The following is a 115,343-nucleotide window of genomic DNA, read 5'->3' as shown; positions in this document are numbered from 1 at the left end:
CGATTTTCTTGTAAAGCTAAGTTAGCTGTTATCAATGAGCCAGACTTTTCCTTAGCTTCAGTTACAATCACACTTTGTGCAATGCCAGCTAAAATACGATTACGCTCTGGAAATCGAAAGGGTCTTGGTGGAGTATCAGGTAGGTACTCACTTAAAATTAGACCAGATTTAGCAATTTGCTCTTGAACCTGATAATTACTCATGGGATAAAAATGATTAAGTCCATTCCCCACTACAGCAATAGTCTTACCTTTATTTTTTAAGGTTGCTTTGTGCGCCATGACGTCTACCCCTTTGGCTAGACCACTGGCAATTACTATCTTATTTTTGATTAAATTAGGTACCAACTTATCCAACACTACTTGACTATAATTAGTAGCCTGCCTAGCGCCAACGATTGTTACTATTTTATTTTTTAATAAACTCAGATCTCCTTGAGTAAATAAAACTAAAGGTGGCCGATAAATTTGACGCAAGGCGTCTGGATATTCATTATCAAAAAAACTAATGGGGTAACACTGTTTCTTAATACGAATAATAATTTTTTCTATCCCTGTATCATTATACGCAGCTAAGCATGACTGATTTAAATTATCAGGCAAATTCATATTCTTAATAGTCTGAATACTGATATCATTGCTAGTGATTTGACTAGCAATTCGTAACATTTTAACATAACCAATATTTTTTTGTAGTTTTAGACGTAAAAGAAAATCTGTTATTTTCATAAAAAATCCTCCCATTTGTATAATACGCAGAAAAGGAGGCAGATTTTTTATTTTACTTATAAAAATCACTTACTGGAGCAAAAGTTTTACGGTGAATCGGCGTCGGACCATATTTTTGTAATGCTGCAATATGATCCTTAGTGCCATAACCAGCATTACAATTAAAATGATATTCGGGATAAATATCATGATAATCTTCCATTAACTGATCACGAAAAACTTTCGCAATAATCGAAGCTGCTGCAATCGAATTAGATTTAGCATCCCCTCTAATCAAGCGCTCTTGCGGCAAGTTAATTGGCACATTCATCGCATCAACTAATAATGCATCTGGTTTTAAGTCCAATCCTTTTACCGCATCAGCCATTGCTAAACGATCAGCCTCATAAATGTTAATTTGATCGATTACTTGGGCACTCTTTATTCCTATAGCTACACTAACTGCCTTTTGTAAAATTAATGGATAGAGCTCTAAACGTTTAGTTCCACTTAATTTTTTAGAATCATTGACTTCAATAAGATCAAAACTATCGTCTAAAATAACTGCCGCAGTAACTATCGGACCAACAAGCGGTCCACGCCCTACTTCATCTACTCCAGCTACAATCTTTTTTTTCGACCAATATTTTTTTTCATAAAAAAAACGATTATTAAAGGCAAGTTTTTTTTCGGCAAACTTTGCTTTACGTTTATAATAGCTTGCTAATAATTTTTGGACGCCAACTCTTGAATCTAACGAAAGCATTGTTAAATCTGACTCACTAACATTATCTTCAGTTAATAACTGTTTTATTTCAGTAATCTTCATGGACGATCAAGCGTAATCCTTCCTACCTTACCTTTACGAAGCCGTTGTAGTAAATACAAAGAGAAACGGTCATAATCATCGCGCATGCCATATTCTTCAGTAAGTGCTAATAACAAATCAGTATTATTAATCTTCTCTACTCGATCTTTTGTCGAACGAGTAAATCTCACCAAATCAGCTAAATAATTTTTGCGCAAACTTGCAAGCAAAAATAAAGCAACATCATCTGCGCTAAAAATTGTATCTTTAATTGCTCCAAATGCAGCTAACTTATAACCAACATCTTGATCTTCAAATTTAGGCCACAAAATCCCTGGTGTATCAAGGATCTGAATATTAGACTGCGTTTTTAGCCAAGTTTGTCCCTTAGTAACGCCTGGCTTATTACCAACTACTGCTACATTACGTCCAACTAAACGATTAATAATTGTCGATTTTCCGCAATTAGGTACACCAGCTACGGCAATTCTAATTATAGGATTAGTAGCCCCTTTGGCTTCACGCTGTTTAATTTTTTCATTGGCGGCATTTTTAATCATACGAACTAAAACTTGCATATTATTACTATGCAAGGAGTCCATTGCCATAACAAATTTACCTTTGCCAGTTAATTTTTTTTGCCAAAGCTTGGTCATTGTGGGATCTGCTAAATCTGCTTTATTTAAAATAATTAAATGCGGTTTATCTCCAACCAAGTCTTCAATCATTGGATTTCTTGATGATTGTGGAATTCGTGCATCTAATACTTCAACTAATACATCAATTAAGCTCATCTTATCTTCAAGTTGATTACGAGCTTTATTCATATGACCTGGATACCACTGAATTTTAGCCATTACTATCTTGCCTTCTTTACACTAAAAGGTCTATGTGACCATATATAATTAATATGACATCTTTTCGCGGTACATTTGATATGCTTCATCAAAAATACTCATATTTGGTAAATAACCTGCATTTAATTCCAAATAATTAGACAATTCTTCATAACTTTGCTCTTGTTTAGGAAAAGTTTGATCATTTTGAGCATTATTTGCAAATTGTGCTACATCATCTTTTGCATCTGCACTACACTGGGTCATTAAATAACGATAAAAGCTCTCTCGATATGACAATATGTTTACTCCGTATAATATAAAATGGCATACGCATCCATACCAGCATGGGTGGCAATAATAGGACTAGTTTCACGTACCAATACATTAATATTTGAATTAATATCTTTTATTTTTTGAGCCAAATCAAGTAATTTTTCTGGTACTCCACCAGTTGAAACATAAGAAATGCCCACTTCCTTAATACTATCTTTGTTAGCCGCTATATCAGCTAAAACACGTTGATCAAAGGCAAGCGAGAACTTTTTACCACGGCCCTTTTTAGCAATTTTTAATTCTCCACCTGGCATCTGTAATTCAATTCTAATATTAAGTAAATTAGCAATCTTCCCAGAGATGGGGCCTAAACGTCCACCTTTAATAACATTTTCTAGGTTCACAATCATCATCCGCAAACGCTGCGTTTTTTTAATGTTTTCAATATGCTCTAAAATTTGGTTAACTGTTTTGTTAGATGCAACATCACGTGCAGCAGCTAAAACTTGTAGTCCCTCAGCTCGATCTGTTAATTCTGAATCTACAATATGAACAGCATCAGGCTTATCAGCCATATTGGCTGCTTGCCTTGCTGCATCAATCGTACCACTTAATGCTTTGGCTAAAAATATACCGATGACTTCACTACCATCTGCTGTCAAATCATTAATTGCTTTTATGATAGTCCCGATTGGTGGTTGACTTGTTTTGGGTAATTCTTTTGCAATAACCATTTCATCAACAAATTGTTGTCTAGTGATTTCTACCCCATCTAAATAGGTTTTACCTCCAACGGTTACCGATAACGGTACAACCGTAATATTATATTTTTCTATTTCTTCTGGCGTCAATTGTGCCGAAGAATCTGTCAAAATTTTAATTTCTGACAACTTTACTCGCCCTCAATTCTGAATTGCTGTCACATTTTTATGATAGAATATTAATATCAATTATCTGTATTATATCAAAAAAATAAACAAAAAGAAGAAAGTGAATGGCTTGATTCATTATGAAATTAAAAGAATTTTGGCAAGAGCCGCAAAAAAGAACAAAAAGATACTATATTATTGACAATACGCTGAGTGCTATTACGCATGGCATCGGCTTTTGTCTCGCTATAGCGGGGTTGATTTTATTGATTATTAAAGCTGTTTCAACCCATAGTACAGTAAGAATTATTACCTTCAGTGTTTATGGAATTTGCTTGTTGCTACTATACCTTTTTTCAACCCTTTTTCATAGTTTAATATTTACAAAAGCACGAAATATATTTCAAATTTTTGATCATTCCTCAATTTTTCTTTTAATTGCTGGTACCTATACGCCTTATTCATTAGTAGTCATTGGCGGTAGATGGGGTTGGTTCTTGTTTAGTTTAGTTTGGCTATTAGCAATTTTGGGCATACTTTACTACATTTTCAATCGGGGCAAACATCGTATTTTAGATACCATAATATATGTTGGTATGGGCTGGTTAGTAATTTTAGTCGCCCAACAGCTATATGTTCGTCTGAGCCCAACTGGATTTTGGTTACTAGCTAGTGGAGGAGTAGCATATACTGTCGGAGCATTTTTTTATACCATGAGACGCATTCCTTATATACACGTTATTTGGCACCTTTTTGTTATTTTAGCATCTGCTTTAATGTATTTTTCAGTTTTATTCTACGTTTAAAAAGGCCGCAATTGCTTCTGGGCTATTTTCTAATTCACCTGCAACAACTGCTTTTTTGATTGTTAGCAATAAATTGCCTAACTCCGGCCCTGGTTTAATTCCCAAGTTAATCAAAAAACGACCATCAACCGCTAAATCAGCGGCTTTTTTTATTGGTAAAGCCCGATATCGGTTAACCAGGATTTCTGAACTAATTGGTTGTCCTAAAATACGTGCAACATCAATTGTATTCATTAAAGTTTCCTCACCAGCCTCAAATAATTCAAAATCTGTTGGCACATGAGCAGAAATCACATCAAATAAGGTAATAATTTTTTCTACCTTATTAGTCATTAAATTAGAATTTTTCCAACTGCGCATAAAGTTCGCTATTTGGCGGTTAGGAATCTTAAGTAAAATAGCAATCACACTCCAGAGACTCGTTTCTAAGTGGGGATTAAACTTTAAATTGGGATAAACCGCTAGCAAGTTTTTTTTACCAGCAAAATTTGGAACTTCTTCACTAAGATGGGTATTCAAAAATACTGCAAAAGCCCTTCTAGAATCATTCCCTAATCCCATTTTTACAAATTCATCTCGAATCCGTTCAACTGAAATTTTGGCTAGCAACGGATGCAACTCTTTTAGTGCTGTTGCTGTTTGTTTTTCCAATCTGAAACCTAGTTGACTCATAAATCGAACCGCACGCATCATTCTTAAAGCATCTTCATGAAATCGTTCTAGCGGATTGCCAACTGCTTTAATTAAATGCTTATGTAAATCACTTAATCCATCAAATAAATCAATGATATCTCCACTAGTATTCATTGCCAGAGCATTTATAGTAAAATCGCGTCGTTTAAGGTCCTCAGCTAAACTACGTACAAACGTCACTTTATCAGGGCGACGAAAATCTTGATAGCCTGATTCAGTCCTAAAGGTTGTTATCTCATAACTTTCCCCATTATGTAAAACTGTTACTGTACCATGTTTAATTCCGGTATCAATTGTTTTAGGAAAAAGCTTCTTAACCTCTTCAGGATAAGCGCTTGTTGCGATATCAATATCATGTATTGGCCGCTTTAGCAGCAAATCACGAATTGATCCTCCAACAAAATACGCTTCATATCCAGCTTGTTCTAATATTTTCAGCACTGGTAGTGCCGATAAAAAAATTGAAGGTAATTTATCTATTTTCATTCTTAATCAACTCATTTAACTTAGTATTTTTATTTTCAAAAGACTTTATTTCTGGTATGTTTAAGGGGCTATATTTAAGAACTTAAAAGAAAGATTTATATTATGTCAAAATTTAATAAACACAATCTTTTAGAATTGTTAATGATTATGCTAGGCTGCGCTATTTATGGTATTAGTCTAGATATGATCTCAGCTCCCAATAATTTAACTGACGGTGGTATAAGTGGTATCTCACTACTTTTACGTCATTTTTGGGGAATTAATATGGGACTATCATCCCTTTTATTAAATATTCCCTTAATTATTTTAGGTTATCGTTACATGGGAAAGCGTCTTTTAGCCTATACAATTTGGGGGACACTTTGGTTATCCTTCTTCTTATGGTTTTGGCGCTTGGTACCTATTATATCGCAATTAAATCTAGAACACGACCTCTTCTTATCTTCAATAATGGCCGGTGCTTTGTCAGGAATTGGACTAGGACTAGTTTTTCGCTACAACGGTACTTCTGGCGGCACAGATATTATTGCCCGTATTTTACAAATGAATTATGGTATTTCTTCTGGTAAGGTTTTGCTAATCTGTGATGCACTAGTACTCTTTGCCTCACTTTCATATTTGGATATTAAACATATTATGTATACTTTAGTTGCTTCTTTTATTTTATCCCGGGTAATGGATGCCGTTCAGCAAGGAACAACATCAGCTAGAGGTCTATTAATTATTTCCAATAAATATCAAGAAATTGCTAAAATGATTGACTTGAAATTGGACCGCGGCTTTACTTATTTAGAAGCACAAGGAGGCTATAGTAAGCATAAGCGCCCCGTCATTTATTTAGTTGTGTCGCCAAGAGAATTGCCTGCTATTAAAGATTTAATAGCTGCAGAAGATCCTAAGGCATTCGTTAGCGTAATCAAAGTCCATGAAGCTGTTGGTGAAGGCTTCACCTATAAGCAAAAACAACGGCACTTTTTTATCCGAAAATAGTCTTTAATTAAAAAAACTGTTGGAATTTCCAACAGTTTTTTGTTTAATTATAAATCAGCATACATTTCTTGCATTTCAAAATCTTCAGGTTCTAATTTTAAGTATCTTTGTAGTAACTGCTTCACAATATCAGTTGAGTGCGCCTGAGTTTTAAAAAAGCGAATCATCTGTTTTAAAAAGGCAGCGTTATTTTTGAATTCAGGATAAACCAATAGATACTCACTTTTAGCCTTATCGGCTTGTTCTAAATTTTGATATGACATAGCCATATTCCAATGTGCTCGCGGCTCAATTTCACCTTCAGCAACATTTTTGAATAATTGCAGATTTTCTGTATCCTTGCCTTCACGAAGGTATAAGTTAGATAACTGCAAGCGTAAATCTTCACTTTCAGGAATATTCTTCAAGCCCTTTTTAAGCAATTCCTCAGCCGTTTTATTATTGTTAAGTTTAACCGCCGCTAAGGCGCCTTCTACATACAAAACAGGATCAAATTCGTTGTATTCAATACCAGTTTGGGCCATATATAAAATTTGCTCATTATCATTCTTATGTTTATAAGCAGTAACTAACAAGCGATAAGCATTAGCATAGTCTGGACTCTGTCCAATAACTTCATTCAAATACTTAATTGCCAAATCATCTTCATTGACTGTTAATAACACTAATCCGGCTTGATATTTACTATCAATGTCTAATAACGAACTATTATTACTTTTAATTACTTGGCTAGCTTCTTCATACCGACCTAATTTTGCTAAAGTTTGAAAAAGTCGGTCATTTAAACTAATTTCACCAAAACTTTCTTGTCGCTTTAATAAATCCTTATATAACTCAAGTGCATTCTCATATCGACCACTAAGATAATCTATCTCAGCTAAGCCAAATTTTATAACATCTTCATTGAGAGCAAGCTGAGATGCCTCCTTCAATTTACTATAAGCTGTTTCTAAAAAGCCATTGGTCTGATAATAATCTGCTTGTACTAAAAGACTATCAAGATAAGCTGGTGATGCATTAGAAATATTGTAAAGTAAAGATAAGCCATCGTCATCTTTGCCATCATTTAATAAAATTTCAGCTAAATAAATTTTAAAAATATCTTCCTTGGGAAATTGAGCGATAAGACTACGATAGACTTGTTTAGCTAAATCAGTAAAACCAATATTAGTTAAACTTTCAGCTAATGATGCTAAAATTTCTGGTTGGTCGCTCTCTAATGCTTTCTTTAATAAAATATTTGCTTGAGAAAAATCTTGTTCTTCAATTGAATCAAGTAATTGTTCTGAATAGCTCATATTATTCCTCCACTTAATCAGATTACATCCAGGTGTCTATTATAGCTCTTTTATAAATTTTTTTAAGTAAAAAAAATGATGGCCAAAAATGCCATCATCTTTTTATTAAAAACTATTTAACTGCCTCTTTAAGAGCCTTACCTGGTCTAAAAGCAGGAACAACACTTGCTGGTATCTCGATTTCATCACCAGTTTGTGGATTACGACCTTTACGAGCTGCACGTTGACGCACTTCAAAAGTACCAAAACCAATTAATTGAACTTTTTCATTTTTAGCAAGATCATCTTGAATTGAGCTAAAAATTGCATCAATAGCTGCAGCAATTTGCTTTTTAGTTAAATCGGTTTTTGATGCTACCTCATTAACTATATCAGCTTTATTTGCCATCTGGAATTCACCTCCCAAAATAAAATCTCCATCTAGAGATTCTCAACTTATCCTTCAAAAAAGAATAAGGAATAAATGATTATTTAAATCATCATTTCTCTGTTCTTAAAATAGCACAAAACCCTTAGTACAACAAGCAATTTAATCAAAATTTGTGTTTTTTATTATTTGCTAAATACAAACTATTTTCTTTTACGTGCAATAATCTTAACTGGAGTTCCAGAAAGATTGAAATTATTACGCAACTGATTGATTAAAAAGCGTTGATATGAAAAGTGCATTAATTCTGGATCATTCACAAATACCACAAATGTAGGTGGTGCTGTAGCAACCTGAGTCATATAATATAATCTAAGTCGCTTACCCTTTATCATTGGTGCAGGGGCTAATTTACTTGCGTCAAGTAATAAATCATTTAAAATACTTGATTGGATACGTTGAGTTTGATTTTGATGCACCAATTTAACTAGTTTTGCTATTTGATCAAGATTTTGTCCAGTTTTGGCCGAAACAAATAAAATTGGCGCATAATCTAAGTACTGAAATTCCTCTCTGATTACTTGTTCAAATTCTTTACCACTATTACTAGTTTTTTTGGGCAAGTCCCATTTATTGACTACAATAATGATACCGCAACCAGCTTCATGAGCATAACCTGCAACATGCTTATCTTGCTCACGAATACCAGTACTTGCATCTAATACAAGACAAACTACGTCAGAATGTTCAATTGCACTCATTGCTCGCATGACAGAATATTTTTCAGTTTTTTCGTAAACTTTACCACGACGCCTAATTCCAGCTGTATCGACAATTCGAAACTTAGTGCCTTCTTCATCAATAAATGGAGTATCTACAGCATCTCGTGTTGTGCCTTCTTCATTATTAACAATTACCCGCTTTTCACCAACTAGTTTATTAACAATTGACGACTTACCAACATTGGGACGACCAATCACGCTAAAACGTATTTGATCATCATTTTGTTGGTCTAGGTCTTTAGGTAGTTCACTCACTATACAATCAAGTAAATCTCCAATTCCAGTCCCATGAACACTTGAAATTGGAATTGGTGTTCCTAATCCTAAACTATAAAAATCATAAATATCCATTCTTTGTTCAGGATTATCGGCCTTATTTACAGCAAGAACAATTGGCTTTTTAGTTTGATAAAGCATCTGTGCAATCCGTTCATCTAAGTCAGTTAAATGATTAGTAACACTTGTCAGAATGACAATAACATCCGCTTCTTCAATTGCAATCTCTGCTTGCGCTCTTATTTCATCTTCAATTCGACTATTTTCCCAGGTTATTCCACCTGTATCAATCAAATCAAATTTATGCCCCATCCACTCAGCTTGAGCATAATTACGATCACGAGTAACACCAGGCTTATCTTCAACGATTGCTAAACGCTCATTGATTATCCGGTTGAAAAGAGTAGATTTACCAACATTGGGTTGTCCTACAATTGCAACTACAGGTAAAACCATATTTCCAGCCTCCCTTAAAAATAAAAATGCCGACTTTAAGTTAAGTCGGCATTTTTTATTAAAACTAACGACGATCTTTTAATTGGTCACCTATAATGTCACCTAAAGCAAAGCCACTGTCATCGCTATTCATATACTTTTTATTAACTGCACTTCTATTGTAAGAATTGTGTGAACGTGTACTTTCACTATCTGAACTCTTAGCTTCAGTAGCTTTCATTGAAAGTGAAATTCGACGATCATTAGGGTCAATGTTAAGTACTTTAACTTTAACTGTTTCGCCGACTTTTAAAACATCACTTGGTTTATCTACATGCTTATATGATATTTCAGAAACATGAACCAAACCTTGAATTCCATCAGCTACTTCAACAAAAGCACCAAAATTAGTTAAAGACTTAACTTCACCTTCAAAAATATCACCTTCATGAAGTTCTGCTGTGGCTTGTTCAAATGGGGATGGTTCAGTTTGCTTAATTGAAAGGGAGATGCGATGTCTGTCATCATCAATACCAATTACTTTAACTTTAACCTCTTGACCAGATTTTAAAACATCACTTGGTTTATCTACATGCTTGTATGATATTTCGGAAATATGAACTAATCCGTCAACTCCACCAACATCAACAAAAGCACCAAAGTTAGTCAAACGAGATACCTTACCTTCAACGATGTCTCCCACAACTAATTGTGATGCAACACTGTCAAAAGCTTCTTCACGCTCTTCTTCAATTAAATCTTTGTGTGAAAGAATCAGACGATTCTTACTTGGGTCAATCTCTGTAATCTTAAGTTTCATTGTTTTACCAATATATGGCTTAAGATCCGAAACGTAACGATTTGAGATAAGTGAAGCTGGTAAAAATCCTCTAGTACCAACGTCAACTAGTAAACCTCCACGAACTGAAGAAGTTACAGTACCCTCAATTGGATTGCCTGCTTCAAAATCTTTTCTTAGTTCTTCGTATGCTTCTCTTTCCTTTAAGCGAGTAACTGAGAAGAAAAATTCACCGTTTTCTTTATCGCCACCAGCTTTTCTTAAAACTAAAGCCTTAAAGTTATCACCTGGCTTAACAGCATCACGTAGATCGACGTTGCGATCTGAAGTGTATTCACGACGAGGAATTACACCTTCAACACCGGCATTTACAACACCGACATCGATTTGGCCTTCTTCAACATCCAACACTTCAACATCTACAATATCTCCGACCTCAACCCCTTGCATTTGCTTTAATGCATCTAAAAATTGATTACTATTTTCTGACATTATTTACCTCCCGATATCATAACCTAATTTTAAATGAAAGTTAGATATTTTTCTACTGTTTTATCCCCTTTTTTCTAGTTTTTTTTGACTTTTTTTAATTTCTGTCAAAATTGCATCAACTACTTGGGCAATTGTCATATTTGTTGTATCAATTTCAATTGCACTGGCAGCTTTTCTTAAAGGAGAGATTTTGCGGTGAGAATCTTTATAATCACGAGCGGTAATATCTGCTTCAATTTCTTCAATTGTTTGGGAATTTTTGATACCACGTTCTTTAAAATCTAACATTCGCCTTTTGGCACGAGAATAAGCTGAAGCAATTAAAAATATCTTCACCTGAGCATTAGGCAAAACAGTAGTTCCAATATCACGTCCATCCATTACCACGTCCATTTTTCCAGCCATTTGTCTTTGAAGATCGACCATTTTTGCACGAATTCCAGCTAAAGCTGAAACTTGTGAAACATTAGCTGAAATTTCGGGAGTCCTAATTTCTTGTGAAACATCCTGCTTACCAACATAAACTCTTTGCTCATTATTAATAGTTTGAAATTCTATTCCTTCTGCTTCAACTGCTTTTAAAATTTCTGCTTCATTACTATAATCTATACCATGCTTCTGGGCAATTATCGTACATGCACGATACATTGCTCCAGTATCAATATAAATAAAATTTAATTTTTGTGCGATAAGTTTTGCCACTGTACTTTTTCCAGCTGAAGCTGGACCATCAATTGCTACTTGCATTCCAATAAAAAAGGGACATTCAGTCCCTATCCTTTCTATATTTATTTCACTTTAAGTATTTGATTAACTTTAACTTGGCTATCTACATTAAGCTGATTTAGACTTGCGAGCTCTTCAATACTTAAATTAAATTTTTCGGCAATACTTGATAATGAATCTCCACTTTTTGCTACATACTGTGTAGGCTTAGTTTGCACTTTTGGGGGTTGCCTTTTTTTCTTTTGTTCAGCTTTTGGCTGAAGCCGGTTTTGAGGTACAACCGATTTTTTTAGCTTGTCATGCTTTTTTACCGATTTTTTTAATTCAACTACTCGTTCATTAATTGACCCATTTGTAGCTAAGTGATGAACAACCGGTACAAGTGCAATAATACTAAGAATCAGAATAGCCATCCACACAATCCACCCTCTTGATGTTGCTTTATGGATCACTGTTCTAGATTCATTCGGACGCTCGTAATGTAAATACGGTCCCTTGGGTTTATGGCTCATCTAAAAACCTCCTTCACTTAGCTTGTTTTATTTTAGCATATTTAATTATTATTTTGGATAAAAAAATCGACCTCATATGTGGTCGATTAAAATCTAGTAAAAAATTAATTTTTCAAATTAAAATAGCGCTGTACAAACGGCTTTAAACTACCCAAAACTGTTTCAAAAAGTAAATAAACTACTGTGCCGTTAATGGCACCCTTAATTAAATTAAAGGGAACAATAATTCCTGCAATATAGCTACTCATTGACGGAATATGAAGCAATTGCCCTAAGTAAACTTTTTCTGTAAAACTTAATAAACCTGAATAACCATCAATTTTTGGTAAATTGGGCACAGTTGTTACAGCATAAACAGGGGTCAAAACTAATGCATTGAGTACAGACAAAACCAAAGTCATTGCAACAATTCCTAAAATAACTCCTAAAATTGGCTGCAGATGTCTTTTTACCATACTTTTTTCATGAACATCAATTTTTTTAGTGAAAAAATAAAAAGGTAATGCAAATGAAATTGTTGCCACAAAAGCTGCTAATTGACCTACTATACTTGGCAAGGAAAAACCTTTATAAATTAAAGAAATAAACATTCTAATAAAAGCAATAAATATTCCTGGACCAGAACCAAATAAGAACATCCCAATAGTAACAATTACATCTGAAAAGTCAAACTTTAAAAAACTTGCTACTGGTAGTGGAAATGCAATAAACATCAAAATAAATGCAATTGTACCAATCAATGCATAAGCAATAATATTGGCCAAATTACTTCCATTCTTTGTTTTCAATGAACTTACCTCCAAAAAAATAATTGGTCTGTTGCTTCTAGCAACAGACCAATTAAAAGTAAGCATCATCTTGGCTCTTAGCTTAGTCTGTCTTCTTTCATCTAGACTTTAACTATCGGTATCTTAAACGATTCCACCACTTACGTGGGTCGTGGACTTTCACCACCGGTCGGGATTTTCACCCTGCCATGAAGACAACAAACTCGATATTTAACTACAATTATAATACTAATCTACCTGCTTTAATCTGTCAACCTCAGCATGACTTAATTCACGGTACTTACCAGAGATTAATGAATCTAAGGTTAAAAAGGAATATTTTTCACGTGAAAGTTTTCTTACTTGATGATTAACAGCTTTAAACATCCGCTTCACTTGGTGATAATGACCTTCGTGAATCGTTAATTGAACTATTTGCATATTTTTCTTTTTATCCGTCCGAATAATTTTAACTTTTGCTGGAGCACATTTTTGATGGTCAATCATTATTCCCCGTTTAAGCAGACTTATTTCTTCAGGCAGTAGCTGGCCACTAATTTTTGCTACATAGACCTTTGCTACTTCACTGCGTGGGTGCATTAGTAAATTGGCTAACTGACCATCATTTGTCATTAACAATAACCCAGATGTATCATAGTCAAGCCTACCTATGGGGTATAAACGATACGGTAAATCTTCGAAATAATCAGCTACCGTTTTTCTGCCTTTATCATCACTTACGGTTGAAACTACACCTCGCGGCTTATAAAAAAGATACGTATGCAAACTCTCACGTTCAATTGGTTCACCGTCAACCGTTATATTACTGAAGGTATCTACTTTGGTACCGAGTTGAGTAATAATCGCGCCATCAACTGTTACCCTACCTTCTTCAATCATTTTTTCGGCTTTGCGGCGCGAGGCAATTCCAGCTTCGGCAATTACTTTTTGTAAACGTTCTAAAACCATTGTTATTCTCCTTTTGGCAATTTCGCCAAATTTTTATCTGCTTGTCCTTTAGTGGTAAATAAGTCAATTTCTCCGTCAGCATTAATTTCGTTAACTTCAAAATCTTCAATTAACGGTAAATCAGTTAAACTTTGATATCCAAAATATTGCAAAAAATAATCACTAGTAACATATAAATTGGGGTGGCCAGCAACATCCTTTTTACCTTGAACTTTAATTAATCCGCGCCAAATTAACGTTTGTAATGCGCCTGATGAATTAACTCCCCGAATTTGATCAACTTCAATACGCGTGATAGGCTGTCTATATGCAATAATAGCTAATATTTCAAGCGCTGATTGACTCAAAGTTTTAGTTAAATCTCTTTGAAAAAAGCTAGTAACAGTTTTACTAACTTCAGGTCTAGTAGTTAGCTTATAATTATGATTAACATGTAGTACTTGTAATCCAGAATCAACGTTTGATTTAAGCTGGCTAGTCAATTTGGTAGCCATTTCACGTAAGGCAGATTGCTCCACATGTAATAACTCACAAAGATTTTCACTCTCAATCCCGTTATCACCAGCAAGATACAATAATGCTTCTAGTTGAGCTATTTTACTTACCATTATTATCAATTCTTTCTAATTTTAAATCACCAAAAGTACAAGCTTGTTTAACCTTAATCTCCTTCTTCTTGCAAAGTTCAAGTAATGCCAAAAATAAACCAATAAAATCAGATAGATTTTGTAACTGATCTGTACAAGAAAAAAAACTAATAACTTTATTCTCAGCGAGTTTTTCTCGCAAAAAATCAATCATTTGCGTTATAGATTTTTCATTTACTTTGACTGAAGCAAGATTAGGCTGGCGTAATTTTAAACGTTGTAAAACTACAATAAAAGTATTAGCTAAGTCAGATGAAGTTATTTGTCCTAAAGGCAGAGGTTGAATTTCTTTAGTTTGGGGCACACTCTCTTCTTTAGATGCTGTAATTGGTACTTTTTCATTACGTTCTTTAAAGTATGCCGAAATTTTTTTAAAAACAGAGTATTGAACTAATTGCTGAACTAATTCTTCTCTAGGGTCTTCTTCTGGTTCATCTTCATTGACAAAATCATTTTGTGGCAAAAGTGATTGTGATTTTATCCGCAATAATATAGAAGACATCACAAAATATTCACCAGCAATTTTCAAATTTAGTCGTTGCATTTCATGGAGATATGCCAAATATTGGCTAGTAATTTGAGCAATCGGAATATCATAAATATCGATTTTTTGTGATTTAATCAAATGTAACAGTAGGTCAAGTGGACCTTCAAAATTTGGTAATTCTAAAGTTAGATTATTACTCATAATTCCTTATTTTTAAAATATTCAACTAATTTAGTAAATTCAGGCAGTGCCGTAATCCGTTTATCAGGATTATTGCATGCCAGTTCATGTATAATTTTACCTTTATACCTAAGTTGGCGGTAGTTGGGAGACAATGAAAGATACCGAATGACAATAAAATCTTTATAATTTTGAATGCCGATTACACCAATAAAATTTGAATTTAACTCACGATACAAATAAAGCTGAAACTCGCTACTATTTTTATTTAGTTCAATTTCTTCTTTTAAAACATTAATATTTTTAAAATCATCTAAATAAGACAAAAGTCCCATAGCAATTTTTTCATTGTCATTCTTACATTCAATTAGCATATAATTACCTAAATTCGCGGATGCGTCTTTGAATATACTTCTAAAATGTGCTTTTGTGACAAATTAGTATAAATTTGTGTAGTACTAATGTCAGTGTGTCCTAATATTTCTTGAACCACACGCAAATCGGCCCCATTTTCTAACAAATGAGTAGCAAAAGTATGGCGCAAAGTATGCGGTGTTACATTTTTTGGAATTTGGGCTGTTTGACAATAATGCTTTATTATTTGCCAGACAGCCTGTCTAGTTAACGATCCACCACGGTTATTAAGAAAAATGTAATCATTATATTTGCCAACACGCAAAAGCAGTCCATCACGCACCTCTTTTTGGTATTTTTCAATCCAGGAGATAGCCACCTCACTGATTGGAATTAAACGTTCCTTTGATCCCTTTCCAAATACCTTTAACAATCCTAAATCAGCATGTAAGTCGGTAAATTTTAAATTAATCAATTCACTAACCCTAATACCAGTTGCATATAGCGTTTCTAATAAAGCACGGTCACGTATGCCCAATTTTTTATTTATATCTGGTTGTTCTAAAAGGGTAGTTACCTCTTTGACACTTAAAGCGACTGGTAATAAGTGTTGCTTTTTAGGTGAATCAATTTCTTGCATCGGATTTAACTTTTGAATATGCTGGCGTACAAGCCATTGATAAAATTTGCGCAAACTAGATATCATACGACTAATCGAACTGGTTGCTTTATTTTCATCCCGTAATTCAGCCAAAAATGCATCAATATCAATTGCACTAGTTGGCCAAGAAGTCATCTTCTCTTTTTTTAGAAATATTAAAAAATCAGTTAAATCCTGCCGATAAGCAATACAAGTATTATTACTTAAGCCCCGTTCAATTTGACAATGTCGCAAATAATCATCAACATTTTCCTGTAAATTATTCATTTTCAATTGCTTTAGGATCTTTAATTAACGTGATTGTTCCAGCTACCTTATCTTCTGTAATATATTTTGCTTTAAGCAAATGACCTACTGCCCGTTTAAAAGAAGACTTAGATATACCAAAATAATTCTTAATTTCTTGAGCATCTGATTTATCGTAAAAAGGCAAAGTTAAATCACCTTTTCGGCGCAAACTCATTAAAATCATCTCAGCATCTTCATCAATTTCTTCAAAGGCTCGTGGTAAACTGCTTAAATTTAAACGGCCGTATTGACTCACTCCAATTACGCGACCCTTGAACTGTTCCCCTAAACGTAATGGTCTTCCCATTTGGGAAGAATGAACAAAGCCAAGATAATAATCGCTAGTAATAACAAAGGCCCCTACCTCGCGGCTTGAATAAACGGTGCCAAAAATATCTTTATTTTCCATATTATTGGGAAAATGCGTCGATAGCTGATTAAAAATATCTTCGTCAGCTAATTTGGCCCAAATACGATCTTTATGATCTGTTTCTAAATGAACCAAAAGTTGGTCATCTTTATGGGGCCAATGGCTTTTATCAAAGGGCAAGTCATCCACTGATACCACTACATCTTTATCAGGTAATCCTATATCAACAAAAACCCCCAAATCATATTTCACCTCAGTTACTTTACTCCAACCATATTGATCAGCTTGAACAAAGGGCAAAAACTGAGTCATTTGGCGATTATGTTGTTTATCATCATATAAAAAACCTTGAATTTGATCACCCAAATTAGGTCTTTCGTCTTGTGTAAGTTCTTTTTGCTTTAATTCATAAGTTATTCCTTCAACTTGAACATAAAATGAGTTCTCATTTTGGTCAATTATCTTACCTGTTGCAACCGTGCCCAGCATTATCTGCACTCCCCTAAAATATAATATTTCTTTTCATTAAGTATAACATTTTAGAATAGTAAAGTGATATAAGTCAATATTAATTAAGGGCGAATACTTGATTAAAATTAAAATAGCCAGCCAATCGGCTGACTATTTTAATTATTTATTACTGCTAATTAAAGGTTAGCAATTTCACCTTGATAAATGGCACCACGACGTGCATCAACAGTAATAGTTATATTACTTGCAATTCTTTCAGTTGCTTCAGTTACCCCAACTACAACAGGAATTCCAAGCGATAATCCTACAATTGCTGCATGAGAAGTCAATCCCGAAGCTTCAACTACTAAACCAGAAGCTTTTTTAATTGCAGGCAAGTAATCAGGATCAGTGGTCTTAGCAACAAGAATATCGCCTTCTTTAATTTGGCTATTCGCTTCTTCGGCACTGTTAACTACTAATGTTTTTCCTACAACGGAACCGTTACCAACACCCAATCCTTGAGCTAGTTTGCTACCGATAATTTGCAACTTCATTAAGTTAGTTGTACCTGAATCACCAACCGGTACACCAGCAACGATAATTACTAAATCACCATCTTTAACATAACCTTGTTCCTTAGCAACCTTAGCAGCTACTTCAAACATATCATCAGTTGATGAAGGCTTGTCAGTAAGTAGTGCTTGTACACCCCAAGTAATTCCCAATGAACGTTGAATCTTTTCATCAAAAGTCAAAGCCAAAATATTTGCATTTGGACGATACTTAGAAATCATTCTTGCAGTATAACCAGAATTAGTAGCAGTAATAATTGTTTTAACTCCTAATTCTTGAGCTGTCCGAACTACTGATTCACCAATTGCTTCAGTAACATTAGAACCCTTGTACTCTTCAAATCTTTGCAAAGCCAAAGTATTACGCTTAAGCAATTCATCTTCAGTTCTTTCATCGATCTCGGCCATCGCTTTAACAGCATTAATTGGGTAAAGACCATTAGCTGATTCACCAGATAACATTGTAGCATCTGTTCCGTCTAAAACTGCATTAGCAACATCAGAGACTTCAGCACGAGTTGGACGTGGATTTTCTTGCATTGAATCAAGCATTTGTGTGGCTGTGATAACTGGCTTACCCAGAGCATTAGCACGCTTGATTAAATCCTTTTGCACAAATGGGACATCGATAAATGGAATTTCTACTCCCATGTCACCACGAGCAACCATTAAACCATCTGAAACTTGTAAAATTTCATCAGCATTATTGATACCTTCTTGTGATTCAATCTTAGGATAAATCTTAACGTAATCACAACCAGCATCCTCGCAAAGCTTGCGAATATCTAAAATATCCTGTGCCTTACGGGCAAATGAGGCAAAAATAAAGTTAATTCCATGTTCAAGACCAAATTTAATATCATCAGCATCTTTTTCAGTAATTCCTGGAAGACGAATTTCAACTCCAGGTGCATTAACACCCTTCTTTGATCCAATGACACCAGTATTTTGAGCTTCACAAACTAATTCTTTGTTAGAATCATCTTTTTCCTTGATTAACAAGTCGACCAAACCATCATCGATTAAAACGTGTCCCCCAACATGAGTGTCATCGTATAATCCTTCATAAGTGACATGAATTTTATCTTTGTTACCTGCTTGTGAATCATCCATTGAAACACGAATTTCATCACCAGTATTAATAGTAAACTTGCCACCTTCTTGGTCAGTAGTTCTAATTTCAGCCCCTTTAGTATCTAATGCAATACCTAGAACTAAACCAGTTTCCTTTTCAACTTGGCGAACCATATTCATCCGTGAAAGGTGTTCAGCATGGTCCCCGTGTGAGAAGTTAAAACGAAATACATTTGCACCAGCCTTAGCTAAAGCTGTAATAGTTGCAACATCATTGGAAGCTGGTCCTAACGTACTAACAATTTTAGTTTTCTTCATTATCTAAAAATCTCCTCAAATTGACTATTTAGTCATTTCTTTATTAATATCTATTAATGTTTCATCACTGTCATGTTTTCCATCAAATAAATCAAGGATATCATGAGTTTCAAGCTTTCCATTCTCCATACCGACAGCTAAACCGCCTTTACCATCAAGAAGTAACTTAACCGCATAATTTCCCATCTTTGTAGCATTGATTCTATCCAAAACAGATGGTGAACCACCACGTTGCATATGACCTAAGATATTAGCTCGGGCATCAAAATCACCATACTTTAAAAGCTCGTTTCTAAAGTCATCGGCAGTCATCACACCTTCAGCCAATACGATAATACCATTATCCTTGCCATCTGCAAAGCCGCGTTTCAATGTTTCAGCAATTTCTTTAATATCATATGATTGCTCAGGAACAACAATTGCATCAGCACCACTTGCTAAACCTACCCGCATGGCAATATCACCACAATTGCGGCCCATCACATTAACAATGAACACGCGATGATGGCTACTTGCCGTATCACGAATTTTATCAATAGCTTGCATGGCTGTTTGGCATGCAGTATCTAATCCAATTGTATATTCAGTATATGGAATATCATTGTCAATAGTACCTGGCAAGCCAATTGAATTAATGCCCAAGCGAGTTAAAGCAAGTGCACCATGATAAGATCCATCACCGCCAATTACGATAACAGTATCAATATCGTGCTTCTTTAATTGCTCCACACCTTTTTCTTGCACATCTTTTTGTGCAAATTCTGGATAACGAGCACTATAAAGAAATGTACCACCTAAATTAATCAAGTGGTCAACATTTTCAGCAGTTAGTGTAACAAAATCTCCTGCAACTAACCCGGCAAAACCATAACGAATACCAACAACACCAAGTCCATGATGAATAGCAGTTTTAGTAACAGCTCTAATAGCTGCATTCATACCGGGAGCATCCCCGCCACTTGTTAAAATACCAATTCGTTTCATGAATTCACCTCATCAAGATTTTATTGTGTAATTTCTCACATCAGTTAAATTCTAACATTAATTTATAAAAAAATCTCAAAAAAATTATATATTATCCCGTTTTAGCTAACTTTTAATGTGTTAGCGTTAACAGTTATAAGTTGCCATTTGATACCCTAACTTTTAAAATTAACAATTTTTAATTTATTTAATAAATATTGTTTTTGGCTTGTATCATAGCGATCATTTTGAACTTTTATTTCTAATAAATAAATAGTGCCAACCTTTAAGTTTGCTTTAAACTGGTCATAAACACCAGGAAAGATAACAATATCTTGGCGACTAGTTGAATCAGCAAACACACTAAAAGCCATTGTTGCTCCCTTTTTAGTCTTAATTAATTTTAAAGTCATTAATTTTCCAACAGCGATACCAGTTTCATTTATGTTAAATTGACTCAAAGGCTTGGCATTAAATTTTACTGCATATTTTTGTACAGCAATTAATGGCGACGTAAGCGTTGAAAAGCCTAAGGTTTCTTCTTCCATTTGCGCTTTTTCTTGTTTCGAAGGCATGGAAGCTTGTTTAAGTGGTACACCCCCTAGACTTTCTGAAAGAGCAATATTTTTACCTGTTAGTTCAACATTTTCAATGATTTCTTGACTATTTTCTAATAATTCATTGCGATTGGAATCCAGCCGATCAAAACAACCTGCTTTAATTAGCGTTTGAATCACTTTGGGTTGAATGAATTTAGGATCAATCTGCCGTAAAAAATCACTAAAAGATGTAAATTTACTTTTTGCTCGAACTTCAATTATTTGCTTTAAAAAATCAAGACGGATATTTTTAATGGCACGTAAGCCAACAATTATTTTCCCATTTTTAATTTCATAATCTAAGCCGCTTTGATTAATATCTGGCGGTAAAATTTTCACCCCCAATTCTTGAGCTTGCATTACTAAATCATTTGTCTTCAACTGATTGGCACTTGTGGAATTCAACATTGCTGTATAAAATTCAGTCGAATAATGAACCTGTAAGAAAGCCAGCCAAAAGGCCAATTTGGTATAAGCAACCGCATGTGAGCGGTTAAAGCCATAATTAGCAAATTCTGCAATATAATTATAAACTTTTTCAGCTACGTCTTTAGAACGGCCTTTCTTTATTGCACCAGCTATAAATTTACTACGTTCTTGTTCAATGACAACTTGATTTTTCTTCGACATTGCACGCCGTAAGATATCGGCTTCTCCTAGAGAAAAGCCAGCTAAAACTTGTGCGGTTTGCATAACTTGTTCTTGATAAACCAAGATACCATATGTTGGCGCTAGTATTTTCTTTAAACTAGCATCTGGATAAGTTACTTTCTCTTTTCCCTGTTTTCGAGCAATAAAAGATGAAATATTTTGCATTGGTCCGGGACGATAAAGCGCATTCACCGCCACTAAGTCTTCAAAATTATCTGGATGAAGCCGGCGTAACACCTCTTTGATACCACTTGATTCAAACTGAAAAATCAACCCTGTATTACCTGTTTGAAATAACCTGATGGTTTCAAAATCATCAAGTGGAATTTGATTGGCATTAAATTTCTTCCCTTGAGCATGAATTAATTCCTCAGTTTCGCCTAAAATAGTTAAATTACGCAACCCTAAAAAATCAATTTTTAGTAGTCCTAAAGCTTCAACATATGCCTTAGTTTGCTGAGTAACAGGTATCCCGAGTTGACCTGCTTGCAAGCCACTAATTGCTGCAATTGAATTATCACTAATAACTAATCCTGCAGCATGAATGGAATAGTGCCGCGGTAAGCCTTCTAATTCTTGCGCTGTTTTAAATAACAGCTTATTTTTTTCATTTACATTTACCAAGAGTTTCATTTCAGGAGAAGATTCATATGCTTGTTTTAGGGTAATCTTCCCTTTAGAAAAAGGAACACTATTTGACCATTTACTCAATTCGGCCTCACTTAGACCAAAAACTCTTCCAGTATCACGTAAAACTTGCTTTGCTGCTAAAGTACCAAAAGTAAGAATTTGAGCAGCGTGGTCCATGCCATACTTTTCATACATATACTTAATTACAGCATCACGCCGATTATCTGGAATATCCAAATCAATATCTGGCATTTCATGCCGCGCAGGATTCAAAAAGCGTTCAAACAATAAATTATATTGAATTGGATCTACTTCAGTAATTTTCAAAACATACGAGACAAGTGAACCACAAGCTGAACCACGTCCAGGGCCCATAGCAATATTCACACGGTGACAATAGCTAACAACATCCCATACAATTAAAAAGTAATCATTAAAATCCATTTCATCAATCACTTTTAACTCGTAGTCTAATTGATGCTGATATTGCATTGGAACAGTTTGTCCACTGAAACGCTGTTTCAATCCCTGTTGCGCTAACTCATTAAGATATTCTTTAGAAGTTTGAAACTTATTCTGTTTATACTTAGGTAAAACTGGCAATTGAAAGGTAATTTGTGCTGTACATTTATTAGCTATTTCCCATGTATTGCTGACCGCTTGATCAAGGTCTAAACTATGGTAGCGCTCACTTATTTCCTCAGTTGAAGGTAAATAGTGCGAGCCACTTTGCTTTGCTAAAGATTGAACATCGGGTAATACACTACCATTTTTAACAGATTTTAAAGTATGCCGTAGGAATTGATTTTCGGGCTTTAAATAACGTGTATCTTCAACGCAAACTAAGGGTAGTTTAAATTGTTTAGCTAGCATTTTGACATATGAAATATAAACTTTTTGTTTTGGTGACCCGTAAACTCCTAAATACAATTCACTTGATTTGGGTATAATCCCAATTAGTTTTCGTACAAAATCATTGCCCAATCGTTCGTCTTGTCCTTGCAAATTCAAAAGTTCACTATAAGGATTTGCTGGAACAATTAAAATTAAATTGGTCAAATCTTTAGTTAGCTCTGTCAAAGTCAAAACTTTTTTATTAGTTCCGTTATCAGTTTTTAGGTTGATTCTGCTTGATAAGCGTAAAAGATTACGATAACCAGCATCATTTTTTGCTAGGACAATCAAATCATATTGATTAAACGTATCAATTAAGCCATTCACTCGAATTTGCATTCCTAAAAGTGGTTTAATACCTACTTCTTGAGCTAATTCGAAAAAATTTACTAACCCATAAGTAACATTAATATCTGTTAGGCTGATTGCCTCATAACCTTGTTTTTTGGCAGCTAGCAACAAGTCTTTAATTTTTGTTGGACTTTCTAACAATGTAAATGCACTAATATTCTGCAGCGCAGCCATTTTCATTTTTCATGCCACCTTTCTTCCTAATATAAGTATACCAAAAACCACCTTTAAGATTTGAAATCAAACGCTAACTTTGTTAAAATTCATCTATGAAAGAGGGAACTTTTATGGGGCGATATATTGTAACTATTGGTTGGAGTATTGTTTATATGTTAATCGTTGGTTTTATTGCTGCACCTTTAACACAGAACGTATTTAATTTTGGTGAAGCTATAGTTGTGGGTATCATTTTTGGACTACTATTTGCAGCAACTATCCCAACAATTACAGCTCATTCAACTAAAGATAAAAGTAAGTATTCAAATTTAAAATAAAAAAAGCAGACGGCAATACCGCCTGCTTTTTTATTTGAAAGAATAATTTTTAACTAAATCAACCTTCGGCTTAATCTGAGTTAAAAATTCTTGAAACATTTGTATATAATCCTTGTCATATATCTCTTCAATTTTGTCTAAATTATAGACGGGATAAAAACCGCCACCCATTGCGCGATAATTATTGACTGCCAAACGGTAGATTTGCCCATCTGCAATTTCTTGTCCATCAAGTTCTAATCTGGTTAGCCTTTGCCCAATGGGACGATCAATTTCAGCTTGATAATTTATAGGATAGAACGTATCAAAATTAAAAAGTAGATTTTGATACTTAGGAGCAAATTCAATTTTACCTTGATCATTTTTAATTAAAAATGAAAGACTATGTTCAATAATTTGTCTTAATTCTTTTCCAGTTAATTTTACACGGCATAACTGATTAGCATACGGATAGTTAAGCAAAATATCACGCATTGTTACTTTTTGCTCGAATCCTTTTGCGGTTTCACTCATTACTGCAGTTGCCGAGATATCCGCCTGAGTATAATATAGCTGCATTTGTTGTAAAAGATTGACAAAAGGGGCTCCTTGAAGTCTAGCTTTTTGAGCGTTATCTATTTTGGCTGGAGCATTTAAATGAGCAATTGGTTGATCAAGCCAGTTTTCAGTTTGCTTATTTAAATCTGAACATAAAGAAATTATTTCTTTATCAGGGCAATAATCTTTTGTATCAATTAAACTTGCAGTTGTTGATTGGATTTTTTTAGTGTCTTCATCTATTTCAACGACAACCTTACCAACAGCTTCTCCGCGATATCCAGGTTGAACAATTGCCGTATCAAAAGCTTCTAAACTCATTTTTTGGTGTTGATGACCTGTCAAAAAAACATCAATTTCTGGAATTTCTTTTAAAATTCGATATCCCTCGTTTTCACCAGTTTTTGGTTCTGTTGCTTGACCAGTATGTATATCGGCTTCAAAGCCGCCATGGTAAATAACTGCCAAGATATCAACTTCAGCTCGTATAATTTGTGTATAATATCTAACTTGATCAAAAGCAGACAAAAATTTCAAGCCTGTAACATTCTCTGCTGGTTCCCATGCAGGAACTCGTTTAGTTGTTACTCCAATTATGCCTATCTTGATGCCATTTTTAGTAATTATACAGTAGCCTTGACCAAAAGCCGGTTGAGCAGTCTTCTTTGCTAAAATATTGGCATTTAACAAAGTTGAGTGATTGTAATTAATGTATTGTCTTAAATAAGTTAGGCCAAAATTAAAATCATGATTTCCTAAACAGCGTACATCATAGCCAATAGCATTATATAAGTCAGTATATTGTTTTAGGGCAGTCTCATCTGCTGTATGAACATATGCGGCTAAAGGAGAGCCTTGTAAGCAATCTCCTGTATCTGCTACAACAACGTTATTAGCGCCATATTTTGCTCGCTCTGACTTAATTACACTACTTACTCGACTTAAACCAAAAGAAACATCTTCAGTTCCGAAATTTTGATAATCAGTCGGTAATATATAGCCATGAATGTCACTTGAACTCAAAAATACTATTTCCATCATTTTCCTCTTACTCAACAGATTCTTTTAGGTAAAAAAAAACACCAATAATCGGTGTTTTTTTCATATTATTGGTTGTCACTGCTATTAGCTTCTGTAGCAACTTGACGACCTTTGTAATAACCTTTAGGTGAAACGCGGTGGCTCAAACGGTATTCACCAGTAGTTGCATCGTAATGCATTGCTGGAACAGTTAATTTGATATGACCACGACGTGAACGTTTCTTTTGCTTAGAAGTATGTCTCTTAGGAACTGCCATTTAATTGATCTCCTTTATTGTAAATTAGGTTTTCCGGTCACTATTAATAAGGGCCTTAAACACTTCACGTTTGTTAATGATACTATTGTATCCCAAATAAATCAAGATATATTAGTTATTCTTATCATGATTATGTCCATTTGAACCCCAAAACCAGCCGATTAAAACGCCAATAATTAGCATTAAAACTAAAATAATAATTAAGGGCAAATTGAGTTTAAATAAACCAAAATTGATTGCCACATTGCCAGTATTAATAACTACAAAAATTACCGATAACAAGCTAAGAATTAAAGTTAAAATTAATTTTAACTGATCAATTTTATTTTTCATTGGTTGAACTACTTTCTGGAAGCATACTTAATAGATAATTTGTCACCTATACTTGGAAACAAATTATACAGTTTCGCATACACAGCAAGACTAATCGGAATATTTAGTTCGCGCTTATTGCTACCAAAATAATGTACCACTTGCCAAGAAACATCATCAGGGTCAAGCATATATCCTTGAATATTTTCAACATAATGTCCAGTTTTATCAGCAATATTAAAAAAGTTAGTATAAACTGGACCAGGATTAACAGTCATCACCTTAACGCCAAAGGGTTTTAATTCTAAGCGCAAGACATTAGAAAATTGAATAACAGCTGCTTTTGATGCGCTGTATGCCGCAGATTTAACTGTTGGAATTTTGCCAGCAATTGAACCAAAGTTTATAATTTGCCCTGCCTTTTGGTCCATCATCACTCGACCAATTAGTCTCGTAAAATACATTAAACCCAATACATTGACTTGAAACATGGCAGTTATTTCGCGCCGATTCATCTCGACAAAGTTACCAAATTTTCCAAATCCGGCGCAATTGACTAAATAATCAATATGATTAGTTACCTTAATTATATTTTTAAAAGTAGCATCAATTGCGTCGCTCTCCCCCATATCAGTGACAAATGCGTAAGCTGGAGCACCAGAAAGTTCATGTGCCTCAGCTGCAAGATGATCAAGTTCATCTTCTCTTCTTGCAATTAAAACAACTGTAGCACCACGACCAGCACTCTCTAAGGCAATTGAATGACCTATACCACTTGAAGCTCCTGTAATAACAACCACTTTATCTCTTAATGAATCGCTCATTTTTCTTCACCTTTCATTGGAATTATAACTCGATCAAAATCATTAGCCAATTTAGTATTGGGGAATATCTTCTCCGCTTGTTGCACTAATTTTTTTGCTTTTGCACCTAAGTATCTAGCTGAAATATGGTTTAAATACAAACGCTTTACCCCATTAGCTTGCGCAACCTTAGCCGCTTCTACCGCAGTCGAATGATAATAAGAATACGCTAAATCTGCTTCGTTACCAGCAAAAGTAGACTCATGAATCAAGACATCAGCATTTTTAGCTAGCTGTGCAATTGTTGCCGTTGAACGGGTATCATAAATAATTGAAATTATCCGACCAGCCTTAGATGGACCTAAAAAATCGTGTCCATCCAAAATCGTATTATCATCCAAAACGATTTTCTCCCCATTTTTTAGTTTACCAAGTAATGGTCCATTAGGTATATTATATTGCGCTAATTTATCCATTAAAAGTTCACCTTGATGAGGATCTTCAACTACGCGATAGCCAAAACTAGGCACTCGATGTTCTAATTTTTCTGCGAAAACTCTAAATCCATTGCCTTGAAAAATCAGTCCACCCTTTTCTAGCGGTACAAACCTAATTGGATAGGAAATTTTTGTTCTTGATACTTTTAAAGAAGTTCTAACAAATTGTTCTAAGCCTGGGGGACCATAAATTGTTATTGGACCAACATCGCCTTGAAATGATCTAGTTGCCAAAAAGCCAGGCAGGCCAAAAATATGATCGCCATGATTATGTGAAATGAATATTTTTGTTATCTTGCGCATTCGAATATTAGTCCGCAAAATTTGATGTTGCGTAGCTTCACCTACATCAAATAACCAAATCTCATTTAATTCATCAAGCATTTTAAGGGCAATGCTTGATACGTTGCGTTGCTTTGATGGTTGCCCTGCTCCTGTACCTAAAAATTGTAACTCCATAAATTTCCCATTCTAAAATTTTGCATGCTTAACGATTGCTTTGACAACAAAAGCGCTATAATATTTTGAGCCGATTGGTGTAGGATGAGTATGATCATCATAAAACCAATTGGGATGACTTTTTGCATAGTTGCACCAATCAATAATATTTAAATTATGATAACGTCTAGCCGCTTTAGTTAAAGATTGATTGACCTGATTTTGCCACGGTCTATTGGGCACATAAGTATTAATCCAAAAAACTTGCCGCTTAGATCCTATTAGTTGCATTAGTTGATTTAAGTCAGACATTGGAAAAGCTCCATTTGTTCCTAAAGCAATTAATACATTGTCAGCTAAGACATGCTGAGACTTGTAATGGTCAAGTAACCCAAAAGATGCGTTTACTTGTCTAGAAACAGCCGCGTCAATAATAGATTTAGGCATTAACCGCGTTAAATCGTTACTAGAACTTGCCATAACAGAATCACCAATTGCCGTTAATTGAACTTTATGTGCTAATTGTAAATCAAGTTGTGAAATTCCATATTTTTTATATAACCGATTGACTGGGTGGCTCTTTGCAGTCTTATTAGCTACTTTAATTAGTTTAGCTCTTTTTTGATCTTTTTTCTTACTTTTTTTTATTTTGGCAATTGCCAGTTGATTATCTTTTTTTTGCTGCCGACAATTCTTTCGAATTCTTACAGCTAACTGCGACTGATTATAATCTTGAGCTTTAACCATTGGTGAAACAATGATAGCAATACTACCGCAAATAAAAATTAAACTTATTACTAAAGCCTGGATTTTAGAACCGTAATTTTTTGTCTTAAAATTTAAAACTTTTTTTAGGTATTTTTTGATGGAAGATAGACTAATTTTACTCAATGGCTTTTCAATAAAGCGATATGACAATTCGCTTAAGACAAGAATTATCGCAATTTCAAATAAATGGTATAAAAAAGCATATTCAGCTAGATTAGCTACTTTATCTTCGAAAAAGATCATAACTGGAAATTGATATAAATATATACCATAGCTTCTAGAACCGAGCCAATTAAAAACCGGATTGGTCATCCATCTATTCCAGTGACTACATGGATGAGCAATAACAGCCACAAAGATAGTTGTTGCTATCGTAAATAACACCATCCCACCATAATAAGGAAATGGCCCTTCAGCATTCATTGCTGGACTAAAAAACATCAATAAAATAATAAATAAGGCAACAAAACCCATGCCATCCAAAAAATAAGCTTCACTTTGCTTAATTTCGGTCTTCAATTTATTTATTGGCCATAATACGGCTAATACTGCTCCTATACCTAAAGCAAAAAAACGTGTGTCAGTACCGTAATAAATCCTATTAATATTAACACCAATTCGATACATAATTGCCATTTCAAGAGCAGAAAGTAGAGAAAGACCTGAAAGCATTTTGACCATTACTTTTCTATTCTTTGCATACTTGACAAGTAGATAAACGACCAATGGCCATAAAAGATAGAATTGCCCATTAATTGACATTGTCCAAAGATGGACAAAAGGTGACTCATTAGCAGCAAATCGTTCAAAGTAACTTTGCCCATTAAATATTTGCCAAAAGTTATAAACACTTAGTACATTAGAAACTACGATTTGCCATAAATTAGCAAGTAAATTGCGCTGAAATAATAATATATACGCCGAAGAAAGCCATAAGACCGAAAGTAATGATGGATATAATTTTTTAATTCTACTCCAATAAAAATTTACGTTATCAAAAAAACCATCTTTTTCATATGACTTTAACATTTGACAAGTAACTAAATACCCTGATAAGACAAAAAATATCGGTACACCAAGATAGCCACCAATAAAAGTATCGGGATTAAGATGATATAAAATCACCCCAATAACTGCCAATGCTCTGAGTCCAGAATATCCTGTAATAAACCGATTTTTTTCCATATTTTCAAACTTTTCTATTAAATTTATTGAACAAATTCAAAATTAAATGTGCCAATAACAACGTCATCACCGTCAACAGCCCCACTTTTACGTAGTGCTTCATCTACACCTAAGTTCTTTAATTGCCGAGCTAAACGAATAATACTATCTTGATAATCCAGGTTGGTTCTTGCAACTAATTTTTCTAAACCTTCACCCTTAATTTCAAATAAATGATCTTCAAGCTTTTCGATCGTGAATTCATCTTTCTTAGATTTTTCGTATCGATATTCCTTAATAACTTGGCTAACCTTTATGTTTTCTTTAGCCTGTTCCTGTTCGACTTGCTCTATTAAAATGGCTGTATTATTAAGCAACTGCTCAATACCCTGATGAGTAACACTTGAAATTGGATAAACCGGTTCATTAATAGCAGCTTGTTTTAAATCCTGCTTAAATTTAGCTAGCTTGTCAGCAGCTTGAGGTAAGTCCATTTGCGTGGCTACAATTATTTCACGTCTTTTTCCTAGATTTTGGTCATAAGACAACAATTCCTTACGAATTTTTTGATAATCCTCAATTGCGCTACGACCATTATCTGGATCCATTGATACAAAATGCAAAATCACTTTAGTTCTTTCAATATGACGTAAAAACTGAATACCAAGACCAACGCCTTGACTGGCGCCTTCGATTAATCCAGGTAAATCAGCTATTGAAAAATCACGACCATCAGGAAGAATGACTATTCCTAAATTAGGAGTAAGTGTAGTAAAATCATAGGCCCCAATCTTAGGTTTTGCTTTTGTTACTACTGATAATAAAGTCGATTTACCTACTGATGGAAAGCCTACTAAACCAACATCGGCTAGTACTTTAAGTTCTAAGCGTAGAACTCGATCTTCACCAGGTTCACCATTTTCAGCAATTTCTGGAGCAGTATTAACACTATTAGCAAAATGAATATTTCCACGACCACCACGACCACCATGAGCAACAATTAACTCTTGCTTATTTTCGGTTAGATCTCCGATTTCTTCATTAGTGTTAAAGTCGTATACAGTTGTACCAAGCGGTACTCGTAAATAGAGATCTTTAGCGCCACGACCATATTGTGATTTTATACGACCGTTTTCACCATTCTCGGCCTTAAATTTGCGCCGATAACGGAAATCCATCAAGGTCCTTAACCCACTATCAGCAACAAAAATAATACTTCCACCGCGACCACCATCACCTCCGGCTGGTCCGCCATTTGGTACATATTTTTCATGGCGAAAGGCAACGATACCATCTCCACCTTTACCAGCTTGAACTTCAATCTTAGTTTGATCGACAAATGTTGGCATGTATTTTTCCTCCCAATTGCACTAACCTTAATACTATACCACAAAAATTCTGGCACATTCGATAAAATTAGCGTCACAACGTTAATTTAACAGTTTGCGCCTGTGGTAAAGTTAATCCCGCTGAACATAATTCTGCAATACTTGCTTCCTTTATTTTCTTTAAAGATCCAAATTGTCTTAAAAGCTTATTTCTACTTTTTGGACCAATTCCCTTAATTGAATCAAGCTTACTTGATAAGGCATTTTTTGCATGTGTACGCCGATGAAAAGTAATGGCAAATCGGTGTACTTCATCCTGAATCCTAGTCATTAGATAAAATCCTTGTGATTTAGGATCAAGTGGAATCAATTTCATGGGTATGCCATTAATTGGGTCGCCATAAAGCAGATGATTTGTTCGGTGCTTATTATCCTTAACCATACCAGCAACCGGTATTTTTAAATCCAATTCATTACGCAAAATATCCTGGCAAGCATCAATTTGAATTTGTCCACCGTCCATTAAGATGAGATCAGGCATTTTTTTATGTTCACGTAAAAGGCGACTATATCGGCGACGAACAACTTCACGCGTATTACGAACTTCATCACCCCCGTTTTGATGTTCAACTTCACCTTTTAATTTATACTTTCGATATGAATTTTTATCAGGTTCTCCGTCTTTAAAAACCACTAGTGCTGAAACTGGATCTGTTCCTTGAATGTGGGAGTGATCAAAGCTTTCAATTACATGTCCATAGGGCAGAGTCAAAGCATCAAAGATTTCTTTTTGTGCCCCCTTAGTCTTACGGTTATCAAGTTCTAACAATCTAAACTTATCATCCAATTTAAGTTTAGCATTTTCCTTTGCCATTTTTAATAATGCTTTCTTTTGTCCTCTGATGGGAGTTCTAACTTGAACTTGTAAAACTTCACCTAAGGCTTCATTATCAATTCCAGTTGGTACTAAGACTTCTCTTGGTAATACTCTATTTTTTTGACCATAAAATTGCACAATAAATGAAGTAAATGCATCTTCGGGGTCACTTTCATCAGTTAAGGGATACATTCTTGTTTCGCTTCTAAGTAACTTAGCCTGTCTTAAAAAGAAAATTTGAATCGCAATCCATGATTTATCTACATAAAAATTAAAAATATCACGCTGAGTATTGTCATTAGAAATTATTTTTTGCTTTTCGACTGTTTCTTCAATATATGCGAGTTGATCACGAATTTCTGCTGCTCGTTCAAATTCTAAATTTTCAGCAGCTTTACCCATTCTCTTATTTAAATCTTGTTTAACTGCTGTTATGTCTCCATTTAAAAAACTTTTGATTTTTTTAATTTGTGCTCTGTATTCTTCTTTGGGAACTTCCTTAAAGCAAGCCCCTAAGCACTGCCCCATATGATAATATAAACATGGTCTTTTCTGTTTACCATTGCACCTTCTTAAAGGAAAAAGCTTTTGAATAAATTTTAATGTTGCTTGTGCCGCATAAACATTAGGATATGGACCAAAGTAATATCCACCATCCTTACGCACAATACTAGTTAACTTAGTTTGAGGATCGCGTTCATTAGTGATTTCAATATAAGGATAACCTGTTCCTTGTTTCAACTGTACATTATAGTAGGGTTGATATTTTTTAATTAAGGTAACTTCTAATAGAAATGCTTCTTTATCCGTTGATACAGTGATAATGTCATAATCTCGAATTTCACGCACTAATTCAGCCCTACGTCCAACCTGTTTACTCTTAAAATACGACCGAACGCGGCTCTTCAGATTTTTTGACTTACCAACATAAATAACCTTACCGTTTATATCTTTCATCAAATAACAGCCTGGCTTAGCAGGCAAAAGCTTTAATTTATTTTCAATTAATTTTGTTGCCAAAAACTCACTTCCTTATTTGCTGAATCAATTTTATCACAAACTTTCTTTCTGGGAGCCTGGATAGGGTTTTAAATTAGCAATTACTTTACATAATAATAATTATTTCTAATAATAAGTTAGCACTAGCCGAATCTTTCTTTTTTTATTATAATAAGACAAACGAAAGGAAGATAATTATGGGATTAACTTTTAAAAAGCAAGACAATTTAGAAAGATTATTTGATAAGTTTGCTACAGTTCCTGAAGATAAAAAAAAGAAAAGCAATAAAGATAAAAAAAAGGCAAAATAAAAATGGCTCATTAATGGGCCATTTTTATTTACTTTAGTCTTACAAATATTGTTCAATCCAAGTCCATACTTCTTTAACATGCGTTTTTTGCACAGAGCTATAAGTTAATACACTAACATTAGCATGAGCTAAATCAAAATTTTTCTTTAGATTGGATATAACTTTATTTTGCTGACTTTTCTTTACTTTATCAATTTTTGTACAAACTACCAAAATTGGCAATTCAAGAACTAAGGCATAGTTATACATCGCAACATCGTTTTTAGTAGGTTCATGCCTTGAATCAACTAAAATAATCAATCCCTTTAAGTTTTCTCTAGTTTCAAGGTAATCTTGAATCATTTCGCCAAATTTTTCTCGTTGTGCCTGAGAAACTTTCGCATAGCCATATCCTGGAACATCTACTAAATAAAAATCTTGATTAACAATATAAAAATTTAAAGTTTGTGTTTTCCCAGGTTGTGAAGATGTTCTAGCTAAATTTTTGCGTCCTAATAATGAATTAATCAAACTGGACTTTCCAACATTAGAACGACCCGCTAAAGCAATCTCACTTAAATTATCTTGAGGATACTGTTCTTCTTTAACTGCACTAATTGCATAGTCACTACTCTTAATGATCATTTACAACCTTAATTTCTTCTTTAAGTGGCTTACCACTTTCTTTTTTTCTAACAACTCGAGGTTCAGCTTGCTTAGTAATCACATCTTCAGTTATTTCAACTCTTTCAATATCTGTCTCACTAGGTATTTCATACATAATGCTCATCATTGCATTTTCAATAATTGTTCTTAAACCACGCGCACCCATATTACGTTCAATTGCCAAATCAGCAATTGCTGTTAAAGCACTATCTGTAAATTCTAGTTCAACATCATCAAGAGAAAATAATTTTTTATATTGTTTTACCAAAGCATTTTTGGGTTCTGTTAAAATACGAACTAAATCTTTATTATCTAATTTATTTAGGGTAGCTACAATCGGTATACGTCCAATAAATTCTGGAATTAAACCAAATTTAACTAAATCACCAGTCGTCAAGTGCTCTGTCCATTCTTCATCTTGTATTGAATTTAACTTACTTTCTGCACTAAAACCGATAACTTTTTTACCTAACCGACCTTTAACTATCTGTTCTATCCCATCAAATGCTCCACCAACAATAAATAAAATATTAGTGGTATCAATCTGAATCAATTCTTGTTGGGGATGTTTACGTCCACCTTGTGGTGGAACTGAGGCAATAGTGCCTTCTAAGATTTTTAAGAGCGATTGCTGCACTCCTTCACCAGATACGTCACGTGTAATCGATACATTTTCAGATTTTTTAGAAATTTTGTCAATTTCATCTATATACACAATTCCACGTTGCGCTCTTTCAATGTCGTAATCAGCATTTTGCAATAACTTTAGTAAAATATTTTCAACATCTTCACCAACATAACCAGCTTCTGTTAAAGTTGTTGCATCTGCTATGGCAAATGGAACATCCAGAATACGAGCCAAAGTTTGAGCTAAATAGGTCTTACCTGAACCAGTAGGCCCAATAAGAGCAATATTTGATTTTTGCAATTCTGTTGAAGAATCAATATCCATCTGGGTAATCCGTTTATAATGGTTATAAACAGATACTGACAAAATTTTCTTGGCTCTCTCTTGCCCAATAACATATTGATCAAGCTGCTTCTTGATTTCCATCGGCTTTGGTAAGTCTTTTGCCTCTTTTAATGAATCTGATTTCAATTCATCGTCGATAATTTTTTTAGATAAATTAACACATTCATTGCAAATATAAACACCATTACCAGCAATCATTTTTTTAACTTGATCTTGTGTTTTATCACAAAAGGAGCACTTAATTTCTTCTTGATCAGTAAATTGTGATGCCATTCTATTCCTCCTTATGTCTACAAGTTTAAGAGTATCATAAATATGTTAGGTACTTGAATTATTTGCTTGTAGAAAAATAAAAAGGTAGTTAAATAAACTACCTTTCTACTTTCGATTTAAGTTCTATTTGTTGTCTGAACTCTTATCGTCGTCATTAATCTTGGATTTAGCAACTTGTTTTGCATTGTCAGTGACAAGATCAATTGCCTTACGAATATTGATATCGTGTGAAAGCATGTCATCAGTTAAAGTATTACGGACAGTCTTTTCATCCATATTGTACTCTTTTGCAAGCTCTTTAATTTCGTTATCAATCTCTTCTTTTGAGGCTTTAATATCTTCTTTTTCAACGATTGCTTCAAGAACTAGGTTAGTCTTAACTCTTTCTTCTGCATCCTTGCTAAACTGTGAACGCAATTGTTCTTCAGTAGTTCCAGTTAATTTATAATAAGTTTCTGGATTAATGCCTTGACGTTGCATATTACCTAAATATTGATTCATTTGAGTATTAACATCTTCTTGAATCATCGTATCAGGTATTTCTTTAATCTTTGCATTGTTAACTGCTGCTTCAATTGCGGCTTGCTCAATCGCTGATTTAGCTTCTTCTTCTTTTTTAGCTTTTAAATCTTTCTTGATTTTTTCTTTTAATTCATCAAGCGTTTCAACAGAATCATCAATATCTTTAGCAAATTCATCGTCTAATTTAGGAAGTTGCTTTGATTTAACTTCATGAATCTTTGTAGCAAAATGTGCTTCCTTACCAGCTAAATCTTTTGCACCATAGTCTTCTGGGAATGTTACTACAACGTCTACATCATCACCAGCCTTATGACCAATTAGTTGATCTTCAAAGCCAGGAATAAAGGTATTTGAGCCAAGTTCAAGAGCGTAATCATTAGCTGTTCCTCCATCAAAGGCTGCGCCATCTACTGTACCCTTATAATCAATAGTTACAGTGTCACCTTTAGCAGAAGCATCTTTCTTAAGCACAAGTTCAGCATTCTTCTGGCGATCTTGCTCAAGTTCATTCTCAATATCCTTAGCATATACCCGCGTATTTTGTTTAGGAACTTCAATACCCTTGTAGTCACCTAATTCAACTTCAGGCTTAACATTGACAAGTGCTTTTACACTCCAGTCCTTACCCTTTTCCATTGAAACAGGGATAATTTGTGGTTGCCCTACTGCTTCAATGCCAACCTCTTTAACTGCAGTAGCATATGCAGTTGGAAGAACCATATTTAACGCATCTTCATATAATGCTTCTTCACCATAATATTGATTAAAAATTACTCGAGAAACATGTCCTTTTCTAAAACCAGGAACACGTAAATTATTTTTTACTCGCTTAAAAGCTGAGTCTAACCCACGCTTAACTTCAGCTTGGGGAATATCAAAAGTAAGTTCACCGTTATTTTCACCAGTTTTATTCCAATTTACAGACATTAATTAAATACCTCCAATGTCAAGTATCACTTCATCGTACATACTAAATTATCTTACATTAAACGATTGAAAAAAACAAATTTAGGCAAAAAAAGATGTACTTCTATGAAGAAGTACATCTTTTTAAACTGTCCTTTTATGAACTAGTCAAGGATTTCAGTAACCTGACCAGCACCAACAGTACGACCACCTTCACGGATAGTAAACTTAGTACCCTTTTCAATGGCTGCTGGTTTAATTAAGGTAACAGTAAATTCTGTGTTATCGCCAGGCATAACCATTTCAGTACCTTCTGGCAATTCGATTTCACCAGTAATATCAGTAGTGTGGAAATAGAATTGAGGACGGTAGTCTGAGAAGAATGGAGTATGACGTCCACCTTCTTCCTTCTTCAGGACATAAACTTGACCCTTGAACTTGTTGTGGGTTTGAATTGAGCCAGGTGCAGCTAAAACTTGTCCACGAACAACTTGGTCACGGTCAATACCACGAAGCAATACACCAACGTTATCACCGGCTTCACCAGAATCTAAAGTCTTGTGGAACATTTCCAAACCAGTAACAACTGACTTGATAACCTTTTCTACTAAACCAACGATTTCAACTTCATCGCCGACCTTAACAGTACCACGGTCAATACGACCTGAAGCAACAGTACCACGACCAGTAATTGTAAATACATCTTCAACTGGCATTAAGAAAGGCTTATCAGTTTGACGTTCTGGGGTTGGAATGTATTCATCAACAGTATCCATTAACTTCATAATAACGTCTTGTTGTTCCTTGTCACCTTGTAAAGCTTTCAAAGCTGAACCACGGATAACTGGAATGTCGTCACCTGGGTAATCATATTCTGATAACAAGTCACGAACTTCCATTTCAACCAAGTCAATCAATTCTGGATCATCAACTAAATCAGTCTTATTTAAGAAGACAACGATGTAGTTAACACCAACTTGACGAGCAAGTAAAATGTGTTCACGAGTTTGTGGCATTGGTCCATCAGTTGCAGCAACAACTAAAATGGCACCATCCATTTGAGCAGCACCAGTAATCATGTTCTTGATATAGTCGGCGTGTCCTGGAGCGTCCATGTGAGCATAGTGACGCTTTTCAGTTTCATACTCAACGTGAGCGGTATTGATAGTAATACCACGTTCTTTTTCTTCTGGTGCAGCATCGATTTCTGAATAATCTTCAGCTTTAGCCAAACCTTTTTCTGATAAAACTTTAGTAATAGCCGCTGTTAAAGTGGTCTTACCATGGTCAACGTGACCAATAGTACCAATGTTTACGTGTGGCTTCGTTCTAACGTAATGTTCTTTTTCTGCCATTAAAATGACCCTCCTGTAAATTTGCAAGAAGTCCGTTGAGATAATAACGGATAGTTCTCTGTTGAATATTGTACTACTTTCATGGGCAAATGCCTAGTATTTTAATGCATAGAGCCATGCCTAATGAAAACATCCTTTGCTATTATACTAAATGTTTTCAAAAAGTAAACCCCTTTGTTTAAATTATTTAGGCAAATTAAGTTCGATTGTTTCGAACAGCTTTTGATTACCCCTACCATCGTGGTTATCAATGTAAGAAGCAATATCGCTAGCGAAACTATCAGGCTCATCAACGTACTTATTTATCATAGGATAAAGACTACCTAAAATCAAGTTAACTTCAGCTAAAACTACTGGTAATTGACTTGGCCGATGATAATATTTTGCTCCTATGCCCGATATTACTTCACGATATATTGGCTCATCTTTTAATAAATTAGTATCAGCTGGAATAAATTTCACTAAATTACCTAGAATGACTACGCTAATCTTATCTTTCAAACCAAGCCGTACAAAATCTTCACAGAGTGCTATTCTTACTGCAAAGTTCAAAGTTGGATCAACTAACAAACTTTGTGCAAAAAATTTAAAATTAGCTAAGCTTAATTTAAATAGTTGCTGATAATCATATTGCGTAGGCTGTTGTAGTTGCTTAAACTTAAGCATCAATTCTTGTTGTTCAGTTATGCTTACTGGTTCAACAGAAATAGCTAGTTCTCCTTTGGTCAAATTAGTTACTTCAAAAGCTTCAATAGCAAAATGATTAGCCTTTAAAATTTTACTATATTCAGTAAAAATAGTTTTATCTGAAAAAAGATCTCTTTCTTCTTTAATCAAACTATATGCAGCATATTCCTGCTTATCTTTTAAATATAATTCACAAAGCATTAAAACTATTTCTTGACTTGAGCCATCACGTAGTGCTTCTTCCAAGTTTTGAATGGCTAGTGTCACATTGCCATCTAACTCATTTTTTCTTGCAAGCTGCAATAAATTTTTTTGACTTAATGTAGTCATAATTAATCTTTCTTAATAATTCGCTTGCCAGATTTATTTACATCAACTGAGTGGTAATCGTTATTTTTGCCGTTGCGTTTTTGTAAAGCTCGGTGTCGGTTTTGGTTAACTTCCATTACCACCGGTAAAACAACCGGTCGCCGATTAGTTTTTTTGTACAAAAACTTCTCTAAATCATTGCGTACATCCTGTTTGATTTCAGTCCAATCAAACTTTTTATGTTCAAAATTATTTTTAATTGTGCTTTTAATTAACTCAACACTATCCTGCATCAATTGTCGATTTGCTTTAATATAAACGAAACCTCTACTAGTAACTTGAGGTTGAGCTATAATTTTTTTCTTTCGGCGATCAATAGTTACTACTGCAATAAAAATCCCATCATCAGAAAGAACCTCCCGGTCACGTAGCACAATATTACCTACATCTCCAATACCAGAACCATCTATCATGATATCATCACCTGGAACCGGGTCAGTCAAATAAAATTTAGCTTGTTTAAAATCATAGTTTAAACAATCACCATTACGCGTAACTATTACATTTTCTTGACTTATTCCTGCTTTAACTGCTAAGTCTTTATGGGCTTCAAGTAAGCGATATTCACCAATAACTGGTATTACAAATTTAGGCTTGAGGATACTAATTAACATTTGTAAATCGGTCCCTGTAGCATGCCCACTCGTACTTTTAGCACGCCCTAATTCAATAACCCTTCCACCTGCTTGATAAACCATATCGCTGGTTTGTGCTACTGTTGTTTCAACTGCATGAGAAGGAGTAGTTGCAATAAAAACGAGATCTCCGGGATGAATGGTAATCATCGTATGGCGCTTCTTGGCCATATTCTGTAATGAATTAAGGGGCTCGCCCATTTGACCTGTTTCAAGGATAACCACTTTATTTTCTGGTATTTCCTTTAAGTCTTTAACACGTATCAAAAGCCCCTTCGGCACTTTTAAATAACCTAAGCCCATCGCTGTACGGACAATTTTGGCAACATCTCGGCCTGTTAACAACACTTTTTTACCAGTTCTATAAGCAGCATTTAATACTTCCTGTATACGAATCAAATTAGAAGCTTTGGCTGCAACAATCACTCTTCCCTTTGCATTACGGAAGACATTAGTCACATATTCGCCAATTTCTTGTTCCGAAACATTTGGTAAGGTGGCTTCAGCATTAGAAGAGTCACTTAACAAAGCCAAGACATTTTTTTGTGAAATTTCTGCCAATCTATCTAAATCAGTCCGATAATTTGGTGCTGCAGATAAATCAAATTTAAAATCACCGGTATAAACTATCTCACCCGCATTTGTATGAACATCAATTCCTAAGGAATCTGGAATTGAATGCGTGGTGTGAAAGAAAGAAATATTAGAATTTTTAAATTCAATTTCTGTATCTGCATCAATCACATGAAAAAGACTTGTCTTTAGACGCTTATTTTCACGTTTAACTTTTATTTTTGCTAATTCAATTGTGAGCTGCGAACCAAAAACCGGAATATCATACTTACGTAATATATATGGCAATGCCCCGATAGAATCAGCATGTCCATGTGTTAAAAAGATGCCAACTACCTGATCACTATACTGCTCAAAAAAATCAAGATCTGGGATAACCAAATCAATTCCAAACAAAGTACTATCAGGATATTTTAAACCAGCATCAAGAATATAAATTTCGTCATTTACTTGGACAGCAAACATGTCTTTTCCTTGCTCACGTACGCCGCCCAAAATCATTAGTTTAACTTGATCAGTCATCATATTTCCTTTTCTATTGCTATTCAATTGTTATTTTATGGATCATTACGATCACAACGTAAAAAAGTGTCTTTTTTCATTCTAGCATAAAAATTAATGATGAGAAAAATAAAAAGTCAGTTCCTAGTTCGAACTGACTTTTTATTTTATTAAATTAACGACGTAAACCAAGCTTCTTAATCAATTCACGGTAGCGATTAATATCATTATCTTGCAAATAACGAAGCAAGTTACGGCGATGACCGATCTTTTTCAATAAACCAACATATGAGTGGTGGTCATGCGAATGATTACGCATATGTTCAGTTAAATTGTTAATATCTGTTGTTAATATTGCAACTTGAACTTCTGTTGATCCAGTATCACCTTCATGAGTCGCAAACTTTTTAATAATTTCATCTTTTTCTGCTTTTGAAATTGCCATAATATTTCACCTTTCATTAAATAATTGCCGTTAACAACGTTAACCGTCAGGTGTGAGCGTGCAAACAGCGTTAACGGTTCACAACAATAGTATAATACAGATTATTTTTTTAAAAAGCAAGTATAAATTAGCTTGCATCTGCAATTATTCTTCAGTATAATTTACTAAGTGAATTTACGATTATTGGAGGTGAATTTTATGCCACAAATCAAGTCAGCTATTAAACGTGTTAAAACTCAAGACGCTACTAGAAAGCGCAATGCCGCTCAATTGAATCAATTAAGAACTGCTGTTAAGAAGTTCAAGGTTGCTCAAGCTGCTGGTGCTGAAAACGCCTCCGAATTACATGTTGCTGCTGCCCGTGCATTAGATAAGGCTGCTTCAAAGGGTCTTATTCATAAGAACAAGGCTAGTCGTGACAAGAGCCGCTTAGCTAAGTTAGCCAAATAAACTTGTATAACTAAATTAAAAAGCAAGAATGAGTTCATTCTTGCTTTTTATATGCTTAAAATAAATAATTTCAAAAAAACACTTTCCCGATATTGACCATTTTTATAATTGAAATCTAGCTCAATCGCCTGCTCAAGCAACTTTTCTATCTGAGTAACTGCAAATTTGTTGCTAAGGGCCACCTTTACCCGATAGGGATGTACCCCTAGTGTTTTAGCAATTTCCATTTCCGTTCTGCTTCGCTGCTGTAAAATTTTGACTACCAAAATTAATTCTAACTGATTTTCAAAAACAGCAAGTAGTTGGATGGGATTAGTTCCTTCACGCAACTGATTTTCTAATCGATCAATTGCTTCTTGATAATCATGTTTTAGTGCAGCTTCCAAAATTGCAAAAATATTTTGTGCCAAAGAAAGGTCAATATTTTTTTCAACTAATTCAGATGTAATTTTGCCATTATCTGCAACTAGCTTTAACTTATTAAAATTACTTAGTGCAGTATCTAAAACTTGATCACTTCGTTCAAGTAACAATTGTAATGCTGATCTTGAAATTTCATAACCCTGGGTATTCATAATTGCCTGAATTATTTTCCCAACTTCGTAACTTTTTACTGTGGTATCAACAACATTAAACTTATTTAAGACAGTTTTCGTTAACTTTTTGCGTCGATCAAGTTTGTCATACGAAGCAACTAGCACAACAATATCATCTAGCTGCTCAATATTAGTAAAAATTTTTTGTAGTTGGTCCGTTTGCTTTTTTAATTTTTGTGGAACCTTAGCCTTTAAAAAAAATGGATTTTTCACCAAAATTACCTTTTTCTGACTAAATAGACTTGATTCAGTTAAATCAGCTATCAACAAATCTAGCCCATCATTTTCACAATCAATAGTTAGATAGTCAAAGCCAGAAAAAGCTTCTTCATGTGTAAATGAGGCAGCCAAATAATCATTTAAAAAGGCATCATTTCCCGTAATCAGCGTTTGCGGATTATTCTTACTTGAATTTTTAAATAAAGAAAGTAAAGTCATCGCTACTCACCATTATCAAAACCTAAAATTTGGTATAAATCTAATTAATCATATCATAGTCTACTGTTGAAACCCACGCCTAATTTATGATGAAATAAAGTATATATTCAAAATCAGAATTTAGCCAAGTTAATAAAACGGCAATATTGCTAACTTATTTTTACTTTAGAAAACGATTAAATTTAGGTTTAGTAAACTTACCATATGTCCAAGAAATCATACCGCAATCCTGTGTTGAAACCCAGGGAATGCCTAATTTTTTAAGTGTAGCAATAGTTTCTACATGAGGATGTCCAAAGCGATTATTGCGACCAGCTGAAATAAAGACAATTTCTGGCGCTAATTTATGTAAAAAATCAGGATTAGACGAGGTTTTACTACCATGATGACCTAATTTGAAATAATTAGCCTGTAAATTATATTTAGCCATCAACTTTTGTTCACCTTCTTGGTCTAAATCGCCGGTAAATAACCAGCTTTTATTTGCAACTTTGAAAAAAATTGATAAGCAATCTTTATTTTCGCCTTGTCCCGGTTTAAAGGGATAAACGATATTAAATTTAATTTGTGGTTCCTTAATTTCTTGTCCCGCTAATAATTGCACTAACTGATTCAATTTTATGCGCTTTTCTATACGCTTTTTAAAAGAAGGATTAGCCATCAACCCTTGTGCAAAATATAATCTTTCGACTGGAATTTGACTCATAAGTGGTCCTAAATCTCCAATATGGTCAGTATCCTTATGCGTTACAAAAATGCCATTAAGTTTGCTAATTCCCTGAGCTTTTAAAAAGGGAAGCGTAATTTTATTGATTTGTGGTTGCACTTTTTGCTTACTAAAATTAAGCTTACCACCAGTATCTATCAGATAAGCTCTCCTAGGAAAAGGCGTTGTAATTAAAATGCTATCTCCTTGCCCAACATCAATAAAAGTTACTTGACCAGTTAACGGAAAATGAATTATTAAAAACAAAATCAGGTATAGCCACCCTATACTTTGAAAGAGCCACTTTCGTTGCAACCGATTAAAATATGGCTCATTCTGATCAGACAGTAAAATTATTGTTAAGCTAATTAGCAGTAGGCATTGCCACCAATTGATTTTACCAAAAGTTAATAGGCCAATTTTAGAAGCCGATAGGCTACCGATTTGTTGCTCTCCCAGCATTAAAATTTTTTCAAAAACCGTACTCATGCTAGGTACAAGGCTAAAAGTTAGTAAATTTATAAAAGTAAGTGGCAGTATAATGTAGTTAAAATAAGGCACAATCAACAAATTGAAAATTACAGTTAATAGATTTAACTGGAAAAAGAAGAGTAATAGCAAAGGGGCTAAAAAGATATTTAATAATAATGACTGTTTAAAATTAGGTAGCTTATCTGTAATAGCCAAGCCCAAACTAAGTACATAACTTAAAAGAGCCCCAGCTTGCATCATTAAACGTGGATCAATTAATAAATGGACTAAGCATGTCAGCCCTAGTAAGTCTAATTTAGTAATTGGAAAGCGATGAAATTTGAACATCTGGCTTAAAAAATAAGATAAGCTGGCCCGAATAAAGCCTGCTTGGTAATTACTAAAAAAAATTCCTCCTAATAAAAGTGGCACACAGCAAGCAAAAGTTTCAAATTCTGTTAATTTAAAATAGCAGCAGATAGTGCTAATAAGTATAGTATATATGCCTACATGTAACCCTGAAATACTCAAGATATGAATAACGCCAAGATCGCGATAATTATCTAGAATCGGCTGATTAGCTTGACTAGGATTTTCCCCTAATATCAACTCACTACTAAAAAAGCATAGTAATTGTGGCATTTTTTTAAAATAAGACTGTAAACAAAAGCGTAAATAATGTAAATAATTTATCATTCCAGCTACTCGAGTTTTAATATGACAACTCTTTAAATTAATCTGCTGCGTTATATTTTTTCCTAAGTAATATTTACGTAAATCGAATTGACCATAATTAGTTGCTTGATCAATTTTTTTAACTTCCCCATTAAGCTTAGTTAAAACTACTTGATAGCCACGCTCCAGTTGCTTTTTTTGCATATCCGTAATAGTTGCTGTTACTAAAACTGGGGTCCCTTTTACCTTACCTACCCCAGTAAGCCAATTATCCTTTAAGTTTACTTGATCAGGATAAAGTTCAATTGAAGAACTACTAGTAAGGGAAAAAGTTGGATGGTGCCTGTTTAAAGTTACACTTACAGCTGCTAAAATCAAAAATAATGCTAATACATTTTTTAAAGCTGAATATTTTTTTAATAATAAATAAATAAAATATAATCCGAATAAACTACAAACAATTGTTTGTTCTATTTTGAAACACTGATATATTAAAAAACTCAAGTCAATAAATAAGAGCGCAGTAAGTAAAAAAAATCCTGGCTGTAACTGCTGCCTAAATTTCCAGTTGATTTTTAAGTGCTGCAAAAGTTTTATCTCCAATACCTGAAACTTGCTTTAAATCTTCAATTCTTTTAAAAAGACCATTTTTTTGACGATAAGCAATTATTTGAGCTGCCTTTTTTTCACCAATTCCAGTTAGCTTTTGTAAATCCTGTTCGTTTGCAGTATTGATATTTACTTTCCCCGTAGCCGATTGATTAGAATTAGTAGCTGCTACTGCGGTCGCAGAGGTACTTGCTGCTTCACCTTGACTTGAATTTGCAGAAATAATTATTTCACTTATTTTGATTTTCTCACCTTTATATGGAATGTGAATCTTGTCTTGATCTTTTAAAATTAATGCTCGATTTACATTCTTTAGCTGGGCATTGCTTACAATTCCACCTGCTGCCGTTATTAGTTCCTGTAGCCTTGCACCATTTTTTAAAGTATAGACTCCTTGGTGCTTAATAGCACCTGAAATATCGCAAGTTATATCACTGTTTCTTGCTACAAATTGCGGCTTATCAACTTCATTCTTCTGCTGTTTTTGCTTATTTGAAGCACTCTTTTGAACATGTGTTTGTTTAATACCCAACTGGTCATCAACGGTTGGTGCACGATTTTCATATTTATTCCAAAATACAATAAAAATAAAAATTACCCCTATAATGACGTATTGCTTATGCTCAATGAGCCAATCCCTGATCTTTTCCCAATTCATTCCTCTTTCCTCCTTAAAGTTATATACGAAAAAAAAGCTCAGAATTTTTTCTGAGCTTTTTTTAATAATTATTTGTCAAATAGTTTATTGCATCATCGACTGTGTGCACTGGAACTATTTTCATTTTAGTCCCAATTTTTTGGGCAGTTTTTTTAGCAACTACATAATTACTTTCAGATTGTTTAACGACCGAAGTATCCGTTGGGGCAAAAAACACTTCCGCTCCAGCTTTATCAGCAGCCACAACTTTTTTGTCTACTCCACCAATGACACCAACTTTACCATCAGGTGCAACTGTACCAGTACCCGCTATCTTATGTCCCTTAGCTAATTTACCTTGAGTAAAAATTTCATAACTTGTTAACGTAAACATTAAGCCCGCTGATGGTCCGCCAATTTCACCAGCATCAATTTTAAGTTTAGGCTTAGTAGTTACTTTAATGTGTTCAACTAACTGAATGCCAATTCCGGCCTTGCCAGTGCCGGCAACTTTAACAATTTTCCCAGAAAAAGTATAGTACTTTTGGTTTCGTAAAACTTTAATTTTAACTTTTGTACCAATCTTTTTCTTTTGAAAGTATGACATCATTTCTGCAGTTGAGTGAAAATTATGCTGATCAGCGCCCAGGACTGTATCGCCAACTTTAAGTTTATTTTTAAAGCTAGAATTCTTTTGCACTTGCATCACATAGACGCCTTCATAATTTAACTTTGGCCTTAACTTAGCTCTTTTAGCGGCATAATAAATGGCATTCTGCTGACTAGTTTGCATATACCATTTTTGTAATTCTTGATATTGACTATTTGTAGCATTGCCTAATAGCTCATCTTTGGGTACTCTAGTAGCAAATTTTTGGGTGTAACTTAGCAGATATTCAAAAACTGATGCCGGTTGACTAGTTTCACTAACCGTAACTAGATAAAAATTTTGGGGTACTTTTTTTTGACTTTTAATAAAGTGATTAGTGGCCACAGCCTCACCAGGCATTTCAATATAATAATTGGTTGGCCAACTTAAGCCAATAATTATTGCCAATATTGCTAGAATTGAAAATAGCCATTTAATTGTAGATTGCTTACCTTTTTTATTTTGTTGCTTCGTATTACTCATTATTAGTTGACCTCATTTTTTTCTTCAATTCCCGAGCAGCAGTTGCTGGTAAAAATGATTCAACTTCTCCCTCAAACCGCGCAACTTCCTTAACGATACTTGAAGCAATAAAACTTTCTTGAGGTTGAGTAAATAATAAAATTGTCTCAATTTCTGGTGCCAACACTTTATTCATGGCTGCAATTTGCTGTTCATATAAGAAATCCTCTGTGTTTCGTACCCCGCGAACAATTACCGTCGCATCTAATTGACGTGCAACATTGACTGTTAGTTGGTCAGGTCTTTTGATAACTTGAACGTTGGATAAATTACTTATTGCATCTTCAACCAGATTTACTCGTTCATCAGGTGAAAAAAGATAATGTTTAGCAGTATTAGTCATTATTAATACATCTACTTGATCGAATAACTTAGCTGCCTGCTTAATTATTCCAACGTGTCCGTTAGTAACTGGATCAAAACTGCCAGGAAAGAGTGCTTTAGTCATTATTTTTCCTTTCGATAAAAGCTAACTATCGTTCGTCCTAGGTGATGTTGTTTTTCCAAACTAAAGCCACTAACTTCACCTAAATTACTTCCTTCATCTGTTTCTGCTACAACAACCGCTTGTTCAGCTAGCAAATCTAATCTAACCATTTTTTGCATATCAGCACTGATTTGCTGCTTAGCATAGGGGGGATCCAAGAAGACCAAATCAAATTTTTGTCCCTTAATAGAAAATTGCTTAAGTGCTAAATTACTTGACATTTTATACACATCAAATCGGTTTTCCTCACCAGTCAAGGCGACATTTTTCCGAATTATCGCGACTGCTTGATAGTTAATATCGACAATTGCTGCGTGACTATAGCCACGTGAGACTGCTTCTATTGCTAATGCGCCGCTACCGCCATATAAATCCAATACTTGCCCACCAGCAAAAAATTGGCCTAAACTGTTAAATAACGATTCTTTGACTTTATCACTTGTAGGCCTAGTTTTTTGACTCTTCAAAGTAAATAAATTTCGTTTTGCAAATTTACCAGAAATAATTCTCATCGCTAATTTTCCATATCTTTATTTTTTTCTAATTCTTCTCCAGCAGTCTTAGCCATTTCACTTATTTGTTGTTCAATATGCTTACTGTCTAGATTAATATTATCTGCCATAGTTTTTTCAATACAATTGACAAAATCCTGAGCCTCTAATATTGTAATTATCTTTTCCACATCATTTTGATTTACATATAGAATACAATAGCGCAATTTATTCGAAGAATAAACAATATCACCGAAACTACGTAACTTATATTGATTACTTATGGAATTAAGATAAACAATTAGTCCTTGTCTCGAAGTTAACTGGGTATTAGCCAGGTCTTGATTAACACTCATCTATTATCCATTTCCCTTCTTATCTTTTCGTTAGCAGCTATATTAAGAGCAAGTCCTATTGCCGTAGACAAAACAATTAAGGACGATCCCCCATATGAAATAAATGGCAATGTAACTCCTGTAATCGGTAATAGTCCAATAACTGCACCAACATTAAATAATGTTTCAGTAAATATAATTGTAGTAATTCCAAAACACACTAGCGCATTAAATTGTGACTTAGCCTTTATTCCAACTTCCATAATCCGCCACATTAAATAAAATAATATGCCTAATACCACCAAAGCACCAATAACACCTAGTTCTTCAGCTACGATAGATAAAATAAAGTCAGTATATGGTTCCGGTAAATAGCCTCTTTTTTGCATACTATTACCTAGACCAACACCAAACAAGCCACCATTGTGAATAGCATAATAGGAATTAACCAATTGAGCGCCACCCTTTTGCTCAAGTTCAAATGGATGCATAAAAGACATTAGTCGTTGATATTGATAATTATCTTGTAAGAATTTAGGATTCCAATGAATAATTAAAAAAACTAGTAAAGTAACAGTTGCAGCAATACTAAATAAAAAAATCAACGCATTTTTAACCGGGATTCCTGATAAAGAGAACATAACAATGACTATCATTGCTAAAATTGCCGTACCGCCTAAATCCGGTTCAATAACTACTAAAAACATCATAAATGCGGCTAAAATTGCAGGTCGATATAAGTTTTCAACAATATTACCCTTACTAAAACTGCCATCGTGTCGATCTAAAAAATAAGCCAAATAAATGACCAAGGCTAGTTTTGCAATTTCTAGTGGCTGTATTTTGATTACTTTTAGATCAATCCAGCCAACTGCCCCATTAACGGCAGCGTCAGAACCTTTAATAATCTTTAAAGCAATTAAATATAGTAATAAAATCAAGCTGATTTCTAAAAAGCAAATAACAAATTTGCGCTCTTTGAAAATTTCCAATTTTAAAAAGAAACTTAAGCTAGCAAAAACAAAAATAGCAATTATGGCATACCAAGCTTGCCGTATACCATAAAAACTTGGCTTAAAACCATTCACTAACATAATGTTTGAACTAGCAGAATATACCATAATTATCCCAAAAATAACTAGCAATAAATATGGTACCAAAATCGAAAAATCAAGATGATGTAATTTTTGGCGCACAAGTAGACCTCCTATTAAGTAAGTTGTCTCTGTAATTATAAAACAAAAAAGACACCACTTCATTAGTGAGTGCCTTTAATATTGTTACTTAATTACGATTACGCTTTTTATCAGCCTTTTGTCGTTCAGAAGTATTTAAAATCTTTTTACGAAGACGAATAGATTCTGGAGTTACTTCACAATATTCATCATCATTTAAAAATTCAATTGCTTCTTCTAAAGTCATATTCTTCGGTGTTCTAATTGCAGCCGCATGGTCCTTACCAGCTGCCCGCGTGTTAGTTAAATTCTTACCCTTAATAACGTTAACTGCAATGTCGCGATCACGTGAAGACTGACCAACAATCATTCCTTCATAGACTTCAACACCCGCGCCAATAAATAACTCACCACGTTGTTCAACGGTTTGTAAAGAATATGTAGTTGACTTACCTTGACTGATTGAAACTAGAGCGCCGTTTTTACGTCCAGGTTCCCAATTCTTTACCACAGGCTTATATGAATCAAAACTGTGGTTCATAATGCCATAACCACCTGTTTGCGACATGAATTCGTTGTTATAGCCGATTAATCCGCGCGATGGAACCAAGAAATCTAAACGAGTTTGGTTATTGCCGGTTGAAGCCATATTCTTCATTTCACCTTTTCTTTGGGAAAGAGAATCGATTACCGAACCAACATATTCATCAGGAGTATCAACTTGAACTGCTTCAAATGGCTCACACATCGTACCATCAATTTCACGGTAAATAACCTTTGGCCGGGATAATTGTAATTCGAAGCCTTCACGACGTAGCTCTTCAACTAAAATGGAAAGGTGTAATTCCCCACGTCCAGAAACAGTCCAGGCATTAATTTGATCTGTGGGCTCAACTTTCAATGAAACATCAGTCCGAGTCTGTTTAATTAGTCGATCTTCTAATTTCTTTGGGGTAACTTTATCACCTTCACGTCCAGCAAAAGGTGAATCACTAGCAACAAAATCCATTTGTAAGGTTGGTGGATCAATTTTAAGAAATGGCAATGCTTCAGGTTCTTCAGCTGAAGCAATTGTTTCTCCAACAAAAATATCATTAATACCACTAATCGCAATAATGTCACCAGCTTTGGCTTCAGTTATTTCATTACGCTTAAGCCCAAAGAAACCGAATAATTTAGTAACACGGAAATTCTGACTTGAACCATCGCGCTTCATAACTGTGATATTATCGCCTACTTTAACTTGACCGCGGTAGATACGACCTACACCAATACGGCCTACATAATCATCCCAATCAAGCATTGTAATCTGGAATTGTAATGGCTCATCAACATTATCAATAGGAGCTGGGATTGTCTTAATGATAGTTTCAAAAATTGGATCCATCGTTTCTTTTTGGGTTGAAAGATCTTCATCATAAGAAGAAGTACCATTTAAAGCTGAGGCATAAACAACTGGAAAGTCTAATTGCTCATCGTTAGCACCGAGTTCGATAAATAATTCAAGTACTTCATCTAATACCTCTTTCGGACGAGCTCCTGGACGATCAATTTTATTGATAACGACAACAGGTTTAACACCAGCTTCCAGTGCCTTCTTCAGAACGAAACGAGTTTGCGGCATTGTACCTTCATATGCATCAACTAAAAGTAAGGCACCATCAACCATATGCATAATTCGCTCAACTTCACCACCAAAATCAGCATGTCCTGGTGTATCCAAAATATTAATGGTAGTGTCACCAAATTTTACCGCAGTATTCTTAGATAAAATAGTAATACCACGCTCACGTTCAATATCATTTGAATCCATTGCTCGGTCTTCTATAGTCATGTGTTCAGACAGAGTATCAGATTGCTTCAACAATTGATTAACTAAAGTGGTTTTACCATGGTCAACGTGAGCTATAATGGCTATATTTCTAATATCGTTTCTTCTTTTTTCTGACAAAAGTATTCCTCCTCCACTCCTCAATAAAAAAACTGTGACGTGGTCACAGTTTCGGCGGCACGTCAAAAACATGCTAATCGAAGTGTTTCATATCTGTATATTTACGCTCATTGATTTTAACACCTAACTATAACAACGGTCAACGTTTATCCCTCTTTTTCAAATCAAAATTTTAGTATAGAATAAAAACAGGACAAATTAGCCTAACCTATGTTAAAAATATAGATATATAAATTTTTGTGAAAGAGTGAATGTAATTGATTTTAATGAAAGACATAACCCGTGATGGCAATCCAGTGTTACGAAAAGTAGCTGAACCTTTATCCTTCCCTTTAAGTGACCACTATAAAAAATTAGCCGACAGAATGATGGAATATTTAATTAATTCTCAAGATCCCAAAATTGCTCAAAAACACCAATTACGTGCTGGTGTTGGCTTAGCTGCACCACAAGTAGGAGAAAGTGTGCAAATGGCCGCTTTACTTGTACCAAATAATGAGGGCGAAATAGTTTTTAAAGACACATTTGTTAATCCGGAAATTTTATCTGAATCTGTTCAACAGGCTTGTTTAAGTGAAGGGGAAGGCTGCTTAAGCGTTGACGAAGTAATTGATGGCTATGTGCCTCGTCCTGACAAACTAAAAATAAAATATTACACAGTTGATGGAACTGAAAAAATAATTAATTTAAAAGATTACCCTGCAATTGTTGCTTCTCATGAAATTGAACATTTACGCGGACATTTATTTTATGATCGAATTAATAAACAAGACCCATTTAAACTAGCTGACGATACTGTCATTGTTTACTAATTAAAGCCGCCAATACTAAGATCTTAGCCTCACAGACTCTAAGTTTTATACTTGTATCAGGCGGCTTTTTTAATTAATCCTGATAACTTGTTTCTATACTTGAAATAACAATTATGGTAGAATCTTACTAGCTGTTAGATACCTTGAGTATCTACATTAAGAACGTTTTTTAAAAAATATTAAGGAGAATACAAATATGATCTACAAAGTTTTGTATCAAAAAGACAAGGTTGTCAATCCTCGACGTGAAACAACCCAAACTCTTTATTTAGAGGCAGAAAATATGGTTACGGCTAGAACAATGGTTGAAGACAATACCCCCTATAATATCGAACTCATCCAAGAATTAGCCGGCAATTCACTGCAATACGAAAAAGAACACGCTGATTTTAAATTAACATCTTTTGAAAGTAAGAAGTAATTTAAGTGCGTATTAAAAATAATGAAGTTGCTATCGTAGCAATCGGGGGGTTGCACGAAATTGGCAAGAATATGTATTGTGTTCAATACCAAGATGAAATCGTCATTATGGATTGTGGTATTAAATTCCCTGAAGATGATTTACTTGGTATTAATTATGTTATTTCCGACTATTCCTATCTAATCAAAAATCGAAAAAAAATCAAAGCACTGGTTGTAAGTCACGGACATGAAGATCATATCGGAGGAATACCTTTTTTACTTGAAAAAATACCCGAAATTCCTGTTTATGCTACCCCATTTGCTCTTGCTTTAATCAAAGGTAAATTAGAAGAGCACGGAATCTTACGAACAACAGAATTGCATGAAGAACATGAAGATACTGTATTAAAATTCAAAAAATTATCCGTTAGCTTTTTTAGAACTACTCACTCAATTCCAGATACCTTGGGAATTGCTGTGCACACTCCATTAGGTGCGGTTATTTTTACAGGTGATTTTAAATTTGATTTAACTCCTGTTATGAACCAGCCAGCACCTAATTTTCAACAAATGGCTCAATTAGGTAATGAAGGAGTGCTAGCTTTATTATCAGATTCAACCAATGCCGAAGTAGCCCAATTTACTAAATCTGAACGGTTTGTAGCCAAATCATTGCATGACATTATTACAGGTATCCATGGCAGGATTATCTTCGCTACCTTTGCCTCGAATCTTTATCGCGTATCAACTGCAATTCAAGCAGCAATTGATACGGGACGTAAAGTAGCAATCTTTGGTCGAAGTATGGAGAATGGCGTACAAAATGGCATTGATTTAGGCTATCTTAGTGTTCCTGAAGGGCTAATTGTTGATGCTAATGAAATTAATCATACTCCACCTGATGAAGTAATGATTTTATGTACTGGTTCCCAAGGTGAGCCATTAGCTGCCCTTTCTCGAATTGCAAATGGAACTCATAGACAAATAAGTCTGCAACCGGAAGACACTGTTATTTTTTCTTCAAACCCAATTCCTGGAAATACGCTTAGTGTTAACCACCTGATTAACAAATTAATGGAAGGTGGAGCTACTGTTATCCATGGACGAGTAAATAATGTACATACTTCTGGCCATGGTGGGCAAGAAGAATTAAAAATCATGGTTAGATTGACTAAGCCTAAATATATGATTCCAGTTCATGGTGAATACCGCATGCAAGTAATTCATACCGAACTGGCACAAGCTGCCGGGATACCAGCAGACCACACTTTTGTTTTAGAGAACGGCGAAGTAATTTGTTTTGGACCAGAAGGTTCACGAATTGCTGGACACATTCCTGCTGGAGATGTTTATGTCGATACATCCGGGACAGCTGATGTGGGGAATGTAGTGGTTCATGATCGCCAAGTTTTATCAGAAGATGGTCTAGTTGTTGTAGTTGCCACTGTTGACTATAAGCATAAACGAGTTTTAGCAGGACCTGATGTTTTAAGTCGCGGCTTTGTTTATATGCGTGAATCTACTGATTTAATCAGTCAGACACAAAAACATATTTATCATATTCTTAAAACTGAAATGGATAAAACTGAAAATCCCAAAGATAGTATTATTCGTAAGGCAATTGTTGATAATCTTTCTGATTTTTTATATTCAAAAACTAAAAGACGACCGATGATTTTACCAATGCTAGTTGAAAAGAAGTAAAATTTCTGATTTTGCTTTAAAAATAAGGATTAATGAACAAAAAACTAAGATTACACCTGCTTGTTAATGAAACTGCCGGTAACGGACGAGCCAAAAAAATACTTTATCAATTGGTTTTGCTCTTAATAAATGAAAATATTGATTTTGATATTAAGAAAAGTACCTATGCGGGACAAACGATTAAACTTGCTCAAGAATACGGTAGCAATATACATAATGAAGGTGAAGTACTAATAGTAATTGGTGGTGATGGTTCACTTAATGAGGCACTTAATGGGATTAAACGCTCAAGCAATCCCGAGACCCCCTTTGCTTATTTACCTGCTGGAACTGGTAATGACTTTGCCCGAGCAGCTAAGTTATCTTCTGATCCGAAACTTTTGTTGCTACGCTTAAAGAAAAGCCTAATACCCGATAAAGTTGATTGTGGCTCATTTCAAATAGATGGTCATCTTAATCAACTTTATTATTTTGCCAATAGTTTTGGCATTGGTTTTGATGCATGTGTTAATCATTTAAGCAATATTTCCGAATTAAAAAAAATCTTGAATAAGCTAGATAAAGGTAAACTTGTCTATGGCCTAAATATTTTATTCGGCTTGCGTAAACAAGACACTTTTAATGTTGAAATTAAGAGCAATCATCAACAATGGTATTATCAAAAAGCTTTTTTAGTTACTACAACTAACCATCCTTATTTAGGGGGTGGTATTCCCCTATTACCTAGTGCTCGAATTGACAATCATAAAATTGATACCGTAGTCGTTGAAAAATTTGGTCTAAATAAATTAGTCAAACTTTTTATTAACTTATTAAAGGATGGTTCGCATATTCACGATCCCCAATTTCATTATATTGAAGCAGAAAAAATTACCGTCACTGTCAATAAAAAAGAGTTTGCACAGGTCGATGGTGAAGAAGTTAAGCTTAACTCTTTTAAGCTAGAATTTGCCGTCAAGCAATTTAACTTGTTCAGGTATTAAAAAATATAAAAAGCAAGAAATTTTAAAGTTTCTTGCTTTTTTATTTAAATTATTTATTACTATTTCTTTTCAGGAACTGGTAAATCCGAACCAGCTAGATACTTTACATCCGAAGCTTTCATCAAAATACCGCCACCAATTATAACTTGATAAAATAATGCTACTTTATTGTTATCATATCTTCTTTTTTACCAAAATGAATCATATTCGCAGCACTTTCGCCATAATCGTCCTTATCATAATATAGTGCATCATATAACTGATTAAAGATGTTGGCCCAGGTCATTTGTTGTCTCACTGTATTTTTAAAATCATAATTGCAAATAAATGTATCTAGATACGCAGGAGTACAAAGTTTACCCCAAAATTATCACTAGTAGCAATTATATCAACAATTAATTTTTGCCCACTCTTTAAAGTCTTAGGTAATAATTGGCCATGTCTATTTAATTATAATAGTTGCCCTAAGCCATACTTAATAATTTTTGTTTAACTTTAATCAATAAACAAAGACAACAACTTTTTTAGCTTAAAATTCGTTGTTTATTGTATCAGCTCGTATGTCCTTTTAGCATCATTACCAGATTTCAGAAATACTTCTGGGCTAATTTTTTAGCTTGAAGCTAATCGAATTCTGTGCAAAAAAGCAATATTAGTTTTTTATACTTCCGATTTATTACATGTATAAGAAATTAGGGTATTTTTATTAACAATTTAGTAATAAAACAAAAATTTCTGTTGAATTAAATTATGCAAGCCATAAGGCCTAAAAATATATAGGTATACTTTTTGTTATTTTTTTGTTACATAATCAGAAATATTTAATTGCTTTTCCGATTTCAAACCAGTTATATTATCATACAAATGAAGAAGAAGTTTAGTTCTGTCTTGATTAAATTCGATTGCAATATTCATATTTTTCCCTTTATACTCTTCTCCTATTGACTTTTTAGCTAGCATATATACTTGATTGGTCTCTTCTTTCGTTAGATTATTAATATTTTTAACTACTATTTTCTTTCCATTTAATTTTTCAGTTGCATCTTGCAAACTCCAAATAGCCTGATTTATTTCTGCTTGAGTTGGCTGTGACTCTTGGACAACCTTTTTTCCATTATCAACCGCATGTAAATATGTATTCTTTTCTAAGTAACTACCAAATTTATATGGATCGCTGTTTTTAATGTTTGTTTCTTTATCTAGCAACCTTTGGAGACTCTCTTTATCATCATTAGAAGCTAATGCCACAAAATTTTTAGCTTCATCTGCTGTATTTATTGCTTTTAATTTTGGCCCATAAATATACTTATTATCATTAGCCTTAATAAAATCAGTTGAATTACTAAACGATCCTTCATTAGGTTTATCACTTAATCTGTAAAATAATTCAGCTCGATTATCACTTGGTACCCATATATATAATAATTCATCAACTGGCCGTTCCTTATATTTTTGAACTATATTTGTGCTTTTTGGTTTACCATTAATATCGTAAACCAGAGTATTTTTGCCTATCATTACAGTAGTATAATTGCTATATGGCAATAACATTTGACGTGCAGAAATTCTCACTTTATCTGTATAAAGATATTCATTTTGGTTTTTTATACCATAGAATGCTGACGGAGTATTTCCATCTATTTCATAATAATTCATATCTAAAGCAAATGGTACAGCTTCACGATCAATAGTCACTTTTTTACCTATTTTTATTTTTTGGCCAGTATTATTTCGATGACTATCAAAAACATCTAATCCACCCTTAGAATTAGGAGTTACATGCTCAACAGTGGCAGTTGTTTGATTTGTATATAAACTATCACCATCAATTTTATCAACATTTGCCGCTTTGATATAGCCACCGTGACCAATGCTGTAATATTCCTGCCCTCTAATTGTCTTATATGGCAAGTAGAACCAATTCCATTTATCATCATGGAACGAGTAACGCTTTGTATCCGGATTAGTTATTGCTTTAACCTGATCAGCATACTTAACTGTCGCCCCTTTTTTAAGTAAGCCATTACTTCCCTGGTAAGAGTACAATTTTTGCCCTCTTTGATTATAAATGCGCGTGTTGTGGTTTAATGTTAAGGTACCGTCTGTTGCAATTTTATTTTGCGTTTGGTCAATTGTTTGTGCTGCATGAGCTTGATTAAGACTAGTGGTAATTACTGGCACAGTTGCCAAAGCAACTGCCGCTAAACTAACTATTAATTTTTTACTTTTTTTCATTTTTTATACCTCATAATAAAAAAGAAATAATATATTTTCTAATTATAGTTTATACTTGAAAATAATAAGTTTCTACTACACAAGCAAAAAAGGGTAAGCAATTTTAAAAATTGCTTACCCTTTAAATTAAGTTATGTTACTTGCTAAATCCAATTAGCGATATCATTCAACCTTAAATTTATGTAGACCGAAACTCATATAATGTAATAACTGATTAAGGATTTCCGCTTTAAATACTGTGCCAGTAGTCATAACCGCATATTGACCCCCAGCATCAATTAATTTTTTACCAGTTTGCTTAAAGCCATTGCGTTCATAAAAATGAAGCCGTTTTACCCGCTGGTTATAGTTTAGTGCCAGACTATTAATTGGTTCGATATCTAAAATAATATCTTTATTGTAATAATTCTCTCTTAAAGCCTGTAATACTTTCGTACCATAACCCTGACCATGCTTAGCTGAAATAATTGCTAAGTAAGCTAAATAAACCGCTGTTTCTCCTTCAACTAAAAAGATTAAACCAACAAATTCTGTTTCGTTGTAAATAGCTTGAAAATGAGCTTTTTTTCGCAAAGCCATAACTAGTAGTTGCCAAGTAAGGAATCTTTCAGCTTCAGGAAAAGCTTTTACGTACAATTCTTTTACTTTTCGATATTCCTCAGTTTGCCACTTAATGTTTTTAAAATGTAAAATAATATCCTAACTTTCTATATTTTTAAATTTAGTCTCTAGGATACAGCATAACAAATATGACATTATTAGCCAAGTAAGTAAGAAATATTTAAGAAAAAAATTTTCTCAGTACATCTAAATTAAACTATGACTTATTGCGAGATAGAGTCTTTAAGCCAGGTAAATTAATCATAACAATCAGACTAATAATATACAAAGCAGACAAAAAGCCCATTACAATGGTTAAATTATATCGATCCATCAAAATACCAATTACGACTGATGAAAAGCCACCAATTGCCCGACCAATATTAACAATAATATTATTAGCACTTGACCTAATTTCAGTTGGATACAGTCGACTAATTACAGCACCGTAGCCACCAAACATTCCGTTAGAAAAGAAACCAACTACTGCCCCAATTAGCAGTAAAGTTAGCATATTAGTAGCTAAGCTGAGAGTATAAACCATAATAGCAGATCCAACTAAGAAAATGCCAAAAGCTCTTCTAGGACCAAAATAATCAAAAATAGAACCAAAAGTAAGCATACCAATGCTCATCCCAATAATTGTTGCAATCATCCATAAACTGGAATTAGCAACATTCAAATGTAATTGCTTTTGGACAATTGTTGGCAACCAATTCATTAAGCCAAAATAGCCAGCAATTTGTACTGTCATCATCAACATTAAGCCTAAACTTTGCAATGCTAACTGCGGTGTAGCAAACATTTTTTTAAAGACATTTGATAGCAATGAACCTTTTTCTTTAGCCTTCGCTGTTAAAAATTGTTCACTCTCATGAAGATGCTTTCTAATAAAAATTGTTAGTACAACCGGCACAATTCCAACTAGAAATAGCATATGCCAGCCAGCGTTAGGAATAATCCAAGCGGCAATTAAAGCTGCTAAGACGGCACCAACTTGGCCACCAATGGCCGCAATCGAAGTCATTTTACCAATCTGAGCTTGCGGAAAAGTTTCTGCAATCAAAGCAATCCCCACCCCATATTCGCCACCAGCACCAATACCGGCTAGAAAACGCAATGCATAGATTAAATAAATATTCTTGGCAAAAGCCATGCAAGCCGTAGCTACTGCAAAGATAATTACAGTATGACTAAAAGTCTTCACTCGCCCAATTTTATCACCAAGAATACCAAAAATAATACCACCAGCCAGCATACCTAAATTGGTCACTGATGAAATTAATCCAGCAGCACCACCAGATAAATGTAAATCAGCAATCATTGAACTCATTGCAAAGGATAAAAAAAGCACATCCATATTTTCTAAAGCAAATCCGGATGAAGTAGATGCAATCGTCCACTTTTGATTTTTACTTAGTACTTGAGTGTGCTGTTTAATAGTATTCATCATTTATTTCCTCCAAAACGAACGCTCTCTGTCATTCAATTATTTCATCAGAATTACATTCTACTCGTTTTTTCACTTTTTACAATAGGATAATATGACTATATTTCCTTCCAGAAGTATATTTACACTAAATAAGAAATTGCAACCTGTAAACGCGCAAGTTCGATAATTTTAGGTACTAAATCTTCTGAATCTACTTCAGCAAAAATAACACCAGTACTAGGATTAACTTCAAATCCTGCCTCCCAAATCAAGTTGGCACAAGATTCAAACAATTCTTCATCACTAGCACTAGGGTCGAGTTTAAATAGACAACGACCATCATCAGTAACTTTTAATGCAGTTTCTTTCTTTTCAACAAAACAATATACCTCTTCCCCCAGTGCATCTCTTTGTGAAGTGGCAATTTCAATAGTGTTCTCATCAAATATCAATACATTAATATTACTAGCTAGCCAATTAATTATTTTTTGCTTTAATTCAGTACACACTCTTTTTGATTGCTTAGTCATTAAATTACTCCTTATTAATTATTTTTTGCGCTTAATATTGACATCTTGCATACCAATCATTGGGTCAATTTCTCCAGAATAGATTAATTCGGGCGTCAAAATATACGAAGTCTTGGAATCAGAACTGACTACTGTTGCTCTTATCTTTGCTTTTTCCTTAAGACTTAACGTCGCTTCTTCATCTTTAGCTAGCTGTTTCTTAAGTTTCTTACATAATCCAGTTTGCCGATCATTTCCCGAATTAGTTAAAGCCATTGTGTAAGCATGTGGATCACCAATTAAGACTAAATTTTGGGCTGCCCGGGTCACTGCCGTATATAAAAGATTTCGTTTAAGCATTACATAATTTTGCATAGTTAAGCTCAAGATAACTAATGGGAATTCAGAACCCTGTGCCTTATGAATAGTAATTGCATAAGCTCTAGTTAAGTCAAACATATCTTTTTTGCTAAAACTGATTTCACGTCCATCAAAATCAGCAGTCATACAATTTTTGGTACTAGTATTATCAATTGAGACTATTTTACCAATTTGCCCATTATAAATATCTTTTTCTGGATTATTCTGTAACTGTAAAATTCGATCACCAATTCGGAAAATTTCGTCATGAATTTCTAAAAATTTACTTTCTGCTTTGGCAGGGTTTACGATTGCCTGAATCACGTTATTCAAATTAATAACGCCACCTTCACCTTGATACATTGCGCCCAAAACTTGTATATCATCTTGATCAAAATGATTTAAAGCTTTTTCGACAATTTGTTGCACAACGTGATCAACTTCATGTGTTGGACAAGAAATAAAAGAATAATTTTTAGTTTTTTTAAAAATAATTTGTGAATTTTGCCCTTCATTTATGGCATGAGCCAAAGTAATAATGCTTGAATCATCGCCTTGCCTATGAATTTGCTCTAAAACAGTAGTAGGAAAAACATCAGCTTTAATTAAATCACTAAATACATTTCCCGGTCCCACTGATGGCAATTGGTCTTTATCACCCACAAAAACAATATGTTTAGTTTGATCAATACTATTAACTAATTGCTTAAATAAAAACATATCAACCATCGACATTTCGTCAATAATTAAAATTTCACCGTTAAGTTCATTCAAATCAGTTGCATCATTTTCACCGATTCCTAATCCCAGCAAACGATGAATTGTTTTAGCAGTTATCCCTGTTATTTCTTCCATTCTTTTAGCTGCTCGCCCTGTTGGAGCAGCTAACAAAAATGGTGGATCACTACTATATAAAGTTGAAGCTGGAATTTCGGCTAATTTTTGTAAAGCTATCAAAATTCCATTAATAATAGTGGTTTTACCGGTTCCCGGACCACCAGTTAAAATTGATATCGGATTAGTTAAAGCATTCTTAATTGCCATTTTTTGAGTATCATCATATTCAATTTTTAACTGTTTTTCCGCTTTTTCAATTGCTGCTTGAACATCTTTTTCTTTAAACTGATCACTATTTTGCCGGTTAACTAAATTTTTCATTGCCAGAGCAATTTCGTTTTCCGTCTGAAAAATATTTTGTAAAGCTGCCTCATCACCTGAAACCACAACTTTTCCTTCATGCTGTAATTTATTAATGCAGTTGGCAATCTGATCAAATTGATCAAGCGCTAATAATTTACTTGAACGCGTCAAAAGATCTGCTAATTTAATATAGGTATTGCCCTCTTTATTAACTTCATCAAGCATAATTTGAAAAACTGCGCCGCTAATTCTTTTTGGATCATCCCTAGCAATATTTAAATTAGTGCCCATGCGGTCAGCACTTTTAAAAGCATAGCCTGAAACATCTGCAATTGCTGCATAAGGGTCTTCTTTTAACTTGTTTATAGTTTCACCATGGTAAATTTGATATAAGCGATTAGCAACTTTTTTATTCAGTCCATACTGTGCTAATTTTAAAACAATTTCTGAATAGGAATCCATGGCGCTTACACCATTAAGCAAACTATCCTTCTGTTTTTTCGTCAAAGACAAGGTGGCAACTTTTTCTGGCTTATCCTTTAAAACCGATAATGCATTATCACCTAAAACGGAAACAATTTTTTCTGCGGCTTTTTTACCGATTCCAGGAAATTTACTAGAACTTAAAAAATTAATTAGGCTATCTTTTTCATGTGGTAACGACTGCTGGTAACTTTCACAGTTAAATTGTAGACCAAACTTATTATGAACAACTAGCTGACCATGAAAAAGATATGTACCGCCCACTTGAATATCGCCAAAATTACCTGTAATTTTAATTTCTTTCCGGTCATAATCAGGTAATTCACTAATTAGTGTTGCATCTAATATTTTAAATAAATTTTGATCATTTTCAAAAACGATACGCTTTACTTTTCCAGTGAATTCAGTCATTATCTTTCTCCACATCACTAAGCATTTTTAAAATGGCGTTATACTGTTTTTGAGCAGATTGATAAAATTGGGGATCTTCTTCTTTTGCCTGACTAAAATATTTTTCTGCCAAATCACGATTGCGTTCTAAAACAGTAATTCCAAGTAAAAAATTTATTTTTGCCCCCCTTTTAGTCGGACAAATTTTTTCATAGTTTGCTTGTGCCTCCGCTAATTGGCCTAAACTAAGCCAAATATCACCTAATAATTCATAAACACGATCATCTAGCTGCTTAATTGTCAACGCGTATGCCAGAGCCTTCTGATGCTGGCCTACTTTCTGCATTACTAACGCTTTTTGATACAATACCAAATCATCATTAGGAATGTGGTTAAGTAATTCTAAGGCATGATTAAAATCACCTTGCATATAGTAGCCAACCGCTAAGTCGTAATCTAAAGCTTGAGGATTTTGAACAAGTTTTTTAGCTTGTTCAAGCAATTTAACCGCTTGCTCAAAACTACCTTTTTCGATTAGAATGGTCGCTAACTTTAGATAATTATCTGTCTCAGTAGGAGCCGCATCAATTTTTGTAATTAGAGTATGAATCTGGTCTTTAGTTTGATTACTTTCACTAGCTAGACTACTTTTTTTATTTATCATAATGAATCTGTTTCCACCATTTTTCTTTCTAAAAAACTCGTTTCATTCCAGACAATTAGTTTAAAATTAAAATGATTAGTTGTTTCTAAAATTGTTAAACTGGTATTATTTAGTCCGCCGTTTTGGCGCAGATTATTTAAGGGATAGCCTAATAAGCCGCCCATAATTGCTCCTAATGCAGCTCCATGACTAACTGCAATGATTTTATCATCATGATCATATTTTTGTACGATTTCTTGGGCAAAATTTTTACCACGAGCAATTACGTCCAGATAATTCTCACCACCAATACTTTTACCATCATATTGATCTGGTCTTTGCCAAAGGTCATTTACCTGGGCAGGAAACTTTAAAGTAGCTTCTTCAAACTTTAGTCCTTCCAGTTCACCTAAATCAAATTCGCGTAAACGCTCATCTTTGTTAACTGGATGTGTGAATCCCATTGTTTGCTTTAGCCTAGTTGCAGTATCATAAGCTCTTTTTAACGGACTCGCATATATGGCAGCGAATTTTTCTTTTTGTAAATATTTTCCTAATTTTGTAATGTCAATTAAGCTTTGGGGTAAAAGTGGTGAATCCCCATGCGCTCCTTGAAATCGTTTAATATTATTCCACTCTGTTTTTCCATGTCGAATAAAATAAATTTGCATTAATAATTTTCTCTCCTTATTCTACTTTTAGTTTAGCATTTAATAAGTCAAAGAAAAAATTTAATTCATCTACCCAACTAACTTTATGTTTAAATTTAACAAGCAAAATTAAAAGCATCAATCTATACTGTAGTTTGATGCTTTTAAAATCAATATTTTTCTTTCTTAACTATCGTTAAACTAATTGTAACTTATCATTATTTTGGTATGCACAATCAATATTGCCGCCGCCCATACATTCTTCACCATCATACAAAACTAACGCTTGACCAGGAGTAACAGCTCGGGCTGGTTCATCAAAATAAACACTCGCTGTGTTTTCTTTTGCATGATACTCAACTGTCACACCTACATCAGCTTGGCGATAACGAAACTTTGCACTACAATGCTTTTTAAAATCTCGTTTAGGCTGTCCAGTAAAAAATGACATATCACTAGCTTCAAGTTTGGTGGCATAAAGCAACTTACTATCATAGCCTTGTTCAACAATTAACTCATTATTTTTTAAGTCCTTACCTACCACAAACCAGGGGGCAGTTGATTCTTTAGTGGAACCAAGACCAAGACCAGATCGTTGACCAATTGTGTAATACATTAGTCCAGCATGTTCACCGACAACTTTACCTTTAGGCGTAACCATTTTACCTGCTTGTGCTGGTAAAAATTCACTTAGAAATTTGCGAAAGTTTCTTTCCCCTATGAAACAAATTCCCGTTGAATCTTTCTTTTTAGCAGTAGCTAATCCACTTTTAATAGCAATCTCACGAACTTGGGGCTTAGTCAAATTAGCTAAAGGAAAAATCACCTTACTAATTTGCGCTTGACTTAATTGACTTAAAAAATAGGTTTGATCCTTATTACCATCTTTGGGACGTACCATATGCGTAATTCCATTGACATCGGTCAATGTTTTTGCATAGTGGCCCATTGCAATATAATCAGCATCAAGCTTTAAAGCAAATTCCAAAAATGATTTGAATTTAATTTGACTATTGCACATAATATCAGGATTAGGAGTACGCCCCTTCTTGTATTCATCTAAGAAATACTCAAAAACTCGATGCCAGTATTCTTTTTCAAAATTGATTGAATAATAAGGAATCCCAATCTGATCAGCAACCTTTTTAACATCTTCATAGTCCTCAGTTACTGTGCACACTCCTGCATCATCAGTGTCATCCCAATTTTTCATAAAAACACCGATAACATCGTAACCCTGCTCTTTAAGTAGTAGGGCTGAAACTGAGGAGTCTACCCCTCCACTCATTCCTACTACAACTCGAGTCTTTTTTGTCAATTTTTATCAATCCTTTACTTCAACTAGAATTTTGCGCTCTATTAAATCTTTTAAAATATAATTTAAAAGTTCAACTGTTGCTATTAATTGCTTGTTTTTAAAAATATTTACTTTTTTTAAACCATTTCGATCAGTAATAACCATCGTAAAATGCGAAAAATCTTTATCAACTGTAATTTTTAGTTTAGTTGGCGCATTATAAGGTGAATCATTATACAGTGGGTGTTCATAACTATAATTACCCTTGGCAGTTTTAATAAAACCGACGTCGATTAAAGCATAAAGTTTCAAATCTGAACTAAGTGTATACTCACGATTATCACCATTAATTATAACTGTATTTGACATAATTTAACCTCACTTACTAATAATAAGTCAAAATAATTGTAAAAGCAATTAATTTTCATTCACTTGCAGTTTACTAGCAATTTTAACTAATTGCTTAGCAAAAGATTCAATTTCTTCATCCGTATTATATCGACCAAATGATATACGAATTGATTCCTCTACGCGGATAGAATCTGCCCCATAACAAGCAATTAAAACATGTGAAGGTTCAAGCGAACCTGCTGTACAAGCAGAACCGCCAGATACCGCAAAACCAGCCAAATCCAAACTTGCTTGTAAAAGAGTTGTTGAAACTCCATTTATTCGCAAATTCAAAACATGATGCGAACAATGTGCACCTGCTCCGCCATTTATTTGATATTTGATTTTTGCTTGATCAAGTTCAGCTAAAATCAAATGTTGAAAATGAGCATATTTTGCTTGTAATTTTATTTTATCAATTTGCTCAATTTCTTTAATTGCCTCGCCAAAACCGGCAATTGCGGGCACATTTTCTGTACCAGCCCGTCTTTTTAATTCCTGTTCGCCACCTAAAATAAGAGATGGTAACTTAATTTGGCTATTTTTAAATAAAAAGCCTAAAAACTTAGGACCATTAATTTTGTGAGCTGACGTAGATAATAAATCAATTTTCATTTTTTTAACATCAAGTTCAATGTTACCTAACCCCTGAACTGCATCAACATGAAAATATGCATTACTTTGAGCAACTAATGCTCCTATTTCCGTTAGAGGATTAATCGTGCCAACTTCATTATTAACTGCCATTACTGAAACAAGAATTGTATCTGGTGTTAGCGCATTTTTTAAATCTACTAGTGAAATTTGTCCATTATGATTTACATCCAGATAAGTTACCTCATATCCTTCACGCTCAAGCTTTTTTATCGGCTCAAGGACTGATGGATGCTCAATTTTAGTAGTAATAATTTTTTTACCAATTTTTTGCCTACTATAGGCTGTGCCAAAGATGGCCGTATTATTACTTTCAGAGCCACCAGATGTAAAAATTATTTCATTATAAGCTGCATTAATGACCTTAGCAATTTTAGTCCGAGCTTGGTCAACCGTATGTCTTGCCGCACGCCCTAGACCATATGTACTAGACGGATTGCCAAAATCTTTTTTCATTTCTTGCGTAATTTTAGCAATTACCGTTGGGGACATTGGTGTTGTTGCGGCATTATCAAGATATATATCCATTAATTAATTCATCTTTTCTATATATGCACAAATTATCTTAGCAGCCTTGGCACCGACTTTTTGAGCAAATTTATCAAAATCTTCATTTGCACTATCATCACCATTATCTGAAATAGCCCTGATTGCAATTAGTTTTTTCTGAAAATGGTATGCAACCTGTGCAAACGCGGCGCCTTCCATTTCAACGCCTAATGCACTAGTAAAATCTTGGTTAATTTTCTTTTTTTGCTCATTGGACCCAATAAATGAATCTCCAGTAACAATTAATCCTTTTTTGTATTGAATTCCTTGCTCTTGCAAAAAATCTGCAAATGCTGTCTGTTCCTTTGATTTTAAGTCAAACAATGCAGGTTCGCCAGGAATTTGTCCTTCGACATAATTACCAGCAAGTGTATTATGTGCATCATGGTAACTAAAAGAATCAGCTAAAAGTAAATCTCCTTTGCGAATACTTGATTGCAGCGAACCTGCAGTTCCTGTCATAAAAATCAAGTCAATATCAACCTTAGTTAATAAACTCGCTAAATTCATCGCAGCTTGTACTTTGCCAATACCACTTAATCCAATATAAATATCATTGTGCTTAACGCAAAAATGCTCGAATACGCTTGATCCGAACATTTCTTTGTTACCAGCATGAAAATATTTACGATAATATTTTGCCTCAATTTCCATTGGGACAATAATTGCTATTTTCATCTTTTCCTCACTTATTATAAATGAAACAATGCCAATAATACCAAAATAATTAATACCAATACAATAAAAATTGCTAAGTTTAATTTGTTTTTTAGTTTAAGGGCCTTGTCTTCTTTTTTTAAATATTCTTGAGCATTATTACTCCGGCGTTGCTCTCTTTTTTGGTGCGAATTATTTACTCTTTTAGAATTGGTTTGTGTTGACCGCATAAAGTCAGGATTAACATCAACAACCTCTTCATCATTATTAAAAGCAGACTTAACCGAATCAAAAATAACATTACTTTTTTGATTTTTGATTTTTTTTTGGTAATCAGATCGTTTTTCAGTCATATTATTCCTTAGCTTTGGCACCTGTTAAAAGCATATTTTCCCATACACTCATTGCATAAAGGGTTTTGATATCAACAATTTTGCCCTCAGCACTTAAATGCTTTAATTCTTCTAAGTTATACCAATGACTAGTTAAGAATTCATCAGCATCAAGTGGCTTTTTTTCAGGTAATTTTGTCAAAGTATCACAATAAAACAAGTACAATTTTTCATTGGTGAACCCAGGAGAAGAATAAAATTCAGTAATTTGTTCCCAATAATCAGCGCGATACCCACCTTCTTCGTTAAGCTCGCGTTTCATAGCATCAAGTGGACTAGCATCAGTTGCATCAATTAGCCCAGCAGGTATTTCTAAAGTCAATTCTTTAATTGGTTCCCGCCATTGCTCTACTAAAAGCATCTCTTGCTTATCATTAACAGCAATTGCTGCAGCTGCAGGCTGATGTTTTACAACCTCTCTAGTAGTAACCTCACTGTTTGGTAATTTTACTGTTCTTACTGATAGGTCAACAATTCTACCAGAAAATATCTGTTTTGAAGAAATTTCAGTTTCTGTTAAATCCATCTATTCACTTTCCCTACACACTAGTTAAATAAACATTAACACATTGAAGACCATTTTTCCCCTGTGCCAGTTGATACTTAACTTTTTGCCCGACTTGAAGACGGCGATAGCCCTCTTCTTTGATAGCCGTATAAAAAACAAAATATGATTTGTGATTTTGGTCATCTTCAATAAAACCAAAGCTACTATTTTGATCAAATTGTTTTACTGTACCTAGGCGCATTATTCTTCTAAACCTTCTTGTATTAGTTCTGGATAATCATTTTTAACAATTTTGGCACAACGACCACAAATTATGCTCAATTCATTATCTGCCCCGATATCTGTTCTAATCATGCGACATCTTGGACACACTTCACCTTCTGCATGTTCAACTACAAAGGAACCATTTGGCAACTTAAGAGCTTCTGCTGGAGCTGCGCTATCAGTGATTACTAATTTAGAAACAATTAGAATTTGTCTAAAATCTGCATCTAATTTATCAAGAACCGCTTTAGTTTCTTTAGTTGGATAAATAGTCACTGCCGCTTCAAATGATTTTCCAATCAGTTTGCTATTTCTAGCTTCTTCTAAAGCCTTCAAAACATCATCACGTAAATTCATGAAGACGCCCCAATTGTTAAGTAATTCTTCCCGATTATCATATTGCTCTACCTTAGGCATATCGGTTAATTGAATATGGTCTTCTTTTTCCTTTGTGAACGACCAAATTTCTTCCATAGTATGCGGTAGAATTGGGGTTAATAATTTAGCTAATTTAACAGTTGCATCATAAATAACTGTTTGCATCGATCGTCTAGCATGACTATCTTTGCTTTCAATATATAAAACATCTTTTGCAAAATCTAAGTAAAAGGCCGATAAGTCGTTAGAAATAAAGGCAAAAATATGTTTATAAACTGTATTAAAATCATACTTGTTGTAACTAGCAAGACAATCTTGAACTAAGTCGTTTAAACGAACTTCAATATATTGGTCAATTGAATTCAAATCTTCATATGCAACTTTATTAGTATGTGGATCAAAATCGCTAGTATTGGCCAATAAATACCGGAAAGTATTACGTATTTTCCGGTAACTTTCGGCTGTTTGACTCAAAATTGACTGAGAAACGGCAACATCAGACGTAGCATCAACGGAAGCTACCCATAAGCGTATAATTTCGGCCCCCATTTTCTTAATGATATCACTTGGAGCAATAACATTACCCAGTGATTTAGACATCTTATGTCCTTGATCATCTAACACAAAACCTTGTGACAAGATACTACGATAAGGTGCTTTTTCCGTAGTTGCTACTGCAGTAATCAAACTTGAGTTAAACCAACCACGGTATTGATCACTTCCCTCAAGATATAAATCAGCTGGAAAATGTAAGTTCGTTCTTTGGGCTAAAACAGCTCTATGCGAAGACCCTGAATCAAACCAAACATCTAATATATCTGTTTCTTTTCTAAATTCACCATTAGGTGAGTGTTCAGAAGTGAAACCTGCAGGTAACAATTCCTTAACACTACGCTTATACCAGGCGTTGGACCCTTCTTTACTAAATATCTCAGCAATATGATTAATGGTTTCTGGTGTAACAATTGGCGTATCATCTTCAGCATAAAAAATTGGTAGTGGTACTCCCCAAGCGCGTTGCCGTGAAATTACCCAATCTCCACGATCTTTAATCATATTATGCAAACGTAACTTACCCCATGATGGCATGAAATTAATTTGATTAATTTGAGCAAGAATTTGCTCGCGGCACTTATCAATTGAAGCAAACCATTGAGTTGTTGCCCGGTAAATTACTGGTTTTTTAGTCCGCCAGTCGTGAGGATAAGAGTGCGTAAAGTAGCTCAATTTTAACAAATTGCCGGACTTTTTTAATTTATCACTAACTAATTTATTAGCATCAGCATAGAATACGCCAACTAAATCTGCATCGGGCACTTCTTCAGTAAAACATCCTTTATTATCCATTGGACTAAAGACTGGTAAGCCATACTTCTGTGCAACATTATAATCATCTTCACCAAAGCCTGATGCAGTATGAACCAGTCCTGTACCATCTTCTGCGGTTACATGCATTGCATTCATCAGCAAAACATCTTGACCATATAATGGATGAGTAGCTAGCATTCGATCCATTTCTGAACCCTTTAAATGTTGCACAACTTGATAATCATGCCAACCTAGTGCTTCAGCCACAGACTCCAGTCGATCTGTCCCAATGACATAACGCTTATCGTTAACCGCTACAACTGAATAATCAAAAGCTGGGTTAACCGTAATTCCTTGATTAGCTGGAATCGTCCATGGTGTTGTTGTCCAGATTAAAAAGTAAGTATCAGTTGTATTTAAGATACCCTTGCCATCTTTAACTGGGAAAGAAATATAAATTGACGGTGATTCTACATCATGATATTCAACTTCTGCTTCAGCTAACGTAGATTCACTGGAAGGTGACCAATAAACTGGTTTTTTACCTTTATAGATATAACCCTTCTGATACATTTCCCCAAACAAGCGAATCTCTTCAGCTTCATACTCAGGTTGTAAAGTAATGTAGGGATGGTCCCAATCAGCTAGAATACCTAATCGTTTAAAATCAGTCATCTGTTTTTTTACTTCTTTTTTGGCAAATTCTTCACAAAGTTGACGGTATTCAGCCCGACCCAGCTTTTCCCTTTTAATTCCCTTTTTTGCAAGTTGTTGTTCAATTGGTAACCCATGCGTATCCCAACCCGGAACAAAGGGGGCATAATATCCATTCATGTTCTTAAAGCGAACAATAATGTCTTTAGAAATTTTATTCAAAGCATGACCCATATGAATATTCCCGTTAGCAAAAGGAGGGCCATCATGTAAATCAAAACTTGGCTTACCTTCGTTCAATTTAAGCCGTTGTTCATATAGCTTATCATCATCCCACTCTTGTTCCCATTGTGCTTCGCGAACAGGTAAATTGCCTCTCATTTTAAACTTAGTCTTACCCAAGTTAAGTGTATCTTTTACCTTCATTTCATATTCCTTTCTGTTAAAAAAAACCTCGTCCAAAATTAGGGCGAGGTTTCATTCGTGGTACCACCTAAATTGAGCTTATTCAGCTCCACTTAAATTTTGCGTATCGTGCAAATCACGTAATAAACAAATCAGACAGCTGATCAACCTCTAAGCTTTTGTATTAGCCTTACACCATCGCTAATTCGCTGAATTTGCTTTTCGATTTTACTGTCAGTTTATTAGTTATTATCCTTATAATTATCGGGGAAAATAATATCCTTATCTGCAACATGCTTCATGCCGGTTGAATCTACACCGTTAAATGAAATATTCGGACTATCGCCCTCAATTAGCTGCGAACTATGATGCGAATCATCAATATTCTCCTCAAAGTTTACTTCAATCCCTGCTTCATTGTCAACCTCATCGTCTTCATCAATCTCTTCATCTGCATCAGTTAAAGTTAAAGGCTCTGAACCATCTGGTGGATAAAAACGCTCAGTTGAAAAATAATGATCAAGTGCTTTTTGCCATTTTTCATCCTCTAAGTTTGCAATCGCCTTTTGTAAAAGCTCTTGAATGTAATTACGATAACCAGCTACTTCTTTTTTAACTCGTTCATAATCGAATTTAATAGTTTCAAGTTGTTGGCGTTGATAATCTGTATCAATTAGAGCTTGAGCAGTTTTATTGTCAGCTACAATTGTTGCATCTGCAATAATCTTTTGCGCTTTTTCTTTAGCCTCAGTAATTATAGCTTGCTTTTTACTTTCAATTGCATGATATTCTGCAACTTGCTTTTTAAATTTATCAGCTTGTCCTTGTAATTGCACTATCTCATTTTTCAAGTCAGCAATCTGATCAAGTGCATCTCCATAATCATTAACAATGCGATCTAAAAAGCTATCAACTTCATGGCGATCGTAGCCACTAAGTCCTCGCTTTTTAAATTCTTGTTTATGAATATCCATTGGAGTTAATGGTTCTATCTGTATTTTTTTGCTTGCCAAAGTTTTAGCACCACCTTATATTTACCTTTTTTAGTTTGACCAATATCAGTAATCTGCAGACGCCCAAATTTCCTTAAACTAAGAACATCATCTCTTTGTAGCATAAGATTAGTTTCGGTAACTGTAAACCAGTTTAACTTAACCAATTTGGTCGAAACAGCAGCTTTTATTTGTGACCGACTAAGCTTACTAATTGCTGATAAAAGCGCATCTAATCTTAAAGAGGCGACAATTACAGTTGCCATCTTACTGTCATCGGCTGGAACTAATACACTGGTCTGTGGTAGCTGCTTTATACTGACTTTTGTTTTACCAATATACTGCAACTCACTTTGGAAAAAAGGGAGTAACTTGTTATCTGCCATAAACTGCCAATTTCCATAGTTATCGGTAATAATGTCACCAAAAGTTTCAGTTTTTATGCCTGAATTGGCTAAACTACCAAGAATCATACTATGATTTAATCGAACAAATTTTTTAGGATAAACAATCTGACAAATACTTATTTGAAAAGCATCTAATGAATAACTTGCACCTTCAGACAAAAGAACACGCTTCTTTTCAGCAGCAGGATAGCCACCAAATTCTTGAAAAGAAATATCGCTACCAACAAGAATTTTTAAAACTGCCCTTTGCCCTGGATTTAGAAATTCTGACAAGACTGGTTGATTACTATAAAGAGCTTTTTTATAGTAATGAAGTAGTTTATCCACAAGTTTACTACTTTCAGTTTCCCCTAAAATTCCTTCTACATAGTGTTTTCGCTGATTAATATTTTCTAAAGCCAAATTATTTCACCGAGAATCCATATTTTTAAAATTTGCTAGCAAACATAGTAGGTATAATTATAACATAACTAACAAACAAAATTGTTATCAAATAAAAAACATTAAACTAAAAAAGTTCAATGCTTTATTGTTTGTTTTAAACTATATATTTTTAGTTGCAGAATACTTGAAAAGACTAACCGAATAACTTTAATAATATATTTAATAGCCAATTAATCACATAACTTTGAATAAAGTATAGTACTAAGACGCCAACTAAAAATGAAATATCAATTCCCGTTGTATTAGATAAACTTTCAATCGGACCTTTTCTAAAAAGATTGACATAGGGATCGATTAAACGATTAAGAATTCTAGCAACTGCTGATTCATGTAGTCCTGGTATCCAACTTATGATTGCATCAATTACCATTAAAATACTATAAAGATAAATAAGATAGTCAAGAATACTGATAAGATTATAAATCATTACTGTCATCATTCTAAGTTATCTTTTTTATCGACTAATTCACTAATCTTGCCATCAGTAACAAATCTTGGTGGGGTTGCTAAAAAAATTTTATCTCCTACTCGTTGTATCTTACCATTTAAGGCATAGACCGTCCCCGTAATAAAATCTACAATTCTTTTAGCCGAAGCATCTTCCATTCGACTAAAATTAATAATTACGGCCTTATTATCTAACAAATTTTGTGCTACTTCTTTAGCATCAGAATATACTCGTGGCTCGTATAATACTATCTTACTTTTTTTGTGACCGCTTGCACTAGAATTAATTGAGACAACATTATCATGGTAAACACCATTTGATGCACTGTTATCATCAGGTCTTAATGTGTCTTCATATTCTTCATCATCTTGAATTTCATCATCGATATCAGTTACACCGAAAAATTTACCTAATTTGCTGAATGACATTTTTTACCTCCTATTAGTTTTCACCACGATGTCTAAAAAATGGGATATCATCAGTGTCATCGTCAAATGCACTTGTTTCAATTTGAGAAATACTATTTGGTTCATCATCAAATGAGTCTTCTCGATCATTTTCTTCAATCGATGGTGTTACTCGAGTTGATGTCTGCTCATCGCTATTCAACCCCCATACACTAGTAGGGTCAACCATTACCTTATGCTTGGGTGCTGGTTGAACAGTAGGTTGATCCAATGAAGGGTCTGAATTCGTATTTTGCAAATTTTCATCAATAACTGTTTTTTCTTGACTATGATTATTGACTTTTGCTTTAGCTTGAACTTGATGACTACGACCAGGAAGTTGCTTTGAAGCTTCTTCTTCAGCTTGAGAGCTAATTCCTGTGGCAATTACTGTCACTACTACTTCATCACCTAAGTTTGGATTGATTGAAGTACCAAAAATAATATTGACATCATCTCCGGCAGCTTTTGACACTATTTCTGAGGCATCCTGTGCTTCAAACAAGGTTAAATCTGGACCACCTGTAATATTAAGTAAAACTTGCTTTGCTCCATCAATGGAAACCTCAAGTAATGGTGAAGAAATGGCAAGCTTAGTAGCTTCGACTGTCCGATTTTCACCATTTGCACGACCTATTCCCATTAAGGCAGCTCCTTGATTGGCCATAACTGTTTTTACGTCGGCAAAATCTAAATTGACGTAGTCAGTTGAGGTAATTAAATCAGAGATACCTTGTACGCCTTGTTTTAATACATTATCTGCTTCTTTAAAGGCATCCATCATTGGTGTCTTCTTGTCAACCATTTCAAGCAGCCGATTATTAGCAATAATTACTAATGTGTCAACGTACTGCTTTAATTGCGCAATCCCTTCTGTTGCATTTTTGGATCTCTTGGGACCTTCAAAAGTAAAAGGACGGGTAACAACACCAACAGTCAAAGCTCCTGTTTCACGCGCAATTTTAGCTACTACAGGTGCGGCACCAGTTCCGGTTCCGCCACCCATACCAGCAGTAATGAAAATCATGTCTGCACCTTTAAGTGAATCTTCAATCGTCTGTTCACTTTCTTCAGCAGCCTTTTGTCCAACTTCTGGATGTGATCCAGCACCTAAGCCTCTAGTTAACTTGGGCCCTAATTGAATTTTATTATCTGCTTTATTGCTATTAAGAGCTTGAACATCAGTATTGGCCGCAACAAAAGACACTCCTTGTACGCCATCATCGATCATTCGATTAACCGCATTACCACCAGCACCTCCAACACCAATTACTTTGATGACAGCATTTTTATTGTCGTCTGAATCGAATGTAAAATCCATCTAAATTAACCACCTTTAATCAAAGAACTTTTTAAAGAAATTCCTTATGCCTTTTTCATTTTTATGCATATTATTCAGTTTGCTTTGCGAGTCTGTCTCTCGCTTAGACAACTCATGTCTATTATATTCTTCTTTTACTTTTGTTTCATTAGCAGAAGTCGGTCTTTTTGATTTTTTTGTTACCGTTTTTTCATTTTGATCAAGTATATCATTTCCATATATTGAACTAGTAATCAAAAAATCAATATCTGACATTTTATATGCATAATTGACAATCCCGAAAGCTGCGGAATACACTGGGTTGCGCATCCCAATTTGATCCGGATAGTAAACACGTGCCTTAACATTCATTGCATTTGCAATGATTTCAGCATATCCCTGAAGTAAACTACTTCCACCGGTAATGATTACACCACCAGGTAATTTTAATGCATCATGTTGGGCCAAACCCTTTTTTATTCGGCCAATTATTTGCATTACGCGGGCATTAATTATTTTACTTAAGTAAACTTCGTCTACCATTTGTTGCCCATTTGAGCCAACACTATTAACAGCAAACTCATTTTTAACAGAAGCTAAAGCTGGATTAGCATAGCCATAATCAAGCTTAATTTGATTTGCATCTTTTTTTGAAGTACTGAGAACTACAGAAATATCATCGCTAATGTCACTGCCACCTTCATAGTCAACATTGGCATAGACAATTTGATTATTGCGAATAACCGTTGCTGTAGTAACTCCACCACCTAAGTCAAGAATAATTGAGCCAAATTTTCGTTCGCTTTCTTGTAAAGCGACACTAGCGATTGCTAACGGGGTGGGAACAAAGAAATTATTTTGATAGCCGGCTCTTTCAATTGCCTTCTTAATATTATGAAGTGGGCTGGTTGGCGCGGTCAAGACAATTCCTTGTACTGCTAATGAATGAGCAATCATTTTTCGGGGATCATCAACAACGTCTGTTCCATCTATCACAAAATGATTAGGAAAAAAAGCAATTGGTTCACGATCACTTTTTACACCAGACCTAATTGCAATGCTGATAACGCGCTTAACATCACTGTTGCCAACTTCTTGACCACTGTCACTCACATTAATTAAATCACTTGCTTTTTCTAACTGCAACATTCCAACTGGTATTCCAGTTACCACGCGATAAATATGAGCGTTGGTCTTAGTAGCAATTTCTTTTAAAGCTTGTTTAATTGCGCTGGCTGTTTCATCAATATCTACTATATTACCATGCCGCATGCCCTTATTATTGACCGCAACTGCACCTATGACCTTACCTGCATCAGCAACAACAGCTTTTACTGTAGTAGTACCTATATCCAATCCCACTAAAAGATTTGTATCGTCCAAAAATTAAACCCCCCGTCTATGTTCTTTTAAAATTTTAACATAAAAGAAACATAAAATCAGCTTATGTTAAGCCATATATTCGCTTTTCATTTGCTGTGAGTGGGCGACTGAAAGCACCCACTTCTAAATCTATTAAACTATTTTTTCCAACTTTATTTCTTATTTCATTATAATACTTTAATTTGCTTTTGAGTGTTGAAATATCGCCAATAACTACATTCCCATCTTTCATGACAAAAATCACCTGTGATTTACGACGTGTATTCCCACTCAATAATTTTATTTGGCTTTGAAAACTACTTGGTAGACTATTAAATAATTTTAAATTATTTTCGAGTGAAACTTCGTGGTTATAATCAATAAAGACTGGTTTATTGTGGCTTACTCTATTCCAAGGAAGTAACTGTGATCCTAGTTTACCATTTGACAATATTTTACAATACCCTTTTTCTCTCTTTATATACCCAATAGTTTTAAATTCATTTATCTCCAACTGTAAGTGATTAAAATGTTCAACATATATATTGATAAATTTTATTTCATTATACTTATTAACTAACTTATTATTAATTTTTTTTTGCTTTAATAAACAATCAATTACCTTATCACTGCCTTTAATTTCGGAAGTGTTCACAATTTCCTTAATGGGAAGGCTACTTTCACCTGTTACTGTGATACTGTTAACATTGGCTAATGGAGATATATAGTAACCTAAGCCTAATAAGACTATTACCGAAACAATAATAATCAAACCCATTCGCTTGAACAAGGCTGACCTACGCTCGCTATGCAACTTAGAAAGAGAAGCAGAGATTTTTACTTGATTTTTTCTCTTATTTTGATTAGATTGATAGTTTAAATATCGAGATAATTTTTCTTCAGGATCAATCTTTGTCACCTTTTTTTTAGTCAACAGTTTTCACCTATTTATTACTTAGTAATCTCTTCCATTACTTTAATTATCTGATCTGAAGCATTTGGAACCCCTAATCGCTTAGAAGCAATACTCATTGCGTCAGCATATTTACTATCCAGTAAAATATGGTCAATTGACGAAATAAAATTGTTAGGATTCAGATCATTTTCGGCAATTACAGTAGCTGCACCTGCTTTTTCAAGATCAAGTGCATTTTTCATTTGATGATTATGTGTAACATTAGGACTAGGAATCAAAATTGCTGGGACACCTAAAGCAGTAAATTCAGCAATACTGGTTGCTCCAGAACGAGAAACAACGCAAGTCATCTTAGGTAACAAGGCCGGCATATCTTTTACATAAGATAAAATAGTAATATTATCATATTGAATACCAGCTAATTTCTTTTTGATTTCTTCATAATAATACATTCCGGTAACCCAAATGATTTTATATGGCTTTTGGTTAAGCTTTTTTAGTGATTGCAGCATAATTCTATTAATGGTCAATGCTCCACGTGAACCACCAAAAACTAACACTGTGGGCATTTTAGAATCATATTTACTTGTAATATTATTTGCGCTTGCAGACAATAATCTTAATACTTGTTGTGACCGGGGATTCCCTGTTTTTACAAGTTTTTTTTTCTCACTAAACTGCTTAGCTGCATCATCAAATGTGTAACAAATTTTATCAACAAAATGACCCAAAAATTTATTAGCAACACCAACTACTGAATTTGATTCATGAATCATAGTTGGAATTCCCATCTTAGCAGCAGAGTATACAATTGCTCCACTTACATACCCACCTGTGCCGACTACTACATCAGGTTTAAATTCACTGATAATTTTTTTAGCATTTTTAGTTGCTTTGATAAACTTTTTAATAGTTGTAAAATTATTCAATAAGTGCTTACGACTAAAGCCCTGAATTTCCAGTGTTTTAAAGTTAACCCCAGCTGCTGGAACTATATTTGCCTCTAATCCTTTTTTAGTACCTACAAATAAAATTTCATCATCTGTTGCCAAATTTCTTTCTTTTAAGCGTTCAATAATCGCCATAATTGGGTAAATATGGCCGCCAGTTCCACCACCAGTAAATATAACTCTCATTTATTTTTCTTCAATTCCTTAATAAATTTAATAAAATAGTTGCCACGATCTTCAAAATTCTTAAATTGATCCCAAGAAGCACAAGCAGGCGAAAATAATAAAACGTCTCCTGGAAGAGTTAAGTCATATGCTTTGGGTACAGCTTCTTGAAGCGTACTAGTAATTACAATTTCCTTAATATCTGCTTTTCTTGCTGCATCTGCTAATAAATACCTTGTTTCACCATAAAGGACAACAGCTCTAACGTGCTTTTTTAATAAAGGAATCAAGGAATCAAAATTAAATCCGCGATCAAGTCCGCCAGCAATCAAAACTTCAGGGGAATCAAAGGCGGGAATTGCAACAGAAGCAGCTTCAATATTAGTCGATTTTGAATCGTTGTAAATTCTACGCTCATTTAGTGTCATTACATATTGTAAACGGTGTTTAGCGCCTGTAAAGGTGGACAAGACTGCGCGAATGTCATCAATTTCAGCTCCCATCAAATGTGAAATGGCACTGGCAACCAGAGCATTTTGCTGGTTATGTATGCCTGGCAGTTTTATATCACTAGCTTTTATAAGCTTTTCCTTTTTAGTTTGCAAGTAACCATCAGCAATAAAATAATCAGCTTCTTGATTGTTTTCAGAAAAAGTTTGGATTTGAGCTTGAGTTATTTTTCTTTCTTCATTGAGAATATTAGGCTGGTCAAGATTAGCCAAAAAATAATGATTAGCTGTTTGCGTTCTAGTTACATTTAATTTTGCATCAACGTAGTTATTAAATGTTTTATGATAATCAAGGTGCACATTGTGATAAATATCAATAATTGTCGCTACTTCTGGATTGATATCAGTTACACCTAGTAACTGAAAGCTGGACATTTCTACTATTAATAAATCTTGACTAGTAGCTTTCATTACTACTTCGGAGATAGGAGTACCAATATTGCCAACTGCGTAAGCGTGATGACCTAATTTAGTCATATGATGTTCCATAATTTCTTGCGTAAGCATCACAGTTGTAGTTTTACCATTTGAACCGGTCACACATACGTAGGGTGCTTCACTGGCACTTAAAGCAATTTCTGGTTCAGTAATAATGGGCAGACCAATTTCCTGTGCCTTTTTTACCATTGGGTTTTCATAAGGGATACCCGGATTCTTAACAAAATAATCAAAATGTTCTTGATTTAATAATTCAACTGGATGTTTACCCCCAATTACACGTACACCCAGCTGCACTAATTTTTGAGCATATTCATTTTTAGCTAAATCTGCCTGATCATTCAAAGTTAGCTTTGCACCAAGTTTAAGTAGCAATCTACTCACTGCAAAACCACTTTTTCCTAAACCTAAAACTAATATATTTTTATTTGCATACTTTGCAACTTTTTTCATGACACTATCCCCAAATTAATAAATATAGAATACTTCCGATTAAGCCAACAGTCCAAAACAAAAAGTCAACTTTCCACTCAGAAAATCCAATCATTTCAAAATGATGATGAATAGGTGTCATTTTAAAAATTCGTTTGCCTGTAGTTTGATAAGAAATTACTTGCATAATCACACTAGCGGTTTCACAAACAAAGACAATGCCAATTAGCAAGAGTGACCAAGGATGATTTAAAAATACACTTACAGCTGCAAGACCGCCTCCTAGTGCCAACGAACCTGCATCCCCCATAAAAATCTTTGCTGGTTTATGATTAAAAACAAAAAATGAGATTAACCCACCGATTATGCTCATACAAAAAATTAAAATAGAAAAATTCTTTTGCTTTAAAGCAATATAAGCATAGGTCGCATAGGCAATAATTGACAACCCAGTTGCTAAACCATCAAGTCCATCAGATAAATTGACAGCGTTTGAAAAGCCAACTAGCCAGAAAATAACAAAAGCCGTAAATACAACAACACTACTGATAGTTCCGATTAGTGGCAAGAAAAGTGCAAACTTAAAATTATCTTTCATTGCAATGCAGATAATCGCAATAGCAATAAAAATTTGAAAAACAAACTTTTGCCAAGCTTTCAATCCCAAATTACGCTTATAAAATAATTTAATACCATCATCTAAAAAGCCGATAATTCCATACCCTAGTAGGCTAATTAGCAAAATATATACCAAATTATTCATTTTATTTTGCCATATTGAAACCCAAATAGTTGTAATAGTGGCTGCAATTACAAAAATAACACCGCCCATTGTGGGGGTACCAGATTTCTTTTGGTGCCACTTTGGGCCTTCATCACGAATTTTTTGTCCTTCATGATGTGACGACATAAAAATAATCATCCACGGAAGAAAAATTCCGGTTAATACTAGTGAACTAACTAATGCGATAATGCTAATAATCAGCATAAATGCTACTCCTTTAATTTTACTTTAATTTTGCTTGATGGATCTATTACAGTATCTGGGGTAATGTTTTGCTTATAAACTATTCCAGACCCACTAATATTTATTTTGTTCGTAATCAATCTTGATAATTGATATAAATCATCCCTTTTCCAGCCCTTCAAATTAGGCATCTTAACATTGCCTGCTGTCAGTACTATTAAATTGCTACCAGATACTCGTTGAGTTCCTTGTGAAAGAGCTTGTTTTGCTATTTTATTTCCTGTTCCTAAGATAATCAGATTAACACCAGTTTGACGAGCTTTTTTCTTCGCCTCAGCAACAGTTAAATTTTGTAGATTAGGAATTTTTACCTCTATTGATTTGTCCACACTATTTTTTGACATTAAAATAACACGGTTCATCATTGGTTTAAATATCGAGGCCAGTATAACTTCTGCTGGCTTAGACATTCGCTGTGGCTGTTTCATTGTGATATAGATGCAATATCGCGGATGCTTTGCTGGCGTAACACCAACAACTGAGAAGGTATAATTATTACTTCCCTTTAGATAGCCGCCACCTTTTAATCTTGCTATTTGTGCTGTACCTGTTTTTGCTGCAATACTTTCTTTATTGATGCGGTAAATAGATCCAGTACCAATTTTTTTATTTAACACGCGTTGCATATTGGACAAAACTACTTGAGCGGTTTTCCTTGAATAAATCGGTTCACCCACATTTTTAACTTGATAACCATCTATTACTTTACCAGCAGAATTGGTTGTTTTTTCAATAAACTGTGGTTTAACCATTTGCCCATCATTAGCTAAACTACTAAATGCTTGCATCATCTGCATTACATTGACATTAACTCCTTGGCCAAAACTAGTAACAGCTTGATCAATTGGAGATTGAAAAGTTATAAATCCAGGCTGTTCACCAGGTAAAGTGACATTAGTTTTTTTACCAATCCGAAATTTTTCCAAATAATTACGCCACGTCTTAGCTCCCATTTGTTGTTCAATATGAACAAACCCCGTATTACTAGAACGTGGAAATACCTGTGAGTAGGGAATACTACCCCATCCTTGTGCTTGCCAATCATGGATAACTGATCCTGAAACGGTTACTGCTCCTGAATTGTAATACTGATTGGGATGATAATTGTTGCTATTGACTGCAGCAGCTAGCGTCAACACTTTGAACACTGAACCTGGCTCGAATGTATCTTGTACTAAGATATTACGATAAGAATGTGAAATTCCCTTTTTCGTTTGCGGGTTAAATGTCGGACGTTGCGAAGCTGCTAAAACTTTACCAGTTTTCATGTCTTCCACCACTGCGGTCATCGATACTGGTTGGTAATTTCTTTGGACATAGGATAAACGATTTTCCAAATAATTTTGTAATTGAGAATCAATTGTCAAATAAAGATTTTTACCATCAACAGGTGCCTTATATGTTTGAACACTATTAGGTATCTGATAATTAGCCGCATCAACTGAAGAAATCTGATATCCATCCTTTCCAGATAAAACATCATCAAACCACGCTTCAAGTCCCATTGTTCCAACTAAGGACTCTGACTTGGTCTTTTTGTCATATTTTGGAGTGGCAATTCCGATAATATGAGAGGCAAAATTTCCATTTAAATATAAACGCGATTGCGTTTCAAAAAATTTAATACCTGGCAATTTCATCTGCTCAATTTTATCTTTTTGTTTCTTAGTTAGACCCATTCCAGCAGTTCCAAACTGAACTTGAAAAGCAACATGTTTAGGAGAAAGATAATGTAAAATTTGATTAGCCGATAAAGGTAAAACCTTTGCCAACTTTTGAGCGGTTTTTGTCTTATTAGTCACGTATTCAGGCTTATTTTTATAATTGATTGAAGATTTATCTAAAATAGCATAAATCGTATATAAGTGTGAATCTTGAGCAACTGCTAAACCGTTACAATCATAGATAGTTCCTCTAGTTGCTTTTAAAATTTGATTGCGCTTATATAATTGTTCTGTTTTTTGCGTTAAATCCTGACTATTAACAGTTTTAGAGATACCTATATACAAAAATCTGCCTGTAAATACAAGAAAAACCAAAGCTACAGCCAGCTGAAAAAATCTGCCAACTATGATACGGTACCCGTGAGCTTTGGAATTGGGATTATTTTTTTTATTGTCTTGTTCATTCATTAGTGTATAGTCCTAATGTTTTTATCAATTAAAATTAGTCCTTGACTATGCGCAATTCGATTCATTCGCGAGCTTGAGGTCAATTCTCCAAGTTCTTGATGTAAGTCACTAACTTCACTTTTTCCCCTATCAACTGAGCGTTGAATACTGGTTAATTCATGTTGCGCTGAAGTTGCAGTAATACTGGCCGACACAAGAACGGTCATCATACTAATCGTAATTATAGTTCCTAAAAACAATATTATTTTTTCAAATCCACTCCAAGGGACTTCCTGTTGCGTAATAGGTTGGTGTTGTTGCTGTTTGGATTCAAGTTCTTCTTTGGGATCATATTCTATTTCCCTTGCTAAATTATCAGCCATTGTTATTTCCCTTTATTATAATTTTTCCGCAATCCGCAACTTGGCACTGTGTGAGCGGTTATTATTTTTTAGCTCTTCAGAAGAAGCAGTTATTGGTTTGCGATTTACCAATCTAAGGATTGGTTTAATACTATCTGGAATCATTGGCATTCCACGCGGTACTTCAACTTCCGAATACTTCTTAAAGATATTTTTTACAATTTTGTCTTCATCAGACTGAAAAGTAATTACACTTATTCGCCCACCTGGCTTAAGTAATTCTATTGCTTCTTCAAGTGATTTTTCTAATACTTCGAGTTCATGATTCACGGCAACCCGCAAAGCTTGAAAGGTCTTTTTAGCTGGATGCCCCCCAGTTCTTCTAGCAAATGCAGGAATTGCGGCCTTAATAATCTCAACCAATTCAAAAGTTGTTTCGATTGGCTTTTTTTGTCTATTCTCTATAATCTTTTTAGCAATTTGCCGTGAATATTTTTCATCACCAAATTTATACAGAATAGCCGCCAATTCTTTTTGACTTGAATTATTTATTAACTGATAAGCATCCAGATTTTGGCTTTGATCCATCCTCATATCAAGTCGAGCATTAAATCTATACGAAAAGCCACGTCCTGCCTGATCAAATTGGGGTGAAGAAACTCCTAAGTCATAATAAATACCATCTATCCCAGTTTCATAGCCTAACTGATTCATTTCTGATTTTAAATGACTAAAATTGTTATGTACTAACTTTAGTTGTGGCTTACTACTAGATTTTAGTACATCGGCAAAATTAGCTTTTGCCATTTGAATCGCATACTCATCCTGATCAAAGCCAACTAATGTACCATTGCTTAACTTGCTTAATAAATATTTGGCATGCCCGCCGCCACCAAATGTTGCGTCTACATACAGGCCATCATTCTTCAGTTTTAAATTATCAATTGTTTCGTGTAAAAGTACACTGGTGTGTTTAAATTCCATAATTATTTATAGTTCAATATCATCGAAATCTTCAGCAATGTCATCATAATTTTCATTAGCCTGTACACTAAATTCATCCCAACGTTCTTTTGACCAAATTTCTATTCGATCAGAAACGCCAACGATTACACATTCTTTAATCAAGGATGCATGTTTCTTTAAAGTCGTGGTCAGATTCACACGTCCTTGCTTATCGAATTCGCACTCCATTGCACCAGAATAAAATAGTCGCGTAAAACTACGAGCATTCCTTTTAGTCAATGGAAGGTGGGCTAATTTTGCTTCCATGACTGCCCACTCTTCTGTGGTATAACCAAAAATGCAGCCTTCCATGCCGCGAGTGAAAATCATTTTATCACCAATTTGATTACGCAAACGGGCAGGTATAATTAGCCGACCTTTGCTATCAAGATTGTGATGATATTCACCCATGAACATGGCTTAGCCCCCTTCCAAAGAATAATTTACCACAATTCACCACTTCCTACCACTTTTTAGTTACAAAACATTAAATATTTATATTTTCTTTTAAAAAAATAACAAAAGACCGAAATTATTTAAAATCTTCGGTCTTTTTAAAATATATTAGATCAGCATAAACATTAAACCAATATACCAGAAAATTGTATTAACGGTTAGATAATTCCATATTTCACGCATTATTTTATCTAGTGCTATATTCTTATTTTTTATTGCCTCAGCAATTGTCAAAATAATAACTAAAATGAAAAAAAAGAAAAAACCATAAGGTAAAAATTCTGGTTTACTTTGCTTCAATGAAATTAAATGACAAGCATAGATAAAAAAGAAGGGTAAGATATCATATCCACGAAATTTAGCTCTTGGAAATAGTTTATTTAAAATAACAGCACAAACTAAACCTAGTAAAGGTAATCCAAATATCAAAAACATACTTTAGCCTCCTCAGTACTAAACCATATTTTAGCTTAACAACTGTTTGAAAAAAACTAATAAGTAGCATAAAATATTGTTCAAGCAGGAGGTTAATCATGTCACGCAAACGTAAACAAAAAAAATCAGGTTTTCAAAAACTTACAATTGTTATGGCTTGGCTTATGGCAATTTTTACATTAGCTGCTATTGCAATGCCAATAGTTAGTGCATCAGGAATTTTTGAATAAAAAAAGTGGGAACTCTTCCCACTTTTTTTATTGATAATTATTCAAATTAACCAAAAACGGATACTTAATTGCCAAACTACCCCAGATTTTGTATGTAAGACAAGCGAATAAAAATGACCACCCAATCGTTGTGGGCAAGCTCCATAATAAATCTAAAACAGAAACATTTATTACCCCAGTAATTTTTAAAATTAGCCAACTATAAGCATTTACTCCAACTACAGCAATAATTATTACTAGCATTCTTGCCCAAAAAACTTCTGGTAAAAAACGAGCTACCTTTTGTAAAAGCCAACATGTCGTAGGTAAAGCAACGGCATAGAGCCCAATAATACCGTAAAAATAAATGTCACTAACTATTCCAGCACCAAGCGCAAGCCAAATTTCATTTTTATTTGTATCATCAAATAAAGCAATTAGCATTACTCCTATTGGTAATAACAAATTAGTACTTGAACCAAGTGAAAAAAATTCGTGTAAATAAAGGGCTAAACTGGCATTAATAACTAAAGCAATATAAAGTGCAATCGCTAACACAAATCTCTGCAGAGAACGCATTAATCAGTCACCTTTCTTTTAATTACCGAAACCACTGTTGGATCATTTAATTCTCCAGCTGGTCTCAATTTAAGTAAGTCAGATAGACCAAAAGAATCATGTGTCGTTGTGGCAATCGTACCAATTAACAATCCTTTAGGTGAATTGCCACCCATACCACTGGTATATACTTTAGTCCCTCGCTTTAACTTCTTCCCATCAACGGCTTGAGTAAAGGCTAAACTTTTAGTTCCAATAACAGTAATAATACCATGCACTTTTTTGCCATTTACTGCTTTTGCTTCAACAGCAAATCGATTGGCCGATTTATCGGAGGTAGTGATTAGCTCTACTTTAGCACTAGCTGCATTAACTTCTACAATCCGCCCAATAACTCCTCCACCAGACATAACCGCCATGTTTTTTTCCAAGCCAGAAGTTGTTCCTTTGTTTATGATAAGCAAATCACTCCAACTATCTGGTGAGCGAGCAATGACTGAAGCCTCAATAGTATCAAAATCCGTCAATGATTCTTTTAGTTTCAGTGCTGATTTTAATTGCTTATTTTCAGTTTCAAGGCTAGAATTACGTGCTTCTGTTTGCTGCAATTCCGTTACTCGACTCTTTAAATAATTATTCTCGTCTTGTGTTTGCAAAAGATTGTGCACATTACTTAATGTTCCCGAAACTAAACTAATTGGATAATCAACCAACCTTGTACCAACTGCGGCTACATCATTTCCAAAACTTTGAATAACTAGCGGCGTACTTCTTTTATTACGTAAACTAACACTAGCGCCGAGAATCGAAAAAATAATAATAATTACAATACATACTGATAATAGTTTTTTATTTTGTAGAAACTTTTTCATCTGGAATTGATCCCTAAAAAAGCCGGCAAAAAGAGCCGACTTTATATATTATTTGCGACTTCTACGCATTATTTCAATATTTTTAAGTGATTCTCCAGTACCGATTGCAACACAATCAAGTGGATCTTGTGCAATAAATACAGGCACTTTAGTTGCTTCTGAAATCACATCAGGTAAATTCTTTAGCAACGCTCCTCCACCAGTTAAAACGATTCCATGATCAATTACATCTGCAGCAATTTCTGGAGAAGTTTGCTCAAGTGTCTCTTTAATAGCAACAATAATATCTTGCACAACATCTTGAATTGCTTTTGCAACATCAACGGCTTTGACATCAACCGACTTGGGTAAACCAGTAACTAGGTCACGACCCCGAATATTAATTGAATCGATAGTTTCCGCCTTTTCAACTGAAGCAGAACCAATTTGAATTTTAATATCTTCAGCAGTACGTTCTCCAATTAATAAATTAAAGTTGGAATGTACATAATTTATAATTGCGGCATTAAATTTATCGCCAGCTTGACGAATAGAAGTTGATGAAACAATTCCACCAAGTGAAATTGTTGCAACATCCGTTGTTCCACCACCAATATCAACTACCATTGAACCTGTTGGATCCATTACAGGTAGCCCGGCTCCAATTGCAGCGGCAAATGGTTCTTCAATTACAAAAGCTTCACGAGCCCCGGCCACGCGAGCAGCATCGATAACTGCTCTTTTTTCAACTTCTGTAACCCCTGATGGTACACAAATCATTGCTGAAGGCTTTGAATTACCAACTGTTTTTTCAATGAAGTACTTCAACATTGCGGCGGTTGTATCATAATCAGCAATTACTCCATCCTTCATTGGCCGAATTGCGACAATACTTGCAGGTGTTCTACCAATCATTTCTTTAGCTTCTGAACCAACCGCGATCACTTTATTAGTCTGCGTATTCTTTGCTACTACTGAAGGTTCTCTAAGTACAATACCTTTACCTTCCATATAAACAAGAGTATTGGCTGTACCCAAGTCGATGCCAATGTTTTTTGCTCCTAATCCAAACACGAAAATCTCTCCTTAATTACTGCAGTCTCTAAATCTTGGTTAATTATAGCATAAAGTGAAACAGAAAAAAGATTTGTAGAATAAGTTTAAGATGAATTTAAAACAATTGATGCTCCTGCATGCTGAAATATTGTCCCTTACCTACAATAAAGTGATCTAAAAAATCAATATGCATCATTTCGGCACAACTATGTAAACTTTTAGTTAATTCGATGTCACTCCTAGACGGCAACAAGTTGCCACTCGGATGATTATGAACGACTATGAAGCCCGCACAAGCATAAATAACTGCCCACCGAAAAATTTCTCTTGGATGTGCAACCGACTTATCTAGCGTCCCAATAAACAAACACTTTTCAGCAACAATATGGTTGCTATTGTCAATATAAATTGCCCATAATTGTTCTTGTTTATGTCCTGCTAATTTGTCCGTTAAATACATCCCAACCTCATTACTTGAGGTCAAGACTGCTTCACGATCAGGAACTGCAAAGCGTAGACGCTCAAGTAAATTCTCACAAATAATAGAAATATTCTGATCACATTCATCATTTGAAATAAATTTCAGTAACTCATTAAAATTATTAATATGTAGTTGTTTCAGTTTCGATGAGAGCTCTTCAAAGCGAGTAATTCCTTGTTCTGTTAATTGATCAAAAAGACTATTCATTATTTCAAAATCTGTATTAATTAAATAGTGCTTAGATTTAATAATTTCCATGTAAATCATCCCTTTCACTACTTAATACGCAAAAAAACTAAATTTTAGCTAAAAAGTCTTTAAAACTTGATCTAATAAACGTAGCTATTTTTTGATCTTCCTTTGTCGCCGGTACTAAGTCAGGAATCATTACACACTTAATACCAGCATTGACTGCTGCTTGCAATCCAGAAGATGAATCTTCAAAAGCCAATAAATTCTTTTTCGGTAAAGCCATTTTTTCAGCAGCTAAAAGATAAATATCTGGTGCCGGTTTGGGATTGACTTGGTTATTTTTAACATCTGCGGCATTCAAATGAAAATAAAAATAGTTACGGGTACCAGTTACCCATAAGTTATGTTCAACAGCTTGTTCAGTATTACTTGTGACAATTGCCATCGGTATTTTGCACTTTTGCAAATAGTCAAGGATTGCTTGCACACCAGGTTTTAACTTTAATTTCCCTTCGTCTGTCCATTGCCACACTAAATCATCTGTTTGCTGAATAAATTGTCTTTTCTGCTGATCATTTTGGAAATAATTTTTATAAAAATCAGCCATACTGGTGGCTGATGCACCAACTAGTTGCAAATAAAGATCAGCTGGCATCTTAAGCCCAGCTTTGCGTGCCGCTTGGATATTTGCTTGCCAATATAATTCTTCCGAATTAACTAATAAGCCATCCATATCAAAAAGAACGCCTTTAATTTCACTATTTATGCCTTTTATTTTCATACTTTTGCTCCCATTGCAAAATATTGCCAACCAAATAAAACGAACCTGTTACTAGTAGTATATCATTAGGCTGACTTTTTTGACGTAGCTGTTTAAAGGCAATTTGCCAATCTGCCTCGTAGGGATACTTATCTTTAATTTGCTGCGGGAAATCAGCCTTGTTAGCAGCCCTAGGATAATCAATAGTGGTTATATGAACCTCATCATTTTTTTCAAATAAAGAAAAAATCGGGGTAAGATCTTTATCTCGCATTAACATTATGAGAATACGCACTTTACCTTGACGTCTTTGTTGTTGCTGGTGAACAAAATGCAATAAATTTTGCATTGCCTGAATATTATGCGCCCCATCAAGCACAACTAAGGGATTATTTTGAATAATTTGGTAGCGCCCAGGGATAACCGTTTGATCAAGAGCTAATTCAATTTGATTATCGGCTAGTGGAATCCGCAAAAGGCTAAAAGCTTTAATTGCAACTGCTAAATCATAGCATTCAACCAATGGTCTGGGCGATAGCGTTACTTGCCTTTTTTGATCAGTATACACTGCCGCTGTAGTAAGAGTTACATCAAAATCAACGCCCAGCTGATATAAAGGAGCTGCTTCAACTAAAGCCTTTTGCTTAATAAGCGGTAATACATCATTAGGAACATTACCTAAAATAACTGGTCGCTGGCACTTAATTATGCCACTTTTTTCACGTGCAATATCTTGAATTGTTGGTCCAATTAAAGCTTCATGGTCAAGCCCAACCGTCGTAATTATACTGACTTCCGGTACAATTACATTGGTCTTATCATGCTGACCACCAATACCAACTTCAATTACGGCATAATCACATTTAGCTTGAGCAAAATAAGTAAAAGCCAGTACCACTTCATATTCAAATGTAACTAATGAAAAAGACGCATCATCTTGGCGCAGTTGTGCCAAAACTTGTTCGACCCTGTTTGCAATTCTAAGTAATTCAGATTCACTAATATACTGACCATTAATCTGAATTCGTTCACCAAATTCAAAAACATAGGGCGAAACAAAAAGGCCAGTCTTTTGACCGGCTTTTTGTAACAAGTTGCTCAAATAATACGAAGTTGATCCCTTGCCATTAGTACCTGTAACATGAATTGTTTTAACTTGATTTTGCGGGTTACCTAGTAAATTAAGAACCTGCTTGATGTAAGTCAAATCAGTTTTTTCATGGGTTTTCGGCAAGGCATATAAATAAGTTAAAAAGGCTTGAGAATTGTTAAAAATCACATTATTCACTCTTTTTTAAATCTTGAATTCGCTGTTGCACACTAGCTAGTTGATTTTCATAATCAGCCAGCTTAGCTTTTTCTTTGTCAATTACAGCAGCAGGAGCATGGACAACAAAACCCTCATTGCTTAATTTTTTAGTTGCCCGTTCAACTTCAGCTCTAAGGTCTTTTTCTTCTTTTTCCATACGCTTAATTTCATCATCAACGTTTACCAAATCAGCTAGCGGAATAAAAATTTGCGCTCCCGACACCACAGCGGTTTTAGCCAATTTAGGTGCGACAATTTCAGTGGCAATCGTTAATTCTTTCGGATGTAAAAAGTTTTTCACATATTCAGCATTATCAGCCAAAATTTTTTCATTATTAGCATCCTCTAGTTGAATCATGATATCAATTGGTGAAGATAAAGGCGCATTAACTTCCATACGAATGTTGCGCACTGCTTTAATAATTTCAATCAAAAAAGCCATGTCATGCTGGGCTTTATCATTTACAAATTCAGCGTGAAATTCTGGATAAGGTGCAATCATGATTGATTTACCTTCATGTGGCATGGATAACCATAATTTTTCAGTTACAAATGGCATAATCGGATGGAGTAGTCGTAAAATTTGATCCAAAATCCAAATTAAATTATCTTGTTTTCTAGTCTTTAATTGGGCATCGTTACTGTTTAAAGCAACCTTAGAAACTTCGATGTACCAGTCACAGAAATCATTCCAGATAAAGTTATATAATTCTCGCCCAGCTTCGCCAAATTTATATTCATCGAATAAGCGAATCACTTCACTAACAGTATGATTTAACTGCGCAAAAATCCAGCTGTCAGCCAAATCAAACTGCTTAGTATCAGGCATATGAGCTGGCTGCGCACTTTCTGGTAAATTCATGATTACAAAACGAGCAGCATTCCAAATTTTATTAATAAAATTCCACGCAGCCGATAATTTCTTTGGATTATAGCGCGTATCCTGACCTGGAGCAGTCCCATTAAGTAAAAACCATCTTAAGGCATCAGCTCCATATTCATCAACGACATCCATTGGGTCAACCCCATTGCCCAGTGACTTACTCATCTTGCGTCCTTGTTCATCGCGAATTAAGCCATGTAAAACTACATCCTTAAATGGACGTTTATGGGTAAAGTGTAAACTTTGGAAAATCATGCGTGAAACCCAAAAGAAAATAATATCATAGCCAGTTACTAAGGCATTAGTTGGAAAATAACGATTAAAGTCAGCGACAGTTGTATCAGGCCAACCCATTGTCGAAAATGGCCACAAAGCACTAGAGAACCACGTATCCAAAACATCAGTATCTTGGTCCCAGTTTTCAATATCATGCGGTGCTTCTTCACCAACATACATCTCACCTGTCTTTTTATTGTACCAAGCTGGGATGCGGTGCCCCCACCAGAGCTGGCGTGAGATTACCCAATCATGCACATCTTCCATCCAATGCTCTAGCGTTTGCTCAAATCGTTCTGGAACAAAGTTAACCTTGTTGGCAGTTTTTTGATTTGCCAATACCTTTTCAGCTAAAGGCTTCATTTTCACAAACCATTGAGTTGAAAGACGCGGTTCAACTTGGACACCTGAACGTTCAGAGTGACCAACTGAATGCACAATTGGTTTTATCTGAATAAGGTACCCCTGCTCTTTTAAGTCCTTAACTAGAGCTTCACGACAAGCAAAACGATCCATGCCTTGATATTTTCCTGCTTGCTCATTCATTGTCCCGTCGTCATTCATTACATTAATTCGTTCTAAGTTGTGGCGATTACCAACAGCAAAGTCATTCGGATCATGGGCGGGCGTAATTTTTACTAGTCCTGTTCCAAATTCAGGATCAACGTGTTGGTCTTCAATAATTGGAATTTTACGTCCAACTATTGGTAAAATTAATTTCTTACCGACAAGGTCTTTATAGCGTTCATCCCCATGAGCCACAGCTACTGCCGTATCACCAAACATAGTTTCTGGTCGAGTGGTTGCAATTTCGACAAAACCAGAGCCATCAGCAAAGGGATACTTGATGTGATAAAAAGCCCCTTTATCATCTTGGTGGATAACTTCAATATCACTCAATGCTGTTTGCAGTTGCGGATCCCAATTAATAATATATTCACCGCGATAAATCAACCCTTCATTATACAATTGAACAAAAACTCGCTTAACAGCCTTAGATAGCCCTTCATCTAAAGTAAAGCGCTCGCGTGAATAATCAAGCGACAACCCCATCTTTGCCCATTGACTTTTAATGATATTAGCGTACTCATCTTTCCAGTCCCAAACTTGTTTAACAAATGCTTCACGTCCCATTTGGTGACGATCTTTACCTTGCTTACGCAATTTAGCTTCAACTTTAGCTTGAGTAGCAATTCCAGCATGATCCATTCCAGGTAAATATAGCGTATCGTACCCTTGCATTCGTTTAAAGCGGATTAGAGTATCTTGAATTGCCGTGTCCCAAGCATGGCCCAAATGTAACTTTCCCGTAACATTTGGTGGCGGGATTACAATAGAATAAGGATGGGCTGTTTTATCCCCTGATGGCTTAAACAAGTCTTGATCAAGCCATGCTTGATACCTACCAGTCTCAACCTCATGGGGATCGTATTTAGGTGCTAGATCTGTCATAAATTTCCTCCAATAAAAAAGTCCTAGACAATCTTGTCTAGGACGATATAATAACCGCGGTACCACCTATCATTAAGCAAAAATATTGCTTCTCTTAATCTAGTGATAACGGACCTTGATACCGGACTAGCCTACTTTAAATTCAGCTAATCAATTAAATCAAGCTACCAATTAACCTTCATTCGGTCTTTCACCAACTATGGACCTTTCTCTACTTATAAGATTAATACCTCTTGATTACTTCTTTAGATAGAATTATAGCATGTTTTTTATAGCAGTGCAGTATCTTCTGCTGCTTTATCGGCTATGAATTTATCACCAGGATAAATAGTCGTTATTTTCATACCAGCTAGGGCGCGCTCAATTAAGCCCTCAACATCTAGCCGTGCTTCAAATTCGCGTGCTTTATCAATTCTTGGCTTAGTTTTAGGACGGGGTGGGGCAAAGATTGTGCAACAATCTTCAAATGGTTGAATTGATAAATCAAAGGTACCAATTTGTTCAGCTAAACGAATAATTTCAGTCTTATCCATTGTAGCAACTGGGCGCACAACCGGAGTTGTGGTTACATCGTTAATTGCTGCCATTGACTCCAATGTTTGCGAGGCCACTTGTCCCACAGATTCCCCATTGAAAATAGCTAGTCCTTTTCTTTTAGCCCGGATTTGATCTGCTAAACGTAACATAAAACGACGTTGAACTGTCATCAAATAACCTTCTGGTAACTTTTCTTTAATAGTTTCTTGAATTTCGGCAAATGGAACTGCAATAAAATTAATTCGTCCTGCATAGTTAGCCAATATTCCTGTTAATTCTTTAGCTTTGTTGAGGGCTTTCTCAGTCGTATATGGCGGACTATAGAAATGAACCATATCAATGTCCACCCCCCGCTTCAAGGCTAAGTATGATGCAACCGGAGAATCAATTCCGCCTGAAAGCATCATTACCGCCCGACCTCCAGTTCCAACAGGCATCCCACCTGCACCGTGCAATAACTGGTTAGAAATATATACTGCATCTTGACGAACTTCAAGTCTTAATACCAAATCAGGATGTTTCATTTCTACTTTTAAGTTGGACATATTTTTAAAAAGATAGTCCCCAACTAATTGATTTAACTCATTGGTATCATAGGTAAAATTATGGTCACTACGCTTGGTATTAACCTTGAAAGTCATTCCCTCTTGGTAAGTCTCTTTCATCAAAGCAAGAGCAGTTTCTTCAATTTTAGCCAGTGTTTTTTCTACCTTAACTGTTGGTGAATACGTTTGGATACCAAAAACTTTCTTTAAACGCTGATCTATTTCCGCAAAAGGTGCGTCGTTTAAGACAATATGCATCCGATCATGACGCGGATGAAGCTCAATTTGCGGGAAATCGCGTAATACCCTAGTAACATTACCAGCTAAACGACCAATAAAATCCTTTCTATTCTTCCCTTTAGTTGAAAGTTCACCATAGCGAACCATAATTTCAGTATATTTCATCAAATTTTATTCTCCTAAATGATTAATTGGGGCAAAATGACGGTAAATCTGGTCAAAAACACTAATAAATTCATCAGCTTCAGCTAAAGTATTAGTTTCATCAAAACTCAAACGAATAGCACTTGTAGCTTCTTTATCATCCACATGCATCGCTACCAGTGTACTTGCCTGATCAGTTTTTGTTGATGCACACGCAGAAGTCGTAGACGTATATATATCATGCTCTTCTAAGGTATGAACAAGTGTTTCACCCCTAATTCCCTCCAGCGCAAAACACAAAATATGCGGTGTAAACCCCGCATTTACTGATGAAAAAATTTTAATTCCTGGTTTATCCTGTAGATAGTTAACTATCCTATCTTTAATGGCCTCTTCTTTGACAGCATTACTTTTTTCATTAGCTAAAAGCAAACGTATTGCTTTAGCCATGCCTGCAATTGCGGGTAAATTTTCAGTACCTGAACGCAAACCTTTTTCTTGACCACCACCATCATGCAGTGGCAAAACCATCTTCCCCGCTTTCTTGTAAAGAATACCAGTTCCCCGAGGACCGTGAAACTTATGGGCCGAAAGACTAGAAAAATCAACTCGCGGTGTAAAAACCTGTGACCAAATATCTTTACCAAGTGCTTGCACATTATCAACGTGAAAATGAATATTGGGATAATTAGTTAATAAATCACTGATCTCCTCAATTGGTTGAATAGTACCAATTTCATTATTAACTCCCATAATGGAAACTAAGGTTGTTTCCGAATCTAATGCATTACGCAAATCATTGACATTAACGCGTCCTGCTTTATCAACGGGTAAACGGGTTACACGAAAGCCCAAATTTTCCAAGGCAGTAAAAGCATTTGCTACTGAAGCATGTTCAACACTAGAAGTGATTAAGTGATGCCCAAATGCTTGTTTTTGCAAAGCCGTTCCTTTAATTGCCCAATTATTTGATTCTGTACCGCCAGAAGTAAAGAAAATTTCATTGGTTTTAGTACCTAACAGCTGAGCAATTTGTTTACGTGAGCTTGCTAGCAATTGATATGCCCGATCACCTAATTTATGTAAACTAGACGGATTACCCCAAATATTCTGTGCAACTTGAGTATAAGTATCTAGAACTTCTTGATCAATTTTGGTCGTTGCGCTATTGTCAAAATATATCATGTAATAAAATCATCCCCATGTATTTCTACACTTTTCGCTCATATCAGTGTTTTATAGCATAATTAACTTCGTATAAATTCACTTAATTCGTGAAAAATCGATATTTCGGTCCCTTTTGTGCTTCCCAAATGGGAAACATCAGGATTTTTTGCCAATAGTTATTCTAACATCTTAATGGTCTTTTACAAATCGGAAAATTTTTATAGAAGCTCACACAAAAATAAGTTACTCCAGACAAAGGTCTAAAGTGACTAACTTGTTTAAAAAAGATAGTTAATAATATTTTTTTCACCATAATCATTTATCCTTACCTGCTCCAATTAGCAAATAGCTTCTATTCAATTTATCAGCTTTCAAAGGTGAACCAGTTAACTTCAATACCATAGTTGTACTTTAACATACTTAACTTTTTATCATTACCCTATACTTTTTAGCGACTGCTACCCAGTTATAGTAGTTTTCATCAACTAAACCAAATGAAAAATAAGAAGTAACCTACAGTAAAATAGACGCTTTACCCACTTCTACTTAGAAAAAAATATAATAAGTTGTTAGATATAGTTAAGCAACAAGACTTTCTCACTTGCAACTAGAATTTAATAGTATATTTATTCTATATAAAACCCGTAATTTTAACTATACCCTTTATTATCAATAATTGACAGCGCTTTATTTAAGCGCTAAAATTTTAGTGTTGAAATGAGGAGAAAAAATGAAAAAAATGAAATTTAAAAAAATATTAAAAGTTTTAGCTGCTACACTAATGTTTGCCGTAACTGGAATGGTATTTTCATCAACGCTGCAGGCTAAATATGTGGGACATAATGCTACTCCCACAGAGTTAAGAGGTAATTGGTACGCCTATAAAGGACACAACAAATGGACTCATATAAAAATTACTAAACATGCATTTATATATGACGGCAAAGTTAGTTGTAGTTTAAATAAAAACGGAGTTCGAAAATTGCATGTAATGCGCTATAAGCAAAATGGTAGACCTTATTATGACATGAATAAGTCTAACTATCATTACCAAGAAATTGGTTCGTTCTGGTTATCCAGAAGCAAAGTACAAGATAAAAGAGTAATGAAGTCTTACTACAATATGGGATATTTCACTGTCTATACAAGAAATAAAATAAAGCATGACTATTCTTATGAAGTTAAAGGTGCCGGCTACATGCAACAAATCGGTAAATAGCCAATCAGTATTAGTTAGACCACTGTCAACTTTACATAATAGCCATTAAATAAAGTTAACAAAAAGTCTCACTAAATTAAGACAAATCTTTTTCCCCTAATATTAGTTTGCAAAATCAAAGCCGGATAGCATTAATGAATCCTAATTTTATAGGATTCTTTTTTACTAAAAAATAAAATTCATCTATTTATTAAAGGATAACAGATGTAGCGAAGCAGGCTTATTTTAAGCCTGCTTCTTTCAGAATTGCGTCTTGTGTGCATTTTTAATCCTTTACCACCATTAATTGGACCTAAGATATTTTTCTTTTTGTTATCCATTATTAGTGAAATGCCTTATTTCTCAGCTATATCAATTGTACTTCATACCTATAACGTAATCATGTTATGCAACTATTCGGCTCTCTGCATAGATCACGAAAACGAAAAAATCACTCGTGAAATTTATTTATATGTAACGAACAAACAATCTGAAAAGTACAATAATATGATTCTAAAAAACGGGTCAAAACTGTTCCTCGGCTTAAATTATTGATAATAATGTGTTGAAAAACAGATTTAAATCTTATTAATCATTCTTTATTTAAAAACAGACCTAGATTATTAGGTCTGCTTTTAAATATTAGCTGTTTGTTTTTTCTGAGTAATAAAGATTTTCTAAGCGCTGATATGAACCGGGTTCTACTCTTTCAATAGCTGTCGCAATCGTATCAAGTGCTTCCTTATAATTATATTCTTGGCTATATAGCTGTAATGCTGTTTTTTGTGCAACTCTCACTGCATTATTTGTTGCATATTTATTAGAATACTGCATGGTTAACTCAACTAGACTAGCCGAATTAACAATATCATCAGCTTCACGCTTTAACCGTTCAACATCATCGGAGATATTAATTAATTCATTGGAAATTTTTTCCATGTTAATTCGAACTTGATTAAGCTCTTTAGCCACATGACCAATCTCATTAACAACTAAAGTGTACATTTGCACAAAAGTATCAGGCATGCCAGGTAATTCTTTACGTTCTAAGCGTCGATAAACCAATGACACTTCTTGCTTATACCGGTTAATTGAATCAATTGCAACATTTTCAGCGTCATACAAGCCATCGACATCTTGAGCCATCGCTTTTTGTTTAGAACTGATTACTCGCAATCTCTCCAATATGTGCAACCATGAAGCTTTAATTTCTGAATACACGCCTTTACCATCAGCAAGATTTTGTGTATCAACTGTATATTGACGATTCATATCGTTAACTTCCAATTCAAGCTTACGACTAGCTTCGAGCTCATTATGTGTCAATTCATAACTTTCGTCAATGTGCCTTAATTTTTGAATTAAATCTTTCGCCTCAACCTGTTGATGTGACAGCAAGCGTTGAATCTTATCTTGATTGTCTTCCACAAATGGACGCGCCTTATATTCATTCTCCAAAAGTTGATATAAATCAGATATATTAGACTTAATACTTTTAATTTGTTGGTCTAATTCTTCAATTTTTAAATGGGTCAACAGCTGCCCTGCATTATCAACCAGCTCATAATTTTTTTTGATTTCAGCTAAAACATCAACTTGATTAATACAAAACCTGGATGCTTTCATTTTCTTATAAACTTCTGTTAATTCCTTTAACTGGTTTTGAAATATTGTGTCAAGTTCACGTCTATCAGCTCTAATTTTAGGCAAGACATTGTCAATAGAAATAATTGCCGCTCTAATTTTTGACAGAACTCGCTTAGCTTCAACCTGATCCCCTTGTGCAGTCAAGCTTTTAGCTTCCGCAAAATCACTCTCTACATTAGTTAGTTCATCTTCTAACTTATCAAGAGCAGAGCCATATTCAAAAGATCCAGCTAAAACCTGTTTACGCATTTCTTGATATTTTTTATTTAAATCCTCATACTGCATTTGATTTTCACGGTTTGATTCAAGCAATTCCGTAAAAACATCATTCGTATTCTTGGCATCTTCAAAAGTTGACTGCATAATTGCTTGAGCTTGTTTAATATTTTTGTGTGCCCTAATGAGGTGATAGGAAGTATTTTGCCCTGCAGCTTGATCCAGAAGTTCTTGAACTTGAGGTATTCTCTTATTGGCTGTTTGTTCATAACTTTTACGCCAAGTGTTAAATGTCGTTAGACTTTCACCTGCTAAATCCATTTTATCAAGATTGACAATATCTGCATCTAGGTTCATTCGGTCTATTTTAGCAATCAGATCATCAAGCTCAATAATTTCGTGTAGCTGTCTTCGATTAACAACGAGCATAAATGCTATAACAATAATAATGATTAAAATTGTAATTATTACAACTATGGACTGAGTTGGTGACATATTTTTCCTCCAAAACTAACCCAATTATACCAAATTTATTTAATACTGTGCTATACAGTTTATTAAAATAGACAAGAATTTAGTTGGCGAAAAAATTTAGCTAAAGCATGATTAAATCAAAAAGGATAAAAATTTCCTTTTATACTAACTTAACGACTTTCTTAACGACTTTTTCTTGCTTTAACATAGTTTAATCGTTATAATATGGGACGTGTAAAATATTTGCAGCTATAAGTGACAAGAACGTCAACATCTTAATACGTTTTAGTGAACGAGTAACCGACGCTGCAACAGGCGAAAATGAAAATTAAGATGCACGAATGTTGAACTTATATGTAATATTTTACTCCAAAAACTGTTATCAGATTTTATTGGAGGATTTTATGTCAAGATATACAGGTCCAAGTTGGAAACGTTCAAGAAGATTAGGTATCTCACTTTCTGGTACTGGTAAGGAACTTAGTCGTCGTAACTATGCTCCTGGTCAACACGGTCCTAATTCACGTGGTCGCTTATCTGAATATGGTGAGCAATTGCATGAAAAGCAAAAGTTGCGTTGGATGTATGGACTAAACGAACGTCAATTTAGAACATTATTTAAACGCGCTGGTAAGATTCGTGAAGGTGAACACGGTACTAACTTTATGAGCTTACTTGAATGCCGTTTAGATAGCCTTGTTTACCGCCTAGGCTTAGCTACCACCAGAGAACAAGCTCGCCAATTAGTTAACCACGGTCACATTACTGTTGACGGTAAGCGCGTTGATATTCCTTCTTATGAAGTTAAGGTTGGTCAAATCATCAGCTTAAAGGAAAAGTCAAAGAACTTACAACAAGTTAAGGATGCTCTTGAAGCAGCTGTAGCTCGCCCATCATTTGTTTCATTTGATGAGAACAAGTTAGAAGGTTCTCTTGTACGTCTTCCAGAACGTGATGAAATGGAACCAGAAATTAACGAAGCTCTAGTTGTTGAATACTACAACAAGTTACTTTAATTTCTTTATACGAAAGCCCCTTCTCCCATTTAGGAGGGGTTTTTTTCTTACTTGAAAGGAGACAACACTTAATGTCTGAAGATTTAAATGCTAGAGTGGCTAACGCTGCCCAAGGTATTAGTCCCCAAACGCTGCCTGATGAACGCAGAAGATTTTTAGGTTCTTTACGTGAACGAGTTCTAGTTAGAATGACTAATGCTGAAACTCAGGATATTAGCTTAACGGAACTTTTTTTGTCTCACTTTAAAGATTATATTGGCTATGAAATTTTATTAAATGCTAATGTGAAAGATGAATTTTTAAGTAAAATTGAAACCAATTGTAGTAAATATAATATTACTTTTACACTTATTAATAATGAAACTGCTCAAACAAATCCTGATGATACTGCTGTTTTAGTTGTTGCCAAAACAGCAATTAATAAAATGAGAATTGAAATTAAACAAGTTTATGCTCCTGAAATGGAAAAAGTAGCATTACCTCAGAATAAGACAAAGCAAAAAAAAATTGGCTTTTGGCGACATCTTTTTAATGGGGATAAATAATGAAACCGTTAGCTTATAGAATGCGACCTCAGAACTTAGATGAAGTTGTAGGTCAGTCGCACTTAATTGGACCTGGGAAAATTATTAGGCGTATGGTTGAAGCAAAATTATTGTCCTCAATGATTCTTTATGGTCCCCCAGGCATTGGTAAAACAAGTATTGCTAGTGCAATTGCTGGTTCAACTAAATATGCCTTTCGCATGCTTAACGCTGCTACCGATGGTAAAAAGCAATTGCAACAGGTAGCTACAGAAGGCAGAATGAGTGGTACTGTGATTTTACTGCTAGACGAAATTCACCGCTTAGATAAAACTAAGCAGGACTATCTACTGCCAATGCTTGAATCAGGAGAAATCATTTTAATTGGAGCTACTACTGAAAATCCATATATATCAATTTCACCTGCAATTCGTTCTCGCTGTCAAATTTTCGAATTGCGACCACTGGAATTTGATGAGATAAGTGCAGCAATTGATCGCGCTTTAGCAAACAAAGAAAATGGATTAGGCAAATATCAAGTCCAGTTAACTCCTGCAGCCAAAAAATTATTAATTGAAAATGGTAATGGTGATTTACGTTCAACTTTAAATGGCTTGGAATTAGCTACTCGTTCAACCAAACAGGAATTACTTACGGCAAAGAAAAATATTACTAAAGGTTTTACAATTGACCAACAAGAAATGGCTAATTCAATCCAAATGCGTAATCAAAATTTTGATGCTGATGGCGACGGACATTATGATCTCATTTCAGCCTTCCAAAAGTCAATTCGCGGCTCTGATACTGATGCTGCACTGCATTATTTAGCTCGGTTAGTTGAAGCCGGTGATTTGATTTCAATCTGTCGTCGTCTCAGCGTAATTGCATATGAAGATATTGGTCTTGCTAATCCTGCAGCTGTTCAGCATGCGGTAATTGCGATTCAAACAGCTCAAAGTATAGGCTTGCCTGAAGCAAGAATACCATTAGCGAATGCGGTGATTGAACTATCTTTGTCACCTAAAAGTAATAGTGCAATTAGTGCAATTGATGCAGCTTTAGCCGATATACGTACACAGGATTATGGCAGTATTCCGAATAATTTAAAAGATACACACTACCAAGGTGCTAAAAATCTAGGACATGGAAAAAATTATATTTATCCTCATTCTTTTCCTGGCGATTGGGTGCCTCAACAATATCTTCCTGATAAGTTATTAGGTAAACAATATTTCATGCCGAAAGGCAATTCTAAAATTGAGAAAGGCTTGCAAAAGCAATATAAAATTCTTCACGATATGCAAAAAAATGGCTTACAGAATAGTTAAACAAGTATTAGACTTGCGTTTTAAATAAATTTAAGTAGCTAAAATACATAAAAAGGCAGAGAAATTAAATTCTCTGCCCTTTTTATTTGCCTAAGTCATAAATCTTAGGCGTATTTTACTTAATTAAGAAACTACTTTACTTTAAAGTTAGCTTTTTTAACATTTTTATTATTGTCTGTAATATAGTACATCTTACTCTTAATTTTAACAGGACTACCGTATGTCTTAACAAGATGATTTTTCTTTAAAACCTTTTTGCCGACCCGATTACCATATTGACTATAAAGATAAGCATTATGATCTAAACTTAACTTTTTCCCGTCAATATTTCCTGCAGCTAAGTACATACCATTGTCTAAAGTATAGTATGAGTTCCCATTAATCTGCTTCTGACCAGTTGTATTAACTACAGAGCCTGCATTTAAGATTAACTTATTGCTACGTTTTCCAGTCCCATCATAAATATACGCATTATGTTTAAGCGTCTTTTCAACTGATGGCTTAGTATTATTGTCAGCAACTGGTGTATTAGAAGTTACTGCAACACGTTCAATTTTAGTAGCAAGCTGAGGTCGCAGAACATTGGCAGCTTTAACATACTGATTAGTAGCGATTATAAAGTACTTTTTACCCCTAATCTTTACAGGAACGCCATATGTTTTCACTTTCGTACCTTTCTTCAAAGTTGGTTCTGCTTTAATCCTCTTACCATATTTATTATAAATATAAGAATTATGACCTAACTTCTGTACAAGGTATTGTGCATTACCAGCTGCAATATAATATTTTCTATTACTTGCACCTTGATCTATAGCAACATAATATTGTCTCCCAGCAATATTTTCAAGGCCATAAGTTGTCACAATCGAACCAGCTTTAAGTACGACCTTATTGCTACGTTGCCCATTTTTGTCATAAACATATGCATTATGAATTAAAGTAATATCTTTACCTTTTTCCTGATCAATGTCTGTGCCATTGCCTGTGCCGGTGCCGGTTCCGTTTCCTGTGCCATTACCAGTTCCATTGCCGTTGCCAGTTCCGTCTCCGTTACCTGTGCCACCGGTGCCGGTTGCGTTGCCGTTACCTGCATTTGGTACTAAGTTATTAACAATATTTTTAATTGCCTCATCACGAGCTTTATTTACTTCAGTAGCACTTGGTGCTTGATCAATTGTTCCAGGAGTAGTAACTGTCCCATTAGCTTTACCTACTTCTTGATCAATTTTATCCTTGATAGCTTTCTTTTCTTCACTAGTATAATCTGTTTTATCAGTATGCTTAAGCTCATCAACTTTTTTCTTAGCATTCTCTGCAGCATCTGCCACTGCACCTTTGGCTATTTCTTTTTCAGCAGCTAATTTATCCTTGTTTATAGCATCTGCCGATGATCCAGTTGCATTTTTATGATCTTCAAAAGCCTTATCAGTTTTTGAAGTATCCGCATCTGGTCCAAAGTTTGTGTGCAATTTGTCTACAGCATCCTTGTGACTTTGTGCTATCTCAGCTGCAGCATCCGTCTTAGTTTTATCTGCATCAGCTTTACCAGCATTGTCCTTAACCGCATCAATATCAGCGATTGCCTTGTCCTTAGTTGTAGTTACGGCCGCACTATCAGTCATTGTTGGGTCGTCGATCTTACTAATTGCATCTTTGCCAATTGTATCAACTGCATCTTTATCTGCTTGATTAGTTAATCCAGGCTTAACTTTATCAGCTTCTGCCTGAATTTCAGCCTTGGCCTTTGCTTTAGCATCAGCTAAATCAGCCTTGTCCTTAGCGGCTTTACTATCAGTCACAATTTGATCAATTGCTTTGTTGGCATCATCCTTAATTCCGTTAGCCTTATCTGCCGTATCAGTTGTTGGACTATCTATCTTATCCTTGGCATCTTTGGCATGATTATTAATATCGTCAATAACCTTGTTTTCATCTTCAGGCTTGAGCCCTTCTTTTTTGGCTTCATCAATTGCACTATTGGCGTGGTCATCAAGCTCTTTCTTAGCTGCATTTTTAGCCGCTTGTAATTGGGCATCAGTTAAAGCCTGATCAATATTAGTTATCCCTTCATTCTTTCTAGCATTAATATCAGGTACTGTAGCACTACCATTTACATTAGCAACAGCGTCATCATGAGCTTTTTGGGCTTGTTCTTTAAACTTAGCCTTTTCTGCTGGAGTTAAGCCAGTTAAACCATCAATTTGTTTAGCAATTCCTGGATTACCCGCTGTACCATTACCATTTAATTCATTGTCTAATTCTTTGATAGCATCAGCTTTAGCTTTACTAATTGCATCTTCATCAACTTTACCAGCATTGTCCTTAACCGCATCAATATCAGCGATTGCCTTGTCCTTAGTTGTAGTTACGGCCGCACTATCAGTCATTGTTGGGTCGTCGATCTTACTAATCGCATCTTTGGCAATTTTATCAACTGCATCTTTATCTGCTTGATTAGTTAATCCAGGCTTAACTTTATCAGCTTCTGCCTGAATTTCAGCCTTGGCCTTTGCTTTAGCATCAGCTAAATCAGCCTTGTCCTTAGCGGCCTTACTATCAGTCACAATTTGATCAATTGCTTTGTTGGCATCATCCTTAATTCCGTTAGCCTTATCTGCCGTATCAGTTGTTGGACTATCTATCTTATCCTTGGCATCTTTGGCATGATTATTAATATCATCAATAACCTTGTTTTCATCTTCAGGCTTGAGCCCTTCTTTTTTGGCTTCATCAATTGCACTATTGGCGTGGTCATCAAGCTCTTTCTTAGCTGCATTTTTAGCCGCTTGTAATTGGGCATCAGTTAAAGCCTGATCAATATTAGTTATCCCTTCATTCTTTCTAGCATTAATATCAGGTACTGTAGCACTACCATTTACATTAGCAACAGCATCAGCATGCGCTTTTTGGGCTTGTTCTTTAAACTTAGCCTTTTCTGCTGGAGTTAAGCCAGTTAAACCATCAATTTGTTTAGCAATTCCTGGATTACCCGCTGTACCATTACCATTTAATTCATTGTCTAATTCTTTGATAGCATCAGCTTTAGCTTTACTAATTGCATCTTCATCAACTTTACCAGCATTGTCCTTAACCGCATCAATATCAGCGATTGCCTTATCCTTAGTTGTAGTTACGGCTGCACTATCAGTCATTGTTGGGTCGTCGATCTTACTAATCGCATCTTTGGCAATTGTATCAACTGCATCTTTATCTGCTTGATTAGTTAATCCAGGCTTAACTTTATCAGCTTCTGCCTGAATTTCAGCCTTGGCCTTGGCTTTAGCATCAGCTAAATTAGCATCTTTTTCAGCTTGATTGATTGCATTAGTGGTATCCTTGACAATTTGATCTATTTTACCCTTAGGATTTGGATCTGAATCAGCATTATCAATATCTGCATTGGCCTTACCAACAGCATTATCAATATCACTAATTGCCTTATCATGAGCTGCTTGAGCTTCATTTTGTTGCTCTTTAGGCAAACTATTGTAATCAGCATTGATTCTGTCCTTAGCAGCTTGAGCTTTTTCGGCAATATCAGCTTTAGCTTTAGCCTTAGCTTGATCTAAAACTGCTTTAAGTGCGTTATTTTTGGCAGCGTTGATATCGCTCTCGCCCTTTGCTTCAACTTGATTTGCTAGATCCTTAGTTCCTTGTTTTGCAACATCACTCTTAGCTTGATCGCGAATATTCTCAATCGCTTTTTGGGCGTTTGCTTTATCTTCAGGTGATAAAGTAGAACTATTAATTTGATCAATAGCATCTTTAGCTACACTATCTAACTTAGCTTGATCAGCAGCAATTGTTTGATTAAGATCCATTGCATCTTTTAAAACATTGTCCATGTTATCAATGCCAGTTTTCTTTTCTTGGTCAATCGTACTAATAGTATTGGCAGCATCAACCTTACCAATTGCATCAGTATAAAAACCGTTTACTTTATCAGTTAATGCTTTTTTACCAGCAGCATCAATTGTATTTAAGCCATTAATTTGTGTATTAACTCTATCTTTTTCAGCTAATAGTGCTGCTTTAGCAGCATTTTTAGCTGCTTGCAAGTCTGCATCAGTTTGAATTTGATTCAAATTATCACGACCAGCTGCAGCAGCGGCTTTTACACCTGCCTCGTCAGTTGCACCATTAACGGCACTTTTAGCTGCAGTTAATGTATCATCTATTTTCTTACCAAAATCTGCTTTTTCTGTTTCAGATAAATTAGGATCGGCATTGATATGATCGCGTACTTTTTTGGCTAGCGCATCTAATCCATTATCAGGATCATTAATTGCTTTATCCTTAGCATCTTGAAGATTCTTGGCAATAGAATTGCCAATACTATCAACAATCCCCTTCATACCATTAATAGCATTAGTCTTATCTGTATTAATTGCATCAATTGTCTGGTCGCCAGCAATTTGGGAAACAGCAGGATCATAAATATCATTAATCTTTTGCTTCAGATCTTTTACTTGATCTGGTGTCATTTGATCTGCTTTTGCATCAATTGCCGCCAAATCTTTATCTTTTTCAGCTTTTAATTCCTGTAAAGCCTTAGCCCTAGATGCAGTTAAATCAGCATCATTTAGATCTTTATTAATATTCGCTTCACCTGCTTGCTCTGCAGGATCAACTCCTAGTTTGTCAGCGGCATTAATCTTATTAGTTGCATCAGCCACATCAGCGTTAATTTGATCTTTAAAGTGTTCTTTATTTGTTGGACTGAGCTGATCAGCTGGAATATTGTCAATTGCTTTTTTAGCAGCTTCAGCTTTAGCATTAAGCTTATTAATTGCATCAGCTTTTTGTTTATTCAAAGCTAAATCATCCGCAGCTTTACCAACACTATTGATATTATTAATAGTGTCAGCATGTTCAGCTGGAATATTATTAGGATCGGTTTCATTCTTAATCTTATCAATACCTGTTTGAGTTGCATTATCGATTTTATCATTTAAAGCTTTAGTATCTTCAGGCTTAAGATCAGGATACTTAGTTGCGATTGAATTCTTTGCAGCCTCTTGAGCTTTCTTAATATCATCTATTGCTTGTTGCTTACTTTGTTCAACCGATAAGTCACCAAGTAAAGCATCTAGAGCATTTTTACCCTTGTCATAGGCATCCTTAACTCCAGGTAAATCTGCTGCTTTGTCAATTTGTTGATTATATCCTAGCGGATCTGTCAGATTATTAACAATCTGTTTTGCTTTTGCTTTCGCATTGGCAATTCCGGCAGCAGTTAAACCAGATTTATCAATTTTATCTTCGATATCTTTTTCATAAGCATCTAATTTAGCTTTATTAGCACTCTTAGCTGCCTCAAGAATACCTGTTTTACCGTCGGCGATATCTTGCTTGATAGCTGCAGGATCTTTATCAACATCAATTTTACCACTAGCAGCAGTTAATGCATTATCAATCCCTGAAGTATCTGTTCCTGTACCAATATCTTGTTTAGCTTGATCGGCATTTGCTTTAACTTGTGATTTAGCTGCTTCTCTGAATTGACTTAACACATCATTTTTACTAGTATTTAATGCTTTGCCAACTCCATCAATAGATTCGGCATTGTCAATCAAAGTATTGGCATTTTTAACCGCATTATCAATTGCTGGGTTTGTTGTAACACCTAAAGCGGCCTTATCAACATCAGAGTCTGCTTTTATTTGAGCTTTAGCAGCCTCTTTATATTTATTTAAAATATCATTTTTACCATTAATAACATCTTGTTTAATTTCATCAATTGTATTATGGCTATCAATATTTGTATCAGCTGCTTTTACTGCGTCATCGATGCCTTTATCTAGTGCATTAAGATTATCTTTGTTTTCGGCTTTATCAGCTTCCGCTTTCACCTGAGCTTTAGCGGCTTCTTTAGCAGCTGCAAGCAAGTTATCTTTAGCTGTATTTTCAATACTATCAGCAGTGGCTCGATTATCAATTGCCGGTGTACCATCAGCAATTGCATCAATCTTATCTTGTTCTTTCTTGACAGCATCAGCAATAGTCTTATCATTAGGAATTCCTAATCCATCTTGATATAACTTACCAGTACCTGCAATTTCAGCTTTAGCAGCTTCTTTATTGAATTTGTTTTGTGCAATAGTTTTAGCCTGATTAATACCATCATCAGTGTTCTTACCATAAATTGACTTACTTGGATCGTAACCATCTGTTCCAGGTTTAGCCGTTGCAGCTTTAGCAGCTTCATCAATCGCATCAAGATATGGCTTTCTATCAACTGGATTTAAGCCTGAATTATTAACACGATCTTTAGCGGCTTGAGCGGCTTTCCCTATATCATCTGCAACTTTTTGTTGCTGTTTAGTGGCATGAGTATTGTTAATATCATCAGTACCCTTAGAACCGTCTGGGTCTTTACCGTTAATAATATCATCGACTGCCTTATTGGAGTTATCTTTAATATCATCAGTGTCTTCTGGATGCTTAGCAATTTGATCTTTAGCAGCTTGCTCGACCTTTTTAATAGCATCAATTTTTGCATTGATACCATTGATGATATCTTCCGCTTCTTTTCTATGCTGCTCAACTTGAGCTTCGCTTGCATCAGTATCGATGTCACCACCAGCTTTAGCAATGTCAGTTGGTCGACTGAGTTGATCCTTCAATTTTTCAATTGCTGCTTTTTCATCAGCATTTAAAATTGGGTCAGCTGCAATACTATCAATACCTTGTTTAGCTTGATCAATTTTGCCATTGATTTCAGTTTTAATGCCCGTTTTATAATCCGTTACTGCTTGATTAATTGCATTTAACCCAGTTGTTTTTTCAGTATTAACTTTGCTTTGTACAAGATCTGCAGTATCGTCTGGTCCAGTCGTTGGAATACTATTAATATTATTAATAGCTGCATCTTTAGCAGCATCGATAACTGGTTTTTGACCAGGATAAGCAGCATCTGCGGCATTAGCCTTATCAGTTATTTCATTAATAGCTGAATTTTTGATTGATTGCTTAAGTGCAGCAGCAATTTTATCAAGAGCTGCTTGCTTACGTTTAGTAATTTCTGCTTCAGAATCACCAGTATAAACAGAGGAAGCAGTGTGATCTGGACTAACCGGTTTAACTGCATCAGCACCAGTTGATGTCATTACATCATCAAATGCCTTACTTTGATCTGAAGTTAAATTGGTCGGCTTCTTGGCTTTAGCAGCATCAATTGCATCATTGATTTCTTTAGCAGCTTTATCTTGAGCATCAGCTAAAGATGTAATTCCTAAATCTTTAACTACTGGACGAATTCCTGCTTGGACATCAGCCGGATTGTAACTAACAAAATTAGCTGTAGGAATTAATGAAATTGCATCCCCCTTTGCTAATTGAGCTACATCAACTGAAGGAATAGTAAATTCGAAAGTTCCATCATCATTTACTTTAGCGATAAACTGTGAGGGTAAATCCGATGCAGTAGTAGAACCATACGGGTTGGCAATTTTCGTGTCTTGTAAATACTGCCCAGATTTAGAACCCTTATATTGAGCAATTATATAAGCCCCTGTGCCACTAGGAAGGTACTTATCAAGTAGACTACCACTGTTAGGCCCATCGGTAGTGGGATTATAATTGGTAACTTTACCACTAATCTTACGTGAACCATCCGCATTAGTAGTGACAACAACACTATTAGGATCAATATCTAAAAAGCCACTTTGATTTGCTTGAATTAATTGTAGGTTATTATAGCCAACAGCTGTTGGATCAGTAAATATTTTTTCAAAAATTGTTTTGTATAGACTATCATAAGTAACATTTCCAGTAGTCGCAGCTTTTTGTATAGCAGCTGCTACCCCCTTTAATTCTGGCAATTGTAAAATTCTACTAATATTAGGATCTGAAATCATACTTTGATAAGTGTCAAAGTTGAATGTTTTCATACCATTAAGTAATTGAACAAGATCTACAATAACCCCCTGGGTACCTTTTCGAACTTGTAAAGTATGTAGTGGTGGCAGAGTGATAACTCCACCATTTATTGAACCAAGATCTAGTTTTTGACGCGCATTGGTAACAGTAAATGCATTATTTCCTACAATACTTGTTCCTAAGCTTTTATTTAAATGAGCATCTAAGACTAATGAAGTTGGGTTATTAATATTCATACTACCTGGAACATTGAGTAAGACTATGTTACCTGTTCCAGCATTACCTACTAACTTAATACTTAAAGAACCATTGTTAATATCCGCTTTACCAGCAATATTAACTAATGTCCCAGCATACTTACCCATATTCTGACCAGTAATATTTAACTGACCATTAGAGGCAATATTCAAGTTCCCATTAATCGAAATCAAGTTATTAGCTGCAAGCGGATAGGTTGTAATATTGCCATTAGTAGTCACATTGACCAACGCACCACTATCAATATTAAGAGTTGATGACTTGCCTCCAATATAAATTGCTCCAGCTTGAGCCCAATCTGTACTACCATTTATACCATCAAAATCAAGCTTACCAACATTGATTTTTAAGTTGCCTTTGACATCAATGCTATTGTCATTTCCAGGTGCAACCGCAATAATACCGTACCTAGCATTGGTACCTTTGGAAGGTATTAAGTTGATACCACCTGCCGGAGAATTACCAGCTGGCCAAAGAGTAACATTAGCACTAGGTTCAACAATCACCTTGTTACCCGTACCATCTAACACGATAACACTGTCATTTCTAGTAATCCCAGTAAAAGAGCCATTAAAGTCGACAACATTTGCCGAGCCAGAAATACTTAATAATGGACGATTATCTACTAACCCATCGACTGCAATTGTCCTAGCAGTATTAGTACCTTTGAAATTAATGTGAGTGTTACTACCAGCATAAATCATCTGAGAACCACTAAAATCCACGTTCTCAAAATTAATGATTGCACTAGAAGCTTGGTCAGACCGAATTACACCATAGGTATCAGCACTATGCAAAATAAGATTTTGAAAAGTTAAATTTAAGATCCCACTTGTAACAGTTGGATGATTACCTTTGAAATCTATTACATATCTATCTAAACCATTACCGTTAGACTTAATTAAAAGATTTCTACCCACAAAATTAATTGGTATTGTATTTTCGCCTGTACCACCAACAGGAGCGTCTAAAATGTCGTTCATAACATCAATTTCGCTAATAGTAGTATCTGCTATTGCTTTAGTAAGTTCGTCCCAATTATGAACCTGAGCAACATTACTAGTAACATCTTGGGTGCTAATTGCAACACTCTTTTTACTATCATTGGATTGAGTAATTGTATTGGATGAATCTAGTGGCTTATCAGTTTTGGTTACAGTATTTTCATCGGGAGCAACATTCCCTGCAGGTTGATTTGATTTTTGGGCTGAAGAATCAGCAGAAGAAATTGACTGACCTGAATCACTAGGATATGGTTGAGTATCACTTGCTTTAGCAGTAGCAGGTGCTTTTAAAAACGACTGTAAGGCAGAGTAAGTTGATAAATCAGTTTTAGCAGCTTTATCATTACTATTTGTTGTAGATTCAGGACTTTTTGGGTCTTTTGTAGAATCAGTTTTGGGAATACTTACTGAAGTATTCATAGAATCATCTTTACTTGCACTTGCTTGAGCATTTGCAGACTCAGCTGCAGGTTGTGCCTTTTGTGTATCTGTAGAGTCTGCATTAGGTGCAGCACTAGCGGCTGGTACTGGATTAATGGTATCCGCTTTGGTAGTTTGACTAGTTAAACCAAAGAAAGTAAAGCCTAATAAAACAGAAGCAGCACCAATACTCAATTTTCGAATTGAGAAGTGATCTTGCTTTGCTTGCATCTCCATCTTCCTAAGTCTTTCGGTAAAATTATTTTTTCCTAACATAAAACTATCCTTTCACAAATTAGTTGGCTCCGATCGGTAACCGTTTAAACATTGTAGTTCTTATAAATTTTATTATCAATTTTAATAATTTATTTTGATTATTTTTTATAATAATTTAATTAAAAATAATATTTTTTATAAATAGCTAATATTATTTATGCAATATTATATTGATATAACAATGTTTTAAATAATAATATAAAAAATAAAAATAATAATTTTTTATTAATTAATATTTTTAAGTATAAATATTTTTAATATATAATACCAATACATATAAATATTTTATATGTATATGTGAATATTTTTTAAAAAGATGAACAATAATTAGTGAAAAAATACTATTTTACGTGTAGATAAAAAGTAATAATAAAATATTTTGGTTATTAAAACTATATATATTATTAATAATATAGTATATTGCTAATATTTTATTGACAAGCTTCTTTTAAATTGAATTGGTAACAATTATTTTTTATTTCAAATAGCAAATCAATACTATACGATATATAAAAAATATTTTAAAACCCAAAAATGCTAAAGCTTTATAATAATAACGTTTTTTAGCTGTTACTTCCCTTAATTTTATAAGCAAAAATCTGGTAATAACAGTTAAACTATTTGCTAGCTTATTACCAGATATGCAGCAAATTTGATAGCTATTACTCAAAAATGTAGTGGATGGTCGTTAGTTTTAAATTAACCTTTCTATAGATATAAAATATACATATAACTAAAATTTTTTGTCTTATGTAATAATAAATTTAGAATAGTGATATTTTATTACTTTGGCAGCTTTAAATAAGTTTAATATTAAGATTATATAAAAAAAGGCTAATTCTACATTGAGAATTAGCCTTTTTTAGTAACTTTTTTACTTAATTTCTACTTTGTTATGAAGTTAGCCTCCTTAATATTTTTATTCTTGGCAATAATGTAATACGTACCATTCTTAATTCTGACTGGACTTCCATAAGTTCTAACCAGCTTGTACTTTCTGACAACCGAATGGTTAAGACGATTACCATATTGACTATAGAGATAAGCATTGTGTTTCAATCTTAATTTCTTTGCATCTATATTACCAGCTGCAATATACATACCGTTTTCCAATACATAGAAGAGACGATTATTAATAGTCTTAGTACCTATAGTATTAACAATTGAACCGGCCTTAAAGATTAATTGATTACTACGAGTGCCCTTTTCATCATAAACGTAAGCATTATGCATAATTTGCTTTTCATTTACTGCAACAGCTGCGTCAGCGGTTGGGGTATTGATTGGTTCTACCTCTTCTGCTTGTGTTTCAGTAACAATCTTCTTTAGCATAACATTTGATGCTTTTACGTATCGATGCTTGGCAATGATAAAGTATAACGAACCTCTAATGGTAACTGCACTACCGTAAGTATTAATTAATCTATCCTTACGTAGTAATCCTGCCGAGTTGATCCGTCTACCATATTGGTCATAGACAGCTGCATTATGCACTAACTTCTGGACACGATATTTAACATTACCTAGTGCCAAGTAATACTGTTTATTAGCAGCATTTTGATCATGCAAAATGTAGAATTGACGTCCGTTAATGGTTGTTACCCCATAAGTTGTCACTACAGAACCAGCCCCTAGAATAACCTTATTGCAACGACTACCTGTTTGATCATAAAGATAAGCATTGTGCATTAGGGTTACATCTACACCATGAGCATTATCTTTAGATGAAGAATTGTGACCTGGTTCAGAATCTGATGAATTCGGTTTGTTTGCCGTGTCATTTGGTGTACCTGGTGTACCCGGTGTACCTGGGGTGCCTGGTGTACCTGGGGTGCCTGGTACATTTGGAATATTACCTGAATCATGATGGTTTCGATCATTTTGAACCTTTGGATCTTTAGTCCAAATGTCCTTAGCCGCGTCACTATCTTGGGTACTATCCTGGATAATTTGGTTAATGGCCGCGTCACGGTTTGTGTCAACTTCGCTAGTTGTCTTCGAATTATCAATCTTACCCTTACCTTCAGTTACAATCTGGTCGATCTTGTCCTTGATTGCGTCCTTTTCATTAGTGGTGTAGTCACTTCCGTCTTGGTGCTTGAGGCTATCAACCTTCTTCTTAGCGTTAGTAGCGACGTCATCTACGACACCCTTGGCAATTTCTTTTTCTGCCGCTAACTTATTATCATTGATTTCTTGTTCGGTGTTACCCGTGATTTGCTTATGATCATTAAAGCCCTTGTCAGTCTTTGAGGTATTCGCTTGATCACCGAATTCTTTATGAATCTGCTCAACTGCATCTTGGTGCTTTTGGTTTAATTCGTCTTCAGCTTTTTGCTTAGCTTGATCATTTTGAATCTTCGGATCATTAGTCCAAATGTCCTTAGCCGCGTCACTATCTTGGGTACTATCCTTGATAATTTGGTTAATCGCTGCGTCACGGTTTGTGTCAACTTCGCCAGTTGTAGTTGAAGCATCAATCTTACCCTTGCCTTCAGTTACAATCTGGTCGATCTTGTCCTTGATTGCTTCCTTTTCATTAGTCGTGTAGTCACTTCCGTCTTGGTGCTTAAGGCCATCAACCTTAGTCTTGGCGTTATTAGCGATGTCATCTACAGCACCCTTAGCAATTTCTTTTTCTGCCGCTAACTTATTATCATTGATTTCTTGTTCGGTGTTACCCGTGATTTGTTTATGATCATTAAAGCCCTTGTCGGTGTTTGAGGTATTCGCTTGATCACCAAATTCATTGTGAATCTGATCAATTGCATCTTGGTGCTTTTGGTTTAATTCAGCTTCAGCTTTTTGACGCCTTTCTTGTTGTACCGCTGAATCCTTATCCAAGATGTTTTTAATATTACCTGGAACTAAATCATTCTTGATATTTCCAATCGCCGTATTCTGGGCACTAGTTACATCTTCTGCGCTCTTACTTTGGTCAATTGACCCATTTTCTTTAGTGGCAGCTGTACGCTCTTGTTCAAGTTGTTTTATAATAGCTTGCTTTTCAGTATCGGTCAATGGGGTCTTATCATCATGGGTTAAGCCCGCTACCTTATTCTTTGCATCAATTAAGGCATCTTCAACGGCACCCTTGGCAATTTCTTTTTCTGCCGTTAACTTATTAGTTTGAACGTCTTCAATTTTAT

Annotated in this window: 103 protein-coding genes and 1 riboswitch (1 of these 104 running past the window's edge); of the genes, 14 read left to right on the top strand and 89 right to left on the bottom strand. The window is 34.7% G+C overall.

Translation table 11 applies throughout. The features are described from left to right. The 5 genes in view from dprA to F5ESL0225_RS03535 are tightly spaced (at most 52 nt apart) and all read right to left on the bottom strand, a layout consistent with a single transcriptional unit that may run on beyond the window. Positions 1 to 728, bottom strand: partial view of a DNA-processing protein DprA gene (gene dprA / locus F5ESL0225_RS03555; RefSeq protein WP_122024642.1) — the 5' portion only. It extends 109 nt beyond the left edge of the window; the window shows 728 of its 837 coding nt (coding positions 1-728); the start codon lies at positions 726 to 728; the stop codon falls past the left edge of the window. 52 nt (positions 729 to 780) lie between these two features. Next, positions 781 to 1,536, bottom strand: coding sequence for a ribonuclease HII (locus tag F5ESL0225_RS03550; protein WP_122047861.1), 756 nt, complete (start codon positions 1,534 to 1,536; stop codon positions 781 to 783). Further along, positions 1,533 to 2,372, bottom strand: coding sequence for a ribosome biogenesis GTPase YlqF (gene ylqF, locus F5ESL0225_RS03545; RefSeq protein WP_118896463.1), 840 nt, complete (start codon positions 2,370 to 2,372; stop codon positions 1,533 to 1,535). The genes F5ESL0225_RS03550 and ylqF overlap by 4 nt, the downstream gene beginning before the upstream one ends. A 48-nt stretch (positions 2,373 to 2,420) precedes the next feature. Beyond that, a complete protein-coding gene (locus F5ESL0225_RS03540) occupies positions 2,421 to 2,651 on the bottom strand; it encodes a YozE family protein (protein ID WP_090091893.1) in 231 nt (76 codons plus the stop codon). Positions 2,652 to 2,656: 5 nt separating this feature from the next. Continuing rightward, positions 2,657 to 3,517 carry a DegV family protein gene (locus F5ESL0225_RS03535; RefSeq protein WP_090091891.1) on the bottom strand — a complete coding sequence of 287 codons (861 nt, stop codon included), beginning with the start codon at positions 3,515 to 3,517 and terminating at the stop codon, positions 2,657 to 2,659. A gap of 119 nt (positions 3,518 to 3,636) precedes the next feature. Between F5ESL0225_RS03535 and F5ESL0225_RS03530 the strand changes: the two genes are divergently transcribed. Next, positions 3,637 to 4,302, top strand: coding sequence for a hemolysin III family protein (locus F5ESL0225_RS03530; protein ID WP_122021635.1), 666 nt, complete (start codon positions 3,637 to 3,639; stop codon positions 4,300 to 4,302). On the opposite strand, the gene F5ESL0225_RS03525 is transcribed toward F5ESL0225_RS03530, so the two are convergent. Continuing rightward, the gene (locus tag F5ESL0225_RS03525; protein WP_122021634.1) at positions 4,288 to 5,481 is read right to left on the bottom strand and encodes a CCA tRNA nucleotidyltransferase; all 1,194 of its coding nucleotides are present in this window, start codon (positions 5,479 to 5,481) and stop codon (positions 4,288 to 4,290) included. The genes F5ESL0225_RS03530 and F5ESL0225_RS03525 overlap by 15 nt on opposite strands. Positions 5,482 to 5,583: 102 nt before the next feature. Here F5ESL0225_RS03525 and F5ESL0225_RS03520 point away from each other — a divergent pair, with 102 nt between their 5' ends. Continuing rightward, on the top strand, positions 5,584 to 6,471 hold the full coding sequence (locus tag F5ESL0225_RS03520) for a YitT family protein (RefSeq protein WP_122021633.1): 888 nt from the start codon (positions 5,584 to 5,586) through the stop codon (positions 6,469 to 6,471). Positions 6,472 to 6,518: 47 nt separating this feature from the next. Here F5ESL0225_RS03520 and F5ESL0225_RS03515 read toward each other — a convergent pair whose 3' ends face one another. From F5ESL0225_RS03515 to F5ESL0225_RS03440, 16 genes are all read right to left on the bottom strand, one after another. After that, positions 6,519 to 7,769 (bottom strand): peptide-binding protein, encoded by a 1,251-nt coding sequence (locus tag F5ESL0225_RS03515; RefSeq protein ID WP_122047860.1) that lies wholly within the window; start codon positions 7,767 to 7,769, stop codon positions 6,519 to 6,521. A gap of 112 nt (positions 7,770 to 7,881) precedes the next feature. Beyond that, positions 7,882 to 8,157 carry an HU family DNA-binding protein gene (locus F5ESL0225_RS03510; RefSeq protein WP_090091881.1) on the bottom strand — a complete coding sequence of 92 codons (276 nt, stop codon included), beginning with the start codon at positions 8,155 to 8,157 and terminating at the stop codon, positions 7,882 to 7,884. 182 nt (positions 8,158 to 8,339) lie between these two features. Then, entirely contained in the window at positions 8,340 to 9,650 is a 1,311-nt protein-coding gene (der, locus tag F5ESL0225_RS03505; RefSeq protein WP_090091880.1) for a ribosome biogenesis GTPase Der, read from the bottom strand. Between the two features lie 64 nt (positions 9,651 to 9,714). After that, positions 9,715 to 10,920, bottom strand: a complete 1,206-nt coding sequence (gene rpsA / locus F5ESL0225_RS03500) for a 30S ribosomal protein S1 (protein WP_090091879.1) — start codon at positions 10,918 to 10,920, stop codon at positions 9,715 to 9,717. A gap of 60 nt (positions 10,921 to 10,980) precedes the next feature. Further along, on the bottom strand, positions 10,981 to 11,667 hold the full coding sequence (cmk, locus tag F5ESL0225_RS03495; protein ID WP_122021631.1) for a (d)CMP kinase: 687 nt from the start codon (positions 11,665 to 11,667) through the stop codon (positions 10,981 to 10,983). 41 nt (positions 11,668 to 11,708) lie between these two features. Continuing rightward, positions 11,709 to 12,158, bottom strand: a complete 450-nt coding sequence (locus tag F5ESL0225_RS03490) for a LysM domain-containing protein (RefSeq protein ID WP_122024639.1) — start codon at positions 12,156 to 12,158, stop codon at positions 11,709 to 11,711. A gap of 104 nt (positions 12,159 to 12,262) precedes the next feature. Then, a complete protein-coding gene (locus tag F5ESL0225_RS03485) occupies positions 12,263 to 12,946 on the bottom strand; it encodes an ECF transporter S component (RefSeq protein ID WP_233551881.1) in 684 nt (227 codons plus the stop codon). Positions 12,947 to 13,031: 85 nt separating this feature from the next. Continuing rightward, a riboswitch (FMN riboswitch) is annotated at positions 13,032 to 13,146 on the bottom strand. A gap of 28 nt (positions 13,147 to 13,174) precedes the next feature. Then, positions 13,175 to 13,894, bottom strand: a complete 720-nt coding sequence (locus F5ESL0225_RS03480) for a pseudouridine synthase (protein ID WP_122021628.1) — start codon at positions 13,892 to 13,894, stop codon at positions 13,175 to 13,177. Positions 13,895 to 13,896: 2 nt separating this feature from the next. Continuing rightward, positions 13,897 to 14,502 (bottom strand): SMC-Scp complex subunit ScpB, encoded by a 606-nt coding sequence (scpB, locus tag F5ESL0225_RS03475; RefSeq protein WP_122021627.1) that lies wholly within the window; start codon positions 14,500 to 14,502, stop codon positions 13,897 to 13,899. After that, the gene (locus tag F5ESL0225_RS03470; RefSeq protein ID WP_199688762.1) at positions 14,492 to 15,229 is read right to left on the bottom strand and encodes a ScpA family protein; all 738 of its coding nucleotides are present in this window, start codon (positions 15,227 to 15,229) and stop codon (positions 14,492 to 14,494) included. Before F5ESL0225_RS03470 ends, scpB begins: the two co-directional genes overlap by 11 nt. Then, positions 15,226 to 15,582 (bottom strand): reductase, encoded by a 357-nt coding sequence (locus tag F5ESL0225_RS03465; protein ID WP_122021625.1) that lies wholly within the window; start codon positions 15,580 to 15,582, stop codon positions 15,226 to 15,228. Before F5ESL0225_RS03465 ends, F5ESL0225_RS03470 begins: the two co-directional genes overlap by 4 nt. An 8-nt stretch (positions 15,583 to 15,590) precedes the next feature. Further along, positions 15,591 to 16,490 (bottom strand): site-specific tyrosine recombinase XerD, encoded by a 900-nt coding sequence (xerD, locus tag F5ESL0225_RS03460; protein ID WP_122021624.1) that lies wholly within the window; start codon positions 16,488 to 16,490, stop codon positions 15,591 to 15,593. Beyond that, a complete protein-coding gene (locus F5ESL0225_RS03455; RefSeq protein WP_122021623.1) occupies positions 16,483 to 17,370 on the bottom strand; it encodes a S1 RNA-binding domain-containing protein in 888 nt (295 codons plus the stop codon). The genes xerD and F5ESL0225_RS03455 overlap by 8 nt, the downstream gene beginning before the upstream one ends. A 158-nt stretch (positions 17,371 to 17,528) precedes the next feature. Beyond that, positions 17,529 to 19,298 carry a pyruvate kinase gene (pyk, locus tag F5ESL0225_RS03450; protein ID WP_122047858.1) on the bottom strand — a complete coding sequence of 590 codons (1,770 nt, stop codon included), beginning with the start codon at positions 19,296 to 19,298 and terminating at the stop codon, positions 17,529 to 17,531. Between the two features lie 24 nt (positions 19,299 to 19,322). Further along, a complete protein-coding gene (pfkA, locus tag F5ESL0225_RS03445; RefSeq protein ID WP_090091861.1) occupies positions 19,323 to 20,282 on the bottom strand; it encodes a 6-phosphofructokinase in 960 nt (319 codons plus the stop codon). 155 nt (positions 20,283 to 20,437) lie between these two features. Then, positions 20,438 to 23,566 carry a DNA polymerase III subunit alpha gene (locus F5ESL0225_RS03440; protein WP_122047857.1) on the bottom strand — a complete coding sequence of 1,043 codons (3,129 nt, stop codon included), beginning with the start codon at positions 23,564 to 23,566 and terminating at the stop codon, positions 20,438 to 20,440. A gap of 107 nt (positions 23,567 to 23,673) precedes the next feature. On the opposite strand from F5ESL0225_RS03440, the gene F5ESL0225_RS03435 reads away from it, so the two are divergent. Then, entirely contained in the window at positions 23,674 to 23,880 is a 207-nt protein-coding gene (locus tag F5ESL0225_RS03435) for a DUF2929 family protein (protein ID WP_118896447.1), read from the top strand. 30 nt (positions 23,881 to 23,910) lie between these two features. Here the strand turns inward: F5ESL0225_RS03435 and F5ESL0225_RS03430 are convergent, their stop codons facing one another. The 8 genes from F5ESL0225_RS03430 to uvrC all read right to left on the bottom strand — a co-directional run bounded on the left by F5ESL0225_RS03430 (position 23,911) and on the right by uvrC (position 32,922). Beyond that, positions 23,911 to 25,455: a bifunctional UDP-sugar hydrolase/5'-nucleotidase gene (locus F5ESL0225_RS03430; RefSeq protein WP_122047856.1), complete on the bottom strand. Its 1,545-nt coding sequence runs from the start codon at positions 25,453 to 25,455 to the stop codon at positions 23,911 to 23,913. Positions 25,456 to 25,523: 68 nt separating this feature from the next. Continuing rightward, positions 25,524 to 25,715, bottom strand: a complete 192-nt coding sequence (rpmF, locus tag F5ESL0225_RS03425; protein ID WP_090091854.1) for a 50S ribosomal protein L32 — start codon at positions 25,713 to 25,715, stop codon at positions 25,524 to 25,526. 111 nt (positions 25,716 to 25,826) lie between these two features. Beyond that, positions 25,827 to 26,048: a lipopolysaccharide assembly protein LapA domain-containing protein gene (locus F5ESL0225_RS03420; protein WP_090091853.1), complete on the bottom strand. Its 222-nt coding sequence runs from the start codon at positions 26,046 to 26,048 to the stop codon at positions 25,827 to 25,829. Positions 26,049 to 26,056: 8 nt separating this feature from the next. Continuing rightward, positions 26,057 to 26,851, bottom strand: a complete 795-nt coding sequence (locus F5ESL0225_RS03415) for an SDR family oxidoreductase (protein ID WP_122021619.1) — start codon at positions 26,849 to 26,851, stop codon at positions 26,057 to 26,059. Then, on the bottom strand, positions 26,848 to 27,786 hold the full coding sequence (rnz, locus tag F5ESL0225_RS03410; RefSeq protein ID WP_122021618.1) for a ribonuclease Z: 939 nt from the start codon (positions 27,784 to 27,786) through the stop codon (positions 26,848 to 26,850). The genes F5ESL0225_RS03415 and rnz overlap by 4 nt, the downstream gene beginning before the upstream one ends. Positions 27,787 to 27,798: 12 nt before the next feature. Beyond that, positions 27,799 to 29,718 carry an acyltransferase family protein gene (locus F5ESL0225_RS03405; protein ID WP_122021617.1) on the bottom strand — a complete coding sequence of 640 codons (1,920 nt, stop codon included), beginning with the start codon at positions 29,716 to 29,718 and terminating at the stop codon, positions 27,799 to 27,801. 23 nt (positions 29,719 to 29,741) lie between these two features. After that, a complete protein-coding gene (obgE, locus tag F5ESL0225_RS03400) occupies positions 29,742 to 31,046 on the bottom strand; it encodes a GTPase ObgE (protein WP_122047855.1) in 1,305 nt (434 codons plus the stop codon). A gap of 73 nt (positions 31,047 to 31,119) precedes the next feature. Then, positions 31,120 to 32,922: an excinuclease ABC subunit UvrC gene (gene uvrC, locus F5ESL0225_RS03395; RefSeq protein WP_122047854.1), complete on the bottom strand. Its 1,803-nt coding sequence runs from the start codon at positions 32,920 to 32,922 to the stop codon at positions 31,120 to 31,122. A 176-nt stretch (positions 32,923 to 33,098) separates the two neighbouring features. Between uvrC and F5ESL0225_RS08505 the strand changes: the two genes are divergently transcribed. Next, the gene (locus tag F5ESL0225_RS08505; RefSeq protein WP_255409262.1) at positions 33,099 to 33,212 is read left to right on the top strand and encodes an SPJ_0845 family protein; all 114 of its coding nucleotides are present in this window, start codon (positions 33,099 to 33,101) and stop codon (positions 33,210 to 33,212) included. A 39-nt stretch (positions 33,213 to 33,251) separates the two neighbouring features. On the opposite strand, the gene yihA is transcribed toward F5ESL0225_RS08505, so the two are convergent. The 7 genes from yihA to rpsO form a co-directional block, all read right to left on the bottom strand. Further along, positions 33,252 to 33,836 (bottom strand): ribosome biogenesis GTP-binding protein YihA/YsxC, encoded by a 585-nt coding sequence (yihA, locus tag F5ESL0225_RS03390; protein WP_122021614.1) that lies wholly within the window; start codon positions 33,834 to 33,836, stop codon positions 33,252 to 33,254. After that, on the bottom strand, positions 33,826 to 35,103 hold the full coding sequence (clpX, locus tag F5ESL0225_RS03385) for an ATP-dependent Clp protease ATP-binding subunit ClpX (RefSeq protein ID WP_122021613.1): 1,278 nt from the start codon (positions 35,101 to 35,103) through the stop codon (positions 33,826 to 33,828). Before clpX ends, yihA begins: the two co-directional genes overlap by 11 nt. A gap of 123 nt (positions 35,104 to 35,226) precedes the next feature. Beyond that, positions 35,227 to 36,552, bottom strand: a complete 1,326-nt coding sequence (gene tig / locus F5ESL0225_RS03380; RefSeq protein WP_122024634.1) for a trigger factor — start codon at positions 36,550 to 36,552, stop codon at positions 35,227 to 35,229. A 143-nt stretch (positions 36,553 to 36,695) separates the two neighbouring features. Then, on the bottom strand, positions 36,696 to 37,886 hold the full coding sequence (gene tuf, locus F5ESL0225_RS03375) for an elongation factor Tu (RefSeq protein ID WP_090091838.1): 1,191 nt from the start codon (positions 37,884 to 37,886) through the stop codon (positions 36,696 to 36,698). A gap of 183 nt (positions 37,887 to 38,069) precedes the next feature. Beyond that, on the bottom strand, positions 38,070 to 38,903 hold the full coding sequence (locus F5ESL0225_RS03370) for a tetratricopeptide repeat protein (protein ID WP_122021611.1): 834 nt from the start codon (positions 38,901 to 38,903) through the stop codon (positions 38,070 to 38,072). Between the two features lie 2 nt (positions 38,904 to 38,905). Then, positions 38,906 to 40,672 (bottom strand): ribonuclease J, encoded by a 1,767-nt coding sequence (locus tag F5ESL0225_RS03365; RefSeq protein WP_122021610.1) that lies wholly within the window; start codon positions 40,670 to 40,672, stop codon positions 38,906 to 38,908. A 154-nt stretch (positions 40,673 to 40,826) separates the two neighbouring features. Continuing rightward, on the bottom strand, positions 40,827 to 41,096 hold the full coding sequence (gene rpsO, locus F5ESL0225_RS03360) for a 30S ribosomal protein S15 (RefSeq protein WP_090091833.1): 270 nt from the start codon (positions 41,094 to 41,096) through the stop codon (positions 40,827 to 40,829). Positions 41,097 to 41,294: 198 nt separating this feature from the next. On the opposite strand from rpsO, the gene rpsT reads away from it, so the two are divergent. Further along, positions 41,295 to 41,546 (top strand): 30S ribosomal protein S20, encoded by a 252-nt coding sequence (gene rpsT, locus F5ESL0225_RS03355; RefSeq protein ID WP_090091831.1) that lies wholly within the window; start codon positions 41,295 to 41,297, stop codon positions 41,544 to 41,546. Between the two features lie 47 nt (positions 41,547 to 41,593). On the opposite strand, the gene holA is transcribed toward rpsT, so the two are convergent. The 9 genes from holA to typA all read right to left on the bottom strand — a co-directional run bounded on the left by holA (position 41,594) and on the right by typA (position 51,288). Further along, on the bottom strand, positions 41,594 to 42,580 hold the full coding sequence (holA, locus tag F5ESL0225_RS03350) for a DNA polymerase III subunit delta (protein WP_122021609.1): 987 nt from the start codon (positions 42,578 to 42,580) through the stop codon (positions 41,594 to 41,596). 160 nt (positions 42,581 to 42,740) lie between these two features. Then, positions 42,741 to 45,020 carry a DNA internalization-related competence protein ComEC/Rec2 gene (locus F5ESL0225_RS03345; RefSeq protein ID WP_122021608.1) on the bottom strand — a complete coding sequence of 760 codons (2,280 nt, stop codon included), beginning with the start codon at positions 45,018 to 45,020 and terminating at the stop codon, positions 42,741 to 42,743. After that, positions 44,989 to 45,699, bottom strand: a complete 711-nt coding sequence (locus F5ESL0225_RS03340; protein ID WP_122021607.1) for a helix-hairpin-helix domain-containing protein — start codon at positions 45,697 to 45,699, stop codon at positions 44,989 to 44,991. The genes F5ESL0225_RS03345 and F5ESL0225_RS03340 overlap by 32 nt, the downstream gene beginning before the upstream one ends. A gap of 61 nt (positions 45,700 to 45,760) precedes the next feature. Continuing rightward, the gene (locus F5ESL0225_RS03335) at positions 45,761 to 46,810 is read right to left on the bottom strand and encodes a SepM family pheromone-processing serine protease (RefSeq protein WP_122021606.1); all 1,050 of its coding nucleotides are present in this window, start codon (positions 46,808 to 46,810) and stop codon (positions 45,761 to 45,763) included. Further along, positions 46,803 to 47,297, bottom strand: coding sequence for a pantetheine-phosphate adenylyltransferase (coaD, locus tag F5ESL0225_RS03330; RefSeq protein ID WP_122021605.1), 495 nt, complete (start codon positions 47,295 to 47,297; stop codon positions 46,803 to 46,805). Before coaD ends, F5ESL0225_RS03335 begins: the two co-directional genes overlap by 8 nt. Beyond that, the gene (gene rsmD / locus F5ESL0225_RS03325) at positions 47,297 to 47,848 is read right to left on the bottom strand and encodes a 16S rRNA (guanine(966)-N(2))-methyltransferase RsmD (RefSeq protein ID WP_122021604.1); all 552 of its coding nucleotides are present in this window, start codon (positions 47,846 to 47,848) and stop codon (positions 47,297 to 47,299) included. Before rsmD ends, coaD begins: the two co-directional genes overlap by 1 nt. Before the next feature lie 2 nt (positions 47,849 to 47,850). Continuing rightward, the gene (locus tag F5ESL0225_RS03320; RefSeq protein ID WP_122047853.1) at positions 47,851 to 48,183 is read right to left on the bottom strand and encodes a YlbG family protein; all 333 of its coding nucleotides are present in this window, start codon (positions 48,181 to 48,183) and stop codon (positions 47,851 to 47,853) included. Then, positions 48,180 to 49,358 carry an FtsW/RodA/SpoVE family cell cycle protein gene (locus tag F5ESL0225_RS03315; RefSeq protein WP_122047852.1) on the bottom strand — a complete coding sequence of 393 codons (1,179 nt, stop codon included), beginning with the start codon at positions 49,356 to 49,358 and terminating at the stop codon, positions 48,180 to 48,182. Before F5ESL0225_RS03315 ends, F5ESL0225_RS03320 begins: the two co-directional genes overlap by 4 nt. Before the next feature lie 88 nt (positions 49,359 to 49,446). Next, on the bottom strand, positions 49,447 to 51,288 hold the full coding sequence (gene typA / locus F5ESL0225_RS03310; RefSeq protein WP_090091814.1) for a translational GTPase TypA: 1,842 nt from the start codon (positions 51,286 to 51,288) through the stop codon (positions 49,447 to 49,449). A gap of 257 nt (positions 51,289 to 51,545) precedes the next feature. Here typA and def point away from each other — a divergent pair, with 257 nt between their 5' ends. The 4 genes from def (at position 51,546) to F5ESL0225_RS03290 (ending at position 55,189) form a co-directional block, all read left to right on the top strand. After that, positions 51,546 to 52,100 carry a peptide deformylase gene (def, locus tag F5ESL0225_RS03305; RefSeq protein WP_118896429.1) on the top strand — a complete coding sequence of 185 codons (555 nt, stop codon included), beginning with the start codon at positions 51,546 to 51,548 and terminating at the stop codon, positions 52,098 to 52,100. Between the two features lie 196 nt (positions 52,101 to 52,296). Further along, positions 52,297 to 52,521 carry a DNA-dependent RNA polymerase subunit epsilon gene (locus F5ESL0225_RS03300; protein WP_090091810.1) on the top strand — a complete coding sequence of 75 codons (225 nt, stop codon included), beginning with the start codon at positions 52,297 to 52,299 and terminating at the stop codon, positions 52,519 to 52,521. Between the two features lie 5 nt (positions 52,522 to 52,526). Beyond that, on the top strand, positions 52,527 to 54,206 hold the full coding sequence (gene rnjA, locus F5ESL0225_RS03295) for a ribonuclease J1 (RefSeq protein WP_122021600.1): 1,680 nt from the start codon (positions 52,527 to 52,529) through the stop codon (positions 54,204 to 54,206). A 32-nt stretch (positions 54,207 to 54,238) separates the two neighbouring features. Continuing rightward, positions 54,239 to 55,189 carry a diacylglycerol kinase family protein gene (locus F5ESL0225_RS03290; RefSeq protein ID WP_122047851.1) on the top strand — a complete coding sequence of 317 codons (951 nt, stop codon included), beginning with the start codon at positions 54,239 to 54,241 and terminating at the stop codon, positions 55,187 to 55,189. Between the two features lie 160 nt (positions 55,190 to 55,349). Here F5ESL0225_RS03290 and F5ESL0225_RS08500 read toward each other — a convergent pair whose 3' ends face one another. The 31 genes from F5ESL0225_RS08500 to F5ESL0225_RS03140 form a co-directional block, all read right to left on the bottom strand. Continuing rightward, positions 55,350 to 55,475 carry a hypothetical protein gene (locus tag F5ESL0225_RS08500; protein ID WP_255409261.1) on the bottom strand — a complete coding sequence of 42 codons (126 nt, stop codon included), beginning with the start codon at positions 55,473 to 55,475 and terminating at the stop codon, positions 55,350 to 55,352. Positions 55,476 to 55,981: 506 nt separating this feature from the next. Next, complete coding sequence (locus F5ESL0225_RS03285; protein ID WP_122047850.1) at positions 55,982 to 57,424, bottom strand: SLAP domain-containing protein; 1,443 nt, start codon at positions 57,422 to 57,424, stop codon at positions 55,982 to 55,984. A gap of 162 nt (positions 57,425 to 57,586) precedes the next feature. Continuing rightward, positions 57,587 to 58,060 (bottom strand): GNAT family N-acetyltransferase, encoded by a 474-nt coding sequence (locus F5ESL0225_RS03280; protein WP_122047849.1) that lies wholly within the window; start codon positions 58,058 to 58,060, stop codon positions 57,587 to 57,589. Positions 58,061 to 58,241: 181 nt separating this feature from the next. Then, on the bottom strand, positions 58,242 to 59,474 hold the full coding sequence (locus tag F5ESL0225_RS03275) for an MFS transporter (RefSeq protein WP_122047977.1): 1,233 nt from the start codon (positions 59,472 to 59,474) through the stop codon (positions 58,242 to 58,244). A 122-nt stretch (positions 59,475 to 59,596) separates the two neighbouring features. Further along, entirely contained in the window at positions 59,597 to 59,986 is a 390-nt protein-coding gene (locus F5ESL0225_RS03270; RefSeq protein ID WP_122021594.1) for a DUF1828 domain-containing protein, read from the bottom strand. A gap of 18 nt (positions 59,987 to 60,004) precedes the next feature. Continuing rightward, a complete protein-coding gene (locus tag F5ESL0225_RS03265) occupies positions 60,005 to 62,359 on the bottom strand; it encodes an ATP-dependent RecD-like DNA helicase (RefSeq protein ID WP_122021593.1) in 2,355 nt (784 codons plus the stop codon). After that, positions 62,352 to 62,999: a tetratricopeptide repeat protein gene (locus tag F5ESL0225_RS03260; RefSeq protein ID WP_370466407.1), complete on the bottom strand. Its 648-nt coding sequence runs from the start codon at positions 62,997 to 62,999 to the stop codon at positions 62,352 to 62,354. The genes F5ESL0225_RS03265 and F5ESL0225_RS03260 overlap by 8 nt, the downstream gene beginning before the upstream one ends. After that, positions 62,999 to 63,652 carry a histidine phosphatase family protein gene (locus tag F5ESL0225_RS03255; RefSeq protein WP_122021591.1) on the bottom strand — a complete coding sequence of 218 codons (654 nt, stop codon included), beginning with the start codon at positions 63,650 to 63,652 and terminating at the stop codon, positions 62,999 to 63,001. Before F5ESL0225_RS03255 ends, F5ESL0225_RS03260 begins: the two co-directional genes overlap by 1 nt. Before the next feature lie 175 nt (positions 63,653 to 63,827). Continuing rightward, the gene (gene mnmA, locus F5ESL0225_RS03250) at positions 63,828 to 64,949 is read right to left on the bottom strand and encodes a tRNA 2-thiouridine(34) synthase MnmA (protein WP_228150126.1); all 1,122 of its coding nucleotides are present in this window, start codon (positions 64,947 to 64,949) and stop codon (positions 63,828 to 63,830) included. 6 nt (positions 64,950 to 64,955) lie between these two features. After that, positions 64,956 to 65,297, bottom strand: a complete 342-nt coding sequence (locus F5ESL0225_RS03245; protein ID WP_122021590.1) for a DUF1831 domain-containing protein — start codon at positions 65,295 to 65,297, stop codon at positions 64,956 to 64,958. 48 nt (positions 65,298 to 65,345) lie between these two features. Further along, complete coding sequence (locus F5ESL0225_RS03240) at positions 65,346 to 66,500, bottom strand: cysteine desulfurase family protein (protein WP_122047847.1); 1,155 nt, start codon at positions 66,498 to 66,500, stop codon at positions 65,346 to 65,348. 3 nt (positions 66,501 to 66,503) lie between these two features. Next, a complete protein-coding gene (locus F5ESL0225_RS03235; protein WP_122024622.1) occupies positions 66,504 to 67,199 on the bottom strand; it encodes a 5'-methylthioadenosine/adenosylhomocysteine nucleosidase in 696 nt (231 codons plus the stop codon). Positions 67,200 to 67,213: 14 nt separating this feature from the next. Next, complete coding sequence (locus F5ESL0225_RS03230; RefSeq protein ID WP_122021587.1) at positions 67,214 to 67,531, bottom strand: hypothetical protein; 318 nt, start codon at positions 67,529 to 67,531, stop codon at positions 67,214 to 67,216. Position 67,532: 1 nt separating this feature from the next. Further along, complete coding sequence (locus F5ESL0225_RS03225) at positions 67,533 to 68,096, bottom strand: NUDIX hydrolase (protein WP_122021586.1); 564 nt, start codon at positions 68,094 to 68,096, stop codon at positions 67,533 to 67,535. 13 nt (positions 68,097 to 68,109) lie between these two features. After that, positions 68,110 to 68,319 (bottom strand): cold-shock protein, encoded by a 210-nt coding sequence (locus F5ESL0225_RS03220; protein ID WP_090091777.1) that lies wholly within the window; start codon positions 68,317 to 68,319, stop codon positions 68,110 to 68,112. Beyond that, on the bottom strand, positions 68,319 to 71,108 hold the full coding sequence (ileS, locus tag F5ESL0225_RS03215) for an isoleucine--tRNA ligase (RefSeq protein WP_122047846.1): 2,790 nt from the start codon (positions 71,106 to 71,108) through the stop codon (positions 68,319 to 68,321). The genes F5ESL0225_RS03220 and ileS overlap by 1 nt, the downstream gene beginning before the upstream one ends. A 221-nt stretch (positions 71,109 to 71,329) precedes the next feature. Continuing rightward, positions 71,330 to 72,100: a DivIVA domain-containing protein gene (locus tag F5ESL0225_RS03210; protein ID WP_122047845.1), complete on the bottom strand. Its 771-nt coding sequence runs from the start codon at positions 72,098 to 72,100 to the stop codon at positions 71,330 to 71,332. Continuing rightward, on the bottom strand, positions 72,076 to 72,888 hold the full coding sequence (locus tag F5ESL0225_RS03205; RefSeq protein ID WP_122047844.1) for an RNA-binding protein: 813 nt from the start codon (positions 72,886 to 72,888) through the stop codon (positions 72,076 to 72,078). Before F5ESL0225_RS03205 ends, F5ESL0225_RS03210 begins: the two co-directional genes overlap by 25 nt. Before the next feature lie 175 nt (positions 72,889 to 73,063). Beyond that, positions 73,064 to 73,357: a YggT family protein gene (locus F5ESL0225_RS03200; protein WP_233554097.1), complete on the bottom strand. Its 294-nt coding sequence runs from the start codon at positions 73,355 to 73,357 to the stop codon at positions 73,064 to 73,066. Between the two features lie 8 nt (positions 73,358 to 73,365). Beyond that, positions 73,366 to 73,806, bottom strand: a complete 441-nt coding sequence (locus tag F5ESL0225_RS03195) for a cell division protein SepF (protein ID WP_090091771.1) — start codon at positions 73,804 to 73,806, stop codon at positions 73,366 to 73,368. Between the two features lie 13 nt (positions 73,807 to 73,819). Continuing rightward, positions 73,820 to 75,145: a cell division protein FtsZ gene (gene ftsZ / locus F5ESL0225_RS03190; RefSeq protein WP_122021582.1), complete on the bottom strand. Its 1,326-nt coding sequence runs from the start codon at positions 75,143 to 75,145 to the stop codon at positions 73,820 to 73,822. Between the two features lie 15 nt (positions 75,146 to 75,160). After that, the gene (ftsA, locus tag F5ESL0225_RS03185) at positions 75,161 to 76,507 is read right to left on the bottom strand and encodes a cell division protein FtsA (protein WP_122021581.1); all 1,347 of its coding nucleotides are present in this window, start codon (positions 76,505 to 76,507) and stop codon (positions 75,161 to 75,163) included. A 61-nt stretch (positions 76,508 to 76,568) separates the two neighbouring features. Beyond that, complete coding sequence (locus F5ESL0225_RS03180; RefSeq protein ID WP_122021580.1) at positions 76,569 to 77,420, bottom strand: cell division protein FtsQ/DivIB; 852 nt, start codon at positions 77,418 to 77,420, stop codon at positions 76,569 to 76,571. 17 nt (positions 77,421 to 77,437) lie between these two features. After that, positions 77,438 to 78,538, bottom strand: coding sequence for an undecaprenyldiphospho-muramoylpentapeptide beta-N-acetylglucosaminyltransferase (murG, locus tag F5ESL0225_RS03175; RefSeq protein ID WP_122021579.1), 1,101 nt, complete (start codon positions 78,536 to 78,538; stop codon positions 77,438 to 77,440). Beyond that, complete coding sequence (murD, locus tag F5ESL0225_RS03170; protein ID WP_122047843.1) at positions 78,535 to 79,917, bottom strand: UDP-N-acetylmuramoyl-L-alanine--D-glutamate ligase; 1,383 nt, start codon at positions 79,915 to 79,917, stop codon at positions 78,535 to 78,537. Before murD ends, murG begins: the two co-directional genes overlap by 4 nt. A 4-nt stretch (positions 79,918 to 79,921) precedes the next feature. After that, positions 79,922 to 80,884 carry a phospho-N-acetylmuramoyl-pentapeptide-transferase gene (mraY, locus tag F5ESL0225_RS03165; RefSeq protein ID WP_122047842.1) on the bottom strand — a complete coding sequence of 321 codons (963 nt, stop codon included), beginning with the start codon at positions 80,882 to 80,884 and terminating at the stop codon, positions 79,922 to 79,924. 5 nt (positions 80,885 to 80,889) lie between these two features. Then, positions 80,890 to 83,055: a penicillin-binding protein gene (locus F5ESL0225_RS03160; protein WP_122047841.1), complete on the bottom strand. Its 2,166-nt coding sequence runs from the start codon at positions 83,053 to 83,055 to the stop codon at positions 80,890 to 80,892. Beyond that, the gene (ftsL, locus tag F5ESL0225_RS03155) at positions 83,055 to 83,417 is read right to left on the bottom strand and encodes a cell division protein FtsL (protein WP_122021575.1); all 363 of its coding nucleotides are present in this window, start codon (positions 83,415 to 83,417) and stop codon (positions 83,055 to 83,057) included. The genes F5ESL0225_RS03160 and ftsL overlap by 1 nt, the downstream gene beginning before the upstream one ends. A gap of 15 nt (positions 83,418 to 83,432) precedes the next feature. After that, positions 83,433 to 84,380 carry a 16S rRNA (cytosine(1402)-N(4))-methyltransferase RsmH gene (gene rsmH / locus F5ESL0225_RS03150; RefSeq protein WP_122024614.1) on the bottom strand — a complete coding sequence of 316 codons (948 nt, stop codon included), beginning with the start codon at positions 84,378 to 84,380 and terminating at the stop codon, positions 83,433 to 83,435. Between the two features lie 6 nt (positions 84,381 to 84,386). After that, entirely contained in the window at positions 84,387 to 84,818 is a 432-nt protein-coding gene (gene mraZ, locus F5ESL0225_RS03145) for a division/cell wall cluster transcriptional repressor MraZ (protein WP_122021573.1), read from the bottom strand. Positions 84,819 to 84,965: 147 nt separating this feature from the next. Further along, positions 84,966 to 85,292, bottom strand: coding sequence for a DUF3397 domain-containing protein (locus F5ESL0225_RS03140; protein WP_118896404.1), 327 nt, complete (start codon positions 85,290 to 85,292; stop codon positions 84,966 to 84,968). 98 nt (positions 85,293 to 85,390) lie between these two features. On the opposite strand from F5ESL0225_RS03140, the gene F5ESL0225_RS03135 reads away from it, so the two are divergent. After that, positions 85,391 to 85,522 (top strand): DUF4044 domain-containing protein, encoded by a 132-nt coding sequence (locus tag F5ESL0225_RS03135; protein ID WP_090091749.1) that lies wholly within the window; start codon positions 85,391 to 85,393, stop codon positions 85,520 to 85,522. Between the two features lie 27 nt (positions 85,523 to 85,549). Here F5ESL0225_RS03135 and mreD read toward each other — a convergent pair whose 3' ends face one another. The 9 genes from mreD to F5ESL0225_RS03090 form a co-directional block, all read right to left on the bottom strand. Then, positions 85,550 to 86,080 (bottom strand): rod shape-determining protein MreD, encoded by a 531-nt coding sequence (gene mreD / locus F5ESL0225_RS03130; RefSeq protein ID WP_122021572.1) that lies wholly within the window; start codon positions 86,078 to 86,080, stop codon positions 85,550 to 85,552. Beyond that, complete coding sequence (gene mreC, locus F5ESL0225_RS03125; protein ID WP_122021571.1) at positions 86,080 to 86,931, bottom strand: rod shape-determining protein MreC; 852 nt, start codon at positions 86,929 to 86,931, stop codon at positions 86,080 to 86,082. The genes mreD and mreC overlap by 1 nt, the downstream gene beginning before the upstream one ends. A 48-nt stretch (positions 86,932 to 86,979) precedes the next feature. After that, on the bottom strand, positions 86,980 to 87,984 hold the full coding sequence (locus tag F5ESL0225_RS03120; protein ID WP_122021570.1) for a rod shape-determining protein: 1,005 nt from the start codon (positions 87,982 to 87,984) through the stop codon (positions 86,980 to 86,982). A gap of 97 nt (positions 87,985 to 88,081) precedes the next feature. Continuing rightward, on the bottom strand, positions 88,082 to 88,705 hold the full coding sequence (locus F5ESL0225_RS03115; protein ID WP_122021569.1) for a RadC family protein: 624 nt from the start codon (positions 88,703 to 88,705) through the stop codon (positions 88,082 to 88,084). A gap of 37 nt (positions 88,706 to 88,742) precedes the next feature. After that, a complete protein-coding gene (locus F5ESL0225_RS03110; RefSeq protein WP_122047840.1) occupies positions 88,743 to 89,420 on the bottom strand; it encodes an HAD family phosphatase in 678 nt (225 codons plus the stop codon). Next, the gene (locus F5ESL0225_RS03105) at positions 89,398 to 90,678 is read right to left on the bottom strand and encodes a folylpolyglutamate synthase/dihydrofolate synthase family protein (protein WP_122024607.1); all 1,281 of its coding nucleotides are present in this window, start codon (positions 90,676 to 90,678) and stop codon (positions 89,398 to 89,400) included. Before F5ESL0225_RS03105 ends, F5ESL0225_RS03110 begins: the two co-directional genes overlap by 23 nt. A 1-nt stretch (position 90,679) precedes the next feature. Then, entirely contained in the window at positions 90,680 to 93,319 is a 2,640-nt protein-coding gene (locus F5ESL0225_RS03100; RefSeq protein WP_122047839.1) for a valine--tRNA ligase, read from the bottom strand. 269 nt (positions 93,320 to 93,588) lie between these two features. After that, positions 93,589 to 94,806: a tRNA uracil 4-sulfurtransferase ThiI gene (gene thiI / locus F5ESL0225_RS03095; protein WP_122021565.1), complete on the bottom strand. Its 1,218-nt coding sequence runs from the start codon at positions 94,804 to 94,806 to the stop codon at positions 93,589 to 93,591. Between the two features lie 6 nt (positions 94,807 to 94,812). After that, the gene (locus F5ESL0225_RS03090; RefSeq protein ID WP_122047838.1) at positions 94,813 to 95,970 is read right to left on the bottom strand and encodes a cysteine desulfurase family protein; all 1,158 of its coding nucleotides are present in this window, start codon (positions 95,968 to 95,970) and stop codon (positions 94,813 to 94,815) included. Between the two features lie 712 nt (positions 95,971 to 96,682). On the opposite strand from F5ESL0225_RS03090, the gene F5ESL0225_RS03085 reads away from it, so the two are divergent. Then, a complete protein-coding gene (locus tag F5ESL0225_RS03085) occupies positions 96,683 to 97,171 on the top strand; it encodes a hypothetical protein (protein ID WP_122021563.1) in 489 nt (162 codons plus the stop codon). A 621-nt stretch (positions 97,172 to 97,792) separates the two neighbouring features. Here the strand turns inward: F5ESL0225_RS03085 and ezrA are convergent. Next, entirely contained in the window at positions 97,793 to 99,508 is a 1,716-nt protein-coding gene (ezrA, locus tag F5ESL0225_RS03080; RefSeq protein WP_122021562.1) for a septation ring formation regulator EzrA, read from the bottom strand. A gap of 383 nt (positions 99,509 to 99,891) precedes the next feature. On the opposite strand from ezrA, the gene rpsD reads away from it, so the two are divergent. The 3 genes from rpsD (at position 99,892) to F5ESL0225_RS03065 (ending at position 102,355) form a co-directional block, all read left to right on the top strand. Next, complete coding sequence (rpsD, locus tag F5ESL0225_RS03075) at positions 99,892 to 100,503, top strand: 30S ribosomal protein S4 (RefSeq protein WP_090091726.1); 612 nt, start codon at positions 99,892 to 99,894, stop codon at positions 100,501 to 100,503. Between the two features lie 71 nt (positions 100,504 to 100,574). Continuing rightward, entirely contained in the window at positions 100,575 to 101,048 is a 474-nt protein-coding gene (locus F5ESL0225_RS03070; RefSeq protein WP_122047837.1) for a YueI family protein, read from the top strand. Next, positions 101,048 to 102,355 (top strand): replication-associated recombination protein A, encoded by a 1,308-nt coding sequence (locus F5ESL0225_RS03065; protein ID WP_122021560.1) that lies wholly within the window; start codon positions 101,048 to 101,050, stop codon positions 102,353 to 102,355. The genes F5ESL0225_RS03070 and F5ESL0225_RS03065 overlap by 1 nt, the downstream gene beginning before the upstream one ends. Positions 102,356 to 102,486: 131 nt before the next feature. On the opposite strand, the gene F5ESL0225_RS03060 is transcribed toward F5ESL0225_RS03065, so the two are convergent. Together F5ESL0225_RS03060 and F5ESL0225_RS03055 are read right to left on the bottom strand one after the other, a co-directional pair. Next, entirely contained in the window at positions 102,487 to 112,194 is a 9,708-nt protein-coding gene (locus F5ESL0225_RS03060) for an SLAP domain-containing protein (RefSeq protein ID WP_122047836.1), read from the bottom strand. A gap of 885 nt (positions 112,195 to 113,079) precedes the next feature. After that, positions 113,080 to 115,343, bottom strand: a 2,264-nt coding sequence (locus F5ESL0225_RS03055) for an SLAP domain-containing protein (RefSeq protein WP_122047835.1), incomplete at its 5' end; no start/stop codon positions are given.

This window comes from Lactobacillus sp. ESL0225 (genome assembly GCF_003692905.1).
GTDB classification, from domain to species: Bacteria; Bacillota; Bacilli; order Lactobacillales; family Lactobacillaceae; genus Lactobacillus; species Lactobacillus bombicola.
Note: the sequence above shows the minus strand (reverse complement) of the source record. Positions and strands in the feature narration are given on the sequence as shown.

Coding starts and splice junctions, on each gene's coding strand:
- F5ESL0225_RS03550 (WP_122047861.1), bottom strand. CDS start 1,536: ATGAAGATTACTGAAATAAAACAGTTATTAACTGAAGATAATGTTAGT.
- ylqF (WP_118896463.1), bottom strand. CDS start 2,372: ATGGCTAAAATTCAGTGGTATCCAGGTCATATGAATAAAGCTCGTAAT.
- F5ESL0225_RS03530 (WP_122021635.1), top strand. CDS start 3,637: ATGAAATTAAAAGAATTTTGGCAAGAGCCGCAAAAAAGAACAAAAAGA.
- F5ESL0225_RS03525 (WP_122021634.1), bottom strand. CDS start 5,481: ATGAAAATAGATAAATTACCTTCAATTTTTTTATCGGCACTACCAGTG.
- F5ESL0225_RS03520 (WP_122021633.1), top strand. CDS start 5,584: ATGTCAAAATTTAATAAACACAATCTTTTAGAATTGTTAATGATTATG.
- F5ESL0225_RS03515 (WP_122047860.1), bottom strand. CDS start 7,769: ATGAGCTATTCAGAACAATTACTTGATTCAATTGAAGAACAAGATTTT.
- F5ESL0225_RS03510 (WP_090091881.1), bottom strand. CDS start 8,157: ATGGCAAATAAAGCTGATATAGTTAATGAGGTAGCATCAAAAACCGAT.
- der (WP_090091880.1), bottom strand. CDS start 9,650: ATGGTTTTACCTGTAGTTGCAATTGTAGGACAACCCAATGTTGGTAAA.
- rpsA (WP_090091879.1), bottom strand. CDS start 10,920: ATGTCAGAAAATAGTAATCAATTTTTAGATGCATTAAAGCAAATGCAA.
- cmk (WP_122021631.1), bottom strand. CDS start 11,667: ATGCAAGTAGCAATTGATGGTCCAGCTTCAGCTGGAAAAAGTACAGTG.
- F5ESL0225_RS03490 (WP_122024639.1), bottom strand. CDS start 12,158: ATGAGCCATAAACCCAAGGGACCGTATTTACATTACGAGCGTCCGAAT.
- F5ESL0225_RS03480 (WP_122021628.1), bottom strand. CDS start 13,894: ATGGTTTTAGAACGTTTACAAAAAGTAATTGCCGAAGCTGGAATTGCC.
- scpB (WP_122021627.1), bottom strand. CDS start 14,502: ATGGTAAGTAAAATAGCTCAACTAGAAGCATTATTGTATCTTGCTGGT.
- F5ESL0225_RS03470 (WP_199688762.1), bottom strand. CDS start 15,229: ATGAGTAATAATCTAACTTTAGAATTACCAAATTTTGAAGGTCCACTT.
- F5ESL0225_RS03465 (WP_122021625.1), bottom strand. CDS start 15,582: ATGCTAATTGAATGTAAGAATGACAATGAAAAAATTGCTATGGGACTT.
- xerD (WP_122021624.1), bottom strand. CDS start 16,490: ATGAATAATTTACAGGAAAATGTTGATGATTATTTGCGACATTGTCAA.
- F5ESL0225_RS03455 (WP_122021623.1), bottom strand. CDS start 17,370: ATGCTGGGCACGGTTGCAACAGGTAAGATAATTGACCAAAATGAGAAC.
- pyk (WP_122047858.1), bottom strand. CDS start 19,298: ATGAAGAAAACTAAAATTGTTAGTACGTTAGGACCAGCTTCCAATGAT.
- pfkA (WP_090091861.1), bottom strand. CDS start 20,282: ATGAAACGAATTGGTATTTTAACAAGTGGCGGGGATGCTCCCGGTATG.
- F5ESL0225_RS03440 (WP_122047857.1), bottom strand. CDS start 23,566: ATGAAAATGGCTGCGCTGCAGAATATTAGTGCATTTACATTGTTAGAA.
- F5ESL0225_RS03435 (WP_118896447.1), top strand. CDS start 23,674: ATGGGGCGATATATTGTAACTATTGGTTGGAGTATTGTTTATATGTTA.
- F5ESL0225_RS03430 (WP_122047856.1), bottom strand. CDS start 25,455: ATGGAAATAGTATTTTTGAGTTCAAGTGACATTCATGGCTATATATTA.
- rpmF (WP_090091854.1), bottom strand. CDS start 25,715: ATGGCAGTTCCTAAGAGACATACTTCTAAGCAAAAGAAACGTTCACGT.
- F5ESL0225_RS03420 (WP_090091853.1), bottom strand. CDS start 26,048: ATGAAAAATAAAATTGATCAGTTAAAATTAATTTTAACTTTAATTCTT.
- F5ESL0225_RS03415 (WP_122021619.1), bottom strand. CDS start 26,851: ATGAGCGATTCATTAAGAGATAAAGTGGTTGTTATTACAGGAGCTTCA.
- rnz (WP_122021618.1), bottom strand. CDS start 27,786: ATGGAGTTACAATTTTTAGGTACAGGAGCAGGGCAACCATCAAAGCAA.
- F5ESL0225_RS03405 (WP_122021617.1), bottom strand. CDS start 29,718: ATGGAAAAAAATCGGTTTATTACAGGATATTCTGGACTCAGAGCATTG.
- obgE (WP_122047855.1), bottom strand. CDS start 31,046: ATGCCAACATTTGTCGATCAAACTAAGATTGAAGTTCAAGCTGGTAAA.
- F5ESL0225_RS08505 (WP_255409262.1), top strand. CDS start 33,099: ATGGGATTAACTTTTAAAAAGCAAGACAATTTAGAAAGATTATTTGAT.
- yihA (WP_122021614.1), bottom strand. CDS start 33,836: ATGATCATTAAGAGTAGTGACTATGCAATTAGTGCAGTTAAAGAAGAA.
- clpX (WP_122021613.1), bottom strand. CDS start 35,103: ATGGCATCACAATTTACTGATCAAGAAGAAATTAAGTGCTCCTTTTGT.
- tig (WP_122024634.1), bottom strand. CDS start 36,552: ATGTCTGTAAATTGGAATAAAACTGGTGAAAATAACGGTGAACTTACT.
- tuf (WP_090091838.1), bottom strand. CDS start 37,886: ATGGCAGAAAAAGAACATTACGTTAGAACGAAGCCACACGTAAACATT.
- F5ESL0225_RS03370 (WP_122021611.1), bottom strand. CDS start 38,903: ATGACTACATTAAGTCAAAAAAATTTATTGCAGCTTGCAAGAAAAAAT.
- F5ESL0225_RS03365 (WP_122021610.1), bottom strand. CDS start 40,672: ATGACTGATCAAGTTAAACTAATGATTTTGGGCGGCGTACGTGAGCAA.
- rpsO (WP_090091833.1), bottom strand. CDS start 41,096: ATGGCAATTTCAAAAGCAGAAAAAGATGAAATTATTAAAAAGTTTGCG.
- rpsT (WP_090091831.1), top strand. CDS start 41,295: ATGCCACAAATCAAGTCAGCTATTAAACGTGTTAAAACTCAAGACGCT.
- holA (WP_122021609.1), bottom strand. CDS start 42,580: ATGACTTTACTTTCTTTATTTAAAAATTCAAGTAAGAATAATCCGCAA.
- F5ESL0225_RS03340 (WP_122021607.1), bottom strand. CDS start 45,699: ATGAATTGGGAAAAGATCAGGGATTGGCTCATTGAGCATAAGCAATAC.
- F5ESL0225_RS03335 (WP_122021606.1), bottom strand. CDS start 46,810: ATGAGTAATACGAAGCAACAAAATAAAAAAGGTAAGCAATCTACAATT.
- coaD (WP_122021605.1), bottom strand. CDS start 47,297: ATGACTAAAGCACTCTTTCCTGGCAGTTTTGATCCAGTTACTAACGGA.
- rsmD (WP_122021604.1), bottom strand. CDS start 47,848: ATGAGAATTATTTCTGGTAAATTTGCAAAACGAAATTTATTTACTTTG.
- F5ESL0225_RS03320 (WP_122047853.1), bottom strand. CDS start 48,183: ATGAGTGTTAATCAAGACCTGGCTAATACCCAGTTAACTTCGAGACAA.
- F5ESL0225_RS03300 (WP_090091810.1), top strand. CDS start 52,297: ATGATCTACAAAGTTTTGTATCAAAAAGACAAGGTTGTCAATCCTCGA.
- F5ESL0225_RS03290 (WP_122047851.1), top strand. CDS start 54,239: ATGAACAAAAAACTAAGATTACACCTGCTTGTTAATGAAACTGCCGGT.
- F5ESL0225_RS08500 (WP_255409261.1), bottom strand. CDS start 55,475: ATGACCTGGGCCAACATCTTTAATCAGTTATATGATGCACTATATTAT.
- F5ESL0225_RS03285 (WP_122047850.1), bottom strand. CDS start 57,424: ATGAAAAAAAGTAAAAAATTAATAGTTAGTTTAGCGGCAGTTGCTTTG.
- F5ESL0225_RS03275 (WP_122047977.1), bottom strand. CDS start 59,474: ATGAATACTATTAAACAGCACACTCAAGTACTAAGTAAAAATCAAAAG.
- F5ESL0225_RS03270 (WP_122021594.1), bottom strand. CDS start 59,986: ATGACTAAGCAATCAAAAAGAGTGTGTACTGAATTAAAGCAAAAAATA.
- F5ESL0225_RS03265 (WP_122021593.1), bottom strand. CDS start 62,359: ATGACTGAATTCACTGGAAAAGTAAAGCGTATCGTTTTTGAAAATGAT.
- F5ESL0225_RS03255 (WP_122021591.1), bottom strand. CDS start 63,652: ATGCAAATTTATTTTATTCGACATGGAAAAACAGAGTGGAATAATATT.
- F5ESL0225_RS03245 (WP_122021590.1), bottom strand. CDS start 65,297: ATGTCAAATACAGTTATAATTAATGGTGATAATCGTGAGTATACACTT.
- F5ESL0225_RS03240 (WP_122047847.1), bottom strand. CDS start 66,500: ATGGATATATATCTTGATAATGCCGCAACAACACCAATGTCCCCAACG.
- F5ESL0225_RS03235 (WP_122024622.1), bottom strand. CDS start 67,199: ATGAAAATAGCAATTATTGTCCCAATGGAAATTGAGGCAAAATATTAT.
- F5ESL0225_RS03230 (WP_122021587.1), bottom strand. CDS start 67,531: ATGACTGAAAAACGATCTGATTACCAAAAAAAAATCAAAAATCAAAAA.
- F5ESL0225_RS03225 (WP_122021586.1), bottom strand. CDS start 68,096: ATGGATTTAACAGAAACTGAAATTTCTTCAAAACAGATATTTTCTGGT.
- F5ESL0225_RS03220 (WP_090091777.1), bottom strand. CDS start 68,319: ATGCGCCTAGGTACAGTAAAACAATTTGATCAAAATAGTAGCTTTGGT.
- ileS (WP_122047846.1), bottom strand. CDS start 71,108: ATGAAGGTAAAAGATACACTTAACTTGGGTAAGACTAAGTTTAAAATG.
- F5ESL0225_RS03200 (WP_233554097.1), bottom strand. CDS start 73,357: ATGATTTATAATCTTATCAGTATTCTTGACTATCTTATTTATCTTTAT.
- F5ESL0225_RS03195 (WP_090091771.1), bottom strand. CDS start 73,806: ATGTCATTCAGCAAATTAGGTAAATTTTTCGGTGTAACTGATATCGAT.
- ftsZ (WP_122021582.1), bottom strand. CDS start 75,145: ATGGATTTTACATTCGATTCAGACGACAATAAAAATGCTGTCATCAAA.
- murG (WP_122021579.1), bottom strand. CDS start 78,538: ATGAGAGTTATATTTACTGGTGGTGGAACTGGCGGCCATATTTACCCA.
- murD (WP_122047843.1), bottom strand. CDS start 79,917: ATGAAAAAAGTTGCAAAGTATGCAAATAAAAATATATTAGTTTTAGGT.
- mraY (WP_122047842.1), bottom strand. CDS start 80,884: ATGCTGATTATTAGCATTATCGCATTAGTTAGTTCACTAGTATTAACC.
- F5ESL0225_RS03160 (WP_122047841.1), bottom strand. CDS start 83,055: ATGAATGAACAAGACAATAAAAAAAATAATCCCAATTCCAAAGCTCAC.
- ftsL (WP_122021575.1), bottom strand. CDS start 83,417: ATGGCTGATAATTTAGCAAGGGAAATAGAATATGATCCCAAAGAAGAA.
- rsmH (WP_122024614.1), bottom strand. CDS start 84,380: ATGGAATTTAAACACACCAGTGTACTTTTACACGAAACAATTGATAAT.
- mraZ (WP_122021573.1), bottom strand. CDS start 84,818: ATGTTCATGGGTGAATATCATCACAATCTTGATAGCAAAGGTCGGCTA.
- F5ESL0225_RS03140 (WP_118896404.1), bottom strand. CDS start 85,292: ATGTTTTTGATATTTGGATTACCTTTACTAGGTTTAGTTTGTGCTGTT.
- F5ESL0225_RS03135 (WP_090091749.1), top strand. CDS start 85,391: ATGTCACGCAAACGTAAACAAAAAAAATCAGGTTTTCAAAAACTTACA.
- mreD (WP_122021572.1), bottom strand. CDS start 86,080: ATGCGTTCTCTGCAGAGATTTGTGTTAGCGATTGCACTTTATATTGCT.
- mreC (WP_122021571.1), bottom strand. CDS start 86,931: ATGAAAAAGTTTCTACAAAATAAAAAACTATTATCAGTATGTATTGTA.
- F5ESL0225_RS03115 (WP_122021569.1), bottom strand. CDS start 88,705: ATGGAAATTATTAAATCTAAGCACTATTTAATTAATACAGATTTTGAA.
- F5ESL0225_RS03110 (WP_122047840.1), bottom strand. CDS start 89,420: ATGAAAATAAAAGGCATAAATAGTGAAATTAAAGGCGTTCTTTTTGAT.
- F5ESL0225_RS03100 (WP_122047839.1), bottom strand. CDS start 93,319: ATGACAGATCTAGCACCTAAATACGATCCCCATGAGGTTGAGACTGGT.
- thiI (WP_122021565.1), bottom strand. CDS start 94,806: ATGAAATATACTGAAATTATGGTTCGCTATGGTGAACTTTCAACTAAA.
- F5ESL0225_RS03090 (WP_122047838.1), bottom strand. CDS start 95,970: ATGATATATTTTGACAATAGCGCAACGACCAAAATTGATCAAGAAGTT.
- F5ESL0225_RS03085 (WP_122021563.1), top strand. CDS start 96,683: ATGAAAAAAATGAAATTTAAAAAAATATTAAAAGTTTTAGCTGCTACA.
- ezrA (WP_122021562.1), bottom strand. CDS start 99,508: ATGTCACCAACTCAGTCCATAGTTGTAATAATTACAATTTTAATCATT.
- rpsD (WP_090091726.1), top strand. CDS start 99,892: ATGTCAAGATATACAGGTCCAAGTTGGAAACGTTCAAGAAGATTAGGT.
- F5ESL0225_RS03070 (WP_122047837.1), top strand. CDS start 100,575: ATGTCTGAAGATTTAAATGCTAGAGTGGCTAACGCTGCCCAAGGTATT.
- F5ESL0225_RS03065 (WP_122021560.1), top strand. CDS start 101,048: ATGAAACCGTTAGCTTATAGAATGCGACCTCAGAACTTAGATGAAGTT.
- F5ESL0225_RS03060 (WP_122047836.1), bottom strand. CDS start 112,194: ATGTTAGGAAAAAATAATTTTACCGAAAGACTTAGGAAGATGGAGATG.